Origin of the sequence: Pikeienuella piscinae, from assembly GCF_011044155.1 — a bacterium.
GTDB classification, from domain to species: Bacteria; Pseudomonadota; Alphaproteobacteria; order Rhodobacterales; family Rhodobacteraceae; genus Pikeienuella; species Pikeienuella piscinae.
Window position 1 is genome coordinate 2,308,523 of record NZ_CP049056.1, and the last position, 115,343, is coordinate 2,423,865.

Below are 115,343 nucleotides of genomic sequence, written 5' to 3' on the forward strand. Positions count from 1 at the left end.
GGATCGATCCGCCGGTCGCGGTCGGCTACGAGTATGAAGTCAGCGGCGGCGCCGAATTCTCGACCGTGACCGCGCCTTCGCTCGCCACCGTCGCCGACATCGACGGCTACCTGATCACGGTCGGCGCCCAGACGGCGCTCATCGCCGCCGGACAGACGCTCGATTTCTTCGACATTTTCGGTCTGAACCCGACCTTCTTCACGCTGACCGGAATCGACGAGTCGCTGATGCTCGACCCGCTGAACCAGCTCGCCTTCCCGACCGGCGTCAGCTTCACCACTTCGACGTTCCAGACTGTGGTGACAATGACTCCGATCACGGAGAACATGAACGCCGTGCCGCTGCCGGCTTCGATGCTGCTCTATCTCGGCGGTCTCGCCGGGATCGGCTTCGTTGCGCGCCGTCGGCGCATGGTCCGGGCGGCCTGAATGCGAAACGAGCGGAGGGCGCGCATCGCGCCCTCCGTCCTCTCGGGGCGCCGCCCCGCGGGGGCGGTCGTCGGAAGTCTCGCCGTCGCCATGACGGCTTTCCTGCATTTCAGCCCGGCGCGCGCGGCTGACGCCGATGGCGCCTTCGCGATCAAGGATGCGGGGACGCAGACCTGCGGCGCGTTCCTGAAGACTTGGGACGAAGGCAACCGTGATCTCTCGCATTACGCCGGCTGGGTCGCCGGCTACCTTACCGGGCTGAACCAGTTCACCGCCGGCGCCTATGACCTCGCGCCGTGGCAATCGACCGAGACTCTACTGGGCATGACCCGCTCCGCCTGCGGCCAGATGCCGGAGGAGACGCGGTTTCTCGACGCGTTCGCGCGTCTCATCCAGCAGATGGCGCCGATGCGCCTCCCCGCCCCGTCGGATCTTGAAGGGGTTCGGCGCGGCGAGCGCGGCTTCGTGATCTACGAGGACGTGCTCGCGGCGGCGAAGCGCCGGCTCGCGGCCGAAGGATTCGACCCCGGCCCGGCGGAAGCGGAGTTCGACCAGACCGCCTCCGACGCCTTCCTCGCCTTTCAGAAAGCGCATGACCTGGAGGAAACCGGCCTTCCCGATCAAAAGACGCTGTTCAAACTGTTCATCCAGCCGGGTGAGTAAGCCCGACGGTCGGAGCAACCTCAGTCGAGATTGATCTTGCTCGGGTCGCTGACCGCGCCGACGACGGCGCCCGCCGCCGCGCCGACCGCGGCGCCGGCGAGAACCGGCCCGCCGACGATGGCGGTGCCGACAGCGCCCGCCGCCGCGCCGATGCCGCCGCCGGTGAGTGCGCGACGCTCGGGGCTGTGGCCGCAGGCCGTGAGCGCGACGATGATGATGACCCCGGCGACGACATGTTCCAGACGCATGGAATACCCTCCTCAAGGCGCACTATGATCCGAGGGTGTGTATCAGGCGTGAATATGGCGAAAACGTGCGCGCGAATTTCACATCTTCCCTATGGAACTGTCATGTTCCGAAACATCATCGCGGCAGCGCCTCGGGGAAGGATTTTTCGACCTCGGTGAGATCGACGCGCAGCAGCGCTTCGTAGGAGGCCGGGTCGAAGTCGCGCTCCGCCGCGACGATTTCGCGGCCGAACACCCAGGAAAGGCGGCCGGCGTCGAGATTACCGCGCTCGAACGGCTCTTCGCCGTAGAGGTCGATGAGAGAGGCCAGAAAGAAGGCGTCGACTTCGAGATCGGCCTTCTTGCGGTCGGCGTGGCGCGGGCGGGCGGTGAGCGGCGTCACCTTCTTCGCACCGTGGCGAATGGTGAACTGGTGATCGGTGCCGGGAAAGCGGCCGGGCATCCCCTTGTGTTTCAGCATGGCGCGGCCGGCGGATAACCATGGTTATGCATGGTCACGCCCTTGATTCCAAATGAAAACGTATCATTATACCCCATGAGAAACCCGGCGATATGCGCCGCCCCGACTTCGGATTGCGGCCGCGCCATCAGCCCGGCGGCTCCGCGTCATGGGTCGCGAAATCGGCCGGGGAGACGATTTCGAGAAGCTCCAGATCGTCGGAATGGCGAACCTCGCGATGCCTGATGCCGGGCGGTTGAAGGACCGAGGAGCCGGCGCGAAGAAGATGCTCCCCCTCGCCTTCATACTCGAACACCACCCAGCCCTTCAGCACATAGACCATCTGGAAATCCAGATCGTGGGTGTGCCAGGCGCCGGGGCTCTCCATCCCCGGAACCGCGCGGATGACATGGGCGTCATAGGCGCCTTCGGTGGCGGTATGGATGCCTAGTTTCCGGTATTCGAAGAAGGGGCGCAGGCCGGCGCCTTCGAATTTGCCATCGTCCGCATGGGAAATGACGAAAGTCTGGTTCTTGTTGAGTTTTGTCATCTGTTCACCGAACGCTTTCGCTTTGTCGACCGCCGCCACTCTAGGAGCGCGTCATTTCGCCGTTCATCGGTCCGCTACCCGCTAGTCAGGGTTCGAAAGATACCGACCGCAAGCGCGAGCGTCGAGATGAGGAAACCGAGGAGCATCGCCTGAGAGACGATCCGGCTCCTGACGAAGTAGTGCGCGGCCTTGGTGTGGGTCGCGAGATCGCCGGCCATGATCGTATCGATCGATCGCGCCCGCGCATGTGAGAACGCGTAGACAAAACTCGCCGCCGCAGCGCCGACGACAAGGATCCAGAAGGTCATCCGGGCGCCGTCGTGCTCCATCACGTTGACGTCGCCACCGTTTCCGAAGAACTCGACCAGAAAGACGAGCACGCCGACATTGGCGACGATATGGAACTTCGCCTCCTTCGTGTCGCGCTCAGCCGCGGCCCTTCGGCTGAGGTACTTCTCCCGCTCCACATCCGGCTCGATGGAGATTCCGGGGCCCTCCTCCCAGTTCGGATGCGGATCGATTTGCGGCATTCGGGTCGCCTCCAGTTCCGACCGCTGCGACGTTTGCGGCAACCGGCCCTCACAACGGAATGTTATCGTGCTTTTTCCACGGGTTGCTCAGCTTCTTCGTCCTGAGCGCCGCGAAGGCGCGCGCTACCCGGCGGCGGGTCGATTGCGGGCGGATCACCTCGTCGATGAAGCCTTTTTCGGCGGCGACGAAGGGGTTGGCGAAGCGGGCTTCGTAATCCTTCACGCGGCCGGCGATCTTTTCGGGGTCGCCGAGTTCGCTCCGGTAGAGGATCTCGACCGCGCCCTTGGCGCCCATCACCGCGATCTCGGCGGTCGGCCACGCGTAGTTCATGTCGCCGCGCAGATGCTTTGAGGCCATGACGTCATAGGCGCCGCCATAGGCTTTCCTCGTGATGACGGTGACTTTCGGGACCGTCGCTTCTCCGTAAGCAAAGAGCAGCTTGGCGCCGTGCTTGATGACGCCGCCATATTCCTGCCCGGTGCCGGGCAGGAAGCCGGGGACGTCGACAAAGGTCAGGATCGGGATCTCGAAAGCGTCGCAGAACCGGACGAAGCGCGCGGCCTTGCGGGACGAGTCGATATCCAGACAACCGGCGAGGACCATCGGCTGGTTGGCGACGACGCCGATCGTGCGCCCCTCGATGCGGATGAAGCCGGTGACGATGTTCTTCGCGAAGTCCGCCTGAATCTCGAAGAAATCCGCCTCGTCCGCGACTTTCAGGATCAGCTCCTTCATGTCGTAGGGCGTGTTCGGATTGGCGGGGATGAGGGTGTCGAGACTTTCCTCGATCCGCTCCGGGTCGTCGAAGAACGGCCGGACCGGCGGGGTTTCGCGGTTGGAGAGCGGCAGGAAGTCGATCAGCCGGCGGACCTCCGCCAGCGCCTCGACGTCGTTCTCATAGGCGCCGTCGGCGACCGAGGACTTGCGGGTGTGGGTGGAGGCGCCGCCAAGCTCCTCCGCCGTCACCACCTCGTTGGTCACGGTCTTCACCACGTCCGGGCCGGTGACGAACATGTAGGATGAGTCGCGGACCATGAAGATGAAGTCGGTCATCGCCGGGGAATAGACCGCGCCGCCGGCGCAGGGCCCCATGATGACGGAGATCTGCGGCACGACGCCGGAGGCCATGATGTTGTTCTGGAAAACGTCGGCGTAACCGGCGAGCGACGCCACCCCCTCCTGGATCCGGGCGCCGCCGGAATCGTTCAGCCCGATCACCGGCGCGCCGTTGCGGAGCGCCATCTCCTGTATCTTGCAGATTTTCTGCGCGTGCGTCTCCGAAAGCGAGCCGCCGAAGACGGTGAAATCCTGTGAAAAGAGATAGACCATGCGGCCGTTCACCGTGCCCCAACCGGTGACGACGCCGTCGCCGGGGATATGCTCCGCATCCATGCCGAAATCCGTCGCCCGGTGCGCGACGAACATGTCGTATTCCTCGAAGCTGCCCTCGTCGAGCAGCAGTTCGATCCGCTCGCGCGCCGTCAGCTTGCCCTTGGCGTGCTGGCTGTCGATCCGTCGCTGACCTCCGCCAAGACGCGCGGCGGCGCGGCGGCGATCAAGCTCTGCAAGCACATCGGTCATGAGTATCCTCCATATCATCACGGTTTTGCGACGCGGCGGCGGCGACTGCAACTCTCAAAACCGACTAATCGTCAAACGCGGGCGAGCGCATATCGCAGAGAGACGGAGTCGGGGCGCAACATGTGGTTGCGCGACCGGCGGGCGTAAATCCGGCCGGTCTGTTTCGAGCGTTAGAAACTGACCGAATCCACCTTGGCGCCATTGACCTCCGGCGCAAAGCGGGGCCGATTATGGCGCTGCAATTTCGAAGGGAGAGAGGCCATGTCCGTCGTCGTCATTCTGACGCTGAAGGCCGCCGAAGACCAATACGACCAGCTTGCCGCGACGATGCAGGCGATCCTGCCGGACACAGCAAAGCGCGAGGGGGCGGAGCTGATCCGCGCCGCCGGCGACGCAGAGGCGAGAACCGTCACCGTCTACGAGGAATGGGACAGGATCGAAAGCCAGCAGGCCTATATGGCGTGGCGCACCGAACGCGGCGACATCGCCACGCTCGTCGCCATGCTGCGCGAGCCGCCGGAGCTGAAAGTCTTGACGAAGCTGTTCTGAGGCGCAGTTTTCCGCGAATACGCTTGTTCCGGGGAAGCGCTTTCGATTAGCGTTTCACCGGCGAGATCGAGGAGACCCGAACATGCAGCTATCCGGCGCCCGTGTGATATCCGCCCCGCGCGACGTGGTCTGGGCGGCGCTGAACGACGCGGATGTTCTGAAGGCCTGCATCCCGGGATGCACGGAGCTGACGAAAACCTCCGAAACATCGTTCGAGGCGACGGTGAAGCAGAAGGTCGGCCCGGTCTCCGCCACCTTCAAGGGCGTGGTCGAGCTTTCCGAGATCAACGCTCCGGAAAGCTATCGCATCGCGGGCGAAGGCAAGGGCGGCGCGGCCGGCTTCGCCAAGGGCGGCGCCGATGTCCGCCTTGAGGAGAAAGATGGCGGCACCGAGTTGTCCTATGAGGTTGACGCCAAGATCGGCGGCAAGATCGCGCAACTTGGCGCGCGGCTGATCGACGGGTTCGCGAAAAAGATGGCGGACCAGTTCTTCGCGACCTTCCAGAAGGTCGTGGAGGGCGAACCGGACGAGGCGGCGCCGGCGGCTGACGCGCCGGCCGCCGAGAAGAAATCATGGCTCAAGCGCTTCACCGGCTAGGCGCGCGGGCGGAACCGAGATGACGGTCTCTCCGGAGGCCGGGAAGATCCAGGGAGGATGAAATGCCGAAGATTTCCATGACCGTGAATGGCCAGGCGGTATCGGGCGAGGTCGAAGGCCGCACGCTGCTCGTGCAGTTCCTGCGCGAGCATCTCGGCCTGACCGGCACCCATGTCGGCTGCGACACCGCGCAATGCGGCGCCTGCGTCGCAGAGGTGGACGGGGCCAGCGTCAAGACCTGCAACATGCTCGCCGCCGCCGCCGATGGCGCGGAGGTGACGACCATCGAGGGCATGGCGAACGAGGATGGAACGCTCGGCGTGATTCAGCAGGCGTTCCAGGACAATCACGGTCTCCAGTGCGGTTTCTGCACGCCCGGAATGGTGATGACGGCGGCCGATCTTCTGAAGCGCAATCCGAACCCGTCAGAGGCGGAGATCCGCGCCTATCTCGAGGGCAATATCTGCCGCTGCACCGGTTATCACAACATCGTCAAGTCGATCCAGGCGGCGTCAGCCGCGATGGTCGCGGCGGAATAGGGGTGGGATCATGGCTAAAGACAGCGGTATCGGCGCCTCGATCAAGCGGCGCGAGGATGTGCGGTTCCTGACCGGAGCCGGCAATTACACCGACGACATCAACATCGCCGGACAGGCTTACGTCTATTTCCTGCGCTCGACGGTGGCGCATGGAAAGCTGAACGCGGTGAAGACCGAAGCGGCGGCGGCGATGCCCGGCGTCGTCAGGATCTTCACCGGCGCGGATTTCGCCGAGGTCGGCGGCATTCCCTGCGGCTGGCAGATCACTTCGCGCAACGGCGAAGTGATGAAGGAGCCACGCCATCCGGTCCTCGCACATGGCAAGGTGCGCCATGTCGGCGACCCGATCGCGGCGGTGGTGGCGAACAGCCTCGCGGAGGCGCGCGACGCCGCCGAGGCGATCGAGGTGGATATCGAGGACCTGCCCGCCGTCGTCGACATGAAGGCGGCGATCGGAGGCGACGCCCCGGCGGTGCATGAGGAGGCCCCCGACAACATCTGCTACGACTGGGGTTTCGTCGAGGAGAACCGCGAAGCGGTGGATGAAGCGATCAAGGGCGCCCACCACGTCACCACGCTGGAGCTGGTGAACAACCGGCTGATCGCGAACCCGATGGAGCCACGCGTCGCCATCGGAGATTTCAACCGCGCCTCGGGCGAATCGACGCTCTACACCACCAGTCAGAACCCGCATGTCATCAGGCTGCTGATGGGGGCGTTCGTCCTCGGCATTCCGGAGCACAAGCTGCGGGTCATTGCGCCCGATGTCGGCGGCGGATTCGGCACGAAGATTTTCCATTACGCGGAGGAGGCGCTCTGCACCTTCGCGGCGAAAGCGCTGAACCGGCCGGTGAAGTGGACCGCGGACCGTTCCGAGGCGTTCATCTCCGACGCGCATGGACGCGATCATGTCACCAAGATCGAGCTGGCGCTGGACGCGGAAGGCAAGTTCCTCGCCATCCGCACCAACACGCTGGCGAACATGGGGGCGTATCTGAGCACGTTCGCGCCCTCGGTGCCGACCTGGCTGCACGGCACGCTGATGGCCGGCACCTATACGACGCCGTTGATCTACTGCAACGTGAAGGCGGTCTTCACCAATACAGTGCCGGTCGACGCCTATCGCGGCGCCGGACGGCCGGAGGCGACCTTCCAGTTGGAGCGTGTCGTTGACAAGGCGGCGCGCGAGATGGGGATCGACCCGGTGGAGCTCCGCCGGCGAAACTTCATTCCCGCCGACGCCTATCCCTACCAGACCCCAGTCGCGGTGGCCTATGACACAGGCGATTATCACGCGACGATGGACAAGCTGGTCGAGATCGCGGACCTTAAAGGGTTCGAAGCCCGGAAAGCCGAAAGCGCCGCGCGCGGCAAGCTGCGCGGACTTGGAATCGCCTCCTATATCGAGGCCTGCGGCATCGCGCCCTCCAATCTCGTGGGTCAGCTCGGCGCCCGCGCCGGGCTGTTCGAGAGCGCGACGGTGCGGGTCAACGCCGCCGGCGGGATCGTGGTGATGACCGGCAGCCACAGCCACGGGCAGGGCCACGAGACGACCTTCCCGCAGGTCATCGCCGAAATGTTCGGGATGCCGGAGGACATGGTCGAGATCGTCCACGGCGACACCGCGCGCACGCCGATGGGCATGGGCACCTATGGCTCGCGCTCGATCGCGGTCGGCGGCTCCGCCATGGTCCGGGCGGCGGAGAAGATCATCGCCAAGGCGAAGCGCATCGCCTCCCATCTGATGGAGGCGGCGGTCGAGGATGTCGAATTCAAGAACGGCGAGTTCACCGTCGCCGGCACCGACAAGAAGATCGATTTCGCCTCCGTCGCGCTGGCCGCCTACGTGCCGCACAACTATCCGCTCGAGTCGATCGAACCGGGGCTGGAGGAGACGGCGTTCTACGATCCGTCCAACTTCACCTACCCCGCCGGCGCCTACGCCTGCGAGGTGGAGGTCGACCCTGAGACCGGCGTGGTGGATATCCTCGCGTTCACGGCGGCGGACGATTTCGGCAACATCATCAACCCGATGGTCGTTTCCGGCCAGGTTCATGGCGGGATCGGCCAGGGCGTCGGGCAGGCGCTTCTCGAAGGCGCGGTCTATGACTCGAACGGGCAACTCGTCTCCGGCTCATACATGGATTACGCCATGCCCCGGGCCGACGATCTGCCGTCATTCACCGTCGACCATTCATGCCAAACCCCCTGCACCCATAACCCGCTGGGCGTGAAAGGCTGTGGCGAGGCGGGGGCGATCGGCACGCCGCCGACCGTCGTCAACGCTGTGCTCGACGCGCTCAATTCGGGCGGCATAAACGTGCCGCATATCGACATGCCGCTCAGTCCCGCAAGGGTCTGGTCGGCCATCGAAGCGGCGAAGTGAGGAGAAAGAGATGTATGATTTCGAATATGTGAAAGCAGGCTCGGTCTCCGATGCGCTGAAGGCGCTCTCGGCCGGGGACGCGCAGCCGATCTCGGGCGGGCAGACGCTGATCCCGACGCTCAGGGCGCGACTCGGGCAGCCCTCCGCGCTCGTCGATCTCTCGAAGATCGCGGAGCTGAAGGGGATCGAGGTCTCGGGCGGAAAGGTGAAGATCGGCGGGGCGAGCACCCATCACGAAGTGGCGGAATCCGCCGATGTGAAGGGCGCGATTCCGGCGCTCGCCGCACTCGCCGGCCATATCGGCGATCCGGCGGTGCGCCATCGCGGCACGCTCGGCGGCTCGGTCGCGAACAACGATCCTTCGGCCTGCTATCCGGCAGCCTGTCTCGCACTCGACGCGGCGATCCACACCTCGGCGGGCGACGTGGCGGCGGATGATTTCTTCCAGGGCATGTTCGACACCGCGCTCGAAGAGGGCCAGATCGTCACCGGCGTGAGTTTCGCGGTTCCGGAGGCGGCGAATTACCAAAAATTCGTGCAGCCGGCCTCACGCTTCGCGCTGGTCGGGGTGTTCGTCGCGAAATCCGCTTCCGGCGTCCGCGTCGCAGTCACCGGGGCCTCCGAGGGCGGGGTCTTCCGCTGGACAGAAGCCGAGGAGGCGCTTTCGGGCAAGTTCTCGCCCGACGCGGTTCCGGCGGCGCCGCCGGCGGACGGCATGATCGGCGATCTTCACGGCTCGCCCGAATACCGGGCGCATCTGGTGATGGTGATGACGAAGCGGGCCGTCGCCGCCTGCTGATTGCGGGCGCGGCGGACTTTTGCGTCTTGCCGGACGCAGAAGGGCGATGCGATGATCACCTGCAAAGGCGCCTGCTTCTGCGGCACCGTCGAAGTGGAGACGACCGGTGAGCCGGTCGTCCAGGGGTTTTGCCACTGCGCCGACTGTCGGGCCTGGTCGGCGACGCCGGTGACCGCCTTTGCGTTGTGGCCGGCGGCGATGATGAAGGCGACCAGGGGCGAGGCCGATCTCGCATCATTCTCGAGAACCGAAGGGACCGTGCGCCGTCATTGCGTCCACTGCGGCGGCGCGGTCATGACCGTGAACGACGGCGGCGCCCTGATCGACGTCTACCCGCCGCTCCTGCCGGGGTTTGCATTCAGGCCCCGGTCCCATGTCCATTACGGACAGCGGATGGTCGACATGAAGGACGGGTTGCCGAAATATCGCGACCTGCCGGCGCGGGCCGGCGGCTCCGACGAGATGATCGCGGAATAGCGCAGGCGCGGCCCGCTTTCTCCTAACTCAGCCTGATCTCCATCTGCGGGATGATCCGCCCCGGGATCGACCCGGACGCAACCTCGCCGGCGATGGCGAAACCGAGCGTTTGATAGAACGGAACCGCGAACGGATCCGAGTCGAGCCGGAGAACGCGGAATCCGCGCGCTTCCGCCGAGCGGCGCGCCGCATCCCAGAGCATCCGGCCAATTCCGCGCCGCTGGAAATCGGGATCGATGAAGAAGGCCCCGATTTCGCCCGCGCCCGGTTCCTCGCTGGCGGTGAGCGAGATGCAGCCGCGGATCGCCTCATCCGCCGCCACCCAGTATTCCGCCGACGCCATGCGTTCCGGCGTCACCTCCAGTTCGGCCCGGCAGGCGTTCATGAACGCATCGTCATAACCGTTCGACGCTTTCGAGCGCATCGAGAGGTCAGTCAGCGCCGCCGCCTCCCCTGCCCGCGCCCGGCGTATGGCGATCTTCATCCGCGCCTCATTCCGCCAGATGCACATACACCCGGCGGTTGCGCTTGCCCTTCTTCTCGATCTTGCCGAGCCTGACCGGGCCGATCTCGTCGGTCGAGCGGACATGAGTGCCACCGCAAGGCTGGAGATCGACCGTGCCGGCGCCGGCGCCGATCCGCACGAGGCGCACCCGGCCCTGCCCCATCGGCGGCTTCACCGTCAGGGTCTTCACCAGCGCCGGGTTCGCCTCCAGCTCCGCATCGGTTATCCATTCCTCCGTCACCTTGTGCCCCCCGGCGATCAGCGCGTTGAGGCGAGCCTCGATCCCGTCCCGGTTCTCCGGCGCCTCCGGCATGTCGAAATCCAGCCTTCCTTTCGCCGCGCCAACCTGCCCGCCGGTGACCGGGAGCGGGATGACGACGGAGAGGAGGTGCAGGCAGGTATGGACGCGCCGATAGCGGGCGCGCGTGTCGGCGTCGATCTCAGCCTCCACCGCCGCGCCAACCTCCTGCGCGGGCGCCCCTGCGGCGGGAAGATGAACAATCGCGCCCGCTTCGCCCTTCACCGCTTCGGTGATCGGGATGACGGCGCTTCCGGTCCTGAGCGTTCCGGAATCGCCCGGCTGCCCGCCTCCGGTCGGATAGAAGACCGTGCGGTCGAGGATTAGGCCGCCCTCGGCGGTGATTGCGGTTACGGTAGCCTCGCAGCGCGTCAGATAGGCGTCGTCGCGGAAGAGCGGCTCGGTCATTAGGGTCTCCTGATGTTAAGGGTCGGTTTGGCTCGCGCCCGCAGGGCGAGCGTCAACTCGATCTCCCGCCGAAGGCTCCGGCGCGCGCCCGTGGAGCGATGTCGCCAGCGCGGCCTCCAGCGGGCCAAGATCGCGGATGCGCAGGTCACGCTGCGGAAAGGCGATCTCGATTCCCGCCTCCCGGAAGCGAGCGTTGATCTGGTGGTTCAACTCGCTCCGCACCATGAGGATCCAGTTGATGTCGCGGATCATCACGCGCAGTTCAAACGCCAGCACGCTCTCACCGAACTCAATGAAATAGGCGACTGGCGCCGGGTAGGCCATGACCATACGATGCTTGCGGCCGACCTCCAGCAATATGCGCTCGACCTGCTGCGTATTGGCGCCTCGAGCGACGCCGACCGGCACGATCACGCGCCCGATCTTGTCGGAAAGCGTGTAGTTGGTCACCGCGCCGGAGATCAGGTCGGAATTCGGCAGGATATAGCTCGAGCGGTCGAACGTGTCGATCACGGTGGAGCGGACATTGACCTTGCGGACATAGCCGTGGACGCCGGCGACCTCGATCCAGTCGCCGACCTTGATCGGCCGCTCGATCAGCAGAACGATCCCGGAGACGAAATTGCTGACGATGTTCTGCAGGCCGAGTCCGACGCCGACGCCGAGCGCGCCGATGACGAGGGCGAGACTGGAGAGATCGATCCCGGCGGCTGAAATCGCGACGACGATCGCGATCATCACGCCGACATAGCCGAGCCCGGAAACCAGCGCCTCCGCCCCTCCGGTGGACATGCCGGTCTTCGGCAGGATCGTGTATCTGAGAATGCGCTGCAGGGCGCGGGTCAGCATGTAGCCGATGGCGACGATCAGCGCGAACGCGACGAACGCGCCCGGCGAGATCGAGAAATCGCCGATGACCACGCCCCGCGCCACGCTCCGGTAGACGGCCATGAGATCCGTGGTGCTCGCCCCCCAGATCAGCGCGAGGATCGGCGTTCCAACGCAGATCAGAACAAGCACGACGAGAATCGGGATCAGCCGCAGCGGCTGACCCGGCGCGACGTTCTCGTCGCCACTCTCGTCACCCGCCTCCGCCGCAGCCGGCGCGACGGCCTCATCGGACTCAAGCCGGATATCCACCGCTTCGCCCGCGACACGGAAGATCAGGTAGCCGACACCGATCAGGACAAGCGAAGCGACGAAGGGAAAAAAGACGAAGCGCGCGGCGAATTCATAGCCGATCAGCGCAAGCACAGGCGCCGCCAGCGCCACCCCCCAGATCATCCGGCGCAGGGCCTGCGCCAGATAGTGCGAGGTGGCTTCGACATCGGTCGACGCGGTCGGCCGCCCCGTGACCGAAGCGAGCCGCCAGAGGCCGAATGCGCCGATGACGATCGCCGTGAACGACGCCACCGCGCTCGCCCCCGCCGGCGCGTTCAGCACGTCCCGCGGGCCGGTGAATACCGCGTCAAGGAGGAGCGACGCTCCGATCAACAGCGCGGCCCGGTAGCCGGCGACGGCGGCGCGATTGTCCAGCGCCGCCAGCCGCATCGCGGACGATTCCGGGGAGAAGAACGCCGCCGCCATGACGAAAATGGCGATGAACTGCGCGAACCCCGACATGGCGCCCTTCAGTATCGCCTCGCCCACAACGTCGAAGAGCCCGAGCGAAACCACGCCAACAAGGAGCGTCACCGCGATCAGCAGAAGCGTTATAAAGCGCGCCAGCGCGGCGCCGATCCCGAGCAGGAGCCGGCGCGCCCGCCCTCCGGCGCTCTGCGCGGCGCGGCGCATCAGGGCCATGACCAGCCCACGCAGGCCGAACCCGAACGCGCCGGCGAAAAGAAAGGCGACGATGGCGATGGGCGCGCGCTCGCGCAGTATGCCGCGCTCCGTCGGGTCATCGAAGTTCCGCGCCGCCTCGGCGGCGAGCCGGCCGAGAGCGTCCCGGCCCGCCTCGAATGCGGCGAGCCAGTTCGCCGGATTCGCCGGGCTCGGGCCAAGCGTGGTCATTTGCTCCAGGAAATGGCGCTGCGCCACCCCGGTGAGGCGCGCGAGCAGTTCGTCCGCGCGGTTGATCGCGCGTTCGGCGCGCACTTGCAGCGCCCTCGCGCCCGTGATCCGCTGCGCCAGTTCGCCTCTCAGCTTCGCGGCGTCGACGGATTCCGTCTCACCGTCCGCGGGCGGCGGGCCGAGCGCCGATTGCTCGCGCGTCAGCCGGGTGATCGCCGTCTCAGCGGCCTCGGAAATCGCCTTCCCATTGGTTTTTTGCGCTTCGAGATCGCTCCGAATGGCGTCAAATTCCGGCCCCGCGCCTTCTCCGGAGTCAATGGCGGCCTCGGCCTTTTCGGCCTGTCGGTCCCACTCGCTCCAGACCTCCGAGTGGCTGCTCTCCTCCATCTTCTGAACGGAGGAGAGAAAATCTTCCGGCAGTTGCTGCGCCGCGACGCTCGCGACGACGAGAAAGGCGAGCCATAATCCGATAACGGCCGATGCGGCTGCGCGGACTGTCCGGCCCACGCCGTCGGCGCAGCGTTCCGGATCAGGTTTCATCGACCTCCTCGAACACTTTCGGAAGATCAGACGCATCGCGCGTCAGGAATTCCGGCAACGGCAGGTTCTTGGAGGCCAGAAACGTCGCGTTGAAGAGTTGGGACTGGTATCGCGCGCCATAGTCGCAAAGCACCGTGACGATGGTGTGGCCCGGCCCCATATCGCGCGCCATCCTGATCGCCCCGGCGACGTTGACCCCGGAGGAGCCGCCAACGCAGAGTCCCTCTTCGGACAGGAGTCTGAAAGCAAGCGGAAGCGCCTCATCATCGGGGATCCGATAGGGCATGTCGACTTTGAGCCCCTCCAGATTTGCGGTGATCCGGCCCTGCCCGATCCCCTCGGTGATAGAAGACCCTTCGGCCTTCAACTCGCCATGAGCATACCAGTTAAAGAGCGCCGCGCCCATCGGGTCGGCGAGACCGATCTTCACATCGGGATTCTTCGCGCGAAGCGCAGCCGCGACCCCGGCCAGCGTGCCGCCGGAGCCGACTGCGCAAATGAAGCCGTCGACCTTGCCGTCGGTTTCCGCCCAAATCTCGGGGCCGGTCGTCTCGATATGCGCCTGGCGATTGGCGATGTTGTCGAACTGATTCGCCCAGATCGCGCCGTTCGGATCCGTCTTCGCCAGGGCTTCGGCGAGACGGCCGGAGTAGCGCACGAAATTGTTGGGGTTCCGATAGGGCTTCGCCGGCACCTCGACCAGCTCCGCCCCGGCGAGGCGGATCATGTCTTTCTTCTCCTGGCTCTGCGTCTCGGGGATGACGATGACGGTCCGGAATCCCATGGCGGCGCCGACCAGCGCGAGGCCAATGCCGGTGTTGCCCGCCGTTCCCTCCACGATCACCCCGCCGGGCCTAAGCACCCCCCGCGCGACCGCGTCGCGGATGATCCAGAGCGCCGCGCGGTCCTTGACCGACTGGCCCGGATTCATGAATTCGGCCTTGCCGTAAATCTCGCAGCCCGTCTCCTCCGAGGCGCGGCGGAGCCGGATCAGCGGCGTATTCCCTATCGCGTCCGGCATATCTTTATACATTTTCATGGTGTGGTTTTCCCGACTGTTCGGCATCTCGCGCGTAGTATCGCCGCCGGGCGTATCGGCGCAAGGGCGACTCCGATTCACGCCCGAGCGGCGCGCCGCCCGCTCCGCCTTGCGCATTCCGCCCCCTCGCGTAGACTTGATCGCCATATCATCGGAGGCGCCGACATGAACCTTTCGCGACGCGGTCTGCTCGGCGGGGTCGGCGCCGGACTGGCGCTCCACGGCTCACCGCTTCTGGCGACGGGAGGGGGGGCGCGGCGGTTCAGGGTGCTGCGCGCCGGCGACGACATCGGCGAGCAGAGCGTGGAGATCCGCGCCGGCGCGGACGGGGCGCTTCAAGTCGCCGTCGATGTCGATTTGAGGGTCAGGATCCTCGGCATCACCGCCTATCGCTACACGATGCGCAACCGCGAGACTTGGAAGCGCGGGCGGCTGATCTCCATGGACAGCCGCACCGACGACGATGGCGACGATGATTACGTCAAGGCGAAGGCCGTCGGCGACAAACTGGAGATCGACGGATCGGTCTTTCAGGGGTCGGTTCCCGGCGACGCGGTCTCCACGACTTACTGGTCGAAGGAATTTCTGAACCGAAAGACCTGGATCAACAGCCAGACCGGCGTTCCGATCGAGGTGACTGCGGCTCATCTCGGCGCAGGGAGGGTGGACGCGCCCTCCGGCCCGATCGCCACCGAACGCTGGAACGTTAAGGGCGCGAATCTCGACGTCATCCTGCACTATGCGGCGGCGGAGTGGGTCTCCGTCGAGTTCGACGCGGGCGGGGAGCCGGCGATCTACATCCCGACCGAAATCGGATCCGACTTCGCTCAACTCTGGGACGGGTCGCAGTGACCCTCTGCGGATGAGCGTCTGGACGAAACGGATGCGCCCGGCGGACGGCGCCGCCTGGGTCACCGGGGCGTCCGCCGGCATCGGCCGCGCCGTCGCGCTCCGGCTCGCGGATGAGGGCTGGACAGTCTGGGTGACGGCGCGCGGAGCGGAGAAGTTGGAGGCGCTGGCGGCGGAGAGACCCGACCGCATTCGCTCGCTGCCCTGCGACGTCACGGATCGCGCGCGGATGGCTGAAGCGGTCGCGACAATCACAGCCGAGGGACCGCTGGCCCTCGCGGTGCTCAACGCCGGGCTCTACATCCCCATGCGCGCGCAGGAGTTCGACGCAGCGAACGCCGCGCGCTCGTTTGAGGTGAATCTCGCCGGCGTCGCCAACGGGCTCGACCCGGCGCTGAAGCACATGATCGGGCGGCGTGACGGCCATGTCGCGCTCACCGCCTCGGTCGCCGGCTATCGCGGCCTGCCGCGCGCGGCGGCCTATGGCGCCACCAAGGCGGGGCTGATCGCCATGGCGGAGGCGCTGGCCTTCGATCTCATCGATCTCGACGTGCGGATCTCTGTCATCAATCCCGGTTTCGTGGAGACCGAGGCGACCGGGGTCAACGATTTCGAGATGCCCTTCGTGCTTCCGGCGGAAGAGGCGGCGCGGCGCATCGTCGATGGTCTGAAAGCGCCAGGCTTCGAAATCGCCTTCCCGCGCCGCTTCGTGTTCATCCTCCGGACGCTGGGGATGCTGCCGAACCGCTGGTATTTCGCCGTGATGCGCCGCCTGATGGGCTGGGACGCGTCGGTGCGCTGAAGCGGCCGATCGCGGCGCCGGGGCGCCGCTTCCGGGACTTGACGCGCGCGCGGGCCGGGGCGCCAATACGCATATGCGCGACGATCCCCTCTTCCGCCCCTATCGTCTGAAGCACCTCGCGCTGAAGAACCGGCTGATGTCGACCGCGCATGAGCCGGACTACGGCGAAGACGGGATGCCGGGGGAGCGCTACCGGCTCTATCATCGGGAAAAGGCGAAGGGCGGGATCGCGCTGACGATGACGGCGGGCTCCGCAGTGGTCTCGCCAGACAGCCCGGCGGCTTTCGGCAACCTCAAGGCCTATGACGACCGGATCGTCGACCACATGCGGGCCCTGGCGGAGGATTGCCACGAAGAGGGTTGCGCGGTGATGATCCAGCTGACGCATCTCGGCCGGCGCACCGGCTACGCGCAGGGCGACTGGCTGCCCGTGCTTTCCGCATCGCCGGTGCGCGAGCCCGCGCATCGGAGCTTTCCGAAGGCGGCGGAGGACTGGGATCTGGCGCGCATCGCCGCCGATTACGCCGACGCCGCTGAACGCATGAAGGACGCCGGACTCGACGGTGTCGAGATCGAGGCCTACGGCCACTTCCTCGACGGGTTCTGGTCGCCGCTGACCAACCGGCGCGCGGATGAATATGGCGGCGGCCTCGACAACCGGTTGCGCTTCACCTGGGAGGTGATCGAGGCGATGCGCGCCGCCGTCGGGCCGGAATTCATCATCGGGATGCGCATGGTCGCCGACGAGCAGGTCGAGCACGGGATCGGGCGCGATGAGGGCATGGAAATCGCCCGGCGCGTCGCGGCTTCGGGCAAGTTCGACTTCATCAACCTCATCCGCGGCATGGTCGACCACGATGCGAGGTTGGTCAAGGTGATCCCGGTCGCCGGCATGGCCTCCGCCCCGCATCTGGATTTCGCAGGCGAAGTGAGGGCGGAGACTGAGTTTCCGGTCTTTCACGCGGCGAAAATTTCCGATGTCGCCACCGCCCGCCACGCCATCGAGAGCGGCAAGCTCGACATGGTCGGCATGACCCGCGCCCATATCGCGGACCCGCATATCGCGCGCAAAATCGTTGCGGGCGAGGAGGCGCGCATTCGCCCCTGCGTCGGCGCGACTTACTGCCTCGACCGGCTTTACGAGGGCGGCGGCGCGCTTTGTCTGCATAACGCCGCCACCGGACGCGAAGGGGCGATGCCGCACGTGATCCCGAAGGCGGGGACGGCGCTTCGCGCGATCGTCGTCGGGGCCGGACCGGGTGGGCTGGAGGCGGCGCGCGTCGCCGCCGAGCGCGGCCACCGGGTGACGGTGCTGGAGGCGGCGGCGGAGGCTGGCGGTCAGGCTCGGCTAATGGCGCTCAACCCGCGCCGGCGGGAGCTGATCGGCATCGTAGACTGGCGGCTCGCGGAGCTTGAACGCCTCGGCGTCAGGATCGAATACAACACATTCGCCGAGGCGGAGGATGTCGTCGCCCGCGACCCGGAGATGGTGATCGTGGCGACGGGCGGGACCCCACAGGCGCCGGAGATCGAGGGCGATTCACTGACCGTGACTTCATGGGACATCGTCTCCGGCGCGGTGAAACCCGGGGCGGAGACTCTCCTCTATGACGACAACGGCGCCGAGCCCGGCATGGCGGCGGCGGAGATGATCGCAGCTTCGGGCGCGAAGCTGGAGGTGGTGACGCCCGAGCGCAGCTTCGCCATCGGCGTGGGCGGCATGAACCACGCCCCGATCGCCGCCGCGATGCAACGCGCCGGCGCCCGCATCACCATCCAGACGAGGCTGAAGGCCGTCCGGCGCGAGGGCAACCGGCTGATCGCGACGCTCGGCTCGGATTTCGAGGCGGGTTTCGAGGCGGCGCGCGAGGTCGATCAGGTCGTCGTCGAACATGGGACCGCCCCGCTCGACGATCTTTACTTTGCGCTGAAGCCGCGCAGCCGCAATCTCGGCGCGGTGGATTACAGGGCGTTGCTCGGCGAAGGCGGGATATTTCCGGAGAGAAACGGAAGCGGCGCCTTCCGGCTCTACCGCATCGGCGACGCCGTGACCTCACGCAATGTCCACGCCGCGATCTTTGACGCGCTGCGGTTCGGGATTAGATGGTAACGGCGACACATGTAAAATTCTAAGATCACGATATCATGAAAAGACAAGCGCCAGATAAACTATGCCGATTTCGATCAAGTTCATCAATTTATATTGAAGATTAAATAGATAACGCAGTTAACAGGCACAGAATATGGCGATCGCCACTCTCTATGCAAAATGACCCTTTCGAAGTAAATCCAAATATACATCAAGTTTCACCCTCCGAGTGGGAAGAATTTATCCGCGACTTCAAGAACGCATATGGAGAAGATACCTTGCCGAGCGGGTCGGACATTCCGGCGCTATCCAAACAATGGGGCGTCAGAAAATCTGGGAACTATCCGGTTGACGTACCACGGCCCAATTGTTATATAGTCCTCATCGAAAGGACAGCGCCATGGCGAAAGCCGATCTCACCAACGCGATCTTCCACGACGACGACAAGGCTCGCGAGCATCTCGAAAGCATCCTGTGGCCGAGCGGGGCGGTTTGCCCGCGCTGCAGCGCAAGAGGCGACCGCATCACCAAGCTTCAGGGCAAGAGCACACGCCCCGGCGTTCACAAGTGCAAGGACTGCCGGAAGCCGTTCACCGTGACAGTCGGGACCGTCATGGAGCGCAGCAAGATTCCTCTATCCAAGTGGGTGCTGGCCGCTCAACTGATGGCGTCCAGCAAGAAGGGCATGAGCGCCAAGCAGCTTGAGCGCATGCTGGGCTGCACCTACGAAACCGCGTGGTTCCTGTTTCACAGGCTCCGTGAGTGCGCCATCGAGCCGACGCCGCGCGGCCCGATGGGCGGCGCGAACAAAGTCGTTGAAGCTGACGAAACTTATGTCGGCGGGAAGGCCCGGAACGCCCACAAGGGGAAGCCAGTCCCCAAGAAGAACGCCGTTTTCACTCTCGTAGAGCGGGATGGTGAAGCTCGTTCCTTTCACGTCACCACCGTCAACTCAAAGACCCTGAAACCCATCCTGCTCAAGAACGCTGACCGGGCGTCGCTCCTGATGACCGACGACAGCCGCGTCTACCCGCCTATCGGCAAGGAGTTCAAAGGCCACGCCTCGGTCAACCACAGCGACGGGGAATACGTTCGCAAGGCTTTCTACTACACGAACACCGTGGAGTCGTATTTCGCTCTCCTGAAGCGCGGCGTCATGGGCTCGTTCCACAGCATCAGCGAGGCCCATCTGTATCGCTATCTGGCGGAGTTCGATTTCAGGCACAACCACCGCCACATGAGCGACACGGAACGCTCCGACGCGCTCCTTAGCGGCGCGAAGGGTAAGCGTCTGACTTATCAACAGCCTCGTGAAGCGGCGAACGTCTAAGCAGAAGGCGAGGGCGTTTCGCCGCTGGCGGAAGCGGCCCTAGACTTGCCGCTGGACACGCGCCCCTCGGACCCCGATCCTCGACCGCATTGCAGTTATTCAGGAGGGGACCATGAGCCCTGAGCTATCGGACCAATTTCGTGCCAGTCGGGGGGTGGCAATCCTCGCTGCCTGCATAGCTGAAACGCTTCGTGAATCCGATCCATCCTTCGTAGAGCGACTTGAGCGGAGGATAGAGTGGGCGTTTCGCGAGATGCGCGATGACTATCAGGACCGAACTCCTGAGATGTAGCTTCTGACATGGACAAGAGAACTCCTAACGGGAGTAGGGCTCGGCGGGGCGCCTAGCGAAAGGTTCTTCAAAGACTACTGAGCCGGGCGACCTCCGCCGCTGGCGCGGCCCCCGATTCTCCGAGTAGGCTTTTCCTCTCCGCGCTCCCTTTGGGGGCGCGGTTGGGGTGGTGTGTGCAGTAGTCGCCGGAGCAGATCGTCGCGGCGCTGTTGCTCCTCGTCGTCCTGTTTGCTCATGACCGGGAGAATAGCATGACCGAACCTGACAATCCAACTTCTGACGCCGCCGAGGAAGTCATTACAATCGATCTCCCCGCTTGGATAACCGAGGTCCACGGCGAGACGAGGGAAGATGGCTCAATGGGGACGTACATTCCCCTACCTGACGCGCACCCCCTCTACGCCATGGTCGGCCGTGTCGTCTCAGAATGGGCGCACCTGGAGCACGTTCTAGACCAGACGATCTGGACGCTACTTAGTAACGCTGCCCGAGAGGAGACAGCCTGCATTACCGCCCAGATCATGGGCGTCCGCCCCAGATGCCTTACGATCATCTCTCTTTCTGAGGCCCACGGGATCAAGCCCGAGACGGTCAAGAAGGTTAGGAAGCTGATGGCAGACTCATTCAAAGTCAGCGATTTGCGGAACAGGTGGGTTCACGACCCTTGGTACTTTGATGTTGCGTCTCGGTCCGCGTCCCAGTTCAGATCTATGCCTGCGCCGAACCGCGAGTTCGGATTTATCGACGTGGCAGAGGATCGGCTATCTCACACCATCGACGAGACGAGAAAGCTGAAGAAGCGAGCGTTCGAGTTCAGACTTGAAATTCAGGGCGAGATCGAAGCATTGCGCGATACGCCTCTGAAAGAGCGAACTTGATTTCGGCATCCGTGTACGCTTCCACGTAAACGTTTGAATATAACGCGTCTATTCCAGATTCGAGCATAGCGGGTGTCACTTCAATCTCCGCAGTCTCATTTACCGGCCTGTCGCCCATTTCTTACACCTGTGATTCTTGGTACGTCAACCGGATAGTTCCCGAAAATCTGAATTACGGAGAAAAAGATATCGATCACTATCGCAAAATAGAATTATTAGTATAATTACTAACTATACTGAAAAACTTAGAAGTGAGTTAATTATATTATGATTTTGTGAAGATAATGATTCCATACTGCTATGGATTCATTATGCTGACGCTCATCGCGGCCTGTGTTTCGAATTCGATCCAGGAAGAAGAAATGAGCATCAAAAACGCCGTATGTATTGCCGGTTAAATACAGAATAGATAGACTACAGGTAAAAATTCTCATATTTCGAGATGTTTATTATTTCGACGCGCAAAAATGATGAATTTTTGATAAACGAAGAGGGGCAACTCCGTATTTTTGATGATTTTTGTCTGACAAAATCCCTTGACTGGTCTTACGAAAAGGAGTGGAGATCGATAAAAATTGGAGTTGAAATGGGGTATTCTATATTCCTGCCCTATAGAGTCTCGGCAATATACTTTGGAATAAAATGCCCCGATTCGTTCGTGGAACGTTGCAAGGAAATTGCCAATCGTAATATAAATTACTATAGGTGTAATATATCAAGAGATAAATATAAGATCGAATTTGAAATCATATGATTCCATATAGTAAAGTTAATTTTCGCCACCCTCAACCCGCATTCTGAGCGCCTTCTGCTGCGCCTCGCCGAGCGGAAAATTCCACATCAGCGCGACTGCGAGGAGTTTCAGCGCCACGGGGGCGAGCGCGTAAAGCGCTTTCAGCGTGAAGAGCGCGGACGGGGCGTTCATCGCCCCCGCCTCGAACCCGGCGAGATCGAGGATGATCAGCGCCGCGCCGCCGGAAAGCGCCAGCGCCGCCTTCGTCGCAACCGACCAGAGCGCGAAGAAGAGCCCGGTGCGCTGCTCGCCCGTCTCCGCGGTGTCGGCGTCGACGACATCGGCCTGGATCGCGGCCGGCAGCGCGAGGTCGGCCCCGAGCGCGAGGCCGGTGGCGACGCAGACGGCGGCGAACAGCCCCGCATCGCCGGCCCCGAGCAGGACCGCCGGCAGGAAGGCGACGCAGCTCCAGATCATCGCCAGCCCCCAGGCGCGATGCTTCGAGATCCGCCGCGCCGCCCAGTTCCAGAACGGCAGACCGGCGATGGCGCAGACGAAATAGACGAGAAGGAGCCAACCCGCGTCCGGGGTCATCAGCAGATCGCCGATGAAAAAGAGGAAGAGCCCGGCCGGGAGCGCATTCGCGAGCCCGTTGACGAAATAGGCCAGCAGCAGCCGGCGGAAATATCGGCTGGCGGCGACGGCGCGGAACCCGGCCCGGAACTCGAGCCGCTGGCGCGAATAGTCCCGCGGCTCAGGCGCCGCGAGCAGCGCCGCCGCCACCGCGAGCGGCAGGCCGGCGGCGACGAGCGCCGCGACCGCGCGCAGCCCCGCCCCCGCGTCCGCCGCCAGATTGTAGAGAATGACGGCGAGGACGGTGCCGAGAAGCGTCGCGCCTTCGCGCCAGGCGGTTATCGTCGCGCGCTGTCCGTAATCGCCCGAAAGTTCCGCCCCCCAGGCGAAATAGGGCGTGAGCGCAATGGTCCAGGAAAGCGTCAACGCCGTGAGCCAGAATGCGGCGTGTCCGAAGCCGGCGTCCACGGGCGGCGCCATCAGCATCCAGACCGAGAGCGCGATAAGCGGGGCTGAGACCAGTAGCCAGGGTCGCCGGCGCCCGAAGCGCCCCGGCGTGCGGTCGGAGATCCAGCCCATTAGCGGGTCGGTCACCGCGTCGAGGAGGCGGACCGCGATGAAGAGAAAGCCAAGGGAGGCGAGGCCGACACCGCGCTCGGCTGCGTAAAAGGGCGCGATATAGACGTAAACCGGGAAATAGAGCGCGGCGAGCGGAATCGCGGGAAGCGCATAGCCGGCGTTCCGGAAGAGCGCCGCGCGTCTTACGGCCCCGCCGGTCAGGCCGGCCGCCGGATCGCCACCTGCGTCACGTCGGTCGTGCCGGACATGAAGGTGCCGGCGCAGCTCGCCAGGTAATAGTTCCACATCCTGTGGAAGCGATCATCGAAGCCGAGCGCGCGAATCTCGTCCCAGCGGTCGTTGAAGGCTGTGCGCCACTGGCGAAGCGTCTCCGAATAACTCTGGCCGAATTCGATCGAGCCGTTGAGTTCGAGCCCGGCGCGAGAAACCTGTTTGCGCAACTCGGTCGGCGAGGGCAGCATCCCGCCCGGAAATATGTATTTCTGAATGAAATCCACGCCCTTGCGGTAGGAGGGGAACCATTCGTCGGCGATGGTGATGATCTGCAACGAAGCCGAGGAGCCGGGTTTCAGCCGCTCCCGCACGGTGTCGAAATAGCCGGGCCAGAACTGCTCGCCCACCGCCTCGAACATCTCGATCGACGCAACGCCGTCATAACGCCCGGCTTCGTCGCGATAGTCGCGCATCACGATCTCGACCTTCTCGCCCAGCCCCTCGCGCTGCATGCGCGCGGCGGCGAACGCATGTTGTTCGCGGGAGATGGTGATGCCGGTGACTTTCGCGCCGCGCTCTTTCGCGGCGTATTCGGCGAAACCGCCCCAACCGCAGCCGATCTCGAGGACGTGGGAGTTCTCACCGGCGCCGATCTGGTCGAGGATCGAAGCATATTTGTTGGCCTGCGCCGCCGCCAGCGGCTCCCCCTCGCGCCGGAAGAGAGCGGAGGAATAGGTCATCGTCTCATCAAGCCAGGCGGAGTAGAACTCATTCCCGAGATCGTAATGATGCGCGATGTTGCGCGCCGAACCGGCTTTGGTGTTGCGGTTCATCCAGTGGCGCACCCGCTCGTAGGAGCGAACGAGAAACATGCCCGGGAAGCCGCGGCCGACCGAATCGTTGTTCAGCAGGATGACATCCATCAGGCCCTGAAGATCGGGGGTGTCCCACCAGCCGTCCATGTACGCCTCGGCGAAGCCGAGATCTCCCTCGCGCACCAGCCGCGCGAACATCTCGGGGTTGCGCACCACGATTTCGCCGTGCGGCCCAGGCGCCGGGCCCTTCGATTCGAACCGTCGTCCATCCGGCAGCACGAAGGCCATCGAGCCAATCTTCAACGCCTTGACGATATTCCAGACCGCGCGGAAATAGCGTGGCGTTGGCCCATCTTTCGATCCGGTCATGTTCTCGCCACCATTTAGCCGGCGCCGGGGGTCCGGCGCCCAGTTTCATATTAACAAAATTGACAGACAAGACGCAGGAAAATCAAGTCTCGGCGCGCGTCGGGTCGCGGTCCGCGCCATCGACGGCGCGAAACGCGGTCTCCTCGCCCGGATAGCGGTTGAAGCGCGCCCCCTTGAGCCAGAGTTTCAGCGCCTGCCAGTGAATCGCAACGATCACCTTGAACGCTGCTGCGGGGTGGGTGAGGACCAGCCGGGCAAGCGTGCGGTCGGTCAGTTCGCGGCGCGCGCCGTTCTGCGTCGCGATCAGCCAGTCACCCTCCGGCCCGTGCTGCTTGATGCGGATCGCAAGACGCGCGTCCGGCGCGCGAATGGTGAACCGGTAGGTCTGGTCCATGCCGATGAAAGGGGAGACGAACATCTCTTTCACCTGCCGGTGGCGCGAGGCGCCGTCCGCATCCGGCCGCGCGTCGAGGACGTAGGGCACCTGATCGCCGAAAGTGTTCTTCACCTCGTAGACCACACTTTCCAGCCGCCCCGCCGAATCATGGCAAAAGAACACCGAAAGCGGGTTGAAGGCGTAGCCGAGAAGCCGGGGCATCGAGAGCAGCATGATCCGCGCCGGAGCCGGACGCCCGACAGCGGCCAGCCGGTCCTCGACCCAGGGGCGCAACGCCGCGCCGTCACGCCCGCCATGATCGCGCCGATGGAAGGAGAAAAGCCCGAACCGGTCGATATGGAAGAGTCGGCTTTCCGCCTGCTCGAGCCGGTCGATATCCAGCAGCGCCGTGAAGACCCGATAGCGGAACTGGTGACGGAACGGACGCAGGCGCATGTGCATCACTTCGCCGACGTAAAGGCGATGCTCGAAATCCGCCGGGTCCGCCGTCCTCGTCATGCCGCCGCCTCCTTCACTCCGCCGCCACGTCGAATTCTCGGGTCAGCGACGGGCCGAGATCGCGCGCCCATGGCGGGCGCGCGTCCAGCGCCTCCGCGACGCGCAAGCCGGTCCTCAGCGCGTCCTCGTGGAACCCCCAGCCGAGCCAGGCGCCCGCGTACCAGTAACCGCCCTGCCCCTGAATCTCATCCATCCGCGCCTGCGCCGCGAAGGCGGCTTCGTCATAGGCGGGGTGCTGGTAGTCGAAGGCGGCGATGGTCAACGCCGGATCCGGCTCTCGCTGGCCGTTAAGCGTGACGAAGAAATCGCGATCAGTCGGCAGATTCTGCAGCCGGTTCATCCAGTAAGTCAACGTCACCGGTTGCCCGGCGACGCCAAGCGTTTCTCCCTCGAACAGCATCGACCAGGAGGACCAGACCTTGCGCCGCCGCGGCATCAGACTCTCGTCCCGGTGCAGGACCGCACGGTTCGCCGTGGTGCGGAAAGCGCCGAGGAGCGCCCGCTCGCGCGGGTCGAGATCGGTGGCGATGGCGAAGCTTTGCGGCGCATGGGCGGCGAAGACAACATGGTCGAACAACCCTTCCGAGCCGTCCTCAAAGCTGAGTTCGACCTTGCCGTCGACCCGGCGCGCGGCGGAAACACCGACGCCCCTGTGCGCGCGGTTGGAAAGATGGTCGATGATCGCATCAACATAGGTTTTCGCGCCACCGGTCACTGTGCGCCATTGCATCGCCGCGGCGAGCCCGGTGAAGAGATCATGATTGGCGAAGAAACTGACAAAATTGGCTGCCGGAAACTCCAGCATCCGCGCCGCCGGCGTCGACCAGATCGCACCGCCCATCGGCAGGATGAACCGCTCGCGGAACCAGGCGCCGAAGCGCCGCCGGGTCAGCCATTCGCCGAGCGTCAACCCCGAGAGCGCGCCGGAGGCGAGATCCGTCGGGGCCAGCTTCACGAAACGCATCACATCGCGAAAACCGTTGATGAAGCGCGGGTTGAAGGCGTTGAGCCGCTGCGCGAAGATCTTGTCGAGGTTGTCGCACGCATATTCGAAACGACCTGCATCCAGTGAAAAGCCAAAGGACATGTCGGAGGGGCCGGTGGGCGTGCCGAGATGCTCGAACATCGCCGACAGATTGGGGTAATTCGCGTCATTGTAGACGATGAACCCGGTATCAACGGCGACCCGCTCGTCGCCCACTTCCGCCACAACGGTGTTGGCGTGGCCGCCGAAGCGGCCGGACTTTTCGAAAAGAAGCACCTCATGCCGGTCCGACAGGGCCAGCGCCGCGCCAAGTCCCGCGGCGCCTGAACCCACGACTGCAATTTTCACGAACTGCTCTCCCTCACCCTTCGGCCGAAACGGCCCCGGTCTTCTCGCGCATCCTGGCCCAGGCTTCCAGTGCGCGTTCGCGCCCCGCCTTCAGACCGATCATCGGCGCCGGCCTCTCGTCATGAGCGGCCTTCCGCCAGTCTTTCGGGCTCATCGCCCGGAAAGTTTCAGCCCCGGCGCCCGTGAGCCAATGGTCGCGATACGCCCCGTCGGGATCGAATCGTCCGGCCTGCGTCTCCGGATTGAAGATCCGGAAGAACGGCGCTGCGTCGGGGCCGGAGCCTGCGACCCACTGCCAGCCCATCGCGTTGTTGGCGGGGTCCCAGTCGATCAGCGTCTCGCGGAACCATTCGGCGCCGATGCGCCAGTGCGTCAAGAGATGCTTGGTCAGATATGACGCGACCAGCATCCGCGCACGGTTATGCATCCGCCCAGTCGCCCAGAGCTCACGCATCGCGGCGTCGATCACATCGACGCCAGTCTCGCCGCGCCGCCATCGTTCGGCGTCGTCATTCTCGCCGCGCCAGGGGAAGGCGGCCCATTCGCGCCGCCAGTTTTCGCGCTCCATCTCAGGGTCGTGAAAGAGCAGGGAATGCGCGAAATCGCGCCAGACGAGTTGCCGGCGCACCGCTTCCGGCCCCGCCGCGCCGCCGGCCCTGTCGAGCGCCGCCCAGATCGTGCGCGGCGAAATCTCGCCAAGCGCCAGATGATCGGAGAGCCCGGTTCCCGCTTCCGGTCGGTCGAGCCGGTCGCGATCCTCCGGGTAGCGCGCCGCCGGCCCATCCAACCATTCGTCGAGCCGATCGCGCGCCGCCGCTTCACCGGGCCGGAACCTGTCCGCCAACGCTGGCGCGGCCGGCCCCATCGGCGCATCGAGGCGCCACCGCTCGATATCCTCGGAAGCGATCCCGCCTTCGGGCGCCGCCAGCCTGACCCTGGGGAGGGGCGCCGCCACCGTCTCCTGGGTCAACGCCCGCAAGAACGGGGTGAAGACGCGATAGGGCGCGCCTGCGCCGGTCTTCAGCCGCCAGGGGTCGAGCAGGGTCAGCCCGCCATGACTCTCCGCGGTGACGCCTTGGGCCTTCAGCGCCGCCTTGACCCGCGTGTCGCGGGCGATCGACGGGCCGTCGGTCAGCCGGGTCCAACGCACCGCCCGCGCGCCACTCTCCGCGATCAAGGTCAGAAGTGTGGCCAGCGCCTCCCCGCGACGCAGGATCAGGCGCGATCCCGCCGCCTTCAGGTCGGCCGCCAGCACGATCAGTGAAGCTTTCAGCCGCAGCCGCTGCGCCCCGGAGAGCGCGGCGTCGGTGACGGGATCGAGTATGAAAAGCGGCAGAACCGGCCCCTCTGCAGCGGCCGCCAGCAGCGCCTCATGGTCACTCAGTCGCAGATCGCGGCGAAACCAGACGATGGACGTGATTGCGCTCATCGCCCCCCCGGGCCCGCACGCATCGCGGTTTTCAGCCGCGCGAAGATGAGATCACTCGCCGGCCTTTACATAGATCACGTCGGCTTTTTCCGCCTTTACGGCGGCTTCCTCCTCCGCATGGCCGGGCCGGGCGCGGGTCGAGGCCGGCGGTGTCAGTTCGACCTTCTTCATGCGGCATATCTCGAACGGAACGCCGGCGCTGTCGAAGATGATCCGACAACCCGTAAGCGCGGCGGTGTCGACTTCATCCGCCGCGCCCTTGTTGTCGAACACCGCGAGCGTATCCGCCGAAGCGGCGCCCGCGCCAATCAGCAGGGCTGCGGAAAGCATGGTGATGCGCAGCATTGAATCCTCCCCTTGATCCGCTGGATCGGAACCGATGATAACACGCGATCCGATTCACGCTAGCTTCAAACCGCCACGCCGCGGGCCTTCCTCGCCGGCTTGCCGCCCTCAGCGGGACGCATTATGCACAATCGCACAATCCGGAACCGGGGAAAGGAAAGCGCCGATGAAACTGCTTCGATACGGGCCGAAGGGGGCCGAAAAACCAGGCGCGCTCGACGCCGGCGGCGTGATCCGCGACCTGAGCGGCGTCAGCGCCGACTTCGAGGGCGACGCGGTTTCCTGCGAGATGATCGCCAAACTGAAGGGGCTCGACCTCTCCTCGCTGCCCGCCGTCGAGGGTGAGCCGCGCATCGGCTCATGCGTCGCGCGCGCGCCGAATTTCTTCTGCATCGGCCTCAATTACGCGCGGCACGCCGCCGAGACCGGCGCGACGCCGCCAACCGAGCCGATCATCTTCGCCAAGGCGACCTCGGCGCTTTCCGGCCCCTTTGACGACGTGATCATCCCGAAAGGCTCCACCAAGCCCGACTGGGAGACCGAGTTGGGCGTCGTCATCGGCGCCCATGTCGAGCATGTTTCGGAGGCCGACGCGCTTTCCGTCGTCGCCGGTTATTGCGTCATCAACGACGTCTCCGAACGGTGCTGGCAGCTGGAGCGCGGACCGACCTGGATGAAGGGCAAATCCGCGCCCACCTTCGGGCCGACCGGCCCCTGGCTGGTGACGGCGGACGAGGTGCCGGACCCGCAAGCGCTCGAGCTCTATCTCGAGCTTTCGGGCGGGATGGTGCAGAAATCCACCACCGCGGACATGATTTTCTCGGTCCGGCAGATCGTCAGCTACATGTCCTCGCTCTTCGCGCTTCAGCCCGGGGACATTATCGCCACCGGCACGCCGGAGGGCGTCGGCATGGGGATGAAGCCGCAGCGCTGGCTGAAGCCCGGCGACGTGATGCGCACCGGCGTCGAGGGACTCGGCGAGCAAAAGACGAAAGTGGTCGCCTATTCCGGTTGACCGGCGACGGGCGCAGCCTAGGCTCTCTCCCGACCTAGTGTGGGAGAGAGCCAGATGACCGAAACCCGCCTGACGCTCGATGAGGTCATGGACCTCGCGCTCGCGGCGCTCGGCGCCGCCGGGGCGGACGTGACGAACGCGAACGCCATCGCCCGGACGATGTGGCGGGCGGAGCGCGACGGCGCCAAATCGCACGGGCTTTTCCGCGCCGCAGGTTATTGCGGCGCCATTCGCTCGGGCAAGGCGAACGGGCGCGCGGCGCCCACCATCGCGTCGCAGGAGGGCGCGGTGATTCGCATGGAGGGCGATAACGGTTTCGCCCCCGTCGCGCATATGACCGGGCTGCCGGCGCTGGCGGCGCTGGCGAAGACGCAGGGCGTCGCCGCCCTCGCTATCCGCCGCTGCCTGCATTACGCCGCGCTCTGGCCGGAGGTCGAGACGCTGACCGATCAGGGTCTCGCGGCGATGGCCTTCACCTCCTCGCCGCCATATGTCCACATGGCCGGCGGGCGGAAGCGGGTCTTCGGCACCAATCCAATGGCCTTCGGCTGGCCCCGTCCCGGCAAACCGCCGATGATTTTCGATCAGGCCTCGTCGCTGACGGCGCGAGGTGAAGTCATGATCGCCGCGCGCGACGGCCACGAAGCGCCACAGGGCGCCGGAGTAGGGCCGGACGGCGCGCCGACCACCGATCCGAAAGCGATCCTTTCGGGCGCGCAATCGCCTTTCGGGGATTACAAGGGTGCCGCGATCGCGCTGATGGTCGATCTGCTCGCCGGGCCCCTGATCGGCGAGCTGACGTCGCTGGAGACCGGTGAGCAGGATGTCGGCGAGGGTCCCTCCATCGGCGGCCAACTCATCCTCGCCTTCGCGCCGGAGCGCCTCGGCGGCGCCGACGCGCTCGCGCATGGCGAGCGACTCTTCGAGGAACTTCTGAGCGAACCGGGCGTTCGTCTGCCGGGGGGCCGCCGCGCCGCCGAGCGGTCGAAAACGCCTGAAGAGGGGGTTCTCATACCAACCTCGCTCTACGAGGAGATCCGGGAGTTGACCTGATGCGCCGAAGCGTTCTGTTCGCGCTGACCCTGACGTTCTCACCTGCCGCCGTCTTCGCCCAGCAGTCGCCGCAGCCGGAGCGCACATTCGAGCGCGCCGCCGCCTCGGATGTGACGGGGAAGACCGAGATGGTGATCGCCGCCCACCCGCTCGCCGTCGAGGCCGGGCTTGCGGTGCTTGCGGAAGGCGGCGACGCCGCCGACGCTGCGGTCGCGGTGCAATTGGTTCTGACGCTGGTGGAGCCGCAGAGCTCCGGGCTCGGCGGCGGTGCCTTTGCGCTCTACTGGGACGCCACGTTGCAGCGGCTCACCGCCTATGACGGGCGGGAGGTCGCGCCGAAAGCGGCGGGGCCGGACTACTGGCTCGGCCCGGACGGCGCGCCGATGGCCTGGCGCGAAGCGGTTCCGGGCGGGCGCTCGGTCGGCGTGCCGGGCACGCCGGCGCTGCTGGAGGAGCTTCACAACCGGCACAGCCGACTGCCGCGGACAGGGCTCGCCGACGCGGCGATCGAACTCGCCGAGCAGGGTTTTGAAGTCTCCCCCCGCCTCGCCGCATCGGTGAAGGACGCGGCCGAGAGCCTCGCCGCGTTCCCCGAAACTGCGGCCTATTTCCTCCCCGACGGGAAGCCGATCGAGGCCGGGGCAGTGCTGAAGAACGCAGCGCTGGCGGAGACCTTCCGCCGCTTCGCGGATGAGGGCGCGGCGCCCTTTTACACCGGCGATCTCGCCGAGAATGTGATCATGGCGACGCGCGCTTCGCCGCTGAATCCGGGCCTGCTGACGGCGGAGGATTTCGCCGGCTACCAGCCGATTTCACGCAAGCCCGTCTGCCACCCATACCGCGGGCTGAAGATCTGCGGCATGGGCCCCCCCTCCTCCGGCGCGCTGACCATCGGACAGATACTGATGATGCTGGAGCATCGGGATCTCGGCCCCGCCCCGAGCCCGGCCGCCTGGCGGCTCTACGTCGAAGCCTCGCGCCTCGCCTTCGCCGATCGTGGCCTCTACATGGCGGATTCGGACTTCGCCGCGATGCCCGAGGGCCTGCTGGACCCTGATTACATGGCGATGCGCGCGGGGCTGATCTCCGCCGCCGCCGCCGGGGACGCCGCGCCGGGGACGCCGCCCTGGAAAGAGGGCGCGCTGCGTGCGCCGGACCGATCGGCGGAGCGCCCAGGAACCAGTCATTTCGTGATCCGCGACAGCGATGGCGACATCGTCTCGATGACCACCACGATCGAGACCGGATTCGGCTCACGGCTGATGGCGAACGGCTATCTTCTCAACAATGAGCTCACGGATTTCAGCTTCACGCCCGAAGCCGACGGCAAGCCGGTCGCCAACCGTGTCGAGGGCGGCAAGCGGCCACGCTCATCGATGGCGCCGACGATCGTCTTTCGCAACGGGACGCCGGCCTTCGCGCTCGGCTCGCCCGGCGGCGCGCGGATCATCGGCTATGTCGCGACGGCGCTGATCGGGCTGATCGACTGGGGCATGAGCCCGGCGGAAGCGGCTTCGATCGGCCATGTGACTGCGTCCGGGAGCAGGGTCGATCTCGAGGAAGGCACGGAAGCCGCCATGCTCGAAGAGAACCTGCGCGCTTACGGCCTGGAACCGCGGATCCGCAACATGAACTCAGGTCTCGCCATCCTCGCCCTGACGCCGGAGGGCCTCGTCGGCGCCGCCGACCCGCGGCGGGAGGGCGTCGCGCGCAGCGATTGAAGCTGAGAACCGCGACGTCCGGCCACCGGCTTCACCAGCACGCCCGCGACGCGCCGCCTGCCCTGCGTTCTCGACGGTGCAAGCCGCGTCGACGAGAAAATGCATGGCTGGATTGCATCAAGTGATTAAGATTCTACTTTGCATTGCAACGCGCAGATCAATTCATGGGTGTTCGGCTGTGACATTTTCATCAAAATCGGTATAAATTGTCGCACCCGTGAATTATTTCTACGTCTCGCTAGGGAAAGTGGGTAAGGTGGCGACGTGGATTGGCGGCCCTGTTGTGGTCGCTGTTGTTGTAATGCTGAAGATGGGGCCTACCATGAAAATCAAGTTTTGCGCCGCGCTTGCGGCGGGTGCTCTGCTGTCGTCCGGCGCCGAAGCGGCGACGCTCAAACTCGACGGCTACACCGCAGGGGTCAAGAATGTCACCGTCAGCGCCTCGCCCGTGGCCAATACGCCCAATCCGGCCGGCGCCACGGGATTCAATATTTCGGACCAGTCAGGCAGCCTCGGTTCTTTCGTCGCCTGGTGTCTCGATATCGGTCATTACCTGATGGGCGTCGGCGATACCGACGAGTATGATCTGACGACCGACCCGTTCTCGAACAGCTTCGGGCTGACGCAGGTCGCCCGTGACCGGGTTCAGGCCGTGTTCGACGCCAACTACGGCACTTTGGATGCGAGCGACTCCGCTCAGGCGACCGGGTTCCAGATGGCGCTCTGGGAAGCGGCGTTCGAGGATGACGCGACCGCGATGAGCATGAGCGACGGCGCTTTCATCGCTTCCAATGCGGCCAGCGACAGCTTGGCGAGCACCTATCTGGCCAACGCCATCGCCCATACCGGTTCCAGCCGGTACCAGATGTCCTTCTTCGAGATCAGCAGCCTGGACGAGAATCGCGGCCGCTACACCGGTCAGAACCTTGTGACCGTCTCCGAGGTGCCGCTGCCCGCCGCTGGCCTGCTTCTCCTGACCGCCCTCGGCGGAACCGCGTTCGTGGGACGCCGCCGCAAGAGCTAAGCGGCGGAAGCATCATCTGGCGCAAGACCGACTCACCTCCGACGTGGCGACGCGTCGGAGGTAATCATTTCCTCACCGAACCCGGGGAGCGACCCGCCACAACCTGCTCCGGTTGTGGCGGGTCGCTTCGTCTGAACGGGCTGGGCCGAACAGCGAGCGGCCCGGGTGACGCGACGCTCAGCGGGGCGGAAAGACGTTGCTCTCACGCCCCGCGCAAGAGGCGCGCGCGCCCCTTCGGAACGCGTCCGATCTCCAGCCCGGTAAAGACGTGGAGCGTATCGAGGTCATTGTCCACGACAGCGTGGTCGGAAACCCAGCCCCCCATCGCCAGGTAGGCCCGCAGAAGCGGCGGCAGCTTCGCCGCGGCGGCCTTCAGATCCGGCCTTCGCCGGCGCAGAAGGCGGGCGAAAGGAAAGATCTTGGGCGCCTTGATTCGCGGCAGCCAGCGCTTCGGCGCCAGGTGCCGCGCCTTCAACAGCGCAAAGGCGTCCATGTAGACCTCGGCTTCAACGCCATCGAAACTGGAGCAGCCAAACAGCATCTCGACCCTGCGAGCCTCCACGTGGGTCGCCATCGCCGTCCAGGCCGTGCGGATCACATTCGGATCCGCCCGCCAGTCAGGGTGGACGCAGAAACGACCCATCTCCATCATCGGCGATGGATAGGCGCAAAGCCCGCAGAGATCATAATGCAAGGCTGAATAGCTCCGCCCGATCTCCGCGCCGGATCCAAGCGGCAGCATGCGATAGCAGCAGACGAGCCGACCGCTGCGGCGTTCCTCGATCAACATATGTTCGCAGGTCGCATCGAATTGATCGGCGTCGAGCCCTTCCGCCCGCACGCCTTCGACGACGGCGCCGCGACCGGCGATGAAACTCTGGTGACGCAGACGTTGCGCCGCCTCGATGTCGGCAGGCGTCTCGGCCAGTCGCGCCACATAGGCGCCGCGCGAAAATGTGATCATCGGTCCCGGTTCCCGCTCAGACGTTTCAGGTTTTCGCCCGACGACATATATAGGGATCGAAGACGGCATGATGACACATCGCGGGAGAATGGCGGCAATGACGAAAATCGTGAAGTCGGACGCCGAATGGCGGGCGGCGCTCAGCCCCGAAGTCTATGAGGTGGCGCGTGGCCACGGCACCGAGCGCCCAGGAAGCCATCCGGGCTTTCCCAAGGGACCGGGTAAATTTCTCTGCGCCTGTTGCGGCGCGCCGCTATTCGACGCCGCCACGAAATATGAAAGCGGCAGCGGCTGGCCGAGTTTCTATGCGCCGCTCGACGAGGGCGCTGTCGAGGAAAAGCAGGATGACAGCCTGTTCATGCGCCGGACGGAAGTGCTTTGCGCGCGCTGCGACGCGCATCTCGGCCATGTCTTTCCCGATGGGCCGCCGCCGACCGGCCTCCGCTATTGCATGAACGGCGTCGCGATGAAGTTCGCCGCGGAAAAGGCGTAGACCGCGATCGAAGCGGATCGGCCAGACTCGGGCTCCGGCGCATCATCGAGGGATGGATCCCGGGGTCATTCTCGCCGCCGCGGGGCCGCCGGCCGCCATCTCTGTCCGCGCCCTGTTGGCGGGCGGGCCGGGCCGAGGGGCGCTCTTCACCGCTATGCGCCCGCGAGCCGGCGTTCGCGCCAGTGACGCCGGCAGAGTGAGACATAGATGTCGTCGCCGATCGCGATCTGATCCCCCTCCTCCTCGACTGCGCCGCCGGCGCCGATCCGCACAACCATCGTCGCCTTCGAGCCGCACCAGCAGATCGTCCGCACCTCGCGCAAGTTGTCGGCGATGGCGAGAAGCGTGGCGGAGCCGGGAAAGAGCGCGCCGCGGAAATCAGTGCGCAGCCCGTAGCACATCACCGGAATGGAGAGATCGTCGGCGACTCGGGCAAGCTGCCAGACCTGCTCCTCCTCGAGAAACTGCGCCTCGTCGACCAGCACGCAATGGAGCGGGCCGTGGCGCTTTCGCGCCTCGATCCGCCGGAAGAGGTCGTCCTCCGGGGCGAAGGTCTCCGCCGGCGCCTTCAGCCCGATCCGCGATCCGATCATTCCCGCCCCGGCCCGCTCGTCCAGAGCGGCGGTGAGCAGAAATGTCGTCATTCCCCGCTCGACATAGTTGTGCGAGGCCTGAAGCAGCGCCGTGGTCTTGCCGGCGTTCATCGTCGAATAGTTGAAATAGAGCTTGGCCATGGCGCGAACATCACCCCCTGCGCCTCCCCCGGCAAGCGCGAATCAAGGCGGAGGCCGACCCGTTGCGCGCCGCTTGCGGCGGGTTCGAGTTTCCGTCATCCTCACCGGCCGGAACAACCGTCGCGGAGCGCGGCCTTGCGGAAATTCATGATTGTCGTGGACGAGACGCCGGAATGCGCCAACGCGCTCCGATTCGCCGCGCGGCGCGCGGCGAAGACAGGCGGCGGGGTGGTGATGCTCTACGTGATCCGGCCAGAGGAGTTCCAGCACTGGATCGGCGTGGCGGAGGTGATGCGCGCAGAAGCCCGCGAAGCCGCCGAGGAACGCCTCAGCCAGCTCGCCGAAGAGGTTAAGGCTCTCTCCGGCGTTCTCCCCGAGTTCGTGATCCGTGAAGGTGACGCGCGGGACGAGGTGCTCGCCCAGATCAAGGAGGATTCGGAGATCGGCGTCCTCGTCCTCGGCGCCGGCGCCAGCGGCGATGGGCCGGGGCCGCTGGTATCGGCGCTGGTCGGGCGGATGGCGGGCGGGCTGACGGTGCCGGTCACCGTCGTTCCGGGCGGCATGTCGCTCGACAGGATCGACGCGGTCTGCTGAACGCAGTTTAGAATCATTCTTGATTTCGTCGGCCGACGGGTCCACATCTAGCAGCGCAACTCAGGAGAGACGCGATGTTCATCCAGACCGAGTCGACCCCGAACCCGGCGACGCTGAAATTCCTGCCCGGCCAGACCGTGCTCGCCACCGGATCGGCGGATTTTCCGAATGAGGAGAGCGCGGGCGTATCACCGCTGGCGCGCCGGCTTTTTGCCGTCGAAGGCGTCGAAGGCGTCTTTCTCGGCCCCGATTTCATCACGATCACCAAGGACGATCAGGACTGGGCGCATCTGAAGCCGGCGATCCTCGGCGTGATAATGGAGCATTTCACCTCCGGGCAGCCGGTCATGGAGACCGACGCCCGCGCCGATCACGCCGCACATGACGGGCCGGACGCCGCCATCGTCGTACAGATCAAGGAACTGCTCGATACGCGCGTGCGCCCCGCTGTCGCCCAGGATGGCGGCGACATAACCTTTCACGGCTTCGATGAGGGCGTCGTCTACCTCCACATGCGCGGCGCCTGCGCCGGGTGCCCGTCATCTACGATGACGCTGAAGATGGGCATTGAGAACCTGCTGAAGCATTATCTGCCCGAAGTGACCGAGGTGCGCCCTGTCGGGCTCTGACCCGGCGGCGTCGCCGCTCATCCTCGTCATCGACACCGCCGCCGGACGCTGCGCCGCGGCGCTCATCGAGAGCGAGCGCGTGATCTCCGCGCGCGAGGAGTGTCTTGAACGCGGCCATTCCGAGCGGCTCTTCCCTCTCATCGAAGCCTGCCTGGCCGAGGCCGGTCGCGCCTGTCGCGATATCGGGCTGATCGCGGTCTCCACCGGCCCCGGTAATTTTACAGGCGCGCGCATCGGCGTCGCCGCGGCGCGCGGCCTCGCGCTCTCGACCGGGGCGCGGGCGATCGGCGTCGACCGACTCGAGGCGCTCGCCGAAGGGCGCGACGGCCCGGTCTGCGTCGCGCTGAACGCGCGCGGCGGCGCGCTCCACATCGCCCGTTTCGTGAATGGCGCGCTGGCCGGCGCGGCGGAGACGCTTTCCCCCGCCGCCGGCGCGGACCGCGCCGCCGGCGCGGCGGTGATCGGCGATGGCGCGTCGGCGCTCATCGCCGCGGGCGGCGTGGGCCGCGCCGGCGGCGAAGGCGAGGAAGCCGCCCTCGCCACCATCGCGGGCGTCGCCCTTCGCAAGGCCCGGGCCGGCGACGCCCCGCGCCCCGCGCCCCGGTATTTGCGCCCGGTGAACGCCGCGCCTGCGCGCGATGGACCTCCCGCCATCCTGCCGTGAGCGATTTCGCCATCGAAACCGACGTCGCGCCGACGCCGGATCGCCTCCAGCGTCTCGCCAAGGTCCACGAAACCGCCTTTGGGCCGCTGGAGCGCGGCTGGAGCGCCACCGAGATCGGCAATCTCGCGAAAGCCGGTCTTCTGGTATCGGCGAAGGATGATTCCGGTTTCGCGCTCCTCTCCCTCGCCGCCGACGAGGTTGAACTTCTCACCCTCGCCGTCGCGCCGGAACGCCGCCGCGCCGGCCTCGGGGCCACCATTCTCGACGCTGCGCTTATCGCCGCCGCCGCATCAGGCGGCGCGGCGATTCATCTCGAGGTCGCCGCCGACAACGCGCCCGCCCTCGCGCTTTACCGGAACGCCGGTTTCACCCAGACCGGCCGCCGCCCGCGCTACTATCTGCGTGGCGCTTCGAGGATCGACGCCCTCGTCCTTTCGCGAAACCTCTGAGACGCATTCGGGCGCGAAACGCGGCCGCAGGCATCGTGGCGGCCCCGGAGGCGCCCCGCCAAGCCCGCGTTCCTTACCGTCCCTCCACCCGCCAGGCGGCGACCATCAGCCCCGCGGCCAGCACCAGCATCAGCCAACCGGGCGCGAGCGGGGTCAGCCGCACGTCCTCCACCGCATAGGCCCCGCGCCGGGCCAGCCCGATCCAGCCGCGACCGGCGGCGGCGCGGCCCTCGCGAACCCGGCGGATATCCGGCGCGCCGTCCTCCAACCAGGTGATTCCGCCGCGCGTCGCCGTCGCGAGGGGCGCTAGCACGTCGCCCGTCGCTACCGCCCGTTCGAACTCGATCGGCGCGGGCGGGCCGACCGCGGCGATGGCGCTCATCACGCCGTCGGAAAGCCGGTGAAGGCCCTGTTCGTCGGCCTCGAAGACTGCGCGCCAGCGCCCTGGCCCGACCGAGGTGAAGTCGACCACGTCCCGCGCCCCGGATGGCGCGACGATCTCCAGCTTTTCCAGCGTCTCCTTCACCGAGCGGCGCGTCACCGTCAGCCGCGCGCCCTCGGCCACCGCGGAGAGCGCCTCCTCCTCAAGCTCCGGCTCCTTCATCAACCAGTGGGCGAGCCGGCGCAGCAATTCCGCCTGCGGCCCGCCCCCCTCGAAACCGCGCGACCAGAGCCAGGCGTGATCCGAGGCCAGCACGGCGACCCGTCCTTCGCCAACCCGGTCCAGGACGAGAAGCGGCTTCTCCTCCGCCCCGGTCATCAGCACCTCGCCTGAAAGTCGGTCCAGTTCGATCTGCCGCAACCAGCGGCCCCAGCGCGGCTCCGCGCCGGCCTCGCCGCCGTTGAAACGGTCCAGTCCCGCAGTGACCGGGTGCCGGTCTCCGGCGTCGGTGACCTCCGGCAGGTAAGGCGCCTCGATCACCGCCGAAGTCGGCTTCACCGGCAGGATATCCGCAAGCGGCGTGCGATAGAGGCTTTCGACCCCGGCGAACCACGGCCCGGTCGCCAGCAGCACCGCGCCGCCATCGCGGACATAGCGGGCGATATTGGCGATATAGGGCGAGGGCAGGACGCCGCGACGCCGATAGCGGTCGAAGATGATCAGGTCGAACTCATCGACTTTTTCGAGGAAAAGCTCGCGGGTCGGAAAGGCGATCAGGCTCAGCTCAAAAACTGGCGTGCCGTCCTGTTTTGTCGGCGGCCTGAGAATGGTGAAGTGCACGAGGTCGACCGAAGGGTCGGCCTTGAGCAGGTTCCGCCATGTCCGCTCGCCGGAATGCGGCTCGCCGGAGACCAGGAGCACCCGCAGGCGGTCGCGCACACCGTTCACGGTGAAGGCTGCGCGGTTGTTGCGCAGCGTGATCTCGCCGTCCACCGGCGCCAAGGTCAGTTCGACGATATTCGCGCCGCCATGGCCGATCTCGACCTCAAGCGTGGTCTCGCGCCCCGGCGCGGTTTCGGTCGCGCCGACGATTTCGCCGTCAACCGCGATCGTCACACGCGCCGGGCCAAGCTTCGAGAGCAGCGCCTCGGGTCCGTTCTCCTCGACCGTGAAGCGGAACGAGGCTCTCTCGCCGACGATTCCGAAAGCGGGAGCGGCGGCGACGCTCAACCGCCGGTCAAGTTCATGCCGCGCGCCAGTGATCAAGCCCTGCACCGGACCGGGGAAATCCGCCATCGTATCCACGTCATGCGCCTGCCCGTCCGTGATCAGGACCGCGCCGGCGATGCGGTCGGCCGGAACTTCCGACGCCGACGCCGAGAGCGCGCCAAGCAGATGCGTGCCAGGGTCGCGGATCGGACCGCCCTCATTCCTGACCCGCACCACGCGGGTCTCGATGGGATTGTCCGGATCACTCAGGTTCAACGCCGCGATCTGCGCCAGGACGTCGGTTTCGGCGGCCTTCGCCTCGGCGGCGCGCTCGCCGATGCTCTGGCTCTCGGTCTGGTCCACCACGACGAAGGCGATGTCGGAAAGCGCGCGGCGCGTCTCCCGCACCAGGGCGGGATTGGCGAGCGCGAGAAGCAGCACCGCGAACGCGAGCGCGCGCAAGGCCCATGAGGGCGATCTGAGCCAGCCCGCCAGCGCGCAGAGCGCCAACGCGATTCCACCGGCCAACGCGATCGCCAGCGGCGGAACGAGCGGGTCGAAGACCAGCGCCGCGTTCAATTCCCCAGCCTTTCCAAAAGCGCCGGCACATGCACCTGGTCCGACTTGTAGTTGCCGGTCAGCGCGTACATCACCAGATTCACACCGAAGCGGAAGGCCATTTCACGCTGTCGAAAGCCGTTGTCGCGCCCGACGGGCGCGAGAAAATCCCCGGCATCGCTTACCGCCCAGGCCGCCGCCCAGTCGGCGGCGCCGATGATGACCGGCGAGACCCCGTCATTCGGATCGGAAATCAGTTGACCCGCGCTTTCGCCATCGACTTCCGGCGCGGCGCGCGGCGCCTCGAGCCAGACGGCGCCCCCGGTCCAGCGGCCGGGAAAGCGGTCGAGAAGATAGAATGTCCGCGTCAGGACATGGCCCTCCGGGATCGGCGTCAGCGGAGGCAGGTCGAGCGCGCCGACAAGCCGACGGAGCGCGCGCGCGTTCGGCCCGGCGGCGGAGCCCTCGCGCGAGCGATGCGCGTCGCGCGTGTCGAAGACGATCATCCCGCCCTCGCGCATGTAGTGGTTGAGCCGCGCCGACGCCTCGGCCGACGGCGTCGGCTGTCCCTCACCGATGGGCCAGTAGATGACCGGGAAGAACGCCAGCTCGTCATGCTCCAGATCGACGCCCATCGGCTCGACCGGCTCGACGGCTGTGCGCGCCGCCAGCACCCGGCTGAGGCCGCGAAGCCCGGCCTCCGACATCCGGTCCAGTTCCGGATCGCCGGTGACAACCCAGGCCAGCACGGTGTTGTTCGCGGCGATCAACGCGCGTTCGGGATCGGCCGATTGAGCTTCAGCGTAGGGCGTCGCGAGCAGCGCGAGCAGCAGCGCCGCCGCGCCGACACCACGGTTGAGGCGCAATCGATGTCCCGAAAGCCAGAGCGCGATCATCAGATCGGCCGCAAAGAGAAACAACGCGAGCGTGAGAAGCCACTGCGCCAGCGGGCGTTCCGTTCTGCCGCCGAGCGTCTCCACCACCGCCGAGCCCGGTGGCGCGGAGGCGAGAGTCGGCGGCGTCGGCTCGGGGAACAAATTGTAGGCGAGGCGCGCCGTCTCGCCGGCGTATAGCCCCGGCGGCGCGTCCGGCCCGGGCGGCTCCGCAAGCCGCGCCGCCGGCGCCGGCGCGAGATCGCCCGGCGACGCCGCGATGCGCCCGAACCCGTCGAGAGCCGCGACCTGGCGCATCGGCGCATCCGGCTCCGGCGCCTCGCCGGCCCCGCCGCCACCCGAGATCGCGATCAGCCGCCGCAACATGTCGACGAAAAGTCCGGAAAGCGGCAGCGACGACCATTCCGCGTTCGCGGTGACATGAAAGAGCGCGACCCGGCCCGCGCCGAGCGGCGCGGCGGTCACCAGCGGCGTGCCGTCCTCCAGCGTCGCCCAGGTCCGCTCCGCCAGATCCGGGCCGAGCCGGGCGAGGATCTGCCGTGAGACAGTGACTTCGCGCGGCGCCTTCAGGCCGAAAAACGGACTCTCCCGGGTAAACTCACGGATTCGCTGCGGCGCGCCCCAGGCCATCGCCCCGCCGACCGAGCGGCCGCCGGCGCGCAGGCGCACCGGAAGAAGCGGATCGTCACCCTCGCCCAAGGCGGCGCCGGCGGCGAGATCGGCGCCCCGCGCCAGCCGCGGACCGGCGAAGCGGACCAGAAGCCCGCCCGCCTGCACCCACGCTTCGAGTGCGGCGCGCTCGGGCTCCGTCAGCCGACCGATATCGGCGAGAAAGATCGCGTCCGGATTCGCCCCGATTAGCGTTTCGATCTCGCCCTCCACCAACTCGGCGCTGCTTTCCAGCGCGGTGCGGAGGTAATGCAGCGACGAAATCAACCGCAAGCCGCCTTCGTCGGAGCCGCCAGCGGCGAGGCCGACGCGCCGCCGGCGCACGCTCTCGTCGGTCAGCGCCGTGGCGCCGGCGCTATCCTCTCCGATCATCGCGACGCGGGTGATCTGGTTCCGAAGCTCCAGCGGCAGGTCGATCTCGACGGCGCGCGCCATCTCGCCTTCATCCATCAGCGTTTCAATCGAGGCGAGGCGGCGCTCGCCGGAATCCGCGCCGGTCTCGCCCGGCGCGTGGCCGAAAACGCCGATGAGCACCACTTCCGCCGTCTCGATCTCGGCGCGAAGCGCGCTCACCAGCATTCGGCCATCCTCCAGCCGCGGCGCCGAGATCGCGCGCGCCGTGCGCGCCGGGCGGATGACCCGGAGCGCGCCAAGATCGGCCAACGCGTCATCCAGCGCGCCCTTATCGCCATGCTCCAGCCCGTCGGTGATATGGATGGTCTCGATCCCGCCCGGCGGCGCGATCCCGGCGAATTTTTCGGCGTATTCCGCGCGGAGGGGCCCCCAGGGAGCCGGCGAGAGCCCCTCCAGAAGTCCGCGCCATTCGGCGGCGGAACGCGGATCGAGGCGGAACTCGGCCGGCGGCGGCGCGGCGAGGATATGGACGGAGACCGGCCGGCCGGCCCGTTCGGCGCGGTCCAGCTCGGCCAGCGCCGCTTCGCGCCGCGCCTCCCAGTCCGGAGCGCTGGCCCAGCCGCCGTCGAGCGCCATGACCACCGGCCCCGTTCCGGCCAGGCGTTCGCGCGGATTGAGCACCGGATCGGCGAAGGCGAGGATCACTGCGGAGGCGATGACCATCCTGAGAAGGAGAAGCCACCACGGCGTCCGGTGCGGCGTCTTCTCCGGATCTTCGAGACCGAGAAGCAGCCGCACGCCCGGAAAGGCGAGCCGCCCCGGCGACGGCGGCGTCGCTCTGAGCAGAAGCCAGAGCGCCGGCAGCGCCGCGAGCGCCACAAGAAGCCAGGGGTTGAGAAACGCCAGCGCGCCGAGATTCAGCATCAGCGCCGCCCCCCGGCGAGCGTCGCGTAAAGCCAGAGAAGCGCCTTGCGCGGACTCTCGTCGGTGCGGTGGATCAGGCAGCGCCAGCCGCAGCGCCGCGCCATACGTTCAAGATCGCGTCGCCGCTCGGCCAGCCGCTCGCGATAGGCCGCCTGCAGGCCGCGCGCGCGGTCGGTCTCGAACTTCACGTCGCGGCCCATCGATTCGAAGATCAGGCGCCCATCGAAAGGAAATGTCTCCTCCGCCCGGTCGACGATCTGCACATAGGCGCCGGAAACCCCGGCCTCGGCCGCCCGAACGAGGCTGGGGAATATCTCTTCGCGCGGCCCCATGAAATCGGAGAGGAACACGGCCCGTCCGCCGCGCGCGTATTCGGCGCGGGGCGGAACGCCGAAATCCGGGCGTTCCGCGCGCGCCCCGGTCAGGACCGCGCCCATCCGCATCAACTGCGTCTCGCCGCTCGCCGGTCGCGCGGCGTCGCCGCCGAGAAGCCCGACCCGCTCGCCGCCCCGGATCAGGAGAACACCGAGCGCCATCGCCAGCAGCGCCGCGCGCTCCGCCTTGGTGCGCGTCGCCCGGTCGGATCGGAAATCCATCGCCAGCGCGTCGTCGGACCAGATCGAGACGGTCTGCGCAGCCTCCCATTCCATTTCGCGGACGAACATCTGCTCGGAGCGCGCCGAACGACGCCAGTCCACAGCCTGATGCGGGTCGCCCGGTTGCGCGGCGCGGAACTGCCAGAAGGTCTCGCCCGGTCCGGCCCGGCGGCGCCCATGCACACCGGCTGTGACAGAGGCGGCCAGCCGCTCCGCCTCGGCCAGAAGCGGCGGCAAGGCGCCCGCGATCCGCTCCGCGTCCCTGCGCAGCCAACCCGCGCCGACCCGTTCCACCGGCGGCGGCTGAGCGGACGCGTGGCGCGGACGGGGCGCGGGCGCCATCAGGCCGCCGCCTCCGCGCCCTCTCCGAGCGTGCGAGCGGCGAGCGCTCCGATCACCCGCTCGACGCTGTCGCCCTCGGCGCGCGCCGCGAATGTCAGCGCCATACGGTGCGTAAGCGCCGGACGGGCGAGCGCGATCACGTCGTCGATATCGGGCGCGAGCCTCCCGTCCATAAGCGCCCGCGCGCGCGTCGCCAGCATGAGCGCCTGCGCGGCGCGCGGGCCAGGGCCCCAGTTCACCGTGCGTTCGATGAAATCCAGCGCCTCCGGCTCTCCGGGCCGGGCGGCGCGCACAAGATTCAGGATCGCCTCCAGAACGCTTTCGCCGACCGGCATGCGCCTGACCAGCCGCTGCGCCGCAATCAGTTCCGGCCCGGTAAAGACCGGCGCCGCCTCCGCCTCGTCGCCCGTCGTCGTCGCGATCAGGATGTCGCGCTCCGCGGCAACGGTCGGATAGGCAATGTCGACCTGCAGTAGGAACCGGTCGAGTTGCGCCTCCGGCAGCGGATAGGTCCCTTCCTGCTCGATCGGGTTCTGCGTCGCCAGGACATGGAATGGCGGCGCGAGGTCCATCCGCCTTCCGGCGATGGTGACGAATTTCTCCTGCATCGCCTGCAGGAGCGCCGATTGCGTCCGGGGACTGGCGCGGTTTATCTCGTCCGCCATGAGGAGCTGGCAGAAGATCGGCCCCTCGATAAAGCGGAAGCTGCGCTCGCCGCTCGCCGCCTGCTCCAGCACCTCGGCGCCGAGAATATCCGCGGGCATAAGGTCGGGGGTGAACTGAATCCGCTTCGCGTCGAGCCCCATGACCACGCCCAGCGTCTCCACCAGCCGTGTCTTGGCGAGGCCGGGCGCGCCGACGAGGAGAGCATGTCCCCCCGAAAGCAGCGCGTTCAGTGTCAGATCGACCACTTCCGGCTGGCCAATCACCCGTTTCGCGATCTCGCCCTGGGCGAGGCGAAGTTTCTCGCCGACAGCTTCAATCTCCTGGAGGATGTCGGTCGCGTCGCTCATCGGCGGTCTCCATGATATAGCGCGTCCAGACGGCGCGGACCCGGCCCCGAAAACCGGCGCCGGCATCATTAGCTTCGTGGTCGCCAGTGCGACAGCCATCATGAACCTATATGTTCGGGAGGGGAAATCGAGTCACCAGGATGTGAAAATGAACAGAGACGACGCCACACCCGCTCCTGACGATCTCGCCCGCACGCTCTCGAAAGCGGCGAAGCGCGGCGAGAAGGGTCCGCCGCCGGTGCATCTCTGGAATCCGCCGTTCTGCGGAGATCTCGACATCAGGATCGCGCGGAACGGACAATGGTTCTATCTCGGCTCGCCGATCGGGCGGCTGCCCTTGGTGAAGCTGTTCGCCTCCGTCATCAGGAAGGACGGCGACAAATATTTCCTCGTCACGCCGGTGGAGAAGATCGGCATCACTGTCGAGGACGCGCCCTTCGTCGCCGTCGATTTCACCGTCGCGGGCGCGGGCGCCGATCAAACCCTCACCTTCCACACCAATGTCGGAGACGACGCCGAAGCCGGCCCCGACCACCCGATCCGTGTCGCGCGCGCCGAGACGACCGGCGAGCCCTCGCCCTATGTCCTGATCCGCCGCAATCTGGAGGCGCTGATCGACCGGAAAAGCTATTACCGGCTGGTGGAGGCCGGAACCGTGGAGACGGTCGATGGCGCGCGCATGTTCGGCGTCTGGTCCGGCGGCGCGTTCTTCCCCTTCTGTCCGGCGTCCGAGCTCGGGCTCTGACGGAGATGAACCCGCCCTACATCCTCTCCGACCTTATCAACCGCCATGCAACCGTCGGCCGGATAGACTGGATCGGCCTTCGCCCGGCCCGGCTGGAGACGCCGCTAGCGGTCGAGGCGGCGCACATCGAGATGACGGGGCTCTTGGGCGACCATCGCGCCCGTCCCGGCAAGCGCGCCGTGACGCTGATCCAGGCTGAGCACCTGCCGGTCATCGCCGCACTGGCGGGGCTCGACGCCGTCGCGCCGGAGACGCTGCGGCGCAACCTGGTTGTCTCCCGGATCAACATCGCGGCGCTTCGCCGTGCGAAGCTGCGCATCGGCGGCGCGCTCCTGCGAATGACCGGCCCCTGCGCGCCGTGCAGCCGTATGGAGCGGGCGCTCGGCTTCGGCGGCTTCAACGCCATGCGCGGTCATGGCGGCTGGACCGCAGAGGTGATCGAGCCCGGCGAGATCCGCCTCGGCGACGCGGTGGCGCCGGAAGCGTGAGCGCGCCGTCTTGCCATCCACGCCTCGCTGTCGCATCTGAAGCCATGCGCCGCGCCCTGACCCGCACAGATATCGAACGCGCCGTGCGCCGCACGCGCGCGCGGCGTTCGGATTACGATCTCGATCCGGAGTTCAAGATCGGCGTCAACCGGAGCCGCCCGCTTCGCCCGGCCGCCATCCTCTGCGGGCTTGTGGAGCGACGACGCGGGCTTTCGGTGATTCTCACAAAGCGGCCCGAAACGATGCGAGAGCACGCCGGGCAGATCGCCTTTCCCGGCGGCAAGATTGATCCCGAAGACAGGGACCCCGTCGCCGCCGCCCTCCGCGAAGCTGAGGAGGAGATCGGCCTCGCCTCCGGCGCGGTCGAAGTGATCGGCCCGATCGACCCTTACGAGACCGGCACCGGCTTCCGGATCGAGCCGATCGTGGGGATGGTCGATCCGGGCTTCGTGCCCCGCCTGGAGCCGCTGGAGGTCGAGGAAGCCTTCGAGGCCCCGTTGGATTTTCTGATGGACCCCGTCAACCTCCAGCTGCTGAGCGGCACATGGGGCGGGCGCAAACGGCGATATTACGCGATTCCCTGGAACGGCCGACATATCTGGGGCGCGACGGCGGGAATGCTGAAGAGCCTCGCCGACCGTCTCGCCGCGGACGAGAACCCGGGCGAGGAGGAGTGACGCGGATCGCGCCCGGCTGGCTGCGCGCGCCTTCGACGGCGCGGGTCATGAGAGCGTTGGCGCCGATCCAGCCACGCTTCGTCGGCGGCTGCGTGCGCGACGCGCTGCTGGATGGGGCGGACGGAACCGTCGACATCGACATCGCCGTCGCCGCCCGACCAGAAGAGACGATGCGCCTCGCCGAAGCGGGTGGACTCGGCGCGCACCCGACCGGGCTGGCGCATGGCGTCGTCACCATCACGAGCGCGGGGCGTGGTTTCGAGGTGGCCTCGATGCGCCGCGACGTGGCGACCGACGGACGGCGTGCCGTCGTCTCATACACCGATGACATTGCCGCCGACGCGGCGCGGCGCGACTTCACCATGAACGCGCTCTACGCGGACGCCGAGGGCCGCGTGATCGACCCGCTCGGCGGCGGACTCGCCGATGTCCGGGCGCGCCGGATTCGTTTCGTCGGCGCGCCCGCGGAGCGGATCATGGAGGATTATCTGCGCATCCTCCGCTTCTTCCGGTTTCACGCCACACTCGGAATCGATGCGTTCGACCCGGCCGGGCGCGCCGCCGCGATCGACGCCGCCGCCGGTCTCGCGCAGGTGTCGAAGGAGCGGATCGGGGCCGAGATGCTGAAACTCCTCGGCGCGCCCGACCCCGAGCCGGCGCTGAAAGCGATGGGGCCTGTTCTCGGGGTCGTGCTCCCCGGCGCCGCGCCCTTTCATGGCCTCGTCGCGGCGGAGCGGAACGCCGGTGAGGCGCCCGACCCGCTCCGCCGCCTCGCCGCGCTCAACGCGCGGGCGGCGGAGAGCCAGCTCCGGCTCTCGCGCGCCGACGCCGCACGGCTGCGCGGGATCCGCGCCGCCCTGGCGACGCCAGCGCCACCCGCCGCCCGCGCCTATCGGCGTGGCGCGGACGCGGCGCGCGATGCGCTCCTGATCGAGGCGGCTGACGGTGCGCCGCCGCCCGCCGGTTGGCGCGTCGAGATCGCGCGCGGCGCCGCCGCGACCCTCCCCGTCGCCGCCGCCGATCTCATCGCCGCCGGCGCCGTCCCCGGGCCCGCGCTGGGAGCGCGGCTCGAAGAAATCGAGTCGCTGTGGATCGAGTCTGATTTCCGCGCGACAAGGGCGGAGTTGCTCGCCGGTGATCAGGATTGGCCGCGCTGATCCGGGCGGGCGAACCGCCGCTTACGCGAGCGTTACGGCGCCCGCCTGATCGCGACGCCGTCATCGAAGCGGAACGGGCCTTCCGCCGGCTCGCTTCCGACATATGTGGATCGGAAGCCGCCGGCCCATTCGTGGATCAGGAATCCGCCCGGCTCCCGCACGAAACCCGCCGGCGCGTCGGGGCGGTAATCCGCCGGGATGGCGTGCGCGGTCGAGGGGCCGATGATCGCCGGGCAGCCGCCCGCCATACCTGTTATGTAGCGATGAACATGCCCGCAGATCACCCGGGTCTCGGCGCTTCGCCCTTCGAGCGCGGCGCTGAACGCAGCGGCGTTCTTCAGCCCGATCTCGTCCATGAAGCGAATCCCCGTCTTGAAGGGCGGGTGATGCAGCGCGACGAGAACCGGGCGTGCGCCAGCGCCGTCCAGCGCGTCGCGCAGGAAGTCGAGCGACCGGGCCGATAATTCGCCTCCGGTTTCGCCCTCGATCAGCGTGTCGAGCGCGATCAGCCGAAAGTCCGAGAGGTCCATCATCCAGTCTATCGGCCCGGATTCCGGCATGAAACGCTCTTGCGCGAAAGCCGCGCGCATCGGCTCGCGGCGGTCGTGATTACCGGGGATCGCGACGACCGGAAGCCCGGTGGGCGCGATCAGCCGCTGAAACGTCTCGAACTCCGCAGCGCCGCCGCGATCCGTGAGGTCGCCGGTCGCGACGATCACGTCGATCGGCCCGATCTCATCGAGCGCCGCGCGGATGCGTGCGGCGCAGCTTTCGAGCGCCAGCCGCGTATCGACCCTTTCCGCGACGAGGGCGGGCGGCGCGACGACATGCGTGTCGGTGATCTGGATAATGCGGCTCAATCTGTCTTCCTGTCGCTTCCTTCGGTCGGCGCGGCCGCCACGATACTAGCGATCGAAGGGCTTCATTGTCGACCATTCGAGACGGCGAGGCGGCCGATCAGCGCGCGTCGCCCTCCGGATTGATCATTGGGCGAAACCGCTCCAGCGAGGGCCTTGAGCCGGTCCGCCGGCAGCGTCACGCGGTCAGGCGTATTCTTGACAGCGCTCGGCTACCAGCCTTCGAAACCGGCTATATCGGCCTTGGTGATCTCACCCGCCGCCACATCGCGCATGGCGCGGTCAAGGATTTCGACGCCGAGATCGACCTCGGACCGCTCCAGTGTCAGGGGCGGCGTGAACTCCAGCACGTTTGAATTGACGCCCACATAATACAGCACCAACCCGAGTTGATGCGCCCGGAACACGCTAAGCGCGGCCTGCTCCGTCGCCGGAGTCAGGTCATCGCCCGTCGCCAACTCCATACCGAGAGCCAGCCCGTGACCGCGGATTTCGACGACGCCCGGATGGCGGTCCCGCAGCGCGCGCAACTGTCCGGCCAGATAGTCCCCTGTTTCTGCCGCCCGTTCGGCCAGCCCCTCGCGCGCAATCGTCTCCAGCACCGCCAGACCCGCGGCGGCGCAAGCGGGATTGCCGTGCAGGGTCTGGAACGAGAAGGCGGCCGCGTGGTTCATCACCGCTTCGGGACCAACCACCGCCGACAGCGGCAAGCCGCCGCCAAGCGCCTTGCCAAACACCACGATATCGGGCTCGACGCCGAGATGTTCGAAACAATGCAGTCGGCCGCTGCGCGCCAGCCCCACCTTCACCTCGTCGCAGACCAGCAGGACGCCATGCGGCCGGCAGAGCGCCTCGACCTCGCGAAAATAGCCATCGGGCGCCACCAGCATGCCGCCATCGGACTGAATCGGCTCGATGAACATCGCCGCCACATCGGCGCCGTCAGCGTCCAGAACCGCGCGCAGGCGCGCGAGGCTGTTTTCGGCCGCCGCCTCAGGACCGCCATCGCGGAGTGGATTGGGGAACGGGATCAGAGAGAGGCCCGGCAGGCGAGCCGAAGCGTCCTGCACCGGATGGCCCGACACGGCGACCGACCCGACGGTGCCGCCGTGATAACCGCCCTCGAAGGCGATGATGCGCGTGCGGCCCGTCGCCGCCAGCACGGCGCGCGCGACGGTTTCGTTCGCATCCGACCCCGAATGACCCAGCCAGACCCGCCCGCGCGCACGCCGGGGCGCGATCGACAGGAGGCGCTCCGCCAGTTCCACAGCAGGCAGCGTGGCCGAGGACAGCAGACTGGCGCCCGCCTGCGAGGAAAGCGCGCGCGCAACCGCCTCGCGCACCGCCGGGTGTGCGTGCCCGAGGCCGACCGCGCCCCAGGATCCCGAAAAATCCAGAAGTTTCCGCCCGTCGTCGGAGGTCAACCAGCACCCCTCTCCGCCGGTCACCGCCTGCGGGAAAAAGCGCAGATGCGACATGCGCGAGAGCGCGGCCGCGTCGCGAGCATAGAGATCCGCCATCACGCGCCTTCGCGGATAAAGCCTTTCACCTCCTCGCGGCTGGCGACATGACAGTAGATCATGTTGATGATGCGCAGTTCGGCCTCATGCAGCTCCATCGTCGCCGCCGCGCAGCAATCCTCCGCAACGACGACGCCGAAACTTTCGTCGGCCAGACTGCGCACCGTGGAGGACACGCATTGATCGGTGAAGATGCCCGCGACGATCACGTCAGTAATCCCCATGTTGCGCAGGATCAGCCGCAAATTGGTGCCGGTCAGGGCGCTGTCGGTGGTTTTCTCCACGGTGATCTCGTCGCCCTCGGGGGCCAGTTCATCGACGATCTGCGCATCTTCACGGTTTTTCGGCAGCAGCAGATAATTGAAGCCGGGTTTCTTCTGGCTGAGCGAACGGTCGCGCCCATCCTGCTTATGGCAGGCGATACGCGCATGGATCACCTCGACCCCCTTCGCGCGGCAATACGCCATCAGATCGACGCAGTTAGGAATGACGGTTTCGTTCATTCGTTCGAAAAAGGGCCGCCAGCGGCGGGTTTCCTCGGGCGTGTCCTTGTCTTCGAGATAGGTTTTCTGAACGTCGATCATCAGGAGCGCGGTGCGCTCGGGAGCCAGCGAGATATCCTCGGGTTCTTCCGCAGTCTCGTAGTAAAAGGACCGATACGCGGTTTTCCAGCTCATTTCGCCCTCCCTTCAGATTTACGATTGCGCGTAAGAAGCGCGCCGATCTCGCGTGTCGGGAACAGCCCCCCGGGCCGCAGCGACAGCACCGCGATCATCGCCAGCGCCAGCACGATCTCGGTCAGGCCGATCACCTGATCGGCCATCACGCCGGCCTCATTTATGCCGGCCTCCAGCCCGCGAAGCGCCTCGAACGAGAAAGTCACGATCAGCGTGCCGATCACGGCGCCCGTCACCGTGTTCGCGCCGCCGATCACCAGCATGCTGAGGATCAGGAACGTCTCTTTCAGATAAAAGGCGCGCGGCGAGAAGGAGGTCACGAAATGCCCCCACAGCGCACCGCCGATTCCGGCGAAGAGCGCCGCCAGTATGAAGGCCCGCCAGCGCAGTTGCACTATGTTCACACCGATCGCGGCCGCCGCCACCTCATCGTCGCGACTGGCGCGCAAAAGCTGCCCGGTGCGCGATTCCTTGAACAGCATCGCCCCCAGCAGCGCCAGCAGCGCCGCGCCGCAGGCCAGCCAGAGCGTCGTCGCCTCCGGCAGACCGAAGAGTGTGCGCGGGCCGTTGGTGATCGCGCTCCAGTGGGTGATGACGGTGTGCAGCACCACCAGCAGCGCAAAGGAGGTGATGACCGCGGCGGCGTCCGACAGCCGCATCAGCGGATAGGACAGCGCCGCCGCCACCAGCGCGGCCACCAGCCCGCCGATGATGATCGTCGCATAGGGGCTGAGCTGCACGGATTCGAGCACGGGATAGAGATCGGGCAGCGCCATGCCCTTCATCCGCTCGGGGATCGACAGCACCGCCGATGTATAGGCCCCTACCCCCATGAAGCCGATATGCGCGAAGGACAGGATGCCCGAATTGCCCATGAACACCTGCAAGCCCAGCACCAGGATCATCGACACGAACATCGTCGTCGCGATCCGCTCATAGAGCCGGACGCCCATGGCCTGCGCCAGCAGCGCCGCCGCCACGATCAACGCGCTCAGTACGACGAGAGTCAGGATATTTCTGGTCATGACGATCAGGTCCGCTGTCCGCTGGCGGGACCCTTCATCAGGCCCTCGGGGCGCCAGAGAAGGATCAGGATGACCAGACTGAAGGTGAAGGCGTCGCGGAACTTCAGCAGATCCTGCGACAGGGTGTAGTTCAGCGTCGTATCGATGAACGCCAGGATGAAGCCGCCGATCACCGCGCCGGGCAGCGAGCGCATGCCGCCGATCACCGTGGCGATGAAGGCGATCAGCAGCGGCTCAAGCCCGATGCCGGGCGCGACGGTGCCGATCCGGCCCATCCACAGCAGACCGACGACGCCCGCCAGAAACCCGCTGATCGCGAAGGCGGACGAGATGACAAGGTTGGCCGGCACGCCCAACATCCGCGCCATGGTGAAATTCGTGGCCGCCGCGCGCATGGCGATACCCAGCACCGTGCGCTGCATGAGAAAGGCGAAAAGCCCCAACAGCGCGACCGCCGCGACAATCGTGATCAGGTCGCGCATCGGCGTGGGGATGCCGGCGATCACGACACTCTGTGAGAATATTTCCGGCAGCGGCACGCTGCGCGGGCGAGGCGAGATGAAAAGAAGGGCCGCATTTTGCAACAACGTCGAAAAGGCGAAGGAGGTAATCAGCACGGCGGTCACCGATTTGGCCCGCACCGGGCGGAACGCCACGTAGTCGGTGGCCAGCCCCGCCAGAATCGCCATGACGACCGCCACGGCCGCCATGACCAGCCAGGGCAAGGGCGAGCCGCCCACCAGATGCATCGTGTAGCCCGCCACCATGATCAGCTCGCCATAGGCGAAATTGACCAGTTTCAGGATCCCGTAAACCAGGACCAACCCCAGCGCCATCAACGCATAGGCGCCGCCGAGACTAAGCACGTTGATAACGAACTGTATCGCGAAATCCATGCCTCACCCTCCCAGATACAGCGCATCCAGGTCGGACGAGGCGGCGATCTCCTGTGCGGAGCCGCTGACGGCGATCTGCCCCAGCCGCAGCACATAGGCGCGGTCGGCCACCTGCAACGCCTTGCGCGCGTTTTGCTCGACCAGAAGGATCGTCAGCTTCTCGGCCTTCAACCCCGCGATCATCTCGAAGATCTGATCGACGATCGCCGGCGCCAGACCCAGCGACGGCTCGTCCAGCAGCAGCACGCGGGGCCGCGACATCAGCGCGCGAGCCACAACAAGCATCTGCTGCTCCCCCCCAGACAGGGTGCCGGCCGGCTGTTCGATCCGCTCCTTCAGGCGCGGGAACATGTCGAACATGCGTTCTCGGTCACGACGCACGCCATCACGGTCGCGCCGGCGGAGATAGGCGCCGAGAGTCAGATTCTGATCGACTGTCAGGTCTGGAAACACGTCGCGCGTCTCGGGCACCGTGGCCACGCCGCTACGCACCATCGACTCAGGCGTGGCGTTGGTCACATCCTTTCCGTCAAGAACGATACGCCCCGAAGACGCCTTGATGGCGCCCGCCACACAGAGGATCGACGAGGATTTGCCCGCGCCGTTGGCGCCCAGCAGCGTCACCAGTTCGCCATCGGCGACCGAGAAGGACACGCCCCGAACCGCGTGGACCGCACCATAGCGCACATGCAGATCGGTGACTTCAAGCATCGGCGCCGCTTCCCAGATAGGCTTCGATCACGTCCTGATTGCCGCGCACCTCTTCGGCCGACCCTTCGGCGATGGTGCGCCCCGACGAAAGCACCTGCAGGCGGCGACACAGGCGCATGATCAGGCTCATGTCGTGGTCGATGATCAACAGGCCGAGGCCGCGCTCGGCCGGCAGAGCGCGCAGGATCTCCAGCAGCGCGTCCGTCTCGGCCTGGTTCATGCCCGCGGCGGGCTCGTCCAGAAACAGGAACTTCGGCTCCGCGGCGAGGGCGCGCGCGATCTCGACCCGGCGCTTGTCGCCATAGCTGAGCGTGCCGCACAGATCGTCGGCGTGGCGCTCCAGACCGAACTCGCACAACAGCCGGTCCGTTTTCTCGCGCGCCGCCGCGCGGCTTTCGCCATGCGCCAGCGGCGCCGTCTCGATGTTCTCCAGCGTTGTCATGTTGTTGAACAGACGCACGATCTGGAACGATCGCGCCACACCCATCAGCGCGATCCGGCGCGGGCTGAGCCCGGAGATCACGCGCCCGTCCATCCGCACTTCGCCCGAAGTCAGCGGCACCTGCCCGGTGATCGCATTTATCATCGTCGTCTTGCCCGATCCATTGGGTCCGATCAGCCCAAGGATTTCACCGGCGTCAAGCCTCAGAGAGACACGGTCAAGCGCCTTCAACCCGGAAAATTCGACCGAGCCGTCGGTCATCTCCAACCGGGACGGGACCGCAGTGCTATCCAACATCAGTTCGCTTTCCTGGAAACCGGGAGCGGCGGCGAGGCCGCCGCCCCCGACGATGGATCAGGGCTTGGGCAGGGTCTCGGGACGACGCCAGCCCATGAAGGACGGTTTGCCGTTCTTCAGTTCCGTCAACACGGCCGCCTTGTTCGGCTCGTGACCGTCCGCGGCCGAGGAATAGCTCAGGCTGCCGGTCAGCAAGTCGAACTCGCCCTCCTCGAGCGCCTTGGCGACGGCGGCTCCATCGGTGGAGCCCGCCGCTTCGACTGCGGCGGCCATCAGCATGATGGTGTCCCAACCGGTCGCGACGAAGGATGATTCCGGCGCCTCGCCATGCTTCTTCTCGTACAGGTCGATGAACATCGGCATGTCGTCGTGGCTTTCCGGGCCCATCCAGGCGTGGGTGACGAAATAGATATCGTTGCCCAGCTTCTCGCCCAGCGCTTCATGCATCGCCGGATCGTCATAGGCGTCGCCGCCCAGAACCGGCGCGTCGATGCCCGCTTCCCGCAGCGCGCGGATGATCACGCCGATATCCTGCCCGTAGGAGGACAGGAAGACGACGTCCGGCTTCTCATCCAGCGCCTGAAGCCGCGCCAGCTGCGCCGAGAAATCATTGTCGCCATTGGTATAGGTGTCCTCGAGGATCACCTCACAGCCGATATCCTCGTAATGCGCGATGAAATACTTGGACAGCGACTTGGTGTAGGCGATGAACTGGTCGGTGACCACATAGGCCTTCTTCCAGCCTTTCTCCTCGCAGGCGAAATTCGCCGCAACCGCGCCCATGGTGGTGTTCCACATCGACAGGGTGAACTGCTTGTCGCCCAGCGACCACGAAGAATAGAGCGGATCGGACGCGCAGGTCGAGATGCCGACCAGGCCCGCCTCCTGCGCCTCGCGGCTGGCGGGGCCGCCGAAGTCAAAATCGCAAGGCGCCACGATCAGCTCGGCCCCCCGGTCGATCAATTCGACGGCGACATTGCCGACGGTGACCGGATCGGATTTACCGTCGATATTCACGAACTTCACCTGACGACCCATGACGCCGCCGTTCGCGTTCAGGTAGTCCACCGCCACCTCGGCCCCCAGAAAGCCGGGTGTGTCCAGGGGCGCCTGAATGCCGGTTAGCGACAGCGCGCCGCCAATCAGCAGCTCGTCCTTGTCCTGCGCTACGACGGCGCCGGCCGAGAACGCCAGCGCCGCGCCCGCCGCCAGGGCGGTCGTCGTTCTGCGTATGGTCATGATCATCTCCTCCTCGGTTGATACTCTGGTGGTCAGTCCAGTTGGCCGATCTCCGCCAGCAGGTCGTCTGTATTCACCTGTCGGCAATATCCGGCGATGGCTCTAAGCGAATTGTCGTGACGTTCTTGCGTGTAGGTCGCGCAGGCGTCTGGCGCCAGCGTCACCAGATAGTTCAGATCGCAGGCGTCGCGCACCGCGGATTCGACGCATTGATCGGTCAGAACCCCGCACAACACGATCTGACTGACGCCAAGATTGCGCAACACATAGTCGATATGCGTCGAGACAAAGACCGATGACGACGACTTGGGCAGCACGATTTCGTCGCCCTCGGGGGCGATCTCGTCCACCACCTTGCCGTCGCGCGAGCCTTTTGGAACGTTGAACCCGGTGATCTTGTAATCCAGCCCCCGGTCCCGCCCGTCCAGCGTCAAAGACTCGATGGTGGTGTACATCACCTCGATTCCCGCCTTGCGGAACCCGCGTTGCAGCTTTTGCATGTTGGGCAGCGCCAGCTTGTGCAGGCGATCGAAATAGTAGCCGTAAGCGCCGGCGATCTCTTCATCCGGTATATCCTTGAATTCGCCGCCATCGCGGCGCACCGAGAAATTCTGAACGTCGATGAACAGAAGCGCCGCGCGTTCGCGATCAAGCGGGATCTGTCGGGTTTTCGGATAGCTCATGAGGCAAACTCCGGTTCGTCAAGAATCCGCCGCAGGGCGTCCGCCAGCCGACCGGCCCATAAACCCTGCCCAGCGGCATCGGCGACGAGATCGTTCCGCAATTCGATCAGGACATGCGGCAACCCGCGCGACTCGCCATGCACGGGAATCGAGTAATCGCTTTCATCGTCCACCGAATAAGGCGCGTTCAGCGCGACAATCTCGTCCGGGACGATGCGGGCGAGCATGTCCATCAGCGCCACGGCCAGACGCCGGTCGCGATTGAACAGCAGACCCACCGCCATGTCGCGTGAAGCCCCGGCCATCACCGGCGTGAAGGAATGCACCGTCACCAGCAGCGTCGGGCGCGAAGCCCGCGCCCGCGAATCCAGCAGAGCGGAAACTGCGGCATGATAGGGTGCGTGAATCTCGTCGTATCGAAGACGGCGATCCGCCTCGCTCAACTGACGATTGCCGGGGATCGCCACACCGTCGCTGATTTCCGGAATACAGTCCGAGGCGCTCAACGGACGGTTGGCGTCGATTACCAGACGACTGTATCGCTGAAGGATCAGCGGCGCATCGAGATGCTGCGACAGAAGCCGCGCCACGGCCTCGGCGCCGATGTCCCAGGCGATATGCTTGTCCATTTCCGCGGATGGCAACGCCAGATCCGACAGACGCGCCGGCACCGCCCGCCCCGCATGTTCACAAAGCAGCACCAGCCCGGCCGCGCCATCACCGTTGATCTGTTCGACCGGAGCAGGATCGCCGACACCCAACAGACGCCGCGACGTCGCCCCGGGCCGCACGCCGGCACGACCCGTTGCATCGTCAGAAGTTGAGATCTCGGACATGCCCGCCCCGTTTGTGAACGCGCCGGTAGGATTGGAAAGTTTCACGACAAACGTCAAGATTTATTATCCGTTTGACTAATTACTTTCATTCCGCCTTTATGATGACCCCGACCGGAGACGCCGATGACAGTCAAGGACATCCTGCGCCGGAATCTGCCCGATCTGACCGCCGGTCAGAGCAAGCTGGCCGCGGCGTTGCTGGCCGATTACCCATTCGCCGCGCTGCACCCGATCCAGCATCTGGCCGATGCGACGGGACTCAGTCCGCCCTCGATCTCTCGCTTTGTGCATCGCCTCGGTTTCGGGGGATTCGCCGAATTTCAACAGGCGTTGATCGCCGAGTTGCGCGAAGGCGGCCGCTCGCCCCGCGATCTGCGCGTGACCGCCGATGACGCGTCCAGCGCGAATTTTCTGGCCACCTATTCAGACAGGTTCAGCTCGGTGAGCGGCAAGCTGTCGGGGATCGTGCCGCAACAGCAGATCGATAGCGTGACCGCCCTTCTGGCCGACCCCACCCGGGAAATCTATCTGCGTGGCGGTCGGATAAGCAACGGCATGGCGCAATTCCTTTCCGTGCATCTGCGCCAGATCCGGCCAGGAGTCCACCACCTGGCCGACGACCCGGAAATGTGGCCCGATGCGCTGCTGCAGGCGCGGCGCAAGGATGTGCTGGTGCTGTTCGATTTCCGCCGCTATCAGCCCATGATCGTCCGGCTGGCCGCGACCGCGCGCCAGCACTGCCGGATGCAGATCATCCTGTTGACCGACCGGTGGCAGTCGCCGGCGGCGCGATATTGCACCCATGTGATCGCCGTCCCGATCGAGATCGGCACCGCCTCGGACACCATGGCCTCGGTCACCACGGTGCTGGAGACGCTTATCGTGACTGTCTCGGAACATGACTGGCGCCGCACCGAAAAGCGTATGGAGAAATGGGACGCCCTCCTCGAATCGCTTCAGAACGCCGAACCCACCCAGGATACAACGGACCGGACGGAACCTTCATGACCCGCGAAGACCTGATTCTGGCCTGCACTTGCGACATCGCCGGCAAGGTGCGCGGCAAGGCCTTTCCCGCCGCGCAACTGGACAAACGGCTGAAACGCGGCATCGGCTGGACGCCGACCAATGTGCAGATCACCTGTTTCGACACGATCGCCGAAACACCCTTCGGCTCGTTCGGAGACTTGGTTCTCATCCCTGATCCTTCGGCGCGGCTGCGCCTACCCGAAGAGGGCGCGCCCGATGAAACGCTTGTTCTTGGCGACATCCGGCATACTGATGGCCGCCCTTGGGAATTCTGCACGCGCAGCATCCTGCGCGGCGCGCTGGATCGGCTGGCCGAAGTTTCGGGTCTGAGGCTGAACGGCACTTTCGAGCATGAATTCCAGGTCCGGCATGAGCCCGATCGCCCCGGCAGCGCCTTTTCCAGCGCCGGTTTCCGGCAGTGGCGCGCGTTCGGCGAGGCCCTTATCGCGGCGATGCGCGGCAACGGCATCGCGCCCGACACCTTCCTGCGCGAATTTGGCCCTGGCCAGTTCGAGGTGACGATGGACCCCGCTGAAGGCCTGCGCATCGCGGACAACGCCGTCATCCTGCGCGAACTGGTGCACGCTGTCGCCGCGCGGTTCGACAAGGCGGCGACATTCGTGCCGATCCGCGGCCCGGAGACGGTGGGCAACGGGGTGCATGTGCATCTCAGCCTGTCCGGCGCCGACGGCGAACCCGCCACCTACGACCCTGCACGGAAGCACGAGATGTCACGCCATGCCGGGCAATTCGTCGCCGGTATCCTGAAATATCTCGATGCGATCATCGCCATCGCCGCGCCCAGCGTCGTCTCATACCTGCGTCTGACGCCGCACCGCTGGAGCTCAGCCTACAACAATCTGGGGTTCCGCGACCGAGAGGCGGCGGTCCGGATCTGCCCGGTATCGGACCTGTCCGATCTGGCGCGGGCGCGCCAGTTCCATTTCGAGTATCGGGCCGCCGACGCCGCGGCCAGCCCCTACATGCTGCTCGCCGCGCTGGCGCATGCCGGCGCCCAGGGGATCGCCGAGGAGCTGGAAGCCCCGGACGCCACGCAGACCGACCTGTCCACCCTCTCGCCCGCGGCGCTGGCGGCCAGCGGCCACAAACGGCTGCCGAGCACGCTGGACGAGGCACTGGAAATATTCGCGGCGAACGACACGGTCACGGGCTGGTTCCCTCCGGGCTTCGCCGATCTCTACGTCAAGCACAAGCAAGGCGAGGCGTCATTCGTCGCCGGTCTGGACCCGCAGGCGCAATGCGCCCGCTACGAGGAGGTCTATTGATCCGCCAACCGCCAGCCCATCGCCTGACAGGGCGGTCAGAACGCTCGCCGGCCGCTCATCACACCGATGGCCCGTATTGGAAGCAGAAACAGCAAAGACAAAGCGGGCACGGGCGCGTCGGCGTGAGGTGTATTCCGACAGCCGTAGTTGGTGCGCCCGGATCTTTGTGAAGCCCGCAATGGCGGTTGAAGCGGCCCCACTTGAGCAGTGCAAGTTCGGGGTCGGCGCATGGTTCGCCTTTGATCCATCGGCGCGGTGGCTTCCGGGGCGGGCGGCCGCTGGCCCAGTGCGCTGAGGAGGCGTCCGATGTTGTAATGTCTCCTCCACCCTCCGATGAGGGTCTGAGATTCGCGCAGCGAGTGGAAGATTTCACCGTTCAGTAGTTCGTCCCGCGTTCACCCGTTGAAGCTTTCGCCGCATCCGTTCTCTCAAAGCGAGCCTCGCTCGATATACGCGGTCTTGGCTCCGGCGGCCTTTATCCAACCTATGACGGCCTCCGCGATGAACTCGGGACCGTCGCCGGAGCAATTGCAGGCAGGCGCGCCGTGCAGAATGAACGGGTCCGTCATCGCATCGATGAACTCTGTGTAGTTCTGCTTCCGTTTCACATGGATTCCTCAGAACCAGCTTGTCTAGAACCAGGTCAGAACCAGTTCTCCGAACGCGCTCGTTCGCTTTTGGGAGCCGCTCCAGTCTCATGAGCTGTTCCGCGCCCATTCCACTATACTTCTTCATCCAACGGGAATACGTCCGCTCGGTCGCGCTAATCCGCCGGATTGCGTCCATCCGGGCGCCCGCTTCCCAATCATAAGGGCGGGCCACTTCAGTGGGGGCTCTCGAACCTCTCGGCTTTCCGCACGGACGCAATGACAACCACGCCGAAAGCTTCGGCCAGTTTCTGAACTGAACCACCATCCCCGGCTTCGCGCCGCCCTTGCGCGCGCTTGCGCGGCTTAGATGGCGGCATTGACATGTGGACAGGGGAATCCAATAGTAGTAGCAATAACACCTACGCATATTGACGAGAGGCATTGAAGCACATGCAGGGTGATCCGCAGAGCACGAAATCCAAGGCATGGCTGGAAGAATTTGAACGCCGGCGCGCCAAGGCGCTAGCTATGGGCAATCCGGAAAAACTCAATGCGCGCCGCGAGGCCGGCATACTGAACGCCCGTCAACGCCTCGATTGCCTTCTTGATGAAGAAAGTTTCAACGAGTTCGGCCTTTTCGCGACTTCGCACCGTCCGGAGATGCGTGAGAAAACCCCAGCAGATGGGAAGATCGCCGGCTTCGGCCGCGTCAACGGTCGACCAGTTGCGGTCGTTTCGAACGACTTCACGGTTCTGGGCGCGTCGTCGAGCGTCATCAACGGCAAAAAGATGAAACATATCAGAGACGTCGCAGCCTCGCGCGGCATGCCGATGGTGTGTCTCGGCGAATCGGCCGGCGCGCGGATGCCCGACCGCATGGGCGCAAGCGGCCGCGCGATCCTCGGGCAGGATCCGGTCGAATTCCGGCGATGCCGCGAAATGCCGCTGGTCTCTGCGCTTCTGGGCGACTGCTACGGGTCGTCGACGTGGTATGCGTGCATGTCGGACTTCACAGTGATGCGCAAGGGCGCGACAATGGCGGTTGCGAGTTCGCGCGTAACCTCCATCGCGATCAATCAGACCGTCGATCCCGAAGAACTCGGCGGCTGGCGGCTCCATACGGAGAAGACCGGCCTCGTTGACTATGCGGAGGCGAGCGACGAAGAAGCGCTGGCGGTCGTCAAGCGTTACCTCAGCTATATGCCGCAACATCAGGGAGAGGCGCCGCCGACCGCGGATTCTCCGATCCGCCCGGACAACGCAGACGACGCGATCCTCGACCTTCTACCCGAAAGCCGTTCCCAAGTTTACGATTCACGGAAAATCGTTGCCGCGATCGTGGATCACGACAGTGTATTCGAGATGAAGCCCCGGTTCGGCAGATCGATCGTGACGGCGCTCGCGCGCATCGGCGGTCGGGTTGTGGGCGTTATCGCGAACAATCCAATGGTGCGAGGCGGGTCGATCGACGTCGATGCGATGCGCAAGGCGACGAGCTTCATCGTCCATTGCGATTCTTTCAACATTCCGCTCGTTTTCCTGGTGGACCAGCCTGGCTTCCTGATCGGCGTTGACGGCGAGAAACGCTGGGCGCCTGGGCGCATCATGAACTGGATGAACGCGCTTTCACTCGTCACCGTTCCTCGCATCGCCATCACGCTGCGCAAGAACTACGGGCAGGCCTATCTGAACATGGGCGGCGGGCGTAATTCTGACGTTTCCGCGGCGTGGCCCTCAGCCGATTACGGATTCATGGATCCCCGTGTCGGCGTCAATGTGCTGCACGGTCTCAAGCGCGAAGACGATCCGGAACGGTTCGATCAGCTGGCGAACGAGATCTCGAACGACAGCTCCGCATACGCCTTGGCGGCCCTCTTCGAGAGTCATTCGGTTCTCGACCCGCGGGACACCAGCAGATTCATTGCGAGCGCGCTTGATATCCACTGCGGCGGTCCGACCAAGGGCGTCGGGCGCCATCATCTCGCCAATTGGCCGACCAGTTTCTGAGAAGGCTGCGCAATGAACGATCCGCACGCCTCCGCCTGGCGATGTGTCCGAACTGAAATCATCGCATTGCGGGATGGCGGCGGTTCGGCGCTCGACGAGCATCATGCCAAGACCGTCCTCGACAGTCTTGGCATCGCCGTTCCAAGAGGCGTCCGGGTAAACGGGAGGGAAGAGATCGCTCCGCGCCTTCGGGACCTATCCGCGCCGTTCGCGCTCAAGGCGCTGGCGGTCGCTCCGCTACACAAGAGCGATATAGGCGCGGTTCGCCTTCACCTGCCATCGGCCGCCAGCATCGAGCTGGCCAGAACGGAAATCGCGTCGCGCCTCGCCGACTCCGAGATCAATGTCACTGGATACCTCGTGGAGGAAATGGCCGAACCCGGCGTCGAGCTTGTGATCGGCGGAATCATCGACCCACAACTCGGGCCGATGCTGATGCTCGGCGCGGGCGGAATTTTCGCCGAGATACTCGATGACTCGGCATTCGGTCTCTGTCCGATCAGTCGAATCGACGCGCAGAGAATGATGCGGGATCTCAAGGTTTATCCGATTCTCGCCGGCGCACGAGGGCGGGAACCTGTCGCCATGGACGCAATCGTCGATGCGCTGATCGTCCTCGGCGGCCCCGACGGCTTCTTTACTCACAACGCCGACCTCATCCGCGAGTTCGATCTGAACCCGATTTTCGCAGCTCCCGATGGAATCGTCGCCGTCGATGCGCGCGTAGTGATCGGGGGTGCGCGCTGATGCAGCTTCCTGGGAGGCCGGGCGCCGCGCGGGAGCGGTTTGCGGCGCTTTTCAATCCGCAATCGATCGCTGTCGCTGGCGCATCCGCATCACAGGTCAACGCAGGCAACCGTTTCATCCGGCTCTTGCATCAATGGAACTATAGCGGCGACATCTATGCGATCCACCCCAAAGCGGAAACCATAGAGGGTGTTCCCGCCTTCCGGTCGCTTGGCGAAACACCGCATCCTGTCGATTACGCCTATGTTACGATTCCTGCGGCGCATGTGACCGAACTTATCGCGGCGGCCCGCGGTCGCGTCGCTTTCGCGCAGGTAATGGCCAGCTCAACGCCAAGCGATCTGTTTGCGTGGGAACGAGATCTCCGGGTCGCGGCGAAGTCGGCGGGGGTGCGCCTGATCGGCCCGAACTGCATGGGCACGCATTCTCCGCGAGGAGGATACACCTTCATGGAGGGCGCGCTTCTCGAGCCGGGCGACATCGGTGTCGCAGCGCAGAGCGGCGGGCTCGGCATGGACATCCTTCGCCGAGGCCAGTCAACTGGTCTTCGCTTCAGCGGCCTCGTCACCCTCGGCAACAGCATCGACGTCACGCCGGTGGATATGCTCGACTATTATCTCGATGACCCCGAGACACGCGCCATAGGTCTCTACATTGAGGACGTGAAGGACGGTGGCGGATTTCGCGCTCTGCTTGACGCGAACGCGGGCGCCAAACCCGTTGTGTTGTTGGTAGGCGGCTTGACCAAGCTTGGCGGCGCGGCGGCCGCGTCGCACACGGGTGCGATGACTGGCGGCAGCCGCGCCTGGGAGGCGCTGGCTCGTCAGACAGGGGCCATCCTTACCTTCACGCTCGACGACTTCCTTGAAACATTGCAAGCCTGCGCCTGGCTGACGCCGAAACCCACGACGCCTGAATCGGGTATCGTACTCTTCGGAAACGGCGGAGGAACAAGTGTTCTGGCGTCGGACGCCGTGGCCCGCGCCGGCTTCAACCTTGCGAGCATGCCGCCGGCCGCGCTCGCGGAAATCGCCGAACTGCGGCTACCGCCCGGTGCGAGTGTCGCGAATCCAATCGACCTTCCCGCGAGCGTGTTGCGGGAGAACCAGGGCCGCATTGCTGGTGACATCCTCGAGATCGTGCGCCAACATACCAAACCGCACGCCATCATCGCACATCTCAATCTGCCTGTGATAATGGGCTATCGTCACATCGAGAATTTCATGCCGAATCTGATCGAAGCACTACTCAAGAGCGCATCCGGCTCAGGAACGACGCCTCATCTCGTGCTCGCACTGCGCTCCGATGGCAGCGAAGAAGTTGACGCATGGCGGCGAACATTCCGATCCGCCGCAACGGCGCGAGGGGTCCCTTGTTACGACGAACTGCCTCAGGCGGTATCGGCGCTGTCGCGATTTCAGGGGTACGAAAGTTTTATCGCCGGTCGTCTTGCGACAAGCTACAGTGACGCACGATCAAGACATGACGCCTGAAACTTAGGAGACATGCGAAATGGGTGCGACCGTGGTTGCGCGGCAAACGGTGCCTGACGACCTCCTGCTCGATCTCAAACAACTGGGCTTTACCGAATACGAGGCGCGGGTCTACTTTCAGCTACTCTTACAGAGTCCGGCGACCGCGTATGAGGTGGCGAAAGCCAGCGGCGTGCCGCGCCCCAACACCTATAACGCGCTGGAAGCGTTGTCGCAGCGGGGGGCCGTTCTTCCCGTAAGCGAAAGCCCGGTTCGTTACGTCGCCGCCGCACCCGAAAAGCACATTGATCACATCGGCCGCAAGACGATCGCCCTTTGCGAAGATCTCGTGCAGCGTCTCAACAAGCTGACGCCCGCCGCCAACGATACTTACGTCTGGACATTGCACGGCGAGACCAGCGTTCGCGACAAGATCGATTTGCTGCTGAACGCGAGCAAGGTTTCGATCTGGGTAAAGGCGGCGGATGATGTGCTGCGCGTCCATGCCGAGGCGCTTCGCGCAGCCGCCGAACGGGGCGTCGAGATAATCATCATCTTGTTCGGCGACGACACGGGCGAATTCAGCTTTGGCGAAAGCTGCAACGTGTATCTGCATGAGGGCAATGGCGTCCGCATGGGGTCGGCTGACAATTTGTTCACCTTGACGATCGATCATGACGAGATGCTGACTGCGGCCATCGAAGACGAAATGACCGCCTCATATTCCCGCAATCGGGCCGTTGTGCGCATGGCGGAGTCCTTGCTGCGGCACGATTACTATATGGCGGAAATCTACGCACGGTTCGGCGGCCAGATCGACGAGGTGTTCGGCCCCTATCTTCGCGACTTGCGATTGCGAACGTTCTCGCCGGAACAGGTGTCCTCGTTCAGAGACAAGACTGGGCTGCGTTAGCCGATCTCCGCTGATTTATCGGCGCGCGCCCGTCCTCGGTGTCGTGACCTGCGGGTCCGATTATCTGCATGCGCCGACGCTGTTCTTTTTCTCCACGAAGGCTTCGGCCCGTGCAGGCAGGCCAGTCTGTCGCCCACTCCCGCGGCATTTTCGGCGCCACGGCGATGATCTTGGCGACTGGCGGCCTCCACAATCAGGGCATGGAGACGCCTCAAAAAACGTCTCAATTGCAACTACTCTATATGATTGGTAATCTAACGGGAGGATCAATGCTTTAGGCAACCAACCCGAATGATTATCGACATTGCGGCGGGCAGCGCCAGGACGGCGCTTATCGCCGTCAGGCCCGTTCCCATAAGCAGGATAGCTCGACGCCGGTCACGAGCCGCGACCACTCCGCCCACCAGTTTCGTCCGCGCGAGGATCAATGCATGAACAGCCAAGACGGTGGCTCGGTCGCCCTAGATCGTGATGGTTTTGGCGGTTCGAGGAAATTGAGCTCGCATGCGACTGGCTTCTTTAGAATCGAAAAGCTCGCGGACCGTTGGTGGTTCTTAACCCCTGAGGGCAATGTATTCTTCTCTTTGGGCCTCAATCATATATCCAGCTGCGCCTTCCGCAGGCCCGATGGGATCAGCGACTTCCTTTCCAATTATGGCGGTGATGAAGGCTGGATTCGCAATGGCGTCGCCCGGGATCTAAGGTCATGGGGGTTCAATTCGATCGGATGGACTCAGGAAATTGCGCAGCGATACGCGCCGCGAGATCCGCTGAAGCGGAATGATGTTCCTGATCCACGCCGAGGCTGGGGCGACCGTTTCGCTCTCCTTCATGATCGTCCGTGGGAACACGAGCGCTATCAGTGGGCGGGCATGCCGTACTGTCATTCTTTGAACTTCGTGAATAATGCATATTACTACGATGGATCGATCACCGGCCTTGGTGAGTCGATGCATTATCCAGACGTTTTCGATCCATATTTTCAGGATCACTGCGATCATATCGCCCGAACATATGCCGGAAGCATGCGCGACGACCCGAACCTGATCGGTTATTTCTTTTCGGACGTTCCCGACTGGTCGGGAGAAGTACACTCACGCCATTGGACCCGATCCGTTGATGGCGCCTATTTCAACGATGCGGATGCGAGGATAGCGGCGATCGCGAAATACTATTTCGAGACCACCGCCGGTGCGATCCGACGCTATGATTCGAACCATCTCTTGCTGGGCGATCGATTTCTCGGCGGGCGCGCGTTGCCGGGTTCGGTGCTCGATGCAATGAGGAATCAGGTCGATGTTCTCTCGGTCCAGTCGGGAGGGAACTTCTCAGAAGAAAGGGCGCAACTCGCCGAATGGAGGTCACGTTGCGGCAAACCTATCCTGCTCTGCGATGCAGTGATGCCTCCGCAATATTTCGGTCCGCCACAGCAGAAGAACCGGGGTGAGGCTTACACCCGCTACCTTCGGGCGGCGCTCACCACCGATTCAGTAATCGGTGTGCACTTCTGCGGCGCATATGCTCACGCTGAAGCTCGCGGATGGGGGATCAAGTCGGCTTCGGACGAGGCTGACCCCGAACTGATCGATGCGTTCATGACGATCCACGCGGACGCATATGACATCGCTCTGGACAGGGAGAGAATCGAAAGGCTTTGAGGCGATCAGCGCGCGCTGATCTTTCTTCCTTGGGGCTCAATTCGTCTCTCGCTTCGCCGTAGTGCTCTTGTGGCCGTAGTAATGATAGCTACTATCAGCCACAATCGACCGCGCCGGTTCCTGACACGCATCATGAGGTAAGCTTGTGCAGACTGACAACGCCCCAGCCAAACGGGAAACCGCAAACTCGGCAATGTCCAGAATTGGCGACGATTGGATCTCATCGGAACAAATTTTCGAGTGGCGCGAGCCTTTCCGCAGTCAGGTCGCCACGAAGGTGCATTTTGCCGATCTCGCCGATCTCGACCGCGCGCTCGACGTAGCGGTAGCGGCGCGTCCAGTCGTGGCTGGACTGCCCGGGCATGATCGCGCGCGTATTCTACGCCGCGCATCAGCGCTTCTAGGCGAGCGAACGCCTCAAATTGCAAGTGTGATGAGCCGGGAAACTGGAAAAGCCATCAGCGACGCCAACCAGGAATTGTCACGCGCGGTCGAGGTTCTCGGATTCTGTGCTGAAGAAGCTATACGCATAGAAGGGCGTCACATTCCGTTGGACGGTAGTGCGCTGGGCGTTGGCAAAGTCGCAATAGGCCTCCGCTTTCCAATAGGAATTGTAGCGGGAATCGTACCGTTCAACGCGCCGGTGAATCTCGCCTGCCACAAGATCGGGCCAGCGCTGGCGGCGGGCAACCCGATCGTGATCAAGGCGCCGCCGCAAGCGGCGTACACGTTGCAACTGCTGGTGCAGGCCTGCGTGGACGCGGGCTTCCCCACGGGAGCAATCGGTCTCCTGCATGGCGACGCTGAGGTTGGGCGAGCTCTGGTGCGCGATCCGCGTGTGGAGTTCATATCCTTCACCGGATCGGCTGGAGTCGGCGCCGAGATCAAGGCGGTCGCGGGAACGCGCGGCTGTATACTTGAACTGGGCGGCGTGGGGCCAACCATCGTTCATTCGGACGCCGAAATCGAAAAGGCGGCCCCAATTTGCGCGCAAGCCGGTTTTCGTCTCGCGGGCCAGAGCTGCGCCTCCGTTCAAAACCTATTTGTGCATGAAGACATTGCTGACGATTTCACTTCGCGCATCCTAGCGTTCACAAAGACGCTGAAGCTCGGCGACCCGGCTGACCCCCGTACGAACCTAGGGCCGGTAATCGACGAACATGCCGCCGCGCGTATCACTTCCTGGCTCGCCGAGGCACGAGAAGGCGGGGCGAAAGTGCTCTGCGGAGGTCGACGCCACGGCACCATGGTTGAGCCGACCTTGGTGACGAATGTCTCGACGGATATGATGATCGTCTGCCGCGAGGTGTTTGGTCCGGTCATCGTGCTCAGACGTTACCGCGAACTGGAAGAAGTATTTGAATGGATACGCGGCACCGGCCTCGGCCTGAACTGTGGCCTGTTCACAGCCGCCCACGCGGTGGCCCTGAGAGCTGTACGAGAACTGCGTTGCGCCTCGATCATCGTCAACGGCGCCACAGCGTTTCGCCCCGACCAGCTTCCCTATGGCGGGCTGCGCGGGAGCGGCTACGGTAGGGAAAGTCCACGCGACACGGTCAGGGCCATGACGGAAGAGCGTCTGCTGGTCTTTGCTTAGATCTCGGCATCCAGCGCGCGATGATATGTGAGTTTCCCGCCGTGTTCTTCGTTCGCTAGCTTTCCTGCGATACTTCCTCGTCTGCGGCTATCGATTCGTTCCAGAACCACCAATCCCGCGAAATCACCATTTCTTCGGTATCCGCTCTAAATTCGGCAAGATGCGAAGTAGCCCGATGAGCAGCGAACGCCCCCCGATCGACATAAGTCTCGACGAGCAGGAACAGCGCCGGGTTTTCGGCGCTCTGAAAGGTGCGAAACGACAAACATCCAGGCTCACGCTCCATCGAGTTTCGCGCATGCAGCGCCAAGCGTAACCGAAACGGCTCTATTACCTCGGGTCGGCATTCAAGATGAGCAGTATGGACGATCATCGGCTGTCATTTCGGCAAAATTCTGAGAGCACGATACTCTTCGAGATGCGCCTCTAGCATTGCAAGGCTGTCAATTCGCTCACCGAACCCGGCGGCGCGCAGTTTGCCGGTATCCGACGCAACGTCATATTTCTGGTCGAAGAGAAAATCCGCAAAAGCAAAATCTGCGACAGCGTCGAGTGGAAGCTGCTGAAGCGACGATTTCCTGACGATATCAGCCCAGAGGCTGGGCTTTTCCTTCATCCACGGTGTCAGCGCGCAAGCGCGGGGTTCGCCCGGGGTCATACCGAACATGGCAGCTAACCGCGGCCAGAACTCCGCCCAGGTGAAATGATCGCCATTGGTGACGTTGAACGCCGCATTCCTCTCTCCGGATGCCGATGTCAGACCGACGATGGATCGTCCGAGCAAGCCCCGTTCAGTCACTTCGGTCAGCGCATGGAACGCCGCCGGGTCGCCCGGGAAGTCGAGCACAAGAGACTTCTCTCGACAAATCGCCGCGTACGCGCCGAGCGTCGACACCAGATTCCGGCCTCGACCAGGCCTAACGGCGCAGACATAACTCGGTCTCGAAGCGCTCCAGCACCAGCGTTTCCCTGACTGGAAACCCTGCAGCCATTCCTGTTGCGCATGATAGAAATTTCGCGTGGCTGGTAGCGGCTGATCCTCCCGCGCGGGCGTCGCGACGGAGCCAGACGCGAAGTCGTACCATTTCCCGCCCTCAACGATATGAACATCTGAGAGTAGCGGCGCCATGTCGTCCGCCGCCTCGACAACGTTGCGCAACATCGTGACATTCGCCTCGATGTCTTCGCCGCCGCCGTCCCGAAAGGGCGCGCGCGCACAATAGAAAACATGGGTCACATTGGCGAAAGCGCCTGAGAGCGCGCCGCGCACCGCTTCTTGATCGAGAAGATCAATCGGGACATGCGCGCCTCCCGTCTCCGGCCGCGCGCTGCGCGTAACGCCCAGCGTCGCCACACCGTCGCTCGCGAGTTGCTCCATCAACCCCGACCCGACATGGCCGGTAGCGCCTGCGACAATAGCTTTTGGCGACGCGCTCATGTCTCGACCCTCCCGCCAAGCATTCTGGTGCGGTCGACAAGCATTGTCTCGATCGCGCTCATGAATGACCTGCAATAGGGTTTCTGGAGATGGGCGTCCCACGCCGCCCGATCGACATACATCTCGACAAGAAACGCCATATTCGGCTCTTCGTCGGATAGAACTACGTCAAACTGGAGGCAACCCGGCTCACTCCTCGCCGCCTCGGCGTTCACTGTCGCCAACTCCGCCCAGGTGGCGCGCATGCCTGCCTTGACTCGATGGATGGCGAGAACTGTGAACGCCGGCACGTCAGCGCCTCCGAGTAATGGCCGGACATCCGGCGACGATCTCATCAGGCAGCGTAGAGGCTAATAGTAGTTTCATCAACAACTATCATTTCTTGTTTGCGATGCGCCGAGCCGGTAAGATGGCGGCGACGGATATCGTCCACCAACCAACCGGAGGATCACTGGTGAAGGCGTTGCTACTTCGCGCTCCGAATGAGTTCGACGTCATCGAACGTTCCACGCCCCGCGCATCAAAAGATACGGCGCTGCTTCGCATCCATCGCACTGGCATATGCGCCACCGATATCGCCACGATCCGAGGGCAAAGCCGGATGGCGGTCTTTCCGATGACGCCCGGTCATGAATTCGTCGCGCGGATCGAAGAGATCGGAGCCGATGCGGACTACAAGGTAGGTGATTGGGTCACGATCTATCCGACCCAAGGATGCGGCCGCTGCGCGGCCTGTCACCGAGGCGTGCCGAATCATTGCCCTGAGTTCAGGGTATGGGGTGTGCACCGCGATGGCGGCGCCTTCGCCGAGTTGATGGCGGTTCCCATCGACCATCTGCTGCCGATCCCGGAACGTCTGCGGTGTGACGCCGGCGCCTTGATTGAGCCAACCGCTGTTGCGGTGCACGCGCTCCGACGGGCGCGCCTTCAACCGGGACAGCGTGTGGCGATCATCGGCGCGGGCGCCATCGGGCTACTGATCGCGCAGGCGGCGCGAGCCGCAGGCGCCGCGCAGGTGGTCGCGGTCGATAGGTTGCCCGCGCGCAAGGCGGTCGCGGACGCGCTCATGCTCGACGGATTCATTCTCGCCGGGGACGGAAATCTCGCTGAAGAATTGTCAGATTTCGCAGATGAACCGTTCGACATCGTTTTCGACAATGTCTGCGCCCCTTCGACGCTCGCCGCCGGCGCCGCGGCGCTGCGGATTGACGGCGCGCTCGTACTGCTCGCCTTTCCGCATGGCGACGAGGAACCGCCGATACCCTATGCGGCGGCATACCGGAAGGAGCTATCGCTCATCCTGTCGCGAAACTACGCGCGGGAGGACTTTATCGAATCCACACGATTGCTGGAGGTTGGCGCGATCGCACCGGAGGTGATGATAACCGGCCACTTCGCGCTGTCAGATTTCGCAAACGCCTATGATGAACTGCGCGATACGCCTGAGCGGCATCTGAAAGTTCTGATCGATCCACAAAGGTGAATCATGCCCCTTTTCGAGGGATTCGAATCCGTTCTCACGCCAGTAGACGGCTGCGAGATCCATGCGCGCATCGGCGGCGAAGGCCCACCCGTGCTGCTCTTACACGGTTACCCGCAGACCCATGTCTGCTGGCACAAGGTCGCACCGGTGCTGTCGCGTCACTTCACGGTCGTTGCGGCTGACCTGCGTGGCTATGGGGACAGCGCGAAGCCCGCGGGTGGCGACGACCATGCGGCTTATTCCAAGGCGAGAATGGCGAAAGACATGGTCGGCCTGATGGAGAAGTTCGGCTTTGAGCGCTTCATGGCCGCCGGCCATGATCGCGGCGGTCGCGTCGTCCAGCGGATTGCCCAGGCGCATCCGGAACGCATCTCACGCGTCGCCATCCTCGACATTATCCCGATGACGCTGGCGCCCGACATGTTTCAGAAGGTCGACCCCAATTTCGGTCGAGACACCTATCACTGGTTTTTCCTCTCGCAGCCGCGCGACCTGCCGGAACGCCTGATCGGCGCCGACCCGGCGTTCTTCCTCCGATGGACGCTCGAATCCTGGGGTAGCCGTGAGGGCTGGCTTTCGGAGGAAGCATTCGCGGAATACATACGGACTTTCCGCGACCCCGCCTCAATCCACGCAACATGCGAGGATTACCGGGCCGGCGTGACCGTGGACACCGAAGGCGGCTCACTCGGCCGCATCGCCGCTCCACTGCTTTCCATCTGGGGACGAGATAGCAAGTTCGGCCGCCGTTTCGACCCCGTCGCCTATTGGCGAACGCTATGCGCCGAGGTGAGCGGCGTCGAGGTTCCGGGCGGACACTTCATCGCCGAGGAATCGCCTGACGAGGTGGCGGCGGCGTTGATCGACTGGTTCAGCCGCTGATCCTCAACCCCGCGACAGTGCGCATCCTCCTCGGTGACCGCGCAATCACAGCAAGGCGGTCGAGAACCAGGGAATAAACGCGAGCAGCATTAGGCTGACAAAGAGACCGATAATCATCGGCGCCGCACGCCAAGCGATCGTTATGACCGGCGTCCGCGAGATCGAACTCGCAACGAAAAGGTTGAGCCCGATGGGCGGCGTCACGAAACCGATGGCGAGCGTGACCACGAAGATCACTCCGAAATGAACGGGATCCAATCCGATCGAACTGGCGACCGGCGCAAGCAACGGCGTCAGCAGAATCACGTTCGGCGTCGTCTCCATGAGCATACCTGCGACCAGCAGGATGAGTATCATCACCAGCATCAAGACCGTCCCGTCGGCTGAAAGCGAGAGTAGCGCGTCGACGCCCGCGCGCGGCAAGTTGAGTACCGCCAGGATCTGTGACAGCGCCACGGCAAGCGCTATGATCGGCGCGATGAGACCGGTGATATCGGCGCTGACATTCACGATGCGAGGCAGATTTCTGACCTTGAGCTCACGTGTCACGAAAAGGCCAACAACAAGGCAGTACGCTGCGGCGACGGCCGCCGCCTCGGTCGGCGTGAAGATACCGCCATAGATCCCGCCAAGAATGATGGCGGTCGCTCCGAAGGCGAGATTCGCCCGCAACCCGGTCCGCAGCAATTCGCGTCCACTGAACGGGATTCGATTTCCTATTCCGCGGCGGCGGCAGGTTAATGTCGCGATGACGCCCATGACGCCAATCATCAAGATGCCGGGTATGATGCCCGCGACAAAGAGATCGCCGATCGAGGTGCCCGATGCGACGCCGTAGAGCACAAAAACGATACTTGGCGGGATGATGATCCCGACAGTTCCTCCGCAAGCTGCGACTGCAGCCGAATAATCCCGCGGATACCCGTCTCGCTCCATTGGATCCAGCATCATTCGCCCCATCGCTGCGACGGTGGCGGAATTGGAGCCGCTGATCGCGGCGAAGAACCCGCAGGCGACCAGCAACGTCAACGCGAGGCCGCCATGCGCCCAACCGATCAATGCGCGAGAAAAGTCAATCAAACGCTTTGCGATCCCGGAATGACCGATCAAATCGCCGGTCAGGATATAGAGTGGCATTGCAAGCAACGGAAAGAGGTTGATCTCCGAGAACGTCGCGATACCGATGTTGTCGATCGTGAAGTTCTTCTGCGTCAGAACAAAAAAGATCGCGCCCATCCCGAGGCAAACGATTATCTCGACGCCGAGCACGAGAAGCAGCGCCATGCCTCCGAGCGCCAATGCCACACTAGCGTCCATATCTATTCTCCCCCGATAAAACCGGCTTCCATCGCTTCGCCGCGCCGATATGCTTGGATTGTAAGGACGCAGCGCTGAACGACCCGCAGCGCAATCATTCCCCACCCGACCGGGATTGACGCCACTGCGATCCAGTATGGAATCTGAATTCCAGTGAAATATTGATTATACTCGATAGTGGTGATCACAAATCTAGTGCCCGTTACGATAACAACAACTGCAAGCACAAAGAACAAGAAATCGTTTACCATAAAAAGTATGAAATTGCCTTTTCGACCCATGAAGGCCCGTATCAGATCAATCGACAAATGGCTTCGTTTCTTCACGCCTCGCGCTGCGGCGAGGTACGCAAGCCAAATGAACGCGTAGCGGGCCGTTTCCTCACCGTATGACGACGAATTGTCCAGAACGTGCCGTCTGAACACTTCAATTACAATTATGAATGTTAAGTATGAATAAAGAATTACATTAAAATAATACTCGAAGTTTTTGTCGAGCCACAATAACCATTTTGGGAATTCGATTTTCATGGCGCTGGCATCACTGAGTCATCTACGACCGGCTGGCCGCCTGGAACTGCGATTCGCGAGGTGTCGAATTTCTCGCCCATGGGTAGGGGCCGGAGGCGAAGCGCTTCCGGCCCCGGAATCCGTCAGGAACGCCACCACCGCTGCATCTCGACCGGACCGCTCTCCTGGGCGATGCGGCGTGTCGCCTCGTACTCCTCACGGCCGAACTGTTCGACGAGCGGATCGAGGAGATCCTTGTTTCTTTCGAAGGAAAGATATTCGCGCCAAGCGTTCCGCTCGTCCTCGGTGAGGAAAACGAACTCCGGCTCGAGCTTCCCCCAGATCGTGTCCTTCGGCGAATCTGGCCTGATTCCCCATTGGTCCCGCAGGTATGGCTCATAGACGTCATGCTGGAACACCTGGGTCTGATAAGCGCCCTCCAGAATACCTTCCTGCACCGCCTCGGGAAGCTGTCTGAACCAGCGGGTCGAAATGAACATCGCATCCGAGTTGTACATGAACTCGGTGTTGACGAGTTGTCCGATCACCTCCGAGATGTTCACGTCCGCCACCGGGCCGGGCGCGACGTGCAGACCGTCGACGGCGCCTTCCTTCAGCGCGTTGTAGGTCTCGCCCCAGTTCACCGGCGTCGGATTGGCCGGCAGGATATCGAACGCAACCTGTTCGAGTTTCGAGCCGGTCACGCGGATCTTGAGCCCGTCCATGTCTTCTGGACGACGGACCTCCCGGTCGAGGCCGCGGCGCAGTTGCACCCACCGGATCTGCGGGAAGAATGCAGTCGCGATCAGGCCCTGCTGCTCCGACTTCGCCCTGAAGATATCGTTCCACTCGCGCGAAAAAGTCAGACGCCAGAAGTTCTCGATCGGCCCGACATGGTAAGGAAAGTCGATGACATTCCAGACCGAAGCGGAAGCCGCGGCGTTCTGCGTCGAGCCGTGCGCCGCCTGCAAGGTCGCCTGTTGCAACTTGCGAGGCATATCGACCTGGTTCCCGAGCACGCCGCCGTATTGAAGGTCGACATAAACCTTACCATCCGTGGCGGCTTCGATGTTTTTCTTCCACTCGACGACGCCCGTCAGGTTCGACTGTTCCGTGGTAAGCGGACCATTCGGCCAGCGTCCCGGCGCTTCCGTGATACCTGTGAGCATCACGTGATCGGCTTTCTGCTTCTTTTCCGCTTCGCTCTGCGCGAAAGCCTCGGCCGCACTGAACAGAACCGCGCCGGTTGGCGCGGCCAACCACGCGAGCGCCGCCGCCGATCCGCCAAAACGCCCGGCGAGGCGCAAGAATTCGCGCCGCGTATCGGTGCGCCCTGTAGCTTCGAATTTATCCATTCTTTCCTCCCGTTTTCAGCTTTAGGTCCACAAAGACTGCGTCTTCGTTTCGTGACCGACCGCCCCGATGCCTTTCCTTTCAGGAGAGGCCCGGACCCTTCGGCATGAGTTCGCCTTCGCTTCTTGTGCTCTACTCATTCCGGCCGATAGCGCTCTCCGAAACTTGGTTCCCGATAAGGCGTAGGCGGCAATTGCCAGGCCCCGGTCGAAGGTGGACGGATCTCTCCATCGACGTGGACATCGATCAGGCACGGCTTCCCAAGCGCCAGCGCATGCTCGAGCGCAGGGCCAAGCTCGTCAGGATGCCGAACGGTGATGGCGTCCACGCCGTATGATTTCGCCATCAGCGCAAAATCCGGATTGTAGCGTTCCCCGTCACGATGGAAGAGCGTTCCAATCTCGCGCCCTTCGAACATGCCGACCTGAATGTCGCGGATCGAAACCCAGCCGAAATTGTTCCAGACGACCCAGATCGCCGGAATGTCGTACTCCACTGCGGTGGCGAGGACGTAAGGCGTCATCGTGAAGCCGCCGTCGCCGCAGACCGAGATGCAGGGTCTGTCTTTCGCGGCCAGCTTCGCCCCGAGAACTCCGCAGACGCTGAAGCCCATCGCGCCGAAGCCATAGGAATTGAGGAACGTGCCGGGCTGTCTCGCCTCCCAGAACTGCATGAACCAGTTATGATGCGCGCCGACGTCCGGGATCAGGATCCCGTCATCCGGCAAGACCGCGCGCAGTTCCTTGACAACCTGCTCCGGCCGAAGCGGGGTCGAGGAGATGTCGAATTTCGGGCGAACATGCTCGTCCCATCGACGACGCCACTCTGCGATGTCGCCCAGCCAGTCCTCATGGCGAATCGTGATGGTGCGCCGGTCAAGCTCCATCAGGAGTTGCGCGAGAAATGTTTTCACATCGGCGACGACACCCAGCTCGACAGGATAATTACGGCCGATCTCCATGGCGTCTATATCGACCTGGATGAGCTTGGTCGGCGGAATGTTCCAGGAATATCCGGGGATCCATGACGAAGCCGAGCGGTCATCGAATCGCGCGCCAAGATCGAGAAGCACATCGCATCGCCGGGCCGCTTCATTCGCCGGGTAGCTGCCGTTTCGGCCGACAAAGCCGAGCGAATACTCGCTCCGCATGTCCAGCGCGCCCATACCGTTCGGAAGACTGACGACCGGCGTCTGCAATCGCCGGACAAGTTCGGTCAGTTCTGGTCCCGCCTCGGAAAGAACGACGCCGTTGCCGGTGTATATGAGCGGCCTCTCCGCGGCGAGAAGGAGGTCGGCGACCTTCGCCACGACCGACGGCGCAGCGCCGACGCGAGTCTGTATGCTCGCGCTTTGCGCCGGCTCATAGACCAGATCGGCGCTCTCCTGAAACAGATCGAAAGGGATGTCCACGTTCACCGGACCCGGCCTGCCCTGCGTGGTGAGGGTCAGCGCCTGGCGCATAACGAGCGGCAGATTCTCGATCCGCTGCGGTTGATAGCCGCGCTTCACGAAAGACCGAATGCTTTGGGCGAAGTCCGACTGATTGTGCCGCGCGATTTCCTGGAACGGCGAACGGTTCGCCTGCACGGTCGGCGCGCTTGCAGTCAATGACAGGATCGCGGATGAATCGCTCAGCGCGTTCGCAAGCGGCATCAACATGTTGACGGATCCCGGCCCGATCGATGCGAGCGTTGCGGCGGGCTTATGCGCGACCCGAAAATAGGCGTCGGCCATATGACCGGCGGCCTGTTCATGCCTAGGCGAGATCAACGGCAATTCATCCGCACGATCATACATCGCATCGAGTAGGCCGACATTGCCATGCCCGCAAACGCCGAAGACGTAAGGCACTTCCTCCCGAATCAAGAAATCGACAATGAACTCTCCACCCTTCATCAGCCGAACTCCCATTCGCTCTCTAATTTCTTGTTCACTGCAAACAGCATCCACATCGTCGTAGCTATTGCAACTACAATTGTGATAGAGCCTGCGCAGAAGCGGATTTTTCCGCTGATTGAAGGAGGCGAAGGTGCGATTTTCCGGCAAGACAGTGCTCGTCACCGGGGCGGGAGGCGGAATTGGACGAGGGATGGCGCTGGGTTTCGCAGCGGAGGGCGCGAAGATCCACGCCTGCGATACAGACGCGGATTCCGTAGCGATCACTGTCGCCGCCATCGCCTCCCGCGGTGGAGAAGCGAAAGCGAGCACCCTTGATGTGAGCGACGAACTACAAATCGACACGGCGCTTTCCGACGCCGAGGCGGAATTCGGCGCGCCTCATGTGCTGGTGCATTGCGCGGCGGTCAATCGGCTGATGCCGATTCTTGAAACCCCCGCTGAAGAATGGCGTCGTATCGTCGATGTGAATCTCACCGGAAGCTTTCTGATCGCGCGGGCGGCGGCGCAGCGGATGATCCCGAATAAATTCGGACGCATCGTGCTGATCTCGTCGAATGTAGGGTTTCGCGGCGCCGCGCAGCGCGGCGCTTACGCCGCGTCCAAGGCCGGCGTGATCAACTTTGCAGAAACCCTTGCGATTGAACTCGCCGACAAGGGAATCACCGTCAACACCATCGCGCCAGGGCCGACAGAGACGCCGATGACCGCATGGCAACCGCCCGAGATCCGGCGAGCGCTGATCGCCGATGTGCCCCTCGGGCGTTACGGGCGGATCGACGAAATGGTTTTCGGGGCGCTCTTCCTCGCCTCTGACGAAGCAAGCTATATCACCGCGCATACCCTCTCGATCGATGGAGGATTTGCTGGAGCCGGGATCATCAAACCCGAACTCGGCGCTGAGCAGACGATCTGAGCGGCTTGAATATGTTCGCCGTTCTTGGCGAATCCTACGTAAGTGCGGGAATGCTTGCCGCCGTCGTCATGTGCGCGGGTTTGCTGCGAGGCTTTGCGGGGTTCGGTTCCTCCCTTCTCATCGTTCCGGTCCTCGGTTTCTCGATTGGCCCGACTGTCGCGGTCGCAATCGCGACCATGCTCGAAGGCGTCGCAACGATGCTCCTGTTGCCAGCGTCGCTGAAACGCGCGGACCGCAGGATGATGCTGATCATGAGCCCATGCGCCGCCATGGCCATTCCAGCGGGACACGCGCTGCTCGTCAGCCTTGATCCGACTTTGAGCAATATCGCGATCAGCGGCGCCGTATTGACGATGACGGCCCTGATCGTTGCTGGCGCGCGCCTGCCGCTGCGCCACAGTTCGGCCGGGCACGCCGTTGCAGGCGGGCTTCAGGGCTTTTTCACCGGCTTCGGCGGGGTCGGCGGGCCGCCGCTCGTTCTCTATATCCTTGCCGGCGAAGCCTCTCCCGCGACGAAGCGCGCAAGCATCATCACGGTTTCCTCGATCTCGTTGTCGATCGCGCTCTTCTCGACCGCGCATTTTGGCCTGCTCACTCGTGAGGCGCTGCAAGGCGCGGCTGTGTTGACTCCGGCGTTCTTGCTCGGCGGCGTGGCGGGTTCATACCTATTCCGGATGGCCGGCGATCGTTTCTTTCAGAGGGTCGCGCTCACTGGGCTGATGCTGGCGGTTCTGGCTCTCTTCACCGCGAATCTCACTCGGGCGCTAAGCTGACTGAACCTTCCGCCAACACGGACAACGGCACGGGTCGGCGAACGCATTGATCCGTCCCGAACGTCAGTCCGGGTCGAGGCGCTTCATGGCGGCGACGCTTTCGGCGATAGCCGCATCGCCATCCGCGTCTATGATCTCCAACACAAGATCGCCTTCATAGCCGATGCGCCGCATGGCTTGCAGCGCCTCGTCGAAGCGCACAACCCCGGCGCCGATCCGGTCATGCTTCCAGGACGAAAGAGGGGTGTCCGAAAAGTGGACAAGCCGCAAATGCTGTTTCAGCCGTTCAAAGCCGTGATCCGGCGATTCGCCCGCGAACACGGCGTTCGGGACATCGTACACCGCCCCGAGGTTGGGGTGGTCAATCGCCTCGATCAGTCCGGCGATCTGGTCGGCCTTGGGCCAGAAGCTGTAGGGGATGTTCTCCAGCAACAGACTAACGCCCGATTGCTCGGTCCTGGCCAAAAGCGTCTCGACGCCTGCGCGGCTCCAGCCTTCGAGCATCGTGATCGGCGGCGGCAAAAGCGGACGGCCTGCGCCCGGGGACATGACGATGCCTTTCGCGCGCCAATCCGCAGCGAGATCGATGGTCTCGGCGAGTATTCTGCCGGCCAGATCGCGAACTTCCTCCGCCGGGCTCGCCAGATTGTTGTCAAAGCCGCCCGGGTTGAGCGCGACGATCTCGATCTCACCTGAACGCACGCGCTCGGAGATTCGCCCACGAACGTCCTTCTTGAGGCTCCTTGGCCAGCAATACGGAGCCGTGAGAAGCAACTCAACTCGCCGGTGACCCTGCGCGACAAGATGGTCGAGGCACGCCTCGACGTCATAGAGCCAGATATAGGGGAAATTATTGATGACGATCGGATAAGGCATCAGCTCGATTTCTCCCGGAGTCCGGTTCGCGGCTCCCCGCCGCGCCTCCATAGTAGTTGCTATTGCGGCAACGTCAATATAATCTCGCGCTGGAGCGGCATCGCAGCATGAGGGGGTGAATGTGAGAGTCTTGATTACCGGCGGCGGCGGGTTCATCGGCCGGAAGATCGCTAGCAAACTAGTTGACCGCGGCGATCAGGCCATCGCATTCGATTTCGCCTTCCCGGTCGAGGCGAGACGTCTCGCCGCCGAAGTCCCTGGGTTCCATCTCGTCGAGGGTGACATCACCGATCTCGCGCCCGTCATCGCAGCTTTTCAGACCCATAAGCCCGACGCGATCATTCACTGCGCCGCAATCGTCGGCGTTCTTTATTCGGTCGCAAGTCCTGGGAACGTTTATCGAGTAAACCTGCAAGGTAGCGTCAATATCTTCGAAGCGATGCGCCTTTGTGGCGTGCGCCGAATTGTTCATATGAGTTCTGAAGAAGTCTACGGCGATTTCGAACGACCGATCATCGACGAAAGTCATCCCACCCGGCCAAGCATGCCCTATGGGATCAGTAAGTTAGCGGTCGAGCAGACTGGGAGAGTCTATCGGGATCTCCATGATCTCGAGTGCATTAACATGCGCACATCATGGGTCTATGGGGTCGGACTGCCACGCCCTAGACCGCCAACCACATTTCTCGATGCGGCGCTTCGAGGGGAAGCCTGTCATCTATCGTTCGGGGCGGATGTGGCGATCGACTTCACTTATATGGATGATGTCGTCGGGGGCGTCCTTGCCGCGCTCGACGCAAAATCACCCAGCCATGACGTCTATAACCTCGCAAGTGGAACCGCCACCACGCTCGGCGAAATGGTCGAGCTGATCCGCGAAATGATTCCAGGAGCAAACATCTCGGCGAAGCCTGGGCCTTACATGTTCACACCAACGCTCAGAGCCCCCCTAAAGGGCGCCCTCGACATGAGCCGTGCGTATGAAGAACTGGAGTTCGCGCCGCGCTTCGACCTCCGGCGCGGCTTCGAGGCCTATATCGAAGATTGGCGCGCCCGGACCCCGGCTGACCACAATGGCCATTGAACGCCGCGCATTACTCAAGGAGCGACCACCCCATGAGACTCCACTACACGACTAACTCACCTTTCGCGAGAAAAGTGCTGATGACCGCGCATGAAGTCGGCGTGAACGATCTGATCGAGCGGACCGTCAGCAATCCCTGGAACGAAGAAAATCAGGCCGCCGCAGTCAACCCGGCCGGCAAGGTCCCGGCTCTTGTTCTGGATGACGGCCTTGCGTTGTACGATTCGCCGGTGATCTGCGAATATCTCGATAACCTCGGCCAAGCCTCCTCCATCTTCCCTGCCGCGGGGATTGAGAGGTGGCGCGCGCTGCAGCGGCAGGCGCTCGGAGATGCGCTTCTCGATGCGATGATCGCGCGGCGCCTCGAGAGCCGGCGGCCCGACAACGAAAGATCTGAAGGCTGGATCGCGCGGCAGGTCTTGTCCGTAAATCGCTGCCTCGACGCCATGGAGGCCGACGCATCAGAACTGTCGGAACAACCGACGATCGGACACATCGCCTATTTCTGCGCCTTGGCGCATCTGGATTTTCGCTTCGCCGACGAGAATTGGCGACCCGGGCGGCCGAAACTCGAGGCGTGGTTCGCCACATTCGAGTCTCGTCCGTCAGCCCAATCCACCATTCCTCACGACTGAGCGCCGCCGTGGACTCAGTCGACGCTGTCGTAGTCGGCGCTGGCGCCGTCGGTCTCGCTATCGCCCGAGAACTGGCCATGGACGGCCGGGATATCCTCGTGATCGAACGCAATGACTCATTCGGAATGGAAACGAGTTCACGCAACAACGAGGTCGTCCACTCGGGCGTCTTTCACAGGCCCGGAAGTCCGCAGGCGGCGCTCTGCCGGCGTGGGCGAGAGATGATCTACGCCTATTGCGCCGCACGCGGCGTCCAGACGAAGCGGACCGGCAAGCTCATTCTGGCGAATTCCGAGACGGATCGCGGTTGGCTGGCCGGTGTTTTCGAACTTGGGCTAGAGAATGACTGCGGCGATCTCGAATGGCTCGAACGCGAACAAGTTTCGCGGCTGGAGCCGGAGATTACCTGTCATTCGGCTATCCTCTCGCCATCGACCGGCATCATGGATACCCACAATCTCATGCTGGCCTTTCTGGGTGACGCGGAGACGGCGGGCGCACTCGTCGCGTTTCGCTCTGAGGTCACAAATGTCGAACCGGTTGCGGGCGGGTTCCGAGTCGCCGTCGCCGGCCACTCGGGCGAACAAACTGACGTACTCTGCCGCACGCTCATCAACGCTGCCGGCCCGTGGTCGGCTGAACTGGCGCGAAACATTCGCGGCATGCCGGAAGCAGCGCTGCCGAAGGTTCATTTTGCGAAAGGAACCTTCTTCAAATATCATGGGGCGCCGCCGTTCTCGCGGCTTGTCGTCCCTTCGCAACCCGCTTGGCGGAACGGCGGGATATTCACCCTTGACCTCGGCGGCCAGGGGAAGTTCGGACCCGACGAAGAATGGGTCAATGTTGTCGAATACGGACTCGACAACGGTCGCGCCGCCGGTGTGGCGAACGCGATCCGGAACTATTGGCCGAATGTTCGGACCGAAGCGTTGAGCGCCGAATACGCCGGCGTGCGCCCTCGTCTTAACGGCCCCGGTGAGCCACCGATCGACTGGCTGTTGCAAGGCCCAGACCTGCACGGGCAAGAAGGGCTCATCAACCTCTTCGGCATCGAGAGTCCCGGCGTCACCTCGTCGCTCGCAATCGCCGAGGAAGTCGCACAGATGGTCGAAGGCGCGCCATCACCGTTCGCCCGAGTCGCCGACCAACATTCTCAACAGGACGAGAATTGAGAGACGACCCGTCCGTATTTCACGTCATCGGATGACCAGAACGCAGCCCATTCGGCTAGTCCCCAAACCGCCGCTCGACCGCGTCCAGCATCATGTCGCGGATATCCTTGTCGCCAGCAACAGCGATGAGGGGCATGATGGCTTGCCGTAACGGGGCGGCATCAATGCTCCTCATGGAGACGTATTCGCCCGACAATTGCCCGAGTGTGAACGTTCTCGGTCGAGCCGTCTTGAGCCGCGTATAGAGGTCAATCCCATGTTCGATCTGGTCGTGCTTCCAGATGGCGTTGAGACGCGCTGTAAGCCATTCTGAGAGTTGCTTCGCCTCCGTCGCATCAGATGACAGCCGATCACGGATGAACGCCCCACAAGCTTCTATGGCGTGCTCTGGGACTCTACGATTGTAGTAGTAGGAGCCGCTGCGAAAGATCGTATGCCGCACATGCGAGCGCCGCCCATTGGTGTTTGTGTGACTGATTGTGTGCATGAGCATCTAGCCCATCAGCGTTTATCCAATGGTCGCAAGTGCTTGTGGAGAAGGCTTGGTGCCCAGGGGCGGATTCGAACCACCGACACGCGGATTTTCAGTCCGCTGCTCTACCAACTGAGCTACCTAGGCTGAAGCCGGAACTTCTTGACGTGGCGGTGTATATGTATCGTCCGCAGTGCTGTCTAGCCCATTTTAACGTTAGCGCGTCATGGCGCAACCCGGACGATGTTCACCTAATATAAAAGCTATCCTACACATACAACAATAGCATTAGCGACCATGCCGTTCGGCATAGGAATAATGCCTGAAATACAGCTGGCGCATTATAAAATTGTCATGTCATACATACCCATGAATATTTCCTTGGCCTGAGCCCGCGCACAAGATTCTCGATCCGCAACCGAAGTTTTTCTAAACGCGAAAGGCATAGAGTCTGCGCCGCCCAGACATCATCATTCGCTCTCGCGACACGCTCGCGCTGCGGGAGATTCGTCAGTCTGACCCGCCGCGCGAGCGCGCCGCGTTCGCCGATTTTAGCCCGCAAAGCCCCCTCCGAGATTCTATTGCTTTGGCGGCGCGGAATCAGGGCGTTCGATCCGCAGCGCGTCGCGCGATCACAACGTCGCGGGATAGATGTCTCCGCAACAATATTGCGCGCCAGCTACGTGACGGAAACGTTAGCGCGGCGAGCCCGTAGCGGGAGGCTCGCCCGCGGATTCGATGGAGAGCCGAGAAACGTCGTCCGATACCGAGAGGGATCGCTTCGATCCGCTATGCTGCGGCGCAACGCCATCTTGGCTATACCGATCAACCAATGGTTTACTCACAGAGAGATGAGTTTACGGGGCCGACCGCCCCTCGCCTGAGAATCGTCGGACGTGCCTGAGGGACGCGTGATCGCCATGAGAATGTCTGAGACTGAACGCGAAGAAGCAGGCGGCGGGCGCAGCGGCGCCGAGCGCCGCGCTTCAGTGCGAGCGGCCCCCGACGGAAGCGGCCTCTGCGTGATCTCCGTTCCCGGCGTGCGCTGCAGCGGGTGCGTCGCGTCGATTGAACGCGCGCTTCGCGCCTGCCCGGACGTCGTCTTCGCGCGGGTCAATCTGACATTGCGGCGCGCATGCGTGACGCTCCGGAGCGCGGATGTCGATCCGTCGCCGGTATTCGAGGCGCTGTCCGCGCTGGGATACGAAGGTCAGCCGATCGACCTCGCCGAGGAAACGGGGGGCCCGGATCGCGGCGCGAGTCGGGATTTGTTGCGCGCGATCGCGGTGGCGGGGTTCGGCGCGATGAACGTCATGCTGCTCTCCGTCGCCGTCTGGTCGGGGGCGGAAGGCGCCACCCGCGAGACGTTCCATCTGATCTCCGGCATGATCGCCGTCCCCGTTGTGGCCTATGCCGGCCGGCCGTTCTTTCGCTCCGCATTCGCCGCGCTGCGGAGCGGGCGGCTGAACATGGATGTTCCAATCGCGCTGGCGGTCCTGCTGGCGCTGGCTCTCAGCCTCGCCGAACTGGCGCGCGGCGGCGAGCATGTCTTCTTCGACGCCGCGGTCACGCTACTCTTCTTTCTGTTGACCGGACGTTACCTGGATCAACTCATGCGCGAGCGGGCGTTGAGCGCCGTCACCGGGCTGGCCCGGCTGGCCCCGAAAGGCGCGATGGCCCGGATGCCCGACGGATCGTTGCGCTGGACGCCGCTTGACGCGATCACCGCCGGCATGGCGCTTTACATCGGCCCGGGCGAGCGCGCGCCGGTCGATATCCGCGTTCTGACGGGTGAAACCGATGTCGACCGGTCGCTGGTCACCGGTGAGGCGATGCCGGTCACGGCCGGCGCCGGCGCGGTGCTGGAGGCCGGGACGCTGAACCTGACAGGGGGGATCGAGGCGACGGCGCTGCGTACGGCTGAAGAGTCCTTTCTGGCGGAGATGACAAGGATGCTGAGCGCGGCCGAAAGCGGCCGCGGCGCCTATGTCCGCATCGCCGACCGCGCAGCCCGGCTTTACGCGCCGGTCGTTCATCTTCTGGCGCTGGCGACCTTCATCGGCTGGATCCTCGCCACGGGCGACTGGCGCATCTCGATCTTCGTCGCGATCAGCGTGCTGATCATCACCTGCCCCTGCGCGCTGGGACTCGCGGTTCCGGTCGCGCATGTCGTCGCGGCGGGCCGGCTGATGCGGGACGGCGTCCTGATGAAAGACGGATCGGCTCTCGAGCGTCTCGCGGAGATTGATCTCGCGGTGTTCGACAAGACCGGAACCCTGACCACCGGCGCGGCGCGCGTCTCTCGTGCGCCGCTCGGCGCCGCCGACCGGGGCGCGGCGAAGGCGCTGGCGCTGCATTCCGCTCATCCGGCGGCGCGCGCGATCGCGGCCGACCTGCCCGATAGCCCATCCGACGCGCGGGATGTGAACGAGACGCCCGGTTTCGGGATAGAGGGCGTCGTCAGCGGCCGGCGCGCCCGTCTCGGCAGGCCGGACTGGGTGGCGGAGATCGCCGCCGGACCGGCAGCGGAGGCGGCCCCCGCCTTCGCTTTCGAGGGCGCAGCCGCATCAGCGTTCGCCCTTTCGGAAGATCTGCGTCCGGGGGCGCGGACGGCGATCGCCATGCTTCGTGCTGCGGGCGTCCCGACCATCATGCTGACGGGGGACGAACGCCGGCGCGCCGCCCGCGTCGCCGAGTTGGCCGGCGTGGAGTCATTCCGCGCTGGCGCGACGCCGGCCGAGAAAGTCGCCTGTCTCGAAGCATTCCGGGCTGAAGGACGCCGGACCCTGATGGTCGGCGACGGGTTGAACGACACCGCGGCGCTGGCGGCGGCGCATGTGTCGATGGCGCCTTCCGACGCGGCGGACGCCGGCCGCGCGGCGGCGGATTTCGTCTTTCTGCGCGACGACCTCGGGGCTGTTCCGATGACCCGCAAGGTCGCGAAGGCGACGGCGCGCACCGTGCGTCAGAATTTCGGCCTGGCGATCGCCTATAACTGCATCGCCATACCGCTCGCTGCGGCGGGCATGGTCACGCCGCTGGTCGCGGCGCTGGCGATGTCTGCGTCCTCGATCGTCGTCATTGGCAATTCGCTGCGGCTGAACGCGAAGGAGCCTGCACCGGCGAATGCGGCGACAAACAGCTTGCGGACGGCGACGGCATGACGATCCTCACCATCCTCATACCGGTCACGCTCGTCATGGGCGTGGTCGGGCTCGGCGCATTTTTCTGGAGCCTCCGGAGCGGTCAGTACGAAGATCTGGAAGGCGACGGCGCGCGCATCCTCTTCGAGGACGCCGAGGCGCCGCTGCCGGACCGCTCTATTTCAGCCACGCACAGGACCAGCACGGAGACCACGACATGATGGCTCAATTGACCCGGGCGGAGCGCCGCACCGTTCTGATGATCCTGGCTATCGCCGCCCTGGTCGGGCTGCTGATGGCGGTCGCCGGAAAAGACGACCCGATGGGCGTCCACGGCTGGATCGTCATCGCGTTCGCCGGCGTTCTCTTCTTCATCGCAGGGAACGCGATCTACGACCCCGAGCCGACCGAGGATCGTTCGATCTCCTATTACGACGACCCTACGAAGGTCGGCATCGTCCTCTCGCTTTGCTGGGCCGTGGTCGGCATGGGCGTCGGGGTCTGGGTCGCCTCCATGCTCGCCTGGCCCGACCTCCGCTTCGACGCGGCCTGGTCGAGCTTTGGCCGCATGCGCCCGGTGCACACATCGGGCGTGATCTTTGGCTTTGGCGGCAACGCCCTGATCGCCACATCTTTCCACATCATGCAGCGCACGTCCCGCGCGCGCATGCCGGGACAGATCACGCCGTGGTTCGTGCTGCTGGGTTTCAACCTCTTCTGCGTCATCGCCGCCAGCGGCTACCTGATGGGCATAACCCAGTCGAAGGAATACGCCGAGCCGGAATGGTACGCGGATATCTGGCTGGTAGTCGTCTGGGTGGTCTACTTCATTCTCTACATCCGCACGCTGGCGCGCCGGAACGAGCCGCATATCTACGTCGCGAACTGGTACTACATGGCGTTCATACTGGTCGTGGCGGTGCTGCATATCGTAAACAATCTGGCCGTGCCCGCGTCCTTCGCCGCCGCCAAGAGCTATTCGGCGTTCGCGGGCGTTCAGGACGCGATGACGCAGTGGTGGTACGGCCATAACGCCGTCGCGTTCTTCCTTACCTCCGGTTTCCTCGGCATGCTCTATTACTTCCTGCCGAAACGGGCGGAGCGGCCGATCTATTCCTACCGGCTGTCGATCCTCAGCTTCTGGGGGATCACCTTCTTCTACATCTGGGTGGGCTCGCATCACCTTCATTACACCGCCCTACCGCACTGGGTTCAGACCCTTGGCATGACCTTCTCGATCATGCTGCTGGTGCCTTCATGGGCGTCAGCCGGCAACGCGTTGATGACGCTGAACGGCGCATGGCGGAAAGTCCGCGACGACGCGACGCTGCGTTTCATGATGGTCGCGGCGGTCTTTTACGGCCTGTCGACATTCGAGGGCTCCTTTCTGGCGATCCGTCCGGTCAACGCGCTTTCGCACTATACCGACTGGACCGTCGGTCACGTCCACGCCGGCGCCATGGGCTGGGTGGCGCTGATCGTCTTCGGCTCCATCTATGCGCTGACCCCGGTGCTCTGGCGGCGTGAAACGATGTATTCCTGGAAGGCGGTCGAGTGGCATTTCTGGCTCGCCGTCTCCGGCGTCGTCATCTACGTCTTCGCCATGTGGAACAGCGGCATCATCCAGGGGCTGATGTGGCGCACATACACCGAGAGCGGCACGCTGAAATATTCGTTTCTCGACTCCCTTGTGGCGATGCACCCCTACTACATCGCGCGCGCATTCGGGGGCTGCTGTTCCTGGCCGGAGCGATCATCGCGCTCTGGAACGTCGTGATGACGATCCGGCACGTCCCGAAGATGGCGCCGGCGCTGGATTATCCGACATCCTCCGAAGCCCTGGAGCCGGCCGTGCCGGCGGGGGAGTAACGACATGTTCAGGACCCTTCTCAAACCCTTCGAGCGGTTCTTCGACTTCCATGCGAGGACCCATTACCGGGCCGAGCGGCATTCGATGGCGCTGACCGTCGGCATCATCCTGGCGGCGGGGGTCGGCGGCATCGTCGAGATCGCCCCGCTCTTCACCATCGACGAAACGGTGGAGGCCGCGCCGGACATGCGCGTCTACACCCCGCTCGAACAGGCCGGGCGCGACATCTACATCCGCGAGGGGTGCTACGCGTGCCATAGCCAGATGATCCGCACCCTGCGTGACGAGGTGGAGCGATACGGCCCCTATTCGCTGGCGGTCGAAAGCCAGTACGACCATCCGATGCTCTGGGGCTCCAAGCGCACCGGGCCCGATCTGGCGCGGCTCGGCAACAAGTATTCCGACGACTGGCAGGTCCGGCACCTGGTGAACCCGCGCGATCTGGTTCCCGAATCCGTCATGCCGCAATACGCGTTCCTGCTCACCGAGAGGCTGGAGGTCGAAAGCCTGTCCGACCGCCTCGCAGCGCTCCGCACACTCGGCGTGCCTTATTCGGATGAGATGATCGCGAACGCCGCCGACGACGCGCTCGGGCAGGCGAGCCCGGACTCGGACAAGGCGGAAGGGGCGCTGGAGCGTTATGGCGACGCGACGAACATCCGCTCCTTCGACGGCGACGCCGGGCGACTGACGGAGATGGACGCGCTGGTCGCGTATCTTCAGATCCTCGGAGGTCTGACCGACCTGCCGGCGCGGATTGAGACGGCGGCGGAGGAGTAACGATGGACATTTCGCATGAATGGCTCGTCGGGTTCGCAAAAGCCTTCGGACTTTTCTACCTGATCGCGCTTTCGATCGGAATCACCGCCTACGCCTTCTGGCCGAGCCTGGGAAAACGCTTCGACCGGGCGGCGAAGAGCATTCTCAATGATGAGGACGGGCCATGTCGGTAAAGGAACGAGATCCGCTCACCGGCCATATGACGACAGGCCACGAATGGAACGGCATCACCGAGTTGAACACCCGGGTGCCGCCGCCGATCTGGTGGTTCATCGGGATCACCCATGTCTGGGCGCTTGTCATATGGATCCTGCTGCCGACCTGGCCGCTGGTCACGACCTACACCAAGGGCCTTCTCGGACTGGACCAGCGCGAAGAGGTCGAGGAAAAGGTCGTCGCCGCGAATGTCGCGCGTTCGGACTGGGCCGACCGGATCGCCGATCTTCCGGTCGACGAGATTCGCGCCGATCCTGTGCTCATGTCGCGGGTGAACGACACGGCGCACGCCCTCTTTGGCGACAACTGCGCCGGCTGCCACGGGGCGGACGCAGCCGGTGGGCCGGGCTTTCCCAGCCTGGTCGATTCGGCCTGGCTCTGGGGCGGCGACGCGGACGCGATCATGGAGACGCTGCGCGTCGGCATCAATTCGCAGCATCCGGACACTCATTTCGGTCAAATGCTCGCCTTCGGCCGCGACGGCATGCTGTCGCGCGACGAAATCCGCGCCGTGGCCGCTTATGTCCAGACGCTTTCGGACGCCGGCGACGTGGCGGCGGAGGGCGCCGCCGCGGATGACGAAGCAACGGATGCGCCGGATGGAGCGCAACTCTTCGCCGACAACTGCTCAAGCTGCCATGGCGAGGATGGCGGCGGCGACACCACGCTCGGCGCGCCCGACCTGACCGACGATTTCTGGATCTATGGCGGGGACGAAGAGACGCTTTTCCAGACGGTCTGGGGCGGGCGGCAGGGCTGGATGCCAACCTGGGAGGACCGGCTCAGCGAGGTGGAGCGCAAGATCCTCGCCACGTATATTCTCGAGCTCGGTGGAAAGGACGCGCCATGAACGTCTGGTCTCGACCGCGCCTTTTCGCGCTCGCCGCGGCGTCCGCGGTGGTCGCGATCTTCATCGCCGCCAACGCGCATCTGGTCTTCGTCGCCTTCTCGTCGATGCCCGAATGCGTGCCCCATCTCAAATCCCCGACAGGAGGCGCCGCCACGTATCGCGCGGCGAAACCGTCATGCTGAGTGACCGCACCGACCCGCCGCCGCCTGATGAGCCGCACGCCGACGGCGTCATTCCGGAGGTTGTCCCGCCGCTCCCGCGCGAGAACAGGCGCGCCCGCAATCTGCCGTGGCGGACCGCTTTCGACTGGCTGCGCGGCGGCTGGGCGGATCTCTGGACCAATCCCGCCCCCAGTCTACTCTACGGCGTCGCCGTCTTCGTGGTCTCCGCTTTCGTGGTCTGGTTCCTCTTTCGTCTGGAGCTTGACTATGCGCTCTTCCCGGCGCTCGCCGGGTTCATGGTCGTCGGTCCGCTCATCGCCAACGGGCTCTACGAGAAAAGCCGCCGACTGGAGACCGGCGAGCACGCGAACTTCGCCGACATGATCTTCGTCAAGCCGCGCTCCGGCCGTCAGGCGCTGTTCATGGGTGTGATGCTGCTTGGGCTTTTCATGCTCTGGATGCGGGCGGCGGTGCTGATCTACGCGCTCTTTTTCGGCCTGGTCCCCTTCCCCGGCGTCGACGATGTCGCCGCGATGCTGTTCTTCACTCCGACCGGCTGGGCCCTGCTCCTGGTCGGCAGTTTCGTCGGCGCGCTTTTCGCCGCCTTCGCGTTCGCGATCAGCGTTTTCGCGGTGCCGATGCTGCTGGAGGAGGACACCGACGCGCTCTCCGCCCTGGGGATCAGCATGGCGATGGTCTGGAGCAATCTGCCGGTCATGCTGGCCTGGGGCGCGATCGTGATGGCGCTTTTCGCTTTCTCAGTCGTCACCGGGTTCATCGGCCTGATCTTCGTATTCCCGGTGCTCGGCCACGCCACATGGCGCGCCTATCGCGCCCTGCGCGGCGAGGATCGGAAAGACCTGGAAAGCGAGCGCATGTTCATTCAGCCGGCGTGAAATCCGACGCCCAGCTCCGGCGGACCGGGACGAAACGCGGGCGGGACAGCCGCCGGACGTCGCGCTCGAAACTGGCGCGCCCGGCGCCGGCCAGCGCGATTTATTCCCCGCGAGCGTGCTGACGCGCAGCCGCAGCGCCCCGTCCGGATAGCGGCGGGGCGCTCTGCTTACCGGATTTATTATCCGGATGTTAACAACTTCTCGTTGCGAGAATCGGCAGAATCGGAGACCCTGCGTCCGTTGGGGTAAGTTGTTTTTGGCGCCGGGCGACGTCCGGTGGTGGGCGATTTGCGATGATAAACGATGCACTTGAATACGTTCGTCGCGAACTTCGTGACCATCTGGGCGTGACAGATGGCGAGGTGGCGATCGAAAGCGCCAGGGTCCTTGTCGAGAACGACGGACCGGACGGCGTGCTCATCACACTGGTGAACATCGAGGAGGAGTCGGCGCTCCGCAACACGCCGCATGTCGCCCGGGTCGGCGGACAACCGGTCGAGCGCGAGCCTTCAGTCTACATGAACCTCTATCTCCAGTTCAGTTTCGACTTTCAGGATTACGGCGCCAGCCTGCTCAACCTCTCCAACACGATCGCGCTATTCCAGCATCGCCGCTACTTTTCGCCGGAGGACGCGTCGGCGGGCAATCCCTTTCCCGCCGGGCTCCGCCGGCTGATCTTCGAGCACCACAACATGAGCTTCGAGGCGCTGAACAATCTCTGGTCGGTGATGGGCGGCGCGCTCTATCCCTCGGTGATCTACAAGATGCGCATGGTGGAGGTCCGGCATATCCAGCCGGACGTTCCGGCAGATCCGATCACCGCCATCGCCGTAGACACCGTGCGCCGATGAGCTTCGTGATCGCATTCGACCGCTTCATGCGGGTCCGGGTCAGCGACGATGGCGGCGCGCCGGTGGAGGGGCTGGCTTTCGCGCCAACCGCGCGCACACGCGAGGTGATGGCGAACCATGAGATCCTCCATCGTCCATCCTCGGACGGGTTTTCACTTTATTACAAGTCGCGGCCCGGCGTGACGCCGCCGCTTCGCGCGCCGATCACGTCGCGGGTCCGCTTCAGCTTCGGAATTCACGTGACCACGCCCGGTTTCTTCGCGCGCCATCACCCCGATTTCGGCGCCGGCGGCGCGCAGATCCTCTTGGACAATCTCACCCCCGCCGGCGCCGTCACCGCCTCGGGCGCGCTGAGCGCGGGCGCGACTGTGGAGGCGGCGGATCTGACAGCGCTCGGCCCGCGCGCCTATCCGGTTCGACTCGACATCTCGGGCGGCGCGCCCGGCGTGATCGAGGCGCGGGACCAATTCTCAACCGTCGTGGCCGCATCGACCATCATCGACCCGCCGCCGGGCGCAACAGAGATATTCGCCACGGTTGATCTTTCCAACGCGCAGGATGCGGCCTTCCGGCTTGTCGCTCCGGCGCCGGCGGCGCTTGACCGCCCGATTTACGCCGATGACGAACTGGCCGATTCCGGTCCCGTCGGCGTCGTCGATCTTTACTGGGAGCAGCCGCAGAGCGCGGTTCCGACCGGAACAGGCGCGGAATACGCAATCGTCTTCAGACTGAGATGACGCGACGCCGGGGGCGGCCCGGCGAAGACAAGCAACGGAGAGGACCCAATGCGAAACCTTTCAACTCCCGGTGTGACGGTCGAGGAGATCACGACATTTCCCCCGTCCATCGCGCCGGTGGCGACCGCGATCCCGGCTTTCATCGGCTATACCGAACGCGCCGCGGAGGCAGATACGACGCCGCTCACCGGCGTCTCGCGGCGGATCACCTCGCTGCTTGAATACGAGGCGCTCTACGGCCGTTCCTCCCCCGAGGCTTTGAGCGTCATCGCGCGGAAACGCGTCGGCGCGAACGGGGCGCTGATCGGCGTCAGCGTCAATTTCGACACCGCGCCGCCGCCGGTTCCGGCCAGTCTGATGTATTTCGCTCTGCAACACTATTTCGCCAATGGCGGCGGGCCCTGCTACATTCATTCGATCGGGGCCTTCGGGGGGGCGGTCAGTCAGGGGGACTTCACCGGCGCGATCACCGCGCTCGAAGCCGTGGACGAAGTGACCTTGCTGGTCTTTCCCGATGCGACGCGGGTGGCGCAGAACTCGATCCACGGCAATATCGTTCTCGCGGCGCTCCAGTCCTGCGCCTCCACGCAGGACAGGTTCGCCATCGCCGATGTCCGGAACGCTCAGCCCGGCGGCACAGTGACGGCGCAGGACGTCGCCAACAATTTCCGCAACGCCGTCGGCGCCAGCAGCGTCGATCTGCTGAAATACGGCGCGGCCTATTTCCCCTATCTGCGCACCTCGATACCGCGTATCACCGACGACGCCTCCGTCACGGTGGTCGCGGCGTCGGAACTGATCACCGTCGCCGATGACGGAACGGAGACGGTGACGCCTCTCGTCCCCGACAGCGGCGACCCGACGACGGGAACCGACGTGACGCTGGACGCCGACGTTCTTCAGGGCGACGGCGCGTCCATTCCGGGGGAGACGGCGGTCGTGAACGCGATCCGCGTCTTTCTCAGCACGGCCTTCGTTACTCTGCCGCCTTCGGCCGCGGTCGCCGGGGTCTACGCGCGGGTCGATCGAACGCGCGGCGTTCACAAGGCGCCCGCCAATGTCGGCGTATTCAACGTCATCGGACCGGCGGTGCCGATCACCGACGACCTCAACGGCGCGCTCAATGCGGATCCGACCGCGGGCAAGTCGGTGAACGTGATCCGCAACTTCACCGGCAAGGGCACGCTGGTCTGGGGCGCGCGGACGCTGGCCGGCAACGACCAGGAAAACCGCTATGTGCCGGTTCGGCGCTTCCTGAACTTCGCGGAGGAAAGCATCGAAAAAGCCATCGGGGCCTTCGTCTTCGAACCGAACAGCGCCAACACCTGGGTGCGGGTCCGCACGATGATCGAGAATTTCCTGCTTAACCAGTGGCGCGCAGGAGCACTGGTGGGCGCGAAGCCGGAGCAGGCTTTCGACGTGAAGGTCGGGCTGAACCAGACGATGACGGCGGACGACATTCTGAACGGGCTGATGGTTGTGCGGATCGGCGTCGCCATCGTCCGCCCGGCCGAGTTCATCGTGCTGGAATTCCAGCAATTGCAGCAGCAGGGCTGAGGCGCGTTTCGCGGCCCCCCACGGCAAGCATTGAAAGGGTAGATCATGGAAGAATATCCCCTCCCGAAATTTCACTTCCAGGCGGAATGGGCGGGTGCCCGGATCGGCTTCACCGAAGTTTCGGGTCTCGGCGTCGAGACCGAGGTGATCGAATATCGCGAAGGCGTCAGCCCGGAATATTCGAAACTGAAGATCCCGGGCATGCAGAAATACGCCAACGTCACGATGAAACGAGGCGTCTTCGCGTCGGACAACGAATTCTTCGAGTGGTGGAACACCGTCGCGCTCAACAAGATCGAGCGGCGCGACATCACCATCAGCCTGCTGGATGAGGAACACGCGCCGGTCATGGTCTGGAAACTGAAGAACGCCTGGCCGACCAAGATCATCTCCACCGATCTCAAGGCGGACGGCAACGAGACCGCGATCGAGAGCGTGGAGGTCGTCTGCGACTCGCAGAGCATCCAGAACGACTGACGCCGAACCCGGAGGAGGACTGTCCAGATGGTCGATGCGACCCTGCCGTTCGCCTATGAATTTCAGCCGCCTGTGGGATTTCATTTCCGCGTCGATTTCGATCTGGCCGAGGCCGGTGAACAGGACATCCGCTTTCGCGAAGTCACCGGCCTTTCCATGGAGTTGGAGGAGGAGAGTTACGCCGAGGGCGGCGAAAACCGCTTCACCCACAAGTTCCCGGTGCGCGGCAGCTATCCGCCACTCGTGCTGAAGCGCGGCCTGATGACCGACAGCACGGTGGCGGCCTGGGTTCGCGACGCGGTCCAGAATTTCACGATCCGGCCGGCGACCGTCTGGGTGACGCTGCTCAACGACGCGCACGAACCCCTGGAGACATACACCGTGGTGAACGCCTGGCCGAAGAAATGGGTGGTTTCGGATTTCAACGCCGAAGCGAGCGAGATCGTCGTGGAGACGCTGGAGCTCGCCTACGCCTATTTCCGGGTGAACTGAGATGCCGGTCTTCATCAGCGAGATCGTCTTTCGCGGCGCCGTCGGCGGGGCCCGGCCGGAAAAGCCGGAGGCGGAAACGAGCCGGACCGAAAAGGCGATGGACCGCGAACGGCTGATCGAGGACTGCGTCGCCGAGGTGATGCGGCTCCTGCGCAGGCGTGAGGAGCGCTGAGATGGACGGCGCCCTCGTCAAGCTGACGATCATCCCCTTCGAGACATCGAAGACCTTCGCCGACGGTCCGCCCTCCGGCCCGCCCTTCATCGCGCAGTTCAACCCGTCGGATTACTCCGATGCGGTCGAACTGGAGCTGAATTCCGACGAGACCCCGCAGGGCGCGGACGGCAATGAGGCCAAGTTCAAGTCGATCAAGCCGCGGAGCTTCACCTTCAAGCTCTTCCTCGACGGCAGCGGCGCGACCTCGGCGACGCCGCTGCCGAGCCCGGCGCCTAGCTCTCCGCTTTCCGTCCTCGGTCAGATCGAGCTTTTCCGGGCGACGGTCGGCTTTTACGGCAACGTCCATCGCCAGCGGTTTCTCCAGCTGGTCTGGGGCCGGCTCTTCGTCACCTGCGCGCTGGAGAGTTTCTCGATCAATTACAAGCTCTTCGATGCGGCCGGCCTGCCGATCCGCGCCGAACTCGACGCCACGTTCAAGGAGCACAAGGACGCCGAGGTTTCGGCGCTGGAGAAGAACCTCGCATCGCCCGACATCGCGCACGCCCATCTCGCCCTCGACGGCGAGCGGCTGCCGAACATCGTCAACGCCGTCTATCGCGACCCAACGCGCTATGTCGCGGTCGCCGCCGTCAACCGGCTCAACAATCTTCGCCGGCTTCCGGCGGGGGCCGAGTTGCGGCTGCCGCCGGTGAGGTCCGCCGATGCCGTTTGATCCGATCCCGAGCAGCTCGCTCAGCACCTTCACCGTGAAGGTGGGCGGCGCCGCGCTGGCGGAGACCGTCGGGGTGATCTCCATCGAGATCGGCCGCGAGATCGGCCGCGTTCCCTACGCCCACCTGGTCATTCAGGACGGCGATCCGGCGGCCCAGACTTTCGCGATCAGCGAAGCGCCCGACATCGCCCCCGGCGTCGAGATCGAGATCCTGCTCGGCTACGACCGCGAGGAAAGCCTGGTTTTCTCCGGCGTCGTCACCCGCCACCGCATCGAGGCGCCGCTGCATGCCTCCTCCCGTCTCCATGTCGAGGCGAAGCATCGCTGCTTTCGCATGGCGCATGCGCGCAAATCGCGAATCTGGACCGAGGTGACGGACGCGGACGCGCTTTCCGATCTTGCGGCCCTGCAAGGACTCGCCTTCGATGGCGAAAGCGCGGCGGTGCGCCCGCAACTTGTCCAGCATCAGGCCACCGACTGGGACTTCGCGGTGATGCGGGCGGAGATGGTCGGCCAGGCGCTGCTGGCGACGAATGACGGGCTGAAGATGTTCACCCCCGATCCTGGCGCGCCGCCGTCGATGGCGCTGGAATACGGGCGAACGCTCTTCGCCCTCGATCTGGAGATCGACGCCGAGGCGCAACCCGAAAGCGTCGAGGCGGGGGCCTGGATTCCCGCCGATCAGGCCGTCGCGACCGCCGAGGCCGGCGGAGAGGACGTGCCCGGGCCGGGCGCCGCCGATGGCGCGGCGCTCGCGACGGTTTCGAACCAGAAGCCGCGGCCGCGCCACGCCGGCGGGCGGGATCAGGCCGAGATCGACGACTGGGCGCGCGCGGAGACGCTCCGCCGCCGGATCGCCGCGATCAGGGGCGCGGCGGAGATCCAGGGCGAGGCTCGCCTTGAACCCGGCGCTACGGTGGAGCTGAAAGGCTTCGGCGCGCGGTTCAACGGCCGCGCCTTCGTCTCCGGCCTGCGCCATCAGCTTGCGAATGGCGACTGGCGCACCAGCGTGCAGATCGGCCTGGATCCGCGTTTCCACCGCGAGCGTTTCGATATCGACGCGCCGGCGGCGGCCGGGCTCGCCCCCGCGATCACGGGCCTCCAGATCGGAATCGTCGATGCGCTGGAGGGCGACCCGGCGGGCGAGGAGCGAGTGGCGGTGCGGATCGCAACCGAAACCGAGACAGCCGAACCGATCTGGGCGCGCCCGCTCTCCATCGGCGGCGGCGCCTCCCGTGGGTTCGTCATGCTGCCGGAGATCGGCGACGAATGCCTTCTTGGCTTTCTCGACGGCGATCCGCGCGATCCGATCCTTCTTGGCGGGGTCCATTCCGCCGCCGCCGCCAGTCCCTATCCGGGCGCCGACGACAACAACCTGAAGGGCGCGGCCTCGCGCGCCGGGGTGAAGATCACCTTCGACGACGACTCGGCCGCGCTGGTGGCGGAGACGCCGAACGGAAACCGCGTCACGCTCTCCGACGCCGATGGCGGGATCACGCTTGAGGACGAGGCCGGGAACAGCATCACCACCGGCGCCGACGGAGTCTCCGTCGAGAGCCCGAAGGACATCAAGCTATCTGCGACTGGCGACGTCACCATCGAGGGGCTGAACGTCACCCTGAAGGCGCAGGTGGAGGCGGCGGTTCAGGGCTCGGCCGGCGCCAAGGTCGACAGCTCGGGACAGACCGTCGTCAAGGGCTCCATCGTGATGATCAACTAGGGAAAGTGAACATGCCGCCGGCCGCGAGACTCACTGACTTTCACGCCTGCCCGCAAGTGACGCCGGGCGGCACGCCGCATGTCGGCGGGCCGATCGTCGGACCGGGCGCCGCGACGGTTCTGATCGGCGGCCTGCCCGCCGCCGTCGTCGGCGACAGCGCGGTTTGCGCCGGCCCGCCCGACACGATCATCGCCGGCTCAGGGACGGTGATGATCGGCGGCAAGCCGGCGGCGCGGATGGGCGACAGCACAGCGCATGGCGGCTCCATCGTGATCGGCGCGCCCAACGTGATGATCGGAGGCTGAGGCGATGGCGCTCGAAGTCCGTTTCATCGGCGTCGGTTGGGGCTTCCCGCCGCTCTTCGAGGCTGGCGGCGTCCGTCTGACAGGCGGCGTCCGCAATATCGAGGAAAGCCTGCGCATCATCACCGGCACGCAGCTTGGCGAGCGATTGATGCGGCCGAATTTCGGCTGCGGGCTGGATGACGAAATCTTCGGGCAGATGAATTCCAACCGGCTGACCTGGATCGAGAATCTCATTCGCCGCGCCATACTGCTCCACGAGCCGCGGATCGACGCCGAGACGATCCGGGTCGAGGCCGATCAGCCGGAGGGCAGGCTTCTGATCCGCATCGCCTATACCGTCAGGGGCGCCAACTCGCGCTTCAATTTCGTCTTTCCGTTCTATCTGGGGGACCGCTAGATGGCCTCCTGCGACCGCCGTGGCCCGCTCTCACGCTCCGGCGCCGCCCAGCCGGACCGTGCGCTGGCGGAGCGCGACCCGCACTATTTTCGGCTCGACGAACGCGATGCCGCCGATCTCATCCTCTTCGCCCGCCGCTTCGCGGCGCATATGCGCTACTATGATCCGACCAACGCCGCCGCCGGCGACTGGTCGGGATTCTTCGAAGGCGACATCTCGGCGATCCTCGCATCGCTCGCGAAGCTCCCGGTCGACCCGTTTCGCGCCGCGCTGGCGGATATCGAGCGCTTTCTCGAGGCCGAGCCAGGCCGGCCCGAAGCCGAGCTCCGAACGCATTTCGGCCTGATATTCCATTTGCCGCTGACGCTGTTCCGCGATCTCGCGGAGCGGCAATCGGCGCTGGAGGCGGATCGCCCGCTTTATCCCGAGCTGCAGGGAATCGGCGCGCGCGAGATCGGCCCGGCGTTGGCCGAGCTCGCCAGCTATCATCGGGGCGCGCTCGGCGCGGGTCTGATCGACGCTGCGCCGCTCGATCCGGTGGACTTCACCACCACCGCCAACCCCGGTGGGCCGGGGCCTCGACTTTCCGATCAGGTCGCCCGCATTCTTTTCACCGGAGAGGCGTTCGAAGCGATGACGCTCGCCCCTCGCGCGGTCGCACCCTTTGCGCCGATGGGATGGCCCGCCTATTACGCCGGCGCGCCAGCGGACGGCGCGCCCTACGCCGACGCCGTAACGACCTATGGCCAAGTCTACGACGCGCTGAACTACAACCTTCTCGTATCCGCGATGGAGCGGATATTTCAGGCGATCGAGCGGGCGCGGCGGCTGGCTGCGGCGCGGCTGACGGAGAGCCTCGAGAATTTTGCGGCGCACACGCCGCATTACGCACTCTGGCTGGCGTTCCTTTCGATGTTCGAAAAGGCGCGCGACGAACTCAACGATCTCACGGGCCGGCATCTCGATTTCTATTACGAGGAAGTGCTGCGTCTTTCGCGGCGCGGCCCGGTCGCCGATCATGCGCATGTGCTGGTCGACCTCGCCAAGGGGCGCGAAGCCCATCTTCTGGCGAAAGGAACGCGGCTTCGCGGCGGCAAGGACGGGCTGGGCCGTGAGGTCGTCTACACCCTAGACGAGGACATCGTCGTCAATCGCGCGAAGGTCGCGGAGTTGAGTGCCGTGACCGTGGAGGAAGCGACCGTCGGCGGCCAGCCGCAGGTCATCGTGCGCGCCGCGCCGGTCGCGGCGTCGGCCGACGGGCTCGGCGCCGAGTTGCCGGAGGAAGCGCCGCATTTCGCGCCGTTCGGACCTTCGGACGCGCCCTTCGCCCGCGTCGGATTCGCCGTCGCCGACCGCCAGCTTTTCATGCGCGAAGGCGCGCGCCGGATGATCCTGCGTTTCTCCGTTCCGGACCCCGGCCCCGACCGTGCGCTGCCCGGTTTTCGCGCGCGGCTGACGGCCGAGGAAGGCTGGCTGGATATTTCGGGTCCGCCGAAACTGCGCGCCCGGATCGACGACGGGCTGATGACCTTCGCGGTCAATCTCGACGGCGACGACCCCGCGATCGTTTCGGCGGACCCGGAGCTTCACGGACCAGGCTATCCGGCCGACGCGCCGGTCCTCGAGATATCTGTCGATTTCGACGAAGGCCAGGCGGCGGCGCGCGTCTTCGCCCGGTATCGCGACACGATGCGCGGCGAGCCGACGCTCGTCACCCGCGGCTCGGGCCTGCGGCGCATGTCTGTCGCGACCGATGACGGCGTCGCCGATCCCGCCGCGGGCTTCATGCCGTTCGGCGCGCAGCCGAAGATCGGCTCGACATGGACCATCGGATCCGCCGAAGCGTTCAGCCGGAAGCTGGCGCGGTTGAAGATCGGCGTGACCTGGGCCGAACCGCACACCAACGCGACCTTCTTCCGTCGCCGCGATTCCGATGATTACCGGGTCTCTTTCCAGTATCTTGATGGAGGGGTGTGGACCACGGCCTCCGCCGAAACCGCCGGGCTTAAGATCGCCGCCGGGGCCGCCGATCCACGGATCCGGGCGCGGGGAATAGAAGCGGCCTCCGACGCCGCGCGCCAGACGCTCGATGATCCGCCATTCGATGCGAAGGCGCGGAACGGCTATGTGCGCATGACCCTCGACAGCGATTTCGGCCATGGCGAATTCATCGACAAGAAGACGCTGCGCCTGATCGAGGCGGCGAAGGAAGGCGGCGTCGGCCCGACCGATACCGGAAGTTACAATTACGACAGCGCCAATCTGCCGCTCGACCCCTATACGCCCGAAGTGAAGGAGATATTCCTCGACTACCTGTCGGAGGAGCGCCCCGTCGCGCGGACCTGGCGCCTGCACCCGTTCGGGATCGAGGCGGCGGAGCGCGAAGGCCGGCTCTTTCCCGATCTCCCCTATGCCGGCGCGCTGTTCATCGGCGTCGACGCGCTCGCCCCGCCGGCGCGGCTCTCGCTGCTGTTCCAGGTGGCGAACGGCACCGGTGATCCGCTGCTGGAGGCGCCGGCGCTCTCCCACGCCTACCTGAAGGGCGAGGTCTGGACGCCCTTCACGGATCAGGAGGTAGATGATCGCACCGCCGATCTCAGCCGCTCCGGCGTTCTCGCCTATGCCGTTCCGCGCGCCGCGAGCCCGGCGATCGCGGCGATGCCCGCCGGGCGGCGCTGGCTGCGCTTGGCCGCCCCGCAGAACGCCGCCGCGGTGAATCGCATTCTCTCGATCGACGCGCAGGCCGTGCGGGCGAGCTTTCTGGACCAGAAGAACGATCCGGCCCTTCTGGAGACGCCGCTTCCGCCCGGCGCGATCACCAAGCTGAAGACGCCGGACCCGGCGGTGAAAGGCCTCCGGCAACCCTACGCGTCCTTTGGCGGCCGAGGGCGGGAGGACCGCGCCGCCTATCACCGTCGCGCCTCCGAGCGGCTTCGGCACAAGGATCGCGCGGTGACGATCTGGGATTACGAGCATCTGGCGCTGGAGGCTTACCCCTCCGTCTATCGCGTGAAGGCGCTCAATCATACCGAACTGAAACGCGCGGGCGGCAAGATCCTCGGCGACAATGAGCTGAGCCCGGGCGCCGTCACGGTCGTCGCGGTGCCCTATACCGACGACGCGGCGCAGTTCGACCCGCTCCGTCCCTATGCCGATCGGGCGACGCTCGCCGGGCTCTCCGAATTGCTGGCCAGGCGCGCTTCACCCTTCGTGCGGCTCGAAGTCGAAAACCCGCGTTTCGAGGAGGTGCATGTCGCGCTCAACGTCGCTTTCAGGCCCGGTATCGAGGATCTCGATTTCTACCGGGGCGAGCTTGAGGCGGCGTTGATCGCACATCTGACGCCGTGGCGCCGACAGGGAGTCGCCGGAGTCGAGTTCGGCGGGCTGATCTACAAATCCACAATCATCGATTTCGTCGAGGAACTGCCCTTCGTCGATTTCCTCGAAGACGTGCGGCTCTATCACCGGCCAAACCCGGAAATCCCGGCCTGGACGCGGATCGACGCGGAGATTGTTCGCGCGACGACCGCGCGCTCGGTGCTCGTATCCGCTCCGTCACATGCGATCGGACTGGCCTGATGCCCGAAGACAGCTTCATCGACCGTGATTTCCGCCCGCCAGGGGCGCAGAATTTCGCCGATCTCCGCGAGTTGGGCCTCCGCCGCATCCAGCAGCTTTCCGGCGACATCTGGACCAATCACAACAGTCCAGACCCCGGAATCACGATCATGGAGGCGCTGGCCTACGCGATCACCGATCTCGGCTACCGGACCTCGTTTCCGATGCGCGATCTGCTCACCCGCCCGGACGGGCGGATCGGGCCGGCGACGGAGACCGGGCTCTATCCCGCGCATGAGGCGCTGACCACCGCGCCGGTGACGATCGACGATCACCGCCGACTGCTGCTCCGGATCGAGGGGGTGCGGAACGCCTGGCTCGACCCGATGACCGACCCTGCGGAGCCGGCGAATTACCGTATCTCCGAGACTTCGATCTACGCCGATTGCCTCGCCGACGCGCTGTCGCACGAGGCGCTGAACGCCGCGGGCGAGAGTAATCACGACGTGCGGATAAGCGGCCTCTACCGGGTGATGGTCGAACTGGAGGTCGACGAGCGGCTCGGCTCCCTCAACGAGACCGCGCTCGAGGTCACCTTCCGCGCCGGACCGTTGAAAGGCGTGATCGTTGCGATAGATTACGGTGCGCCGCCCGCGCTGCCGGCCTACGCCGAACCGGCGGCCCCTGACCCGCTCGCGCCCGAAAATGTGACGGTCGAGAATCTTTCCGGCGCCGGCAATGGCGTGGAGTTCACAGCCGACCTGATCGTCGAGCAGAACAGCGTGGAGATCGCGCGCCTGGAAGGGCTGACGATCACTGTGATCGAAGATCGCCCGCGCCCCGGCGCCGCTCCCGTCACGGTGACGGAGGGCGCCCTCGGCGCCGCGCTGGCGGAAGCGGGCGCCGAAGGCCCGGCCGGGCTTTTCCTGCAGAAGCGCGAAGCGCGGCGGCGCGCCATGAACGCGGTCCACCAGGTTCTTCACGCGCATCGTCCGCTTTCGGAGGACTACCTCTCGATCGACACGATCGCGCCGCAGCGGATCGGTGTTTGCGGTGATGTCGATCTCGCCCCCGACGCCGATCTCGAAGCGGTCGAGGCGGCGATCCTTCACGCCATCGAGACCTATCTGAGCCCGCCGCCGGTCTTCGAGACGCTGGACGCGCTCCTCGCCGCCGGCGTCCCGGCCGACGAGATTTTCAACGGCCCCTATGTGGATTTCGGCTTCACTGTCGAGGGGCGCGAGGTTTTCACCAAGCCCGGCTTCATCACCGAGGAAAACCTTCGCGCCTGCGCCCTCCGGCGCAAGGTTCACGCCTCCGACCTGATCAACATCATCGTCGATCTCGACGGGGTGGTCGGGGTGCGAAACCTGACGCTCCGCGCCTATGACGCGCAAGGGCTGGCGATCGGAGCGACCGAGAAATGGACGCTGGACATTCCGCCGGGCCGTCAGCCGGTGCATTACTTTCCCGGCACGAAACTCCTACTCTTCAAGAACGAGTTGCCCTATCGGGCGCAACCGACCGAGGCCGCGCGCACGCTCGCGCATCTGCGCGCGCTCGCCCGCACGAGGCTCTATGTTCCGCCCAACCAGATCCTGCCGGCGCTGATCGGCGAATGGCGCGGCTTGGACGAATTTCAGAGCCTGCAGGACGATCTGCCGCGCATTTACGGGACCGATTCCGCCGGCCTGCCGCCGGAAGCTCCGAAAGAGCGCGTCGCCGAAGTGCGACAACTCAAGGCCTATCTCACCTTCTTCGATCAGGCGCTGGCGGATTATCTCGGCCAGCTTGGCGCGGCGCGGCGCATCCTCTCGCCCGACAAGACGCTGGAGCGGACCTGGTTCTCACCCTATCTGGACGGGATCGCCGGAACCCGCGGCGATTTCCCGACCGAGTTCTACACAAATCCGGCCGCGCTCTCCGACGATATCACCCGCGTCCGGCTCAATGAGACCGAGGAAGCCTTCCTCGACCGCCGCGCACGCGCGCTCAACCATCTCATCGCCCGCTTCGCCGAACGTTTCGCCGATTACGCACTGCTGAGCTTCCAGCTTTCCGGCGACCGGCTGAAAACCGCGCGTGAGCTGATCGACGACCGCGCCGATTTCCTCGCCGATTACCCGAAGGCGAGCCGGGAACGCGGCAAGGGCTTCAACCAGCTGCCAGAGGACCCGGCGCAGATCTGGGACAGCGACAATATTTCCGGGCTGGAGCGTCGCGCCTCGCGGCTGCTCGGCATCGGTGATCCGACGCGGCGCGACCTCCATTGCGGCGCCCTCTTCGACGCGCTCTTCGCCGCCCGCGCCGATGGCGGCCAGTTCAGAGCGGTGGTGCGAGGCGAAGGGGCGACGCGGCTTCTGACCTCGGAGGAGCTTTTCCCGACCGCCGCCGCCGCGCTGGACGCGGCCCGCGCGCTCGAATTCCGCCTGAACCTGGCCGAGACCTATCAGATCGACGCGTCCGCCGGCGTGGGCGCGGTCCGCCTCGCGCTCGCCGGCGGCGGCGTAACGTTGACGGCGCGGCGGCTCTACGAGACCGAGGCCGAGGCCGTCGCCGCTGCGCGGGCGATCCTCGACCGGCACAACGCGCTCCTCACCTCGCCGCTCTGCAACGTGGAGGGAATGCACCTGATCGAACATATTCTGCTTCGCCCGCGCGCGCCGGGCGACGCGCTTATGCAGGTCTGCCTCGATGAGGAATGCGAGTTTTGCGGCGACGAGGACCCCTATTCCTTCCGCGTCTCGATCATTCTTCCCTACTGGCCGAGCCGGTTCCAGAACCTCGATTTCCGGCGCTTCGCCGAACGACTGATCCGCGAGGAGACCCCGGCGCATATCCATCCGCGCATCTGCTGGATCGACAACGGCCAGATGGCGGCGCTCGACGCCGCGCACCGGGCCTGGCGAGAGGCGCTGGCGGCGAAACCGCATGACGCGGACGCGCTGCGCGACGCGGCGGCGGCCCTGATCGACGTTCTGAATTCGCTCCGAACGGTCTATCCGCCGGCGGTGCTGCATGACTGCGACGAGGCCGGCGAAGACGACAATGTCGTCCGGCTGGGCGCGACCAATCTTGGCCTCTTCTGAGGAGACAGGCGATGAACATCCAGACCTCCTATCCGATCTTCGAGAACGGCCAGGTGCTGACCTCCGTGCAACTCAACGATCTCACCGAGTATCTGGAGGAGCAGGACCGGCTCAGTCGCCGCGCCCTGAGCGGGATCGGCGTGGTCTGCGGGTTCGACGTCGATGTCGAAGGGGCGGTGGTTCACATCTCCAAGGGCGTCGCCGTCACTTCCGAAGGCTTCCTGATCACCGCCGAAGCGCAGGCCCATGACCGTTTCCGTCCCTACGAAGTCCCGGTGCCGACCGCCGAGGAAGCGTCCGAGGACGATATCGCCGAGGCGCGCTACCCGTTCCTCTTCCCCGACGGAGAAACGCAAATCCCGGTGTTCGAGCTTCTCGACACCGATTTCGCGCCAGCGCCGGGGGAGCCGGACCCCTCCGCGCTGACCGCCGGTTTCCTCGCCGACAAGACGGTGATGCTGTTCCTCGAATGCCGGCTGGAGGCCCTCAAGAGCTGCGATGTGAACGACTGCGCCGACAAGGGCGCGGAGCGGCGCTTTACGCTCCGGCGGCTTCTCGTCACCCGCGCGCAGGCCGACGCCATGCTGGCGCAGGAGGAGAAGATCGCCGGGCGCCCGATCGACCCTGCGACCCATCCGCGCCTGGAACTTCCCTATATCCGTATCGAGAAGCTCGGCCTGGCGCGACACGGGGTCGGTTCGTTCGCCGGCCTTTTCGGACGCGTCCTGACCATCGCGCTGAAGCTCGCTCAGTCGCTTCCGAAGGCGCTGCGCGCCGCCTACGCCGCCTATGAGCACCTCCTTGGCGATCTCTACGCCGAGGGAGAGGAGCCTTTCCCTGACACCTATTTCTCCAATCTCTGGGGTCAGCTTCTACGCAATATCTTCATGGTGCAGTATTTCTACGACTACATGCGCGACGTTGCGATGGCCTATAACGAATTTGTCGAAGCGGCTTCGAAGTTTGAGACCGAGTGCCTCCCCGACCCCGCGCGGTTTCCAAAGCACGTTCTTCTTGGCGATGCGACGGCGATCCCCGACGCTTTCACAGCGGAGTTCCCGACCGCCGCCGACGTTCTCGCCTTCGACCAGAACAAGGCGACCGCCGGCGTCGGCCTGCCGCGCCGCCCGCGCGCCCGGCGCACGCATTTCACGCCATCGCCCGCGGCCCGCAACCGGCCGCGGCTGGAGGAAGTGCGCGCGCTTTTCCTGCGCATGCATCTCCTGGCGCTGACCTATCGCACACAAGGCCTGATGGCGGCGCCGATCCGCGTCACCCCAAGCCGCGACGACGCCGCGCCGCTCTCCGAACGCGCGATCCCCTTTCACTACGCCTTCGACGCCGACGCCGATCTCTTTCGCAACTGGTCGCCGCGAAAGACCCGCGCGAACCTTCTCAGCACCGTCTATTCCTACAGGTTCAGCGCGCCGGACGACGCCCACCCCTTTTTCTTCAGGATTGACGATCAGGATTTCATTCGCGTCGAGGGCGTCGTCGGCAAACCGCTCGGTTCGGCGATGGCGGAGTTGATCGCATACAAGCAGACGCTCGGCCTCTCCTTCTCGATCGAACCGGTTTTCATGAAACTGACGACGGGCGCGGATGACAAGACCGGCGCCGCCCTCGATTCCGCGAGCGCGGCGGTCGCGGCGGCCGCGGTGCGGAAGCTGCTTCTCTGCCGGTTCTCCGAACTCGATCTGATCTTCCTCGTGGTGATCCGGGCGCTTTTCGCCTTCCTCGTGTTCCTGATCCAGCGGCTGGGCCGGCAGCAGGTGGCGGTGACGACTGGGCTCGCCGCCCGCGCCGCAACGGACGTGACGACGGGCGCCGCGGCGCAGCCGAGCCGCGAGTTTCTCAGCGCCGCGCCTGCGACCTCCTTCTTCGATTCCGCGACGGCGAACCGCTTCCGGATCGACCTCAGCCCGAAGGACGAGGCGCAGTTGCGGCTGGACGCGGAGCTGCTCCGGCGCGAGATCGCCGCGAAGCCGTTCGTTCGCGGCGAAATCGTCGCAAAGCTGAACCCTGACGCGGGCTCGGGAAGCGCCGCCGTGACTTACGCCGCGGTAAAGGACGATGCCGGCGGCGGCAATCTCTTCGACCGGACGAGAGCGCTGGTCCTCAAGCAGGGGGGCGATGAGGCCGCGGTTCAGACCACTTACGCCAATGTCGCGCTACTGGCGCAGGGCGAAGCCGTCCTCGACACGCTCAGGGTCGAGTCCATCGCCGATTTCGACGAGGTGGAGTTCTCGGCCGCCTATCGCGGTTTTTCCGACGCCTATCTGAACTACGCCGACAAGGTCGAGGTCTCGCCCAATGACAGCGTCGAGGCGGCGCGCGACAAGGCGCAGATCAAGGAGGCGGCGGCGACCGTCGCGAGCCAGACGACCACATTCGCCGCCGCCAACATCCAGTCGGAACTGAGCGCACTCGTCTCGCGTCTCCTGGCGGGGTTGACTCTCGATGGTTACGCGAAACGTCATCCGGGGCTGGAGCACCGGGCCGGCGTGAAAAGCGGCGGCACGCTGGTCCTCGCCTATGTCTTGCTCGACGATCTGGTGAAACAGGCTCGGCCGATCCTCGGCGCGCTCGGCAAATCTCTCGACAGTCTGAACTCCGCGCTCTCCGCGGGCGGGGGTGTGGCCGATCCCGACGGCGCGCTCAAGGAACTCGCCGCCGGTTCCGCCCAACGCACCGAAGATCCGCTCGACCGATTCGTCGTGCTGGCGGATTTCTGTCTGCCCTATCAGTGCTGCGATTCCGATTGTTCGGATGTCGTTCTTTCGGGGCGGATCATCGCCAGTCCGTTCGGCGACGATGTAGACCCCGGGCCGATGGTCGTGCCGCCGCCCGGCCCGAACCGGCCGGGCGGCGGGCGCGCGCCGGCCCGGGATATCGGCGATCTGACCTCGCGTCCGCCCGTGGCGGTCAGCCGCCCTGCGCCTGGCGCGCTGACCGGTCGGAGGGAGGAATTCTTCACGCCCAGACCCACGCCCGTCGTAGATAGTTCGTCCCGAACCGAGGAGACCGGCGCGGCTGCGCTCTTCGGCGTCGTCGGCGCCGAGGGGCGACGCGGCGTGGAGCCGGTGGCCGAGAGCACGATCCGATATACGGATGCAAGCGGAAACGAACGGAGCCAGCGCACGGACGCCGGCGCCTATCGCATCAAGGTCGCGGCGGGCGAGGTGAAGATCATCGGCGCCGCGCCTGGATTTCGGGGCTCCAGCCAGGTGGTCACGCTCAGGGCCGGCGAAACGCGCGAGCTGGACCTTTTCGTGGTGAAAACCGGTTGAACCCATGGCGCTCGATCGGCCCTCCGACAATACGCACCGGATCGGGCGGGCCCGATTCGACTTGTCCGGAGATAGTCACGCCGCGCTGCTGACGTTCCGCGCCGGGCTCGCGGCCGCCGCCGAAGGACCGCTGCCCGCCGCCCTCGCCGCCGCGCTCGACCCGCTCGCCGGGCCGGAAGAGGTGGTTGAGATCGTGCGGCTGGAAATCGATCTCGGCGATATCGACGCGGCGGAAGTCGACGTCGCGACGATCGCCGCCGCCGTCGCGCGGGCGGCCGCTGACGCCGTCGCGCGCGCGCGGCCCGCCGCGCCGGATCCCGACTCGCCGCCGCATGAGACCGATGGCGCGCCGCGCCGGAGCGATCTTCACACCGCCGCGCTGAGCGCCCTGCTCTTTCACCTTCGAACCGGCGGCCTGGAGGAACGAAGCCCGCGCCGCCGGGTCGCCGAGCTTTGCGCGCTCGTCGCGGAGGCCGTGCGGGAATCTCATGCGCCGCGCACAACGGCGGCGTTTCAAGCGGCCCTGGCGACGGAGAGCCGCGCCGGACCTGCGGCGATGACGCGCCTGATCGCCGCGGCGCCGGCCGCCGTCGTCCACGCGATCCTCGCCGCTCTCTTCCCGCGCCTGACGGTCGAATTCGGCGGCGACGGCGCCTTGCGCGCCGCGCTTGAAAAGGCGGCGGGATCGACGACCGCGATCCGCGCGCTCGCCCGCCAGTTCGACGCGCTCATCGCGGATGCGGCGTCGGGAGCGCCGGACGTCGATGACGAGATCGGCGGCCCGCGTCGGCGGCCCGCATCGGCGCCGGCGCAGAAGGAGACGCCGGACATGGGCGTCCCGATCGCGGTCGAGAACGCAGGCGTTGTTCTTCTTCACCCGTTCCTTCCCCGACTATTCGCGCTTTCCGGCCTGACGGAGAGAACCCGCTTCGTCACTGACGATGCACGCGCCGCCGCGGCGCGACTTATCCACTACCTCGCCACCGGCGAGACGCAGGCGGAGGAGCCGGTGCTGCATCTGCCCCGCATTCTCTGCGCCATTCCCCAGGAGACCCCTATTCTCCCGGTCGAACCGCTCGCGCCCGCCCTGATCGAGAACGCTGATAAACTCCTGCACGCCGCGCTCAGGCACTGGACGAAGCTCGGCCGCGCGTCGCCCGAAGGCCTGCGCGAGACGTTCCTGATCCGCGCCGGCGTCCTCGCCGGTCCACCGCGCCGCCAGCGTCTCCGGGTGGAGACACGCGGCGTCGATGTGCTCCTCGGGTCTCTCCCCTGGGGGCTCGACCCGATCCGCCTTCCCTGGCTGGAGGCGCCGATCGGCGTGGACTGGGCGTGAAGAGCGCGGCGGCGATCCATGCGAAACCGGAATCCGGCCGCGCCTCCGGTCCGCCCCGGCCGTTTTTCGGCGCGCCGATGCAGGCGAAACTCAACGTCTCCACGCCCGGCGATCGGCATGAGCGCGAGGCCGACAGCGCCGCCGACGCGGTCGTTCATGGCCGGGGGGCGATGGCGCGCGACCGGCGGCCGGTTTCGGCGCAGCTGACGCCGCTCGAACAGCGGGCGCCGCGCGTCGACCGCATGGAGGAGGAAGAGGCGCAGACGGCGCCCGAGCGCGCCTCCGATCCGAACTATGACGAACACGAGCCGACGCTGCGTGCATGTCCGCCCGTGGTCGAGGATGAGCCCCTTCAGATGAAGGGGGAGGAGGAGGCGCAGGCGGCGCCCGAAGAAACTCAACTCGCGGAGGAGGAGGCGCAAAGCGCGCCTGAAGAGGCGCAAATGGCCGAGGAGGAGACCGAGACCGCGCCCGAGGAAGCGCAGATGGCCGAGGAGGAGGAAGCCCAGACTGCGCCCGAAGAGGCGCAAGAGGAGGCGCAGCGGCAGGAAGAAGAGGAGGAAGCGCTGCAGATGCGGTCCGAGCGCTCCGGCCGCTATTCCGCCCGCGCCGTCCGGATGCAGATCGTCGAACGCCAGCTTCGCGCCGCGCGGGGCCGCGGAAACCCGCTTCCCGAACCGGTCCGGAGCAAGATGGAGGCCGGCCTCGGCGCCGATCTTTCGGGCGTGCGCATCCACACCGACGGCCCGGCGATGCTGATGACCCGGATGCTGAACGCGAAGGCCTTCGCCTCCGGCCGCGACGTCTTCTTCAGCCCGCACCGTTACGCCCCCGGCACCGAGCGCGGCGATCATCTGATCGCGCATGAACTGGCCCACACCCTCCAGCAGGGCGGGATCAAGACGCATGAAGAGACCGCAGCGCAGCGCGTCGCCGAGGATGACAAGGTTCTCTCGCGCCCCGAAAGCCTGCGGGCGATCCGCATCGCGCGGGGCGAGATCGGCAAGATCAACTCCAAGCTCCACGGACCTGACGGCAATCGCGTCGGCTGGGAGCGGCTTCTCGCGATCTTTCGCGGTGCTTACGGCGGCGATGTCATCGCGCCCGCCGTCATCAAGCGGATCATCACCACACCCGACCAATTGCCGCACTGGTGCGGCGTCTCCGCCTGGCGCGCGCTCCGCGAGGGCGGCTTTCCGCTGCCGCCCTGGGTGTCCGGCAAGAACATGACGAAGGGGATGGAGACCCGCAAACCGGGCGAGTTGCCGCAAAAGGGTGATATCGCCTATCGTCAGTTCACCCCCGGACTCGAGAAACCGACCAACCATCAGGCGCTGGTCTCGGGCGTCGAGAGCGCGGAGACCGCCGCCGGCAAGCCCTTCAAGTCCATCAAGGTCCGCACCATCGACGGCAACACCGCCGGAAAGGACAATCTCGGCGGTCAGGTCGAGGAGAAATGGCAGCCGATCGGCGCCTGGGACGCCTTCTTCATCCCGTCGAGCGTCGTCGACATGCCGCCGGCCGAACTGATCGAGACCGATCGGGCCTCCGAAGATCTCGGCCCCGATCCGGACGCCGAAGAGAAAGCGCCGGAGCCTGAAACCGCCGCCCCTGAACCCGCCGCCGCGTCGGCCTCCGGCGCCGATGCCGATGGCCCGCCGGTCGTCGAGCCCGAAGCGCTGGCGGGGCCCGAGGCGGATGTCGCCGTGGAGATTCCGCCCGCGCCCGACGCCTCGGTCGAGGCGGCGGCGGAGGTCGAGAAGCTGTCGCTCGAAGGCTCATCAGACGAGGCGCTGGTCGGATTCATGGATGCGAGTCCGAGCCGGATGGCGGCCTCCGCCCCCGCTCTCGGGCCGGCGCTGGAGAAGAAGACCTCGACGGAGAAGAAGGAGGTCGCCGAGAAGGCGCCGACGCTGACGGCGAAGACCGGCGGCGAGGTCGACCCGGGCGTGACCGCGCCCGAAGATTTGCCGATTCCGGCCGACACGACGCTCACGGAGGGCGGAAAGGGGCCGGAAGTAGGCAAACTGACGCCCGACCCCTATGAAGAGAAAGGCAAGCCGCCCAGCAACGCCGCAAAGCGCGAAGAGATCAGGAAGCAACCCACGAGCGGCTTCCTCGACTGGCTCCGCAACCAGTTCACCAATCTCTTCAACGGCCTGCGGACCAGCGACGACAGCGTCAACACCTCCGCCGGGTCGAGAAAGCGCGTTGCGCTGACCGGCGACGCCGATGTCGGGCAGATGGAGCGCCAGCGTCAGGAGGGGACAGGGCGGCTGCGCAAGCAGCGCGACGAGAAGGTCGCGGCCTTCAAGAACCATCCCGGCCAGTCCAACATCCAGCCCCGCAAGGTTGAGGAGGCCCGCTCCCCGGCGGTCAGCCCGGAGACGTCGGAGCCGATAGAGGACCTGCCACCCGACGATGGCGTCGCCGATTTCGTCGCCGCGGCTCTGCCCAAAGCGGTGCGCGACGCCGCCGACGCCAAGATGGCGCCCGATCTTCACGCCAATCTCGCCGAGGCGCGCAAGCGGACCACCGAGGCGGCGGCGAAGCGCGACACCGACAAGGACGCCGAGATCGCCGAGGCCGAGCGCAAGACCGCCGCCGCCAGTCGCGACGCCGACGAAGGCCAGCGCAAGGCGGTGCTGGCGGGCCGCACCGACGTCGCACGTCAGCAGGGAGAGGCGATCACCGGCGCTTATGACGGCGTCGCCGAGTTCGCGAAGGACGCCGGAAAACGCCAGGCGGACGATCAGAAGACCATCGCCGACAATGTGAAACGCGAGGAAGGGCTGGCCGACAGCGAGCTGGAGAAGGGGGAGGCGGAAGCCAAACGCATCAAGACCGCGCAGGAGGCGAAAGCGCGCGACCAGAAGGAAAAGCTGAGGAAGGAGAAGGAGAAGCAGGGTTTCTGGGAGCGCGCCGCCAGCGCGGTGAAATCGCTGGTCGACAAGATCGCCGAGGCGATCGACGATATCTTCAACGCGCTGCGGTCGCTGGTGAAAAAGGCGATCGAGGCCGCCAAGAAGGCCGCGATCGGCCTGATCAACGCCGCCCGCGAAGCCGTGGTGAAGAAACTGAACGATTTCCGCGACTGGGCGAAGGACAAGGTCGACACATATGTGAAGGATCGCTTCCCGGGCCTCGCCGCGAAGCTGAACAAGGGGATCGACGCGACGGTCGATGTCGCGGTCGACGGGGTGAACGCCGCCGCCGACGCCGCGATCGAGACGGTTGAGGCGTTGGCCGACGCCCTCGGCAAGGCGCTCGACCGCATCCTCGCGGCGTTTCAGGCCGGGCTGAAAGCGGCGGTGAAGATCGCCGGCGCGGTGCTGACCGGCGATTTCGCCGGCGCGCTCCGTATCGCCATCGAGGCGGCCTGCGAGATCGCCGGGATCGACCCGAAACCGATCTTCGGCTTCATGGAGCGCGCCGGCGCGCAACTCACCGCGATCCTGAAAGAGCCGGGCAAGTTCATCAATAATGTGATGACCGCGCTCGGCATGGGCGTGCGCGGCTTTCTCGAACGCATCAAGCAGCATCTGATGACCGGGCTGATCGAATGGCTGACCGGCGCGCTTTCGGTCGTGCCGATCACCCTGCCCGACAAATGGGACATCAAGGGAATATTCAGCCTGGTCGCGCAGATCCTCGGGCTGACCTACGAGAACATCAAGGCGCGGATCATCAGGAAATTCCCGAAGGCCGCGAAGATCTTCGATCTCGTGGAGAAGGGCTTCGCGCTGATCAGGAAGCTGCTCTCGAAGGATTTTAGCGCGCTCTGGGAGGAGGTGAAAGCCTCGCTCGCCAACCTCAAGGATACGGTGATCGCCGGCATCCGGAACTGGGTGATCGTCAACGTGATCAAGGAAGGGGTGGTCTGGCTCCTGAGCCTGATGAACCCGGCCTCGGCGCTGGTGAAGGCGCTGAAGCTGCTCTACGACCTCGTGATGTGGCTGGTGGAGCGCTACGAGCAGATCAAGACCTTCGTAGTGAGCGTCTACGAAGCGGTCGTGAACATCGCCGCCGGCATACTCGGCCCGGCGGCGAAGGCGGTCGAGGCGGCGCTCGGCCGGGCGGTGCCGGTGCTGATCTCGATGTTCGCCGCCGCCATCGGCCTCGGCGGGATCGGCGAGGCGGTGAAAGGCGTGCTCGAGAAGATCTCCGCGCCCATCAACAAGCTGATCGACGCGCTTATCGACCGGGTCGTCGCCTTCGCCAAAAAGATCTGGGGCAAGACCAAGGAGGGCGCGAAGGCGGTCAAGAAGAAGGCGAAGGAGACCGCGGCGAAGGTCAAGGAAAAGATCTTCAACTGGTGGAAGGAGAAGCGCGGCTTCACCTCCAAGGATGGCGGCAAGCACAAGATCTATTACAAGGGAACCGCCGGAAAGGCTGATCTCTGGATCGCTTCGACTCCGTCCAGGATCGAGGCCTTTCTCGCGAAGAAGAAGGCCGACGCGAAGGAGGACGCCGACCAGCGCAAGGTCGCGGGGGACGCGCTGGCGCAATACAAGCTGGTGCTGAAAAGCGAGGCCAAGCTGGAGAAGCTGCGCGCCAAACGGTCGGGAATTCCCGTCTCAGACAAGAAGCGCTACCGCGCCGCGACCAGCGCGGTGGAGTCCGAGATCCGGGTCTTTCGCAACCAGCTCGACGCGCTCAGCAAGATACTCGCCAAGGCGACATTCGAGGATGAGAGCATCATCCAGACGAAGGTGGATCATTCGGGCTCCGGCCAGAAGAACACCCGCGCCCTGCCGCTGACGCATCTCTCGGGCAACACCAAGGGGTCGAGCCCGTCGCAGGACCCGCCGGGCTGGGATCACGCCGTCGCGCTCGACACCAAGCCGGACGGCACGTCGCGCAATCAGTGGGTGCGCGGTCATCTTCTGAACGACAATCTCCACGGCCCCGGCACGAGCGTCAATCTCGTGCCGATCACGCAGAAGATGAACCGGTCGATGGAGACAAAGGTCGAAGGCCCGGCGAAGGCGGCGATCAGGGACAAGGACGCGAAGCTCTACTACAAGGCCGAAGCGAAGTTCTGGTCCGCGCCCGATCCGGTCGGCAAGTTTCCTCAGTCGATCACGGTGGAATGGGGCGAGTCGGAAAAGACCCCCTCCGGCTTCGTGCAGAAGAAGAAGCGGGGCGGCGACACGTTCACCATGCCGACGCAGCCGCCCGCAACCGCCGCCGCCTTCGTTCCATCGATCAACGACGGCAGCCCCGGCCTCCTCCTGAAAGGCATCCGCAAACACGGGCCGACGACGACGAGCTATTTCGTCTCCAACGTGCTTCTGGCGGAATATTCGCCGGCCAATCCGTATTCGTCGAAAACCAACATGCGCCAGCGGCTTTACACCAACAAGATCGCCGAGCTGGAGGCGCTCGGCGGCACGCTGAAAGCCGACCGCAAGACCTATGTCGACGCCACCTACAAGGCGATCACCGTCAATGACGTGCGGGTCTGACCGATGAACAGGATCGACCCGACCGCGCGGGCCTCGAACGCCGCCAATCTCGGCGCGGCCTTCGGTGTCCTCACGCGGCTGATCCGCAGCCGGTTCGGCGGCGAGGATATCGCGCCCGACGGTGCGATCTCGCTCTCCTTTTTCGACGACGGCTCGCCGCTCGGTGATTTCATCCGCGACCGACGGCCGAGTTTCACGGAGTATGTGGTTTTCCTGCTCGCCCTCGCCCCCCACGCGAAGCCGACGCTGCTCGACGCGGAAATTCGCGCCGCACTTCAAAAAGCGGGGGACTTTCCCGAAATCGGCGGCCATCGCGACGCGGAGAGCCGCACCTTCCTGCCGACAGGACAGACCGCGGCCTACCTTCTCGCCGGGAACGATCTCGAGGGCCGATTCAACGTGCAGCGGCTTTTCTCGCCGGATCACTGGTTCGCACGCGAGGGCGCGCTGCGGCTGGAGCCGCCGAAAGAGGGTGCGCCGGCGCTTTCCGGGCGCATCGTCATGGCGCGCGA

105 protein-coding genes, 1 tRNA gene and 1 pseudogene (2 of these 107 running past the window's edge) are annotated in these 115,343 nt (G+C 65.0%); 65 read left to right on the forward strand and 42 right to left on the reverse strand.

Going from position 1 to position 115,343, the window contains the following annotated elements; translation table 11 throughout:
• On the forward strand, positions 1-428 hold the end of the coding sequence (locus tag G5B40_RS11085) for a choice-of-anchor L domain-containing protein (protein ID WP_165098509.1). 976 nt of this gene lie to the left of the window's left edge; 428 of the gene's 1,404 nt are visible here — the last part of the coding sequence; its start codon lies off the left edge, out of view; its stop codon occupies positions 426-428.
• Positions 429-1,091 (forward strand): peptidoglycan-binding domain-containing protein, encoded by a 663-nt coding sequence (locus G5B40_RS11090; RefSeq protein WP_165098511.1) that lies wholly within the window; start codon positions 429-431, stop codon positions 1,089-1,091.
• Between the two features lie 20 nt (positions 1,092-1,111).
• Here G5B40_RS11090 and G5B40_RS11095 read toward each other — a convergent pair whose 3' ends face one another.
• The 5 genes from G5B40_RS11095 to G5B40_RS11115 all read right to left on the reverse strand — a co-directional run bounded on the left by G5B40_RS11095 (position 1,112) and on the right by G5B40_RS11115 (position 4,440).
• A complete protein-coding gene (locus G5B40_RS11095; protein ID WP_165098513.1) occupies positions 1,112-1,339 on the reverse strand; it encodes a hypothetical protein in 228 nt (75 codons plus the stop codon).
• Positions 1,340-1,454: 115 nt separating this feature from the next.
• Positions 1,455-1,799 (reverse strand): hypothetical protein, encoded by a 345-nt coding sequence (locus G5B40_RS11100; RefSeq protein WP_165098515.1) that lies wholly within the window; start codon positions 1,797-1,799, stop codon positions 1,455-1,457.
• Between the two features lie 127 nt (positions 1,800-1,926).
• A complete protein-coding gene (locus tag G5B40_RS11105) occupies positions 1,927-2,328 on the reverse strand; it encodes a cupin domain-containing protein (RefSeq protein ID WP_165098517.1) in 402 nt (133 codons plus the stop codon).
• Positions 2,329-2,402: 74 nt separating this feature from the next.
• Positions 2,403-2,858, reverse strand: a complete 456-nt coding sequence (locus G5B40_RS11110; protein ID WP_165098519.1) for a hypothetical protein — start codon at positions 2,856-2,858, stop codon at positions 2,403-2,405.
• 49 nt (positions 2,859-2,907) lie between these two features.
• Positions 2,908-4,440, reverse strand: a complete 1,533-nt coding sequence (locus G5B40_RS11115) for an acyl-CoA carboxylase subunit beta (protein ID WP_165098521.1) — start codon at positions 4,438-4,440, stop codon at positions 2,908-2,910.
• A gap of 261 nt (positions 4,441-4,701) precedes the next feature.
• On the opposite strand from G5B40_RS11115, the gene G5B40_RS11120 reads away from it, so the two are divergent.
• The 6 genes from G5B40_RS11120 (at position 4,702) to G5B40_RS11145 (ending at position 9,788) form a co-directional block, all read left to right on the forward strand.
• The gene (locus G5B40_RS11120) at positions 4,702-4,989 is read left to right on the forward strand and encodes a putative quinol monooxygenase (RefSeq protein ID WP_165098523.1); all 288 of its coding nucleotides are present in this window, start codon (positions 4,702-4,704) and stop codon (positions 4,987-4,989) included.
• Positions 4,990-5,071: 82 nt separating this feature from the next.
• Positions 5,072-5,587, forward strand: coding sequence for an SRPBCC family protein (locus G5B40_RS11125; protein WP_165098525.1), 516 nt, complete (start codon positions 5,072-5,074; stop codon positions 5,585-5,587).
• A gap of 62 nt (positions 5,588-5,649) precedes the next feature.
• Positions 5,650-6,126: a (2Fe-2S)-binding protein gene (locus tag G5B40_RS11130; protein ID WP_165098527.1), complete on the forward strand. Its 477-nt coding sequence runs from the start codon at positions 5,650-5,652 to the stop codon at positions 6,124-6,126.
• Between the two features lie 10 nt (positions 6,127-6,136).
• Positions 6,137-8,512, forward strand: a complete 2,376-nt coding sequence (locus G5B40_RS11135) for a xanthine dehydrogenase family protein molybdopterin-binding subunit (RefSeq protein ID WP_165098529.1) — start codon at positions 6,137-6,139, stop codon at positions 8,510-8,512.
• Positions 8,513-8,522: 10 nt separating this feature from the next.
• Positions 8,523-9,311 (forward strand): FAD binding domain-containing protein, encoded by a 789-nt coding sequence (locus tag G5B40_RS11140; protein WP_165098532.1) that lies wholly within the window; start codon positions 8,523-8,525, stop codon positions 9,309-9,311.
• Positions 9,312-9,362: 51 nt separating this feature from the next.
• The gene (locus G5B40_RS11145) at positions 9,363-9,788 is read left to right on the forward strand and encodes a GFA family protein (protein WP_165098535.1); all 426 of its coding nucleotides are present in this window, start codon (positions 9,363-9,365) and stop codon (positions 9,786-9,788) included.
• Positions 9,789-9,810: 22 nt separating this feature from the next.
• Here the strand turns inward: G5B40_RS11145 and G5B40_RS11150 are convergent, their stop codons facing one another.
• From G5B40_RS11150 to G5B40_RS11165, 4 genes are read right to left on the reverse strand one after another with little or no spacing between them, the layout of a single operon-like run.
• Positions 9,811-10,272, reverse strand: a complete 462-nt coding sequence (locus G5B40_RS11150; protein WP_165098538.1) for a GNAT family N-acetyltransferase — start codon at positions 10,270-10,272, stop codon at positions 9,811-9,813.
• A gap of 7 nt (positions 10,273-10,279) precedes the next feature.
• The gene (locus tag G5B40_RS11155; RefSeq protein ID WP_165098541.1) at positions 10,280-10,999 is read right to left on the reverse strand and encodes an alanyl-tRNA editing protein; all 720 of its coding nucleotides are present in this window, start codon (positions 10,997-10,999) and stop codon (positions 10,280-10,282) included.
• Positions 11,000-11,014: 15 nt separating this feature from the next.
• A complete protein-coding gene (locus G5B40_RS11160; protein ID WP_165098543.1) occupies positions 11,015-13,552 on the reverse strand; it encodes a DUF3772 domain-containing protein in 2,538 nt (845 codons plus the stop codon).
• Complete coding sequence (locus G5B40_RS11165) at positions 13,542-14,591, reverse strand: cysteine synthase A (RefSeq protein ID WP_165098546.1); 1,050 nt, start codon at positions 14,589-14,591, stop codon at positions 13,542-13,544. Before G5B40_RS11165 ends, G5B40_RS11160 begins: the two co-directional genes overlap by 11 nt.
• Positions 14,592-14,756: 165 nt before the next feature.
• Between G5B40_RS11165 and G5B40_RS11170 the strand changes: the two genes are divergently transcribed.
• The 5 genes from G5B40_RS11170 to G5B40_RS11190 all read left to right on the forward strand — a co-directional run bounded on the left by G5B40_RS11170 (position 14,757) and on the right by G5B40_RS11190 (position 20,831).
• The gene (locus G5B40_RS11170) at positions 14,757-15,443 is read left to right on the forward strand and encodes a DUF6134 family protein (RefSeq protein WP_165098549.1); all 687 of its coding nucleotides are present in this window, start codon (positions 14,757-14,759) and stop codon (positions 15,441-15,443) included.
• A 10-nt stretch (positions 15,444-15,453) separates the two neighbouring features.
• Entirely contained in the window at positions 15,454-16,242 is a 789-nt protein-coding gene (locus G5B40_RS11175; RefSeq protein WP_165098552.1) for an SDR family NAD(P)-dependent oxidoreductase, read from the forward strand.
• Positions 16,243-16,315: 73 nt separating this feature from the next.
• Complete coding sequence (locus G5B40_RS11180; RefSeq protein WP_165098554.1) at positions 16,316-18,352, forward strand: NADH:flavin oxidoreductase; 2,037 nt, start codon at positions 16,316-16,318, stop codon at positions 18,350-18,352.
• Positions 18,353-18,731: 379 nt separating this feature from the next.
• Positions 18,732-19,661, forward strand: a complete 930-nt coding sequence (locus tag G5B40_RS11185) for an IS1595 family transposase (RefSeq protein WP_165098557.1) — start codon at positions 18,732-18,734, stop codon at positions 19,659-19,661.
• Between the two features lie 543 nt (positions 19,662-20,204).
• A complete protein-coding gene (locus G5B40_RS11190; protein WP_165098559.1) occupies positions 20,205-20,831 on the forward strand; it encodes a hypothetical protein in 627 nt (208 codons plus the stop codon).
• Between the two features lie 769 nt (positions 20,832-21,600).
• Here the strand turns inward: G5B40_RS11190 and G5B40_RS11195 are convergent.
• The 6 genes from G5B40_RS11195 to G5B40_RS11220 form a co-directional block, all read right to left on the reverse strand.
• A complete protein-coding gene (locus G5B40_RS11195) occupies positions 21,601-23,001 on the reverse strand; it encodes an MFS transporter (RefSeq protein WP_211907319.1) in 1,401 nt (466 codons plus the stop codon).
• Positions 22,914-24,113, reverse strand: coding sequence for an SAM-dependent methyltransferase (locus G5B40_RS11200; RefSeq protein ID WP_165098561.1), 1,200 nt, complete (start codon positions 24,111-24,113; stop codon positions 22,914-22,916). The genes G5B40_RS11195 and G5B40_RS11200 overlap by 88 nt, the downstream gene beginning before the upstream one ends.
• Positions 24,114-24,195: 82 nt before the next feature.
• Entirely contained in the window at positions 24,196-25,008 is an 813-nt protein-coding gene (locus tag G5B40_RS11205) for a DUF1365 domain-containing protein (protein ID WP_165098563.1), read from the reverse strand.
• A 13-nt stretch (positions 25,009-25,021) separates the two neighbouring features.
• Positions 25,022-26,341: an NAD(P)/FAD-dependent oxidoreductase gene (locus G5B40_RS11210; protein ID WP_165098566.1), complete on the reverse strand. Its 1,320-nt coding sequence runs from the start codon at positions 26,339-26,341 to the stop codon at positions 25,022-25,024.
• Positions 26,342-26,354: 13 nt separating this feature from the next.
• Complete coding sequence (locus G5B40_RS11215) at positions 26,355-27,770, reverse strand: cryptochrome/photolyase family protein (RefSeq protein ID WP_165098569.1); 1,416 nt, start codon at positions 27,768-27,770, stop codon at positions 26,355-26,357.
• Positions 27,771-27,821: 51 nt separating this feature from the next.
• Positions 27,822-28,115: a hypothetical protein gene (locus G5B40_RS11220; RefSeq protein ID WP_165098572.1), complete on the reverse strand. Its 294-nt coding sequence runs from the start codon at positions 28,113-28,115 to the stop codon at positions 27,822-27,824.
• A gap of 166 nt (positions 28,116-28,281) precedes the next feature.
• Between G5B40_RS11220 and G5B40_RS11225 the strand changes: the two genes are divergently transcribed.
• From G5B40_RS11225 to G5B40_RS11240, 4 genes are all read left to right on the forward strand, one after another.
• On the forward strand, positions 28,282-29,130 hold the full coding sequence (locus tag G5B40_RS11225) for a fumarylacetoacetate hydrolase family protein (RefSeq protein ID WP_165098574.1): 849 nt from the start codon (positions 28,282-28,284) through the stop codon (positions 29,128-29,130).
• Between the two features lie 54 nt (positions 29,131-29,184).
• Positions 29,185-30,183: an Ldh family oxidoreductase gene (locus tag G5B40_RS11230; RefSeq protein ID WP_165098576.1), complete on the forward strand. Its 999-nt coding sequence runs from the start codon at positions 29,185-29,187 to the stop codon at positions 30,181-30,183.
• Positions 30,183-31,904 (forward strand): gamma-glutamyltransferase family protein, encoded by a 1,722-nt coding sequence (locus G5B40_RS11235; RefSeq protein WP_165098578.1) that lies wholly within the window; start codon positions 30,183-30,185, stop codon positions 31,902-31,904. The genes G5B40_RS11230 and G5B40_RS11235 overlap by 1 nt, the downstream gene beginning before the upstream one ends.
• Before the next feature lie 217 nt (positions 31,905-32,121).
• Positions 32,122-32,928, forward strand: coding sequence for a VPLPA-CTERM sorting domain-containing protein (locus G5B40_RS11240; protein ID WP_165098580.1), 807 nt, complete (start codon positions 32,122-32,124; stop codon positions 32,926-32,928).
• 202 nt (positions 32,929-33,130) lie between these two features.
• Here the strand turns inward: G5B40_RS11240 and G5B40_RS11245 are convergent, their stop codons facing one another.
• Positions 33,131-33,892, reverse strand: a complete 762-nt coding sequence (locus G5B40_RS11245) for a GNAT family N-acetyltransferase (RefSeq protein WP_165098582.1) — start codon at positions 33,890-33,892, stop codon at positions 33,131-33,133.
• A gap of 97 nt (positions 33,893-33,989) precedes the next feature.
• On the opposite strand from G5B40_RS11245, the gene msrB reads away from it, so the two are divergent.
• Positions 33,990-34,385, forward strand: coding sequence for a peptide-methionine (R)-S-oxide reductase MsrB (gene msrB, locus G5B40_RS11250; protein ID WP_165098585.1), 396 nt, complete (start codon positions 33,990-33,992; stop codon positions 34,383-34,385).
• Between the two features lie 152 nt (positions 34,386-34,537).
• On the opposite strand, the gene G5B40_RS11255 is transcribed toward msrB, so the two are convergent.
• Positions 34,538-35,119 carry a thymidine kinase gene (locus G5B40_RS11255; protein ID WP_165098587.1) on the reverse strand — a complete coding sequence of 194 codons (582 nt, stop codon included), beginning with the start codon at positions 35,117-35,119 and terminating at the stop codon, positions 34,538-34,540.
• 135 nt (positions 35,120-35,254) lie between these two features.
• On the opposite strand from G5B40_RS11255, the gene G5B40_RS11260 reads away from it, so the two are divergent.
• From G5B40_RS11260 to G5B40_RS11275, 4 genes are all read left to right on the forward strand, one after another.
• Positions 35,255-35,713, forward strand: coding sequence for a universal stress protein (locus tag G5B40_RS11260; RefSeq protein WP_165098590.1), 459 nt, complete (start codon positions 35,255-35,257; stop codon positions 35,711-35,713).
• A 74-nt stretch (positions 35,714-35,787) separates the two neighbouring features.
• Positions 35,788-36,342, forward strand: a complete 555-nt coding sequence (locus tag G5B40_RS11265) for a NifU family protein (protein WP_165098592.1) — start codon at positions 35,788-35,790, stop codon at positions 36,340-36,342.
• A 79-nt stretch (positions 36,343-36,421) separates the two neighbouring features.
• Positions 36,422-37,006 carry a tRNA (adenosine(37)-N6)-threonylcarbamoyltransferase complex dimerization subunit type 1 TsaB gene (gene tsaB, locus G5B40_RS11270; RefSeq protein ID WP_246209476.1) on the forward strand — a complete coding sequence of 195 codons (585 nt, stop codon included), beginning with the start codon at positions 36,422-36,424 and terminating at the stop codon, positions 37,004-37,006.
• On the forward strand, positions 37,003-37,455 hold the full coding sequence (locus tag G5B40_RS11275; RefSeq protein WP_211907320.1) for a GNAT family N-acetyltransferase: 453 nt from the start codon (positions 37,003-37,005) through the stop codon (positions 37,453-37,455). Before tsaB ends, G5B40_RS11275 begins: the two co-directional genes overlap by 4 nt.
• A gap of 73 nt (positions 37,456-37,528) precedes the next feature.
• Here the strand turns inward: G5B40_RS11275 and G5B40_RS11280 are convergent, their stop codons facing one another.
• Genes G5B40_RS11280 through G5B40_RS11295 form a run of 4 tightly spaced genes read right to left on the reverse strand, consistent with a single transcriptional unit; the run spans position 37,529 to position 44,395 of the window.
• Positions 37,529-39,625 (reverse strand): hypothetical protein, encoded by a 2,097-nt coding sequence (locus G5B40_RS11280; RefSeq protein ID WP_165098594.1) that lies wholly within the window; start codon positions 39,623-39,625, stop codon positions 37,529-37,531.
• Complete coding sequence (locus G5B40_RS11285; protein WP_165098596.1) at positions 39,622-42,444, reverse strand: DUF4159 domain-containing protein; 2,823 nt, start codon at positions 42,442-42,444, stop codon at positions 39,622-39,624. The genes G5B40_RS11280 and G5B40_RS11285 overlap by 4 nt, the downstream gene beginning before the upstream one ends.
• Positions 42,444-43,382 (reverse strand): DUF58 domain-containing protein, encoded by a 939-nt coding sequence (locus G5B40_RS11290; protein WP_165098598.1) that lies wholly within the window; start codon positions 43,380-43,382, stop codon positions 42,444-42,446. Before G5B40_RS11290 ends, G5B40_RS11285 begins: the two co-directional genes overlap by 1 nt.
• Positions 43,382-44,395 (reverse strand): AAA family ATPase, encoded by a 1,014-nt coding sequence (locus G5B40_RS11295; protein ID WP_165098601.1) that lies wholly within the window; start codon positions 44,393-44,395, stop codon positions 43,382-43,384. The genes G5B40_RS11290 and G5B40_RS11295 overlap by 1 nt, the downstream gene beginning before the upstream one ends.
• 148 nt (positions 44,396-44,543) lie before the next feature.
• Between G5B40_RS11295 and G5B40_RS11300 the strand changes: the two genes are divergently transcribed.
• The 4 genes from G5B40_RS11300 to G5B40_RS11315 all read left to right on the forward strand — a co-directional run bounded on the left by G5B40_RS11300 (position 44,544) and on the right by G5B40_RS11315 (position 47,462).
• Entirely contained in the window at positions 44,544-45,140 is a 597-nt protein-coding gene (locus tag G5B40_RS11300; RefSeq protein WP_165098603.1) for a DUF1285 domain-containing protein, read from the forward strand.
• 5 nt (positions 45,141-45,145) lie between these two features.
• On the forward strand, positions 45,146-45,628 hold the full coding sequence (locus G5B40_RS11305) for an MOSC domain-containing protein (protein ID WP_165098605.1): 483 nt from the start codon (positions 45,146-45,148) through the stop codon (positions 45,626-45,628).
• A gap of 83 nt (positions 45,629-45,711) precedes the next feature.
• Complete coding sequence (locus G5B40_RS21215; protein ID WP_246209477.1) at positions 45,712-46,305, forward strand: NUDIX hydrolase; 594 nt, start codon at positions 45,712-45,714, stop codon at positions 46,303-46,305.
• Positions 46,306-46,352: 47 nt separating this feature from the next.
• Entirely contained in the window at positions 46,353-47,462 is a 1,110-nt protein-coding gene (locus G5B40_RS11315; RefSeq protein ID WP_179961569.1) for a CCA tRNA nucleotidyltransferase, read from the forward strand.
• A 32-nt stretch (positions 47,463-47,494) separates the two neighbouring features.
• Here the strand turns inward: G5B40_RS11315 and G5B40_RS11320 are convergent, their stop codons facing one another.
• The 10 genes from G5B40_RS11320 to G5B40_RS11365 all read right to left on the reverse strand — a co-directional run bounded on the left by G5B40_RS11320 (position 47,495) and on the right by G5B40_RS11365 (position 56,702).
• Positions 47,495-48,322, reverse strand: a complete 828-nt coding sequence (locus tag G5B40_RS11320) for a phosphodiesterase (protein WP_165098611.1) — start codon at positions 48,320-48,322, stop codon at positions 47,495-47,497.
• A 209-nt stretch (positions 48,323-48,531) separates the two neighbouring features.
• Complete coding sequence (locus tag G5B40_RS11325) at positions 48,532-49,839, reverse strand: aspartate aminotransferase family protein (protein ID WP_165098615.1); 1,308 nt, start codon at positions 49,837-49,839, stop codon at positions 48,532-48,534.
• A complete protein-coding gene (locus G5B40_RS11330) occupies positions 49,839-50,516 on the reverse strand; it encodes a cysteine hydrolase family protein (protein WP_165098618.1) in 678 nt (225 codons plus the stop codon). The genes G5B40_RS11325 and G5B40_RS11330 overlap by 1 nt, the downstream gene beginning before the upstream one ends.
• Positions 50,513-51,541, reverse strand: a complete 1,029-nt coding sequence (locus tag G5B40_RS11335) for a branched-chain amino acid ABC transporter permease (protein WP_165098621.1) — start codon at positions 51,539-51,541, stop codon at positions 50,513-50,515. The genes G5B40_RS11330 and G5B40_RS11335 overlap by 4 nt, the downstream gene beginning before the upstream one ends.
• Positions 51,542-51,546: 5 nt before the next feature.
• Positions 51,547-52,437 carry a branched-chain amino acid ABC transporter permease gene (locus tag G5B40_RS11340; RefSeq protein ID WP_165098624.1) on the reverse strand — a complete coding sequence of 297 codons (891 nt, stop codon included), beginning with the start codon at positions 52,435-52,437 and terminating at the stop codon, positions 51,547-51,549.
• Between the two features lie 3 nt (positions 52,438-52,440).
• Complete coding sequence (locus tag G5B40_RS11345; protein ID WP_165098627.1) at positions 52,441-53,148, reverse strand: ABC transporter ATP-binding protein; 708 nt, start codon at positions 53,146-53,148, stop codon at positions 52,441-52,443.
• Positions 53,141-53,887, reverse strand: a complete 747-nt coding sequence (locus tag G5B40_RS11350; protein ID WP_165098630.1) for an ABC transporter ATP-binding protein — start codon at positions 53,885-53,887, stop codon at positions 53,141-53,143. Before G5B40_RS11350 ends, G5B40_RS11345 begins: the two co-directional genes overlap by 8 nt.
• Before the next feature lie 57 nt (positions 53,888-53,944).
• Entirely contained in the window at positions 53,945-55,126 is a 1,182-nt protein-coding gene (locus tag G5B40_RS11355; RefSeq protein WP_165098632.1) for an ABC transporter substrate-binding protein, read from the reverse strand.
• A gap of 32 nt (positions 55,127-55,158) precedes the next feature.
• Positions 55,159-55,809, reverse strand: coding sequence for a cysteine hydrolase family protein (locus tag G5B40_RS11360; RefSeq protein ID WP_165098635.1), 651 nt, complete (start codon positions 55,807-55,809; stop codon positions 55,159-55,161).
• On the reverse strand, positions 55,806-56,702 hold the full coding sequence (locus G5B40_RS11365; protein ID WP_246209478.1) for an N-formylglutamate amidohydrolase: 897 nt from the start codon (positions 56,700-56,702) through the stop codon (positions 55,806-55,808). The genes G5B40_RS11360 and G5B40_RS11365 overlap by 4 nt, the downstream gene beginning before the upstream one ends.
• 66 nt (positions 56,703-56,768) lie before the next feature.
• On the opposite strand from G5B40_RS11365, the gene G5B40_RS11370 reads away from it, so the two are divergent.
• Together G5B40_RS11370 and G5B40_RS11375 are read left to right on the forward strand one after the other, a co-directional pair.
• The gene (locus G5B40_RS11370; RefSeq protein ID WP_165098638.1) at positions 56,769-57,653 is read left to right on the forward strand and encodes a MurR/RpiR family transcriptional regulator; all 885 of its coding nucleotides are present in this window, start codon (positions 56,769-56,771) and stop codon (positions 57,651-57,653) included.
• Positions 57,650-58,960: a glutamine synthetase family protein gene (locus G5B40_RS11375; RefSeq protein ID WP_165098640.1), complete on the forward strand. Its 1,311-nt coding sequence runs from the start codon at positions 57,650-57,652 to the stop codon at positions 58,958-58,960. The genes G5B40_RS11370 and G5B40_RS11375 overlap by 4 nt, the downstream gene beginning before the upstream one ends.
• Positions 58,961-59,187: 227 nt before the next feature.
• Here G5B40_RS11375 and G5B40_RS21220 read toward each other — a convergent pair.
• Positions 59,188-59,574, reverse strand: a pseudogene (locus G5B40_RS21220) (integrase core domain-containing protein); the annotation flags it as partial.
• A gap of 504 nt (positions 59,575-60,078) precedes the next feature.
• Between G5B40_RS21220 and G5B40_RS11390 the strand changes: the two are divergent.
• The 6 genes from G5B40_RS11390 to G5B40_RS11415 all read left to right on the forward strand — a co-directional run bounded on the left by G5B40_RS11390 (position 60,079) and on the right by G5B40_RS11415 (position 67,944).
• Complete coding sequence (locus G5B40_RS11390) at positions 60,079-61,557, forward strand: acyl-CoA carboxylase subunit beta (RefSeq protein ID WP_211907321.1); 1,479 nt, start codon at positions 60,079-60,081, stop codon at positions 61,555-61,557.
• A 12-nt stretch (positions 61,558-61,569) separates the two neighbouring features.
• On the forward strand, positions 61,570-62,304 hold the full coding sequence (locus tag G5B40_RS11395) for an acetate--CoA ligase family protein (RefSeq protein ID WP_165098646.1): 735 nt from the start codon (positions 61,570-61,572) through the stop codon (positions 62,302-62,304).
• Entirely contained in the window at positions 62,304-63,797 is a 1,494-nt protein-coding gene (locus tag G5B40_RS11400) for a CoA-binding protein (RefSeq protein ID WP_165098648.1), read from the forward strand. The genes G5B40_RS11395 and G5B40_RS11400 overlap by 1 nt, the downstream gene beginning before the upstream one ends.
• A 19-nt stretch (positions 63,798-63,816) precedes the next feature.
• Positions 63,817-64,689, forward strand: a complete 873-nt coding sequence (locus G5B40_RS11405; protein ID WP_165098650.1) for a TrmB family transcriptional regulator — start codon at positions 63,817-63,819, stop codon at positions 64,687-64,689.
• Positions 64,690-65,120: 431 nt separating this feature from the next.
• Entirely contained in the window at positions 65,121-66,347 is a 1,227-nt protein-coding gene (locus G5B40_RS11410) for a hypothetical protein (RefSeq protein ID WP_165098652.1), read from the forward strand.
• Between the two features lie 145 nt (positions 66,348-66,492).
• The gene (locus G5B40_RS11415; RefSeq protein WP_165098655.1) at positions 66,493-67,944 is read left to right on the forward strand and encodes an aldehyde dehydrogenase family protein; all 1,452 of its coding nucleotides are present in this window, start codon (positions 66,493-66,495) and stop codon (positions 67,942-67,944) included.
• A 55-nt stretch (positions 67,945-67,999) separates the two neighbouring features.
• Here G5B40_RS11415 and G5B40_RS11420 read toward each other — a convergent pair whose 3' ends face one another.
• Genes G5B40_RS11420 through G5B40_RS11430 form a run of 3 tightly spaced genes read right to left on the reverse strand, consistent with a single transcriptional unit; the run spans position 68,000 to position 69,672 of the window.
• The gene (locus G5B40_RS11420; RefSeq protein ID WP_165098657.1) at positions 68,000-68,317 is read right to left on the reverse strand and encodes a putative quinol monooxygenase; all 318 of its coding nucleotides are present in this window, start codon (positions 68,315-68,317) and stop codon (positions 68,000-68,002) included.
• Between the two features lie 6 nt (positions 68,318-68,323).
• Positions 68,324-69,382, reverse strand: coding sequence for an NAD-dependent epimerase/dehydratase family protein (locus G5B40_RS11425; RefSeq protein ID WP_165098659.1), 1,059 nt, complete (start codon positions 69,380-69,382; stop codon positions 68,324-68,326).
• Positions 69,379-69,672 (reverse strand): putative quinol monooxygenase, encoded by a 294-nt coding sequence (locus tag G5B40_RS11430; protein ID WP_165098662.1) that lies wholly within the window; start codon positions 69,670-69,672, stop codon positions 69,379-69,381. Before G5B40_RS11430 ends, G5B40_RS11425 begins: the two co-directional genes overlap by 4 nt.
• Before the next feature lie 17 nt (positions 69,673-69,689).
• On the opposite strand from G5B40_RS11430, the gene G5B40_RS11435 reads away from it, so the two are divergent.
• Both G5B40_RS11435 and G5B40_RS11440 read left to right on the forward strand, forming a co-directional pair.
• Positions 69,690-70,865: a zinc-dependent alcohol dehydrogenase gene (locus tag G5B40_RS11435; protein ID WP_165098665.1), complete on the forward strand. Its 1,176-nt coding sequence runs from the start codon at positions 69,690-69,692 to the stop codon at positions 70,863-70,865.
• A gap of 3 nt (positions 70,866-70,868) precedes the next feature.
• A complete protein-coding gene (locus G5B40_RS11440) occupies positions 70,869-71,747 on the forward strand; it encodes an alpha/beta fold hydrolase (protein WP_165098668.1) in 879 nt (292 codons plus the stop codon).
• 45 nt (positions 71,748-71,792) lie between these two features.
• Here the strand turns inward: G5B40_RS11440 and G5B40_RS11445 are convergent, their stop codons facing one another.
• The 4 genes from G5B40_RS11445 to G5B40_RS11460 all read right to left on the reverse strand — a co-directional run bounded on the left by G5B40_RS11445 (position 71,793) and on the right by G5B40_RS11460 (position 76,973).
• Positions 71,793-73,064, reverse strand: coding sequence for a TRAP transporter large permease (locus tag G5B40_RS11445; protein ID WP_165098671.1), 1,272 nt, complete (start codon positions 73,062-73,064; stop codon positions 71,793-71,795).
• 2 nt (positions 73,065-73,066) lie between these two features.
• Positions 73,067-73,594: a TRAP transporter small permease gene (locus G5B40_RS11450; protein ID WP_165098674.1), complete on the reverse strand. Its 528-nt coding sequence runs from the start codon at positions 73,592-73,594 to the stop codon at positions 73,067-73,069.
• A 122-nt stretch (positions 73,595-73,716) separates the two neighbouring features.
• Complete coding sequence (locus G5B40_RS11455) at positions 73,717-74,928, reverse strand: TRAP transporter substrate-binding protein (RefSeq protein ID WP_165098677.1); 1,212 nt, start codon at positions 74,926-74,928, stop codon at positions 73,717-73,719.
• Positions 74,929-75,062: 134 nt separating this feature from the next.
• Positions 75,063-76,973, reverse strand: coding sequence for a thiamine pyrophosphate-binding protein (locus G5B40_RS11460; protein ID WP_246209481.1), 1,911 nt, complete (start codon positions 76,971-76,973; stop codon positions 75,063-75,065).
• On the opposite strand from G5B40_RS11460, the gene G5B40_RS11465 reads away from it, so the two are divergent.
• On the forward strand, positions 76,957-77,739 hold the full coding sequence (locus G5B40_RS11465) for an SDR family NAD(P)-dependent oxidoreductase (protein WP_165098679.1): 783 nt from the start codon (positions 76,957-76,959) through the stop codon (positions 77,737-77,739). The genes G5B40_RS11460 and G5B40_RS11465 overlap by 17 nt on opposite strands.
• Positions 77,740-77,750: 11 nt before the next feature.
• On the forward strand, positions 77,751-78,512 hold the full coding sequence (locus G5B40_RS11470) for a sulfite exporter TauE/SafE family protein (RefSeq protein ID WP_165098681.1): 762 nt from the start codon (positions 77,751-77,753) through the stop codon (positions 78,510-78,512).
• 63 nt (positions 78,513-78,575) lie between these two features.
• Here the strand turns inward: G5B40_RS11470 and G5B40_RS11475 are convergent, their stop codons facing one another.
• The gene (locus G5B40_RS11475) at positions 78,576-79,388 is read right to left on the reverse strand and encodes a sugar phosphate isomerase/epimerase family protein (RefSeq protein ID WP_165098683.1); all 813 of its coding nucleotides are present in this window, start codon (positions 79,386-79,388) and stop codon (positions 78,576-78,578) included.
• Between the two features lie 121 nt (positions 79,389-79,509).
• Between G5B40_RS11475 and G5B40_RS11480 the strand changes: the two genes are divergently transcribed.
• The 3 genes from G5B40_RS11480 (at position 79,510) to G5B40_RS11490 (ending at position 82,279) form a co-directional block, all read left to right on the forward strand.
• Positions 79,510-80,472, forward strand: a complete 963-nt coding sequence (locus tag G5B40_RS11480; RefSeq protein WP_165098685.1) for an NAD-dependent epimerase/dehydratase family protein — start codon at positions 79,510-79,512, stop codon at positions 80,470-80,472.
• Positions 80,473-80,552: 80 nt separating this feature from the next.
• Entirely contained in the window at positions 80,553-81,107 is a 555-nt protein-coding gene (locus G5B40_RS11485) for a glutathione S-transferase C-terminal domain-containing protein (protein WP_246209483.1), read from the forward strand.
• An 8-nt stretch (positions 81,108-81,115) separates the two neighbouring features.
• A complete protein-coding gene (locus G5B40_RS11490; protein ID WP_165098687.1) occupies positions 81,116-82,279 on the forward strand; it encodes an NAD(P)/FAD-dependent oxidoreductase in 1,164 nt (387 codons plus the stop codon).
• Positions 82,280-82,334: 55 nt separating this feature from the next.
• Here G5B40_RS11490 and G5B40_RS11495 read toward each other — a convergent pair whose 3' ends face one another.
• On the reverse strand, positions 82,335-82,772 hold the full coding sequence (locus G5B40_RS11495) for a hypothetical protein (protein ID WP_165098689.1): 438 nt from the start codon (positions 82,770-82,772) through the stop codon (positions 82,335-82,337).
• Positions 82,773-82,822: 50 nt separating this feature from the next.
• Positions 82,823-82,898 (reverse strand) — tRNA-Phe (locus G5B40_RS11500).
• Positions 82,899-83,677: 779 nt separating this feature from the next.
• On the opposite strand from G5B40_RS11500, the gene G5B40_RS11505 reads away from it, so the two are divergent.
• From G5B40_RS11505 to G5B40_RS11620, 24 genes are all read left to right on the forward strand, one after another.
• On the forward strand, positions 83,678-85,915 hold the full coding sequence (locus tag G5B40_RS11505; RefSeq protein ID WP_165098691.1) for a heavy metal translocating P-type ATPase: 2,238 nt from the start codon (positions 83,678-83,680) through the stop codon (positions 85,913-85,915).
• A complete protein-coding gene (gene ccoS, locus G5B40_RS11510; RefSeq protein WP_165098693.1) occupies positions 85,912-86,115 on the forward strand; it encodes a cbb3-type cytochrome oxidase assembly protein CcoS in 204 nt (67 codons plus the stop codon). The genes G5B40_RS11505 and ccoS overlap by 4 nt, the downstream gene beginning before the upstream one ends.
• Entirely contained in the window at positions 86,112-87,671 is a 1,560-nt protein-coding gene (gene ccoN, locus G5B40_RS11515) for a cytochrome-c oxidase, cbb3-type subunit I (protein ID WP_343040133.1), read from the forward strand. The genes ccoS and ccoN overlap by 4 nt, the downstream gene beginning before the upstream one ends.
• A 96-nt stretch (positions 87,672-87,767) precedes the next feature.
• Positions 87,768-88,544, forward strand: coding sequence for a cytochrome-c oxidase, cbb3-type subunit II (gene ccoO / locus G5B40_RS11520; protein ID WP_165098695.1), 777 nt, complete (start codon positions 87,768-87,770; stop codon positions 88,542-88,544).
• A gap of 2 nt (positions 88,545-88,546) precedes the next feature.
• Positions 88,547-88,717, forward strand: a complete 171-nt coding sequence (locus tag G5B40_RS11525) for a cbb3-type cytochrome oxidase subunit 3 (RefSeq protein WP_165098698.1) — start codon at positions 88,547-88,549, stop codon at positions 88,715-88,717.
• Positions 88,708-89,610, forward strand: coding sequence for a cytochrome-c oxidase, cbb3-type subunit III (gene ccoP / locus G5B40_RS11530; protein WP_165098701.1), 903 nt, complete (start codon positions 88,708-88,710; stop codon positions 89,608-89,610). Before G5B40_RS11525 ends, ccoP begins: the two co-directional genes overlap by 10 nt.
• Positions 89,607-89,792: a hypothetical protein gene (locus G5B40_RS11535; protein ID WP_165098704.1), complete on the forward strand. Its 186-nt coding sequence runs from the start codon at positions 89,607-89,609 to the stop codon at positions 89,790-89,792. The genes ccoP and G5B40_RS11535 overlap by 4 nt, the downstream gene beginning before the upstream one ends.
• The gene (locus tag G5B40_RS11540) at positions 89,786-90,667 is read left to right on the forward strand and encodes a DUF2189 domain-containing protein (protein WP_165098706.1); all 882 of its coding nucleotides are present in this window, start codon (positions 89,786-89,788) and stop codon (positions 90,665-90,667) included. Before G5B40_RS11535 ends, G5B40_RS11540 begins: the two co-directional genes overlap by 7 nt.
• 293 nt (positions 90,668-90,960) lie before the next feature.
• Positions 90,961-91,518, forward strand: coding sequence for a Pvc16 family protein (locus tag G5B40_RS11545; protein WP_165098708.1), 558 nt, complete (start codon positions 90,961-90,963; stop codon positions 91,516-91,518).
• The gene (locus G5B40_RS11550) at positions 91,515-92,255 is read left to right on the forward strand and encodes a hypothetical protein (RefSeq protein WP_165098711.1); all 741 of its coding nucleotides are present in this window, start codon (positions 91,515-91,517) and stop codon (positions 92,253-92,255) included. The genes G5B40_RS11545 and G5B40_RS11550 overlap by 4 nt, the downstream gene beginning before the upstream one ends.
• A gap of 48 nt (positions 92,256-92,303) precedes the next feature.
• Positions 92,304-93,812 (forward strand): phage tail sheath family protein, encoded by a 1,509-nt coding sequence (locus tag G5B40_RS11555; RefSeq protein WP_165098713.1) that lies wholly within the window; start codon positions 92,304-92,306, stop codon positions 93,810-93,812.
• A 45-nt stretch (positions 93,813-93,857) separates the two neighbouring features.
• Positions 93,858-94,289 carry a phage tail protein gene (locus G5B40_RS11560; RefSeq protein WP_165098715.1) on the forward strand — a complete coding sequence of 144 codons (432 nt, stop codon included), beginning with the start codon at positions 93,858-93,860 and terminating at the stop codon, positions 94,287-94,289.
• Positions 94,290-94,316: 27 nt separating this feature from the next.
• Positions 94,317-94,781 (forward strand): phage tail protein, encoded by a 465-nt coding sequence (locus tag G5B40_RS11565; protein ID WP_165098718.1) that lies wholly within the window; start codon positions 94,317-94,319, stop codon positions 94,779-94,781.
• A gap of 1 nt (position 94,782) precedes the next feature.
• Positions 94,783-94,953 (forward strand): DUF5908 family protein, encoded by a 171-nt coding sequence (locus G5B40_RS11570; protein ID WP_165098721.1) that lies wholly within the window; start codon positions 94,783-94,785, stop codon positions 94,951-94,953.
• 1 nt (position 94,954) lies between these two features.
• Complete coding sequence (locus tag G5B40_RS11575; protein ID WP_165098723.1) at positions 94,955-95,668, forward strand: CIS tube protein; 714 nt, start codon at positions 94,955-94,957, stop codon at positions 95,666-95,668.
• Positions 95,658-97,388, forward strand: a complete 1,731-nt coding sequence (gene vgrG / locus G5B40_RS11580) for a type VI secretion system tip protein VgrG (protein WP_165098726.1) — start codon at positions 95,658-95,660, stop codon at positions 97,386-97,388. Before G5B40_RS11575 ends, vgrG begins: the two co-directional genes overlap by 11 nt.
• An 11-nt stretch (positions 97,389-97,399) precedes the next feature.
• Positions 97,400-97,693: a PAAR domain-containing protein gene (locus tag G5B40_RS11585; RefSeq protein WP_165098728.1), complete on the forward strand. Its 294-nt coding sequence runs from the start codon at positions 97,400-97,402 to the stop codon at positions 97,691-97,693.
• A gap of 4 nt (positions 97,694-97,697) precedes the next feature.
• On the forward strand, positions 97,698-98,090 hold the full coding sequence (locus tag G5B40_RS11590) for a GPW/gp25 family protein (protein WP_165098730.1): 393 nt from the start codon (positions 97,698-97,700) through the stop codon (positions 98,088-98,090).
• A complete protein-coding gene (locus tag G5B40_RS11595; RefSeq protein WP_165098733.1) occupies positions 98,091-101,669 on the forward strand; it encodes a baseplate J/gp47 family protein in 3,579 nt (1,192 codons plus the stop codon).
• Positions 101,669-104,737: a hypothetical protein gene (locus tag G5B40_RS11600; RefSeq protein WP_165098736.1), complete on the forward strand. Its 3,069-nt coding sequence runs from the start codon at positions 101,669-101,671 to the stop codon at positions 104,735-104,737. Before G5B40_RS11595 ends, G5B40_RS11600 begins: the two co-directional genes overlap by 1 nt.
• Before the next feature lie 11 nt (positions 104,738-104,748).
• A complete protein-coding gene (locus tag G5B40_RS11605; RefSeq protein WP_165098738.1) occupies positions 104,749-108,027 on the forward strand; it encodes a hypothetical protein in 3,279 nt (1,092 codons plus the stop codon).
• Between the two features lie 4 nt (positions 108,028-108,031).
• A complete protein-coding gene (locus G5B40_RS11610; protein WP_165098741.1) occupies positions 108,032-109,363 on the forward strand; it encodes a contractile injection system tape measure protein in 1,332 nt (443 codons plus the stop codon).
• A complete protein-coding gene (locus tag G5B40_RS11615) occupies positions 109,360-114,831 on the forward strand; it encodes an eCIS core domain-containing protein (protein ID WP_165098744.1) in 5,472 nt (1,823 codons plus the stop codon). The genes G5B40_RS11610 and G5B40_RS11615 overlap by 4 nt, the downstream gene beginning before the upstream one ends.
• Before the next feature lie 3 nt (positions 114,832-114,834).
• Positions 114,835-115,343 carry the start of an ATP-binding protein gene (locus tag G5B40_RS11620; RefSeq protein WP_165098747.1) on the forward strand. The gene runs 847 nt beyond the window's last position, so the window shows 509 of its 1,356 coding nt (coding positions 1-509); it begins with the start codon at positions 114,835-114,837; its stop codon lies beyond the right edge, outside the window.

Bases quoted from the DNA above. Each gene is read 5' to 3' on its own strand.
- G5B40_RS11095 (WP_165098513.1), bottom strand. From the start codon at position 1,339: ATGCGTCTGGAACATGTCGTCGCCGGGGTCATCATCATCGTCGCGCTC.
- G5B40_RS11450 (WP_165098674.1), bottom strand. From the start codon at position 73,594: ATGAAAATCGAATTCCCAAAATGGTTATTGTGGCTCGACAAAAACTTC.
- G5B40_RS11575 (WP_165098723.1), top strand. From the start codon at position 94,955: ATGGACGGCGCCCTCGTCAAGCTGACGATCATCCCCTTCGAGACATCG.
- G5B40_RS11235 (WP_165098578.1), top strand. From the start codon at position 30,183: ATGCGCCGAAGCGTTCTGTTCGCGCTGACCCTGACGTTCTCACCTGCC.
- G5B40_RS11330 (WP_165098618.1), bottom strand. From the start codon at position 50,516: ATGAGCTGGAAAACCGCGTATCGGTCCTTTTACTACGAGACTGCGGAA.
- G5B40_RS11335 (WP_165098621.1), bottom strand. From the start codon at position 51,541: ATGACCAGAAATATCCTGACTCTCGTCGTACTGAGCGCGTTGATCGTG.
- G5B40_RS11100 (WP_165098515.1), bottom strand. From the start codon at position 1,799: ATGCTGAAACACAAGGGGATGCCCGGCCGCTTTCCCGGCACCGATCAC.
- G5B40_RS11175 (WP_165098552.1), top strand. From the start codon at position 15,454: ATGAGCGTCTGGACGAAACGGATGCGCCCGGCGGACGGCGCCGCCTGG.
- G5B40_RS11165 (WP_165098546.1), bottom strand. From the start codon at position 14,591: ATGAAAATGTATAAAGATATGCCGGACGCGATAGGGAATACGCCGCTG.
- ccoN (WP_343040133.1), top strand. From the start codon at position 86,112: ATGATGGCTCAATTGACCCGGGCGGAGCGCCGCACCGTTCTGATGATC.
- G5B40_RS11475 (WP_165098683.1), bottom strand. From the start codon at position 79,388: ATGCCTTATCCGATCGTCATCAATAATTTCCCCTATATCTGGCTCTAT.
- G5B40_RS11585 (WP_165098728.1), top strand. From the start codon at position 97,400: ATGCCGCCGGCCGCGAGACTCACTGACTTTCACGCCTGCCCGCAAGTG.
- G5B40_RS11215 (WP_165098569.1), bottom strand. From the start codon at position 27,770: ATGAGCGCAATCACGTCCATCGTCTGGTTTCGCCGCGATCTGCGACTG.
- G5B40_RS11295 (WP_165098601.1), bottom strand. From the start codon at position 44,395: ATGAGCGACGCGACCGACATCCTCCAGGAGATTGAAGCTGTCGGCGAG.
- G5B40_RS11525 (WP_165098698.1), top strand. From the start codon at position 88,547: ATGGACATTTCGCATGAATGGCTCGTCGGGTTCGCAAAAGCCTTCGGA.
- G5B40_RS11555 (WP_165098713.1), top strand. From the start codon at position 92,304: ATGCGAAACCTTTCAACTCCCGGTGTGACGGTCGAGGAGATCACGACA.
- G5B40_RS11545 (WP_165098708.1), top strand. From the start codon at position 90,961: ATGATAAACGATGCACTTGAATACGTTCGTCGCGAACTTCGTGACCAT.
- G5B40_RS11535 (WP_165098704.1), top strand. From the start codon at position 89,607: ATGAACGTCTGGTCTCGACCGCGCCTTTTCGCGCTCGCCGCGGCGTCC.
- G5B40_RS11375 (WP_165098640.1), top strand. From the start codon at position 57,650: ATGACCCGCGAAGACCTGATTCTGGCCTGCACTTGCGACATCGCCGGC.
- G5B40_RS11090 (WP_165098511.1), top strand. From the start codon at position 429: ATGCGAAACGAGCGGAGGGCGCGCATCGCGCCCTCCGTCCTCTCGGGG.
- G5B40_RS11225 (WP_165098574.1), top strand. From the start codon at position 28,282: ATGAAACTGCTTCGATACGGGCCGAAGGGGGCCGAAAAACCAGGCGCG.
- G5B40_RS11130 (WP_165098527.1), top strand. From the start codon at position 5,650: ATGCCGAAGATTTCCATGACCGTGAATGGCCAGGCGGTATCGGGCGAG.
- G5B40_RS11570 (WP_165098721.1), top strand. From the start codon at position 94,783: ATGCCGGTCTTCATCAGCGAGATCGTCTTTCGCGGCGCCGTCGGCGGG.
- G5B40_RS11390 (WP_211907321.1), top strand. From the start codon at position 60,079: ATGGGCAATCCGGAAAAACTCAATGCGCGCCGCGAGGCCGGCATACTG.
- G5B40_RS11610 (WP_165098741.1), top strand. From the start codon at position 108,032: ATGGCGCTCGATCGGCCCTCCGACAATACGCACCGGATCGGGCGGGCC.
- G5B40_RS11405 (WP_165098650.1), top strand. From the start codon at position 63,817: ATGGGTGCGACCGTGGTTGCGCGGCAAACGGTGCCTGACGACCTCCTG.
- G5B40_RS11425 (WP_165098659.1), bottom strand. From the start codon at position 69,382: ATGAGCGCGTCGCCAAAAGCTATTGTCGCAGGCGCTACCGGCCATGTC.
- G5B40_RS11495 (WP_165098689.1), bottom strand. From the start codon at position 82,772: ATGCTCATGCACACAATCAGTCACACAAACACCAATGGGCGGCGCTCG.
- G5B40_RS11550 (WP_165098711.1), top strand. From the start codon at position 91,515: ATGAGCTTCGTGATCGCATTCGACCGCTTCATGCGGGTCCGGGTCAGC.
- G5B40_RS11160 (WP_165098543.1), bottom strand. From the start codon at position 13,552: ATGAAACCTGATCCGGAACGCTGCGCCGACGGCGTGGGCCGGACAGTC.
- G5B40_RS11395 (WP_165098646.1), top strand. From the start codon at position 61,570: ATGAACGATCCGCACGCCTCCGCCTGGCGATGTGTCCGAACTGAAATC.
- ccoO (WP_165098695.1), top strand. From the start codon at position 87,768: ATGTTCAGGACCCTTCTCAAACCCTTCGAGCGGTTCTTCGACTTCCAT.
- G5B40_RS11355 (WP_165098632.1), bottom strand. From the start codon at position 55,126: ATGACCATACGCAGAACGACGACCGCCCTGGCGGCGGGCGCGGCGCTG.
- G5B40_RS11595 (WP_165098733.1), top strand. From the start codon at position 98,091: ATGGCCTCCTGCGACCGCCGTGGCCCGCTCTCACGCTCCGGCGCCGCC.
- G5B40_RS11285 (WP_165098596.1), bottom strand. From the start codon at position 42,444: ATGCTGAATCTCGGCGCGCTGGCGTTTCTCAACCCCTGGCTTCTTGTG.
- G5B40_RS11410 (WP_165098652.1), top strand. From the start codon at position 65,121: ATGAACAGCCAAGACGGTGGCTCGGTCGCCCTAGATCGTGATGGTTTT.
- G5B40_RS11605 (WP_165098738.1), top strand. From the start codon at position 104,749: ATGAACATCCAGACCTCCTATCCGATCTTCGAGAACGGCCAGGTGCTG.
- G5B40_RS11300 (WP_165098603.1), top strand. From the start codon at position 44,544: ATGAACAGAGACGACGCCACACCCGCTCCTGACGATCTCGCCCGCACG.
- G5B40_RS11470 (WP_165098681.1), top strand. From the start codon at position 77,751: ATGTTCGCCGTTCTTGGCGAATCCTACGTAAGTGCGGGAATGCTTGCC.
- ccoP (WP_165098701.1), top strand. From the start codon at position 88,708: ATGTCGGTAAAGGAACGAGATCCGCTCACCGGCCATATGACGACAGGC.
- G5B40_RS11135 (WP_165098529.1), top strand. From the start codon at position 6,137: ATGGCTAAAGACAGCGGTATCGGCGCCTCGATCAAGCGGCGCGAGGAT.
- G5B40_RS11290 (WP_165098598.1), bottom strand. From the start codon at position 43,382: ATGGCGCCCGCGCCCCGTCCGCGCCACGCGTCCGCTCAGCCGCCGCCG.
- G5B40_RS11315 (WP_179961569.1), top strand. From the start codon at position 46,353: ATGAGAGCGTTGGCGCCGATCCAGCCACGCTTCGTCGGCGGCTGCGTG.
- G5B40_RS11305 (WP_165098605.1), top strand. From the start codon at position 45,146: ATGAACCCGCCCTACATCCTCTCCGACCTTATCAACCGCCATGCAACC.
- G5B40_RS11105 (WP_165098517.1), bottom strand. From the start codon at position 2,328: ATGACAAAACTCAACAAGAACCAGACTTTCGTCATTTCCCATGCGGAC.
- G5B40_RS11400 (WP_165098648.1), top strand. From the start codon at position 62,304: ATGCAGCTTCCTGGGAGGCCGGGCGCCGCGCGGGAGCGGTTTGCGGCG.
- G5B40_RS11540 (WP_165098706.1), top strand. From the start codon at position 89,786: ATGCTGAGTGACCGCACCGACCCGCCGCCGCCTGATGAGCCGCACGCC.
- G5B40_RS11190 (WP_165098559.1), top strand. From the start codon at position 20,205: ATGACCGAACCTGACAATCCAACTTCTGACGCCGCCGAGGAAGTCATT.
- G5B40_RS11360 (WP_165098635.1), bottom strand. From the start codon at position 55,809: ATGAGCTATCCGAAAACCCGACAGATCCCGCTTGATCGCGAACGCGCG.
- msrB (WP_165098585.1), top strand. From the start codon at position 33,990: ATGACGAAAATCGTGAAGTCGGACGCCGAATGGCGGGCGGCGCTCAGC.
- G5B40_RS11455 (WP_165098677.1), bottom strand. From the start codon at position 74,928: ATGGATAAATTCGAAGCTACAGGGCGCACCGATACGCGGCGCGAATTC.
- G5B40_RS11170 (WP_165098549.1), top strand. From the start codon at position 14,757: ATGAACCTTTCGCGACGCGGTCTGCTCGGCGGGGTCGGCGCCGGACTG.
- G5B40_RS11325 (WP_165098615.1), bottom strand. From the start codon at position 49,839: ATGGCGGATCTCTATGCTCGCGACGCGGCCGCGCTCTCGCGCATGTCG.
- G5B40_RS11600 (WP_165098736.1), top strand. From the start codon at position 101,669: ATGCCCGAAGACAGCTTCATCGACCGTGATTTCCGCCCGCCAGGGGCG.
- ccoS (WP_165098693.1), top strand. From the start codon at position 85,912: ATGACGATCCTCACCATCCTCATACCGGTCACGCTCGTCATGGGCGTG.
- G5B40_RS11350 (WP_165098630.1), bottom strand. From the start codon at position 53,887: ATGTTGGATAGCACTGCGGTCCCGTCCCGGTTGGAGATGACCGACGGC.
- G5B40_RS11345 (WP_165098627.1), bottom strand. From the start codon at position 53,148: ATGCTTGAAGTCACCGATCTGCATGTGCGCTATGGTGCGGTCCACGCG.
- G5B40_RS11185 (WP_165098557.1), top strand. From the start codon at position 18,732: ATGGCGAAAGCCGATCTCACCAACGCGATCTTCCACGACGACGACAAG.
- G5B40_RS11590 (WP_165098730.1), top strand. From the start codon at position 97,698: ATGGCGCTCGAAGTCCGTTTCATCGGCGTCGGTTGGGGCTTCCCGCCG.
- G5B40_RS11255 (WP_165098587.1), bottom strand. From the start codon at position 35,119: ATGGCCAAGCTCTATTTCAACTATTCGACGATGAACGCCGGCAAGACC.
- G5B40_RS11115 (WP_165098521.1), bottom strand. From the start codon at position 4,440: ATGACCGATGTGCTTGCAGAGCTTGATCGCCGCCGCGCCGCCGCGCGT.
- G5B40_RS11110 (WP_165098519.1), bottom strand. From the start codon at position 2,858: ATGCCGCAAATCGATCCGCATCCGAACTGGGAGGAGGGCCCCGGAATC.
- G5B40_RS11150 (WP_165098538.1), bottom strand. From the start codon at position 10,272: ATGAAGATCGCCATACGCCGGGCGCGGGCAGGGGAGGCGGCGGCGCTG.
- G5B40_RS11245 (WP_165098582.1), bottom strand. From the start codon at position 33,892: ATGATCACATTTTCGCGCGGCGCCTATGTGGCGCGACTGGCCGAGACG.
- G5B40_RS11230 (WP_165098576.1), top strand. From the start codon at position 29,185: ATGACCGAAACCCGCCTGACGCTCGATGAGGTCATGGACCTCGCGCTC.
- G5B40_RS11180 (WP_165098554.1), top strand. From the start codon at position 16,316: ATGCGCGACGATCCCCTCTTCCGCCCCTATCGTCTGAAGCACCTCGCG.
- G5B40_RS11340 (WP_165098624.1), bottom strand. From the start codon at position 52,437: ATGGATTTCGCGATACAGTTCGTTATCAACGTGCTTAGTCTCGGCGGC.
- G5B40_RS11440 (WP_165098668.1), top strand. From the start codon at position 70,869: ATGCCCCTTTTCGAGGGATTCGAATCCGTTCTCACGCCAGTAGACGGC.
- G5B40_RS11565 (WP_165098718.1), top strand. From the start codon at position 94,317: ATGGTCGATGCGACCCTGCCGTTCGCCTATGAATTTCAGCCGCCTGTG.
- G5B40_RS11370 (WP_165098638.1), top strand. From the start codon at position 56,769: ATGACAGTCAAGGACATCCTGCGCCGGAATCTGCCCGATCTGACCGCC.
- G5B40_RS11145 (WP_165098535.1), top strand. From the start codon at position 9,363: ATGATCACCTGCAAAGGCGCCTGCTTCTGCGGCACCGTCGAAGTGGAG.
- G5B40_RS11125 (WP_165098525.1), top strand. From the start codon at position 5,072: ATGCAGCTATCCGGCGCCCGTGTGATATCCGCCCCGCGCGACGTGGTC.
- G5B40_RS11140 (WP_165098532.1), top strand. From the start codon at position 8,523: ATGTATGATTTCGAATATGTGAAAGCAGGCTCGGTCTCCGATGCGCTG.
- G5B40_RS11445 (WP_165098671.1), bottom strand. From the start codon at position 73,064: ATGGACGCTAGTGTGGCATTGGCGCTCGGAGGCATGGCGCTGCTTCTC.
- G5B40_RS11505 (WP_165098691.1), top strand. From the start codon at position 83,678: ATGTCTGAGACTGAACGCGAAGAAGCAGGCGGCGGGCGCAGCGGCGCC.
- G5B40_RS11155 (WP_165098541.1), bottom strand. From the start codon at position 10,999: ATGACCGAGCCGCTCTTCCGCGACGACGCCTATCTGACGCGCTGCGAG.
- G5B40_RS11265 (WP_165098592.1), top strand. From the start codon at position 35,788: ATGTTCATCCAGACCGAGTCGACCCCGAACCCGGCGACGCTGAAATTC.
- G5B40_RS11560 (WP_165098715.1), top strand. From the start codon at position 93,858: ATGGAAGAATATCCCCTCCCGAAATTTCACTTCCAGGCGGAATGGGCG.
- G5B40_RS11485 (WP_246209483.1), top strand. From the start codon at position 80,553: ATGACCGCGCATGAAGTCGGCGTGAACGATCTGATCGAGCGGACCGTC.
- G5B40_RS11420 (WP_165098657.1), bottom strand. From the start codon at position 68,317: ATGATCGTCCATACTGCTCATCTTGAATGCCGACCCGAGGTAATAGAG.
- G5B40_RS11200 (WP_165098561.1), bottom strand. From the start codon at position 24,113: ATGACCGGATCGAAAGATGGGCCAACGCCACGCTATTTCCGCGCGGTC.
- G5B40_RS11120 (WP_165098523.1), top strand. From the start codon at position 4,702: ATGTCCGTCGTCGTCATTCTGACGCTGAAGGCCGCCGAAGACCAATAC.
- G5B40_RS11220 (WP_165098572.1), bottom strand. From the start codon at position 28,115: ATGCTGCGCATCACCATGCTTTCCGCAGCCCTGCTGATTGGCGCGGGC.
- vgrG (WP_165098726.1), top strand. From the start codon at position 95,658: ATGCCGTTTGATCCGATCCCGAGCAGCTCGCTCAGCACCTTCACCGTG.
- G5B40_RS11205 (WP_165098563.1), bottom strand. From the start codon at position 25,008: ATGACGAGGACGGCGGACCCGGCGGATTTCGAGCATCGCCTTTACGTC.
- G5B40_RS11435 (WP_165098665.1), top strand. From the start codon at position 69,690: ATGGCCGGACATCCGGCGACGATCTCATCAGGCAGCGTAGAGGCTAAT.